At 67.6% G+C, this 98,482-nt stretch carries 96 protein-coding genes and 1 pseudogene (1 of these 97 only partly in view); 45 read left to right on the forward strand and 52 right to left on the reverse strand.

Annotated features, from left to right (window positions below; all coding sequences use genetic code 11):
• The 8 genes from K5880_RS11230 to K5880_RS11265 form a co-directional block, all read right to left on the reverse strand.
• A protein-coding gene (locus K5880_RS11230; protein WP_297651768.1) for a tripartite tricarboxylate transporter substrate-binding protein crosses the window boundary here: on the reverse strand, window positions 1–864 show its 5' portion. The gene continues 120 nt to the left of window position 1, outside the view; 864 of the gene's 984 nt are visible here — the first part of the coding sequence; the start codon lies at window positions 862–864; its stop codon lies off the left edge, out of view.
• A gap of 147 nt (window positions 865–1,011) precedes the next feature.
• Window positions 1,012–2,265 carry an AMP-binding protein gene (locus tag K5880_RS11235; protein WP_297651770.1) on the reverse strand — a complete coding sequence of 418 codons (1,254 nt, stop codon included), beginning with the start codon at window positions 2,263–2,265 and terminating at the stop codon, window positions 1,012–1,014.
• A gap of 122 nt (window positions 2,266–2,387) precedes the next feature.
• Window positions 2,388–3,197 carry an ABC transporter ATP-binding protein gene (locus K5880_RS11240; RefSeq protein ID WP_297651773.1) on the reverse strand — a complete coding sequence of 270 codons (810 nt, stop codon included), beginning with the start codon at window positions 3,195–3,197 and terminating at the stop codon, window positions 2,388–2,390.
• Between the two features lie 115 nt (window positions 3,198–3,312).
• Window positions 3,313–4,650 carry an ABC transporter substrate-binding protein gene (locus tag K5880_RS11245; RefSeq protein ID WP_297651776.1) on the reverse strand — a complete coding sequence of 446 codons (1,338 nt, stop codon included), beginning with the start codon at window positions 4,648–4,650 and terminating at the stop codon, window positions 3,313–3,315.
• Window positions 4,651–4,786: 136 nt separating this feature from the next.
• Window positions 4,787–5,863, reverse strand: a complete 1,077-nt coding sequence (locus K5880_RS11250) for a branched-chain amino acid ABC transporter permease (RefSeq protein ID WP_297651779.1) — start codon at window positions 5,861–5,863, stop codon at window positions 4,787–4,789.
• A gap of 68 nt (window positions 5,864–5,931) precedes the next feature.
• Window positions 5,932–6,861 (reverse strand): branched-chain amino acid ABC transporter permease, encoded by a 930-nt coding sequence (locus tag K5880_RS11255; RefSeq protein ID WP_297651782.1) that lies wholly within the window; start codon window positions 6,859–6,861, stop codon window positions 5,932–5,934.
• Window positions 6,862–6,976: 115 nt separating this feature from the next.
• Window positions 6,977–7,786, reverse strand: coding sequence for an ABC transporter ATP-binding protein (locus K5880_RS11260; RefSeq protein WP_297651785.1), 810 nt, complete (start codon window positions 7,784–7,786; stop codon window positions 6,977–6,979).
• A 95-nt stretch (window positions 7,787–7,881) separates the two neighbouring features.
• The gene (locus K5880_RS11265) at window positions 7,882–9,828 is read right to left on the reverse strand and encodes an AMP-binding protein (protein ID WP_297651789.1); all 1,947 of its coding nucleotides are present in this window, start codon (window positions 9,826–9,828) and stop codon (window positions 7,882–7,884) included.
• Between the two features lie 188 nt (window positions 9,829–10,016).
• Here K5880_RS11265 and K5880_RS11270 point away from each other — a divergent pair, with 188 nt between their 5' ends.
• From K5880_RS11270 to K5880_RS11310, 9 genes and pseudogenes are all read left to right on the forward strand, one after another.
• Complete coding sequence (locus tag K5880_RS11270) at window positions 10,017–10,751, forward strand: Crp/Fnr family transcriptional regulator (RefSeq protein WP_297651791.1); 735 nt, start codon at window positions 10,017–10,019, stop codon at window positions 10,749–10,751.
• 7 nt (window positions 10,752–10,758) lie between these two features.
• On the forward strand, window positions 10,759–11,889 hold the full coding sequence (locus K5880_RS11275; RefSeq protein ID WP_366882854.1) for a pseudouridine synthase: 1,131 nt from the start codon (window positions 10,759–10,761) through the stop codon (window positions 11,887–11,889).
• 76 nt (window positions 11,890–11,965) lie between these two features.
• On the forward strand, window positions 11,966–13,243 hold the full coding sequence (locus tag K5880_RS11280; RefSeq protein ID WP_297651794.1) for an alpha/beta fold hydrolase: 1,278 nt from the start codon (window positions 11,966–11,968) through the stop codon (window positions 13,241–13,243).
• 124 nt (window positions 13,244–13,367) lie between these two features.
• On the forward strand, window positions 13,368–15,230 hold the full coding sequence (htpG, locus tag K5880_RS11285; RefSeq protein ID WP_297651797.1) for a molecular chaperone HtpG: 1,863 nt from the start codon (window positions 13,368–13,370) through the stop codon (window positions 15,228–15,230).
• 115 nt (window positions 15,231–15,345) lie between these two features.
• Window positions 15,346–16,752, forward strand: coding sequence for a class I SAM-dependent methyltransferase (locus K5880_RS11290; RefSeq protein WP_297651800.1), 1,407 nt, complete (start codon window positions 15,346–15,348; stop codon window positions 16,750–16,752).
• Window positions 16,753–16,765: 13 nt separating this feature from the next.
• Window positions 16,766–18,100 (forward strand): ATP-binding protein, encoded by a 1,335-nt coding sequence (locus tag K5880_RS11295; RefSeq protein ID WP_297651803.1) that lies wholly within the window; start codon window positions 16,766–16,768, stop codon window positions 18,098–18,100.
• Entirely contained in the window at window positions 18,097–19,278 is a 1,182-nt protein-coding gene (locus tag K5880_RS11300; protein ID WP_297651806.1) for a hybrid sensor histidine kinase/response regulator, read from the forward strand. Before K5880_RS11295 ends, K5880_RS11300 begins: the two co-directional genes overlap by 4 nt.
• A gap of 27 nt (window positions 19,279–19,305) precedes the next feature.
• Complete coding sequence (locus K5880_RS11305; RefSeq protein WP_297651809.1) at window positions 19,306–20,262, forward strand: response regulator; 957 nt, start codon at window positions 19,306–19,308, stop codon at window positions 20,260–20,262.
• Between the two features lie 100 nt (window positions 20,263–20,362).
• A pseudogene (locus K5880_RS11310) lies at window positions 20,363–20,701 on the forward strand (hypothetical protein); the annotation flags it as partial.
• Between the two features lie 93 nt (window positions 20,702–20,794).
• Here K5880_RS11310 and K5880_RS11315 read toward each other — a convergent pair.
• The 4 genes from K5880_RS11315 to atpE form a co-directional block, all read right to left on the reverse strand.
• Entirely contained in the window at window positions 20,795–21,223 is a 429-nt protein-coding gene (locus K5880_RS11315) for an organic hydroperoxide resistance protein (protein ID WP_297651811.1), read from the reverse strand.
• A gap of 58 nt (window positions 21,224–21,281) precedes the next feature.
• The gene (locus tag K5880_RS11320) at window positions 21,282–21,731 is read right to left on the reverse strand and encodes a MarR family transcriptional regulator (protein WP_297651813.1); all 450 of its coding nucleotides are present in this window, start codon (window positions 21,729–21,731) and stop codon (window positions 21,282–21,284) included.
• A 90-nt stretch (window positions 21,732–21,821) separates the two neighbouring features.
• On the reverse strand, window positions 21,822–22,370 hold the full coding sequence (locus K5880_RS11325) for a hypothetical protein (protein ID WP_297651814.1): 549 nt from the start codon (window positions 22,368–22,370) through the stop codon (window positions 21,822–21,824).
• Complete coding sequence (gene atpE, locus K5880_RS11330; RefSeq protein ID WP_297651817.1) at window positions 22,367–22,609, reverse strand: F0F1 ATP synthase subunit C; 243 nt, start codon at window positions 22,607–22,609, stop codon at window positions 22,367–22,369. The genes K5880_RS11325 and atpE overlap by 4 nt, the downstream gene beginning before the upstream one ends.
• 177 nt (window positions 22,610–22,786) lie before the next feature.
• On the opposite strand from atpE, the gene K5880_RS11335 reads away from it, so the two are divergent.
• Window positions 22,787–24,205, forward strand: coding sequence for a HAMP domain-containing sensor histidine kinase (locus tag K5880_RS11335; protein WP_297651819.1), 1,419 nt, complete (start codon window positions 22,787–22,789; stop codon window positions 24,203–24,205).
• A gap of 105 nt (window positions 24,206–24,310) precedes the next feature.
• Window positions 24,311–25,147, forward strand: a complete 837-nt coding sequence (locus K5880_RS11340; protein WP_297651824.1) for a ThiF family adenylyltransferase — start codon at window positions 24,311–24,313, stop codon at window positions 25,145–25,147.
• A 60-nt stretch (window positions 25,148–25,207) separates the two neighbouring features.
• Here the strand turns inward: K5880_RS11340 and K5880_RS11345 are convergent, their stop codons facing one another.
• The 7 genes from K5880_RS11345 to hydA are packed head-to-tail and all read right to left on the reverse strand — an operon-like array spanning window position 25,208 to window position 32,694.
• On the reverse strand, window positions 25,208–26,128 hold the full coding sequence (locus K5880_RS11345; RefSeq protein ID WP_297651827.1) for a fumarylacetoacetate hydrolase family protein: 921 nt from the start codon (window positions 26,126–26,128) through the stop codon (window positions 25,208–25,210).
• A 34-nt stretch (window positions 26,129–26,162) separates the two neighbouring features.
• On the reverse strand, window positions 26,163–26,915 hold the full coding sequence (locus K5880_RS11350) for an aspartate/glutamate racemase family protein (RefSeq protein ID WP_297651830.1): 753 nt from the start codon (window positions 26,913–26,915) through the stop codon (window positions 26,163–26,165).
• Window positions 26,912–28,207 (reverse strand): TRAP transporter large permease, encoded by a 1,296-nt coding sequence (locus K5880_RS11355; protein ID WP_297651834.1) that lies wholly within the window; start codon window positions 28,205–28,207, stop codon window positions 26,912–26,914. Before K5880_RS11355 ends, K5880_RS11350 begins: the two co-directional genes overlap by 4 nt.
• 34 nt (window positions 28,208–28,241) lie before the next feature.
• Window positions 28,242–28,769 carry a TRAP transporter small permease gene (locus tag K5880_RS11360; protein WP_297651837.1) on the reverse strand — a complete coding sequence of 176 codons (528 nt, stop codon included), beginning with the start codon at window positions 28,767–28,769 and terminating at the stop codon, window positions 28,242–28,244.
• A 27-nt stretch (window positions 28,770–28,796) separates the two neighbouring features.
• The gene (locus K5880_RS11365; protein WP_297651840.1) at window positions 28,797–29,798 is read right to left on the reverse strand and encodes a TRAP transporter substrate-binding protein; all 1,002 of its coding nucleotides are present in this window, start codon (window positions 29,796–29,798) and stop codon (window positions 28,797–28,799) included.
• 38 nt (window positions 29,799–29,836) lie between these two features.
• The gene (locus K5880_RS11370; protein WP_297651843.1) at window positions 29,837–31,276 is read right to left on the reverse strand and encodes an amidase; all 1,440 of its coding nucleotides are present in this window, start codon (window positions 31,274–31,276) and stop codon (window positions 29,837–29,839) included.
• The gene (gene hydA, locus K5880_RS11375) at window positions 31,273–32,694 is read right to left on the reverse strand and encodes a dihydropyrimidinase (protein WP_297651846.1); all 1,422 of its coding nucleotides are present in this window, start codon (window positions 32,692–32,694) and stop codon (window positions 31,273–31,275) included. The genes K5880_RS11370 and hydA overlap by 4 nt, the downstream gene beginning before the upstream one ends.
• Window positions 32,695–33,060: 366 nt before the next feature.
• Here hydA and K5880_RS11380 point away from each other — a divergent pair, with 366 nt between their 5' ends.
• The 3 genes from K5880_RS11380 (at window position 33,061) to K5880_RS11390 (ending at window position 34,842) form a co-directional block, all read left to right on the forward strand.
• Window positions 33,061–33,771, forward strand: coding sequence for a GntR family transcriptional regulator (locus K5880_RS11380; RefSeq protein WP_297651849.1), 711 nt, complete (start codon window positions 33,061–33,063; stop codon window positions 33,769–33,771).
• A 48-nt stretch (window positions 33,772–33,819) separates the two neighbouring features.
• The gene (locus K5880_RS11385) at window positions 33,820–34,269 is read left to right on the forward strand and encodes a hypothetical protein (protein WP_297651852.1); all 450 of its coding nucleotides are present in this window, start codon (window positions 33,820–33,822) and stop codon (window positions 34,267–34,269) included.
• Window positions 34,270–34,383: 114 nt separating this feature from the next.
• On the forward strand, window positions 34,384–34,842 hold the full coding sequence (locus K5880_RS11390; RefSeq protein ID WP_297651854.1) for a hypothetical protein: 459 nt from the start codon (window positions 34,384–34,386) through the stop codon (window positions 34,840–34,842).
• 15 nt (window positions 34,843–34,857) lie between these two features.
• Here K5880_RS11390 and cls read toward each other — a convergent pair whose 3' ends face one another.
• Entirely contained in the window at window positions 34,858–36,276 is a 1,419-nt protein-coding gene (cls, locus tag K5880_RS11395; protein WP_297651857.1) for a cardiolipin synthase, read from the reverse strand.
• A 95-nt stretch (window positions 36,277–36,371) separates the two neighbouring features.
• The gene (gene garD / locus K5880_RS11400) at window positions 36,372–37,985 is read right to left on the reverse strand and encodes a galactarate dehydratase (RefSeq protein WP_297651860.1); all 1,614 of its coding nucleotides are present in this window, start codon (window positions 37,983–37,985) and stop codon (window positions 36,372–36,374) included.
• Between the two features lie 87 nt (window positions 37,986–38,072).
• On the opposite strand from garD, the gene K5880_RS11405 reads away from it, so the two are divergent.
• The 5 genes from K5880_RS11405 to glxR all read left to right on the forward strand — a co-directional run bounded on the left by K5880_RS11405 (window position 38,073) and on the right by glxR (window position 43,448).
• Window positions 38,073–39,101, forward strand: a complete 1,029-nt coding sequence (locus tag K5880_RS11405; RefSeq protein WP_297651862.1) for a LacI family DNA-binding transcriptional regulator — start codon at window positions 38,073–38,075, stop codon at window positions 39,099–39,101.
• Window positions 39,102–39,247: 146 nt separating this feature from the next.
• Window positions 39,248–40,198: a tripartite tricarboxylate transporter substrate binding protein gene (locus tag K5880_RS11410; RefSeq protein WP_297651864.1), complete on the forward strand. Its 951-nt coding sequence runs from the start codon at window positions 39,248–39,250 to the stop codon at window positions 40,196–40,198.
• Between the two features lie 130 nt (window positions 40,199–40,328).
• Entirely contained in the window at window positions 40,329–41,684 is a 1,356-nt protein-coding gene (gene gudD / locus K5880_RS11415) for a glucarate dehydratase (protein WP_297651867.1), read from the forward strand.
• A 55-nt stretch (window positions 41,685–41,739) separates the two neighbouring features.
• Window positions 41,740–42,528 (forward strand): aldolase/citrate lyase family protein, encoded by a 789-nt coding sequence (locus tag K5880_RS11420; protein WP_297651870.1) that lies wholly within the window; start codon window positions 41,740–41,742, stop codon window positions 42,526–42,528.
• Window positions 42,525–43,448: a 2-hydroxy-3-oxopropionate reductase gene (gene glxR, locus K5880_RS11425; protein ID WP_297652034.1), complete on the forward strand. Its 924-nt coding sequence runs from the start codon at window positions 42,525–42,527 to the stop codon at window positions 43,446–43,448. Before K5880_RS11420 ends, glxR begins: the two co-directional genes overlap by 4 nt.
• A gap of 447 nt (window positions 43,449–43,895) precedes the next feature.
• On the opposite strand, the gene K5880_RS11430 is transcribed toward glxR, so the two are convergent.
• On the reverse strand, window positions 43,896–45,104 hold the full coding sequence (locus K5880_RS11430) for an MFS transporter (RefSeq protein ID WP_297651873.1): 1,209 nt from the start codon (window positions 45,102–45,104) through the stop codon (window positions 43,896–43,898).
• A gap of 681 nt (window positions 45,105–45,785) precedes the next feature.
• On the opposite strand from K5880_RS11430, the gene K5880_RS11435 reads away from it, so the two are divergent.
• The 3 genes from K5880_RS11435 to K5880_RS11445 all read left to right on the forward strand — a co-directional run bounded on the left by K5880_RS11435 (window position 45,786) and on the right by K5880_RS11445 (window position 50,355).
• The gene (locus K5880_RS11435; RefSeq protein WP_297651876.1) at window positions 45,786–46,943 is read left to right on the forward strand and encodes a PIN domain-containing protein; all 1,158 of its coding nucleotides are present in this window, start codon (window positions 45,786–45,788) and stop codon (window positions 46,941–46,943) included.
• A 362-nt stretch (window positions 46,944–47,305) separates the two neighbouring features.
• A complete protein-coding gene (locus tag K5880_RS11440; RefSeq protein ID WP_297651879.1) occupies window positions 47,306–49,096 on the forward strand; it encodes an AAA family ATPase in 1,791 nt (596 codons plus the stop codon).
• Window positions 48,982–50,355: an ATP-dependent helicase gene (locus K5880_RS11445; RefSeq protein WP_297651882.1), complete on the forward strand. Its 1,374-nt coding sequence runs from the start codon at window positions 48,982–48,984 to the stop codon at window positions 50,353–50,355. The genes K5880_RS11440 and K5880_RS11445 overlap by 115 nt, the downstream gene beginning before the upstream one ends.
• Before the next feature lie 309 nt (window positions 50,356–50,664).
• Here K5880_RS11445 and K5880_RS11450 read toward each other — a convergent pair whose 3' ends face one another.
• Window positions 50,665–50,922, reverse strand: coding sequence for a 2Fe-2S iron-sulfur cluster binding domain-containing protein (locus K5880_RS11450; protein WP_297652037.1), 258 nt, complete (start codon window positions 50,920–50,922; stop codon window positions 50,665–50,667).
• A 55-nt stretch (window positions 50,923–50,977) separates the two neighbouring features.
• Here K5880_RS11450 and K5880_RS11455 point away from each other — a divergent pair, with 55 nt between their 5' ends.
• Window positions 50,978–51,325 (forward strand): hypothetical protein, encoded by a 348-nt coding sequence (locus K5880_RS11455; protein ID WP_297651885.1) that lies wholly within the window; start codon window positions 50,978–50,980, stop codon window positions 51,323–51,325.
• A 13-nt stretch (window positions 51,326–51,338) separates the two neighbouring features.
• Here K5880_RS11455 and K5880_RS11460 read toward each other — a convergent pair whose 3' ends face one another.
• Window positions 51,339–51,554, reverse strand: coding sequence for a DUF4287 domain-containing protein (locus K5880_RS11460; RefSeq protein WP_297651887.1), 216 nt, complete (start codon window positions 51,552–51,554; stop codon window positions 51,339–51,341).
• Window positions 51,555–51,713: 159 nt separating this feature from the next.
• Window positions 51,714–52,532 carry a serine protease gene (locus tag K5880_RS11465; RefSeq protein WP_297651890.1) on the reverse strand — a complete coding sequence of 273 codons (819 nt, stop codon included), beginning with the start codon at window positions 52,530–52,532 and terminating at the stop codon, window positions 51,714–51,716.
• Window positions 52,533–52,679: 147 nt separating this feature from the next.
• Here K5880_RS11465 and K5880_RS11470 point away from each other — a divergent pair, with 147 nt between their 5' ends.
• The 12 genes from K5880_RS11470 to K5880_RS11525 all read left to right on the forward strand — a co-directional run bounded on the left by K5880_RS11470 (window position 52,680) and on the right by K5880_RS11525 (window position 65,961).
• On the forward strand, window positions 52,680–53,732 hold the full coding sequence (locus tag K5880_RS11470; protein ID WP_297651892.1) for an ABC transporter substrate-binding protein: 1,053 nt from the start codon (window positions 52,680–52,682) through the stop codon (window positions 53,730–53,732).
• Window positions 53,729–56,380: a PAS domain-containing protein gene (locus K5880_RS11475; RefSeq protein ID WP_297651918.1), complete on the forward strand. Its 2,652-nt coding sequence runs from the start codon at window positions 53,729–53,731 to the stop codon at window positions 56,378–56,380. Before K5880_RS11470 ends, K5880_RS11475 begins: the two co-directional genes overlap by 4 nt.
• The gene (locus K5880_RS11480) at window positions 56,377–56,808 is read left to right on the forward strand and encodes a response regulator (RefSeq protein ID WP_297651921.1); all 432 of its coding nucleotides are present in this window, start codon (window positions 56,377–56,379) and stop codon (window positions 56,806–56,808) included. Before K5880_RS11475 ends, K5880_RS11480 begins: the two co-directional genes overlap by 4 nt.
• A 40-nt stretch (window positions 56,809–56,848) precedes the next feature.
• Window positions 56,849–57,295: a universal stress protein gene (locus tag K5880_RS11485; RefSeq protein ID WP_297651924.1), complete on the forward strand. Its 447-nt coding sequence runs from the start codon at window positions 56,849–56,851 to the stop codon at window positions 57,293–57,295.
• Window positions 57,296–57,396: 101 nt separating this feature from the next.
• Window positions 57,397–58,479, forward strand: coding sequence for a hypothetical protein (locus K5880_RS11490; RefSeq protein WP_297651927.1), 1,083 nt, complete (start codon window positions 57,397–57,399; stop codon window positions 58,477–58,479).
• Between the two features lie 99 nt (window positions 58,480–58,578).
• The gene (locus K5880_RS11495) at window positions 58,579–59,304 is read left to right on the forward strand and encodes an ABC transporter ATP-binding protein (protein WP_297651928.1); all 726 of its coding nucleotides are present in this window, start codon (window positions 58,579–58,581) and stop codon (window positions 59,302–59,304) included.
• A 10-nt stretch (window positions 59,305–59,314) separates the two neighbouring features.
• Complete coding sequence (locus K5880_RS11500; RefSeq protein ID WP_297651929.1) at window positions 59,315–61,684, forward strand: ABC transporter permease; 2,370 nt, start codon at window positions 59,315–59,317, stop codon at window positions 61,682–61,684.
• The gene (locus K5880_RS11505) at window positions 61,681–62,895 is read left to right on the forward strand and encodes an HlyD family efflux transporter periplasmic adaptor subunit (RefSeq protein WP_297651930.1); all 1,215 of its coding nucleotides are present in this window, start codon (window positions 61,681–61,683) and stop codon (window positions 62,893–62,895) included. The genes K5880_RS11500 and K5880_RS11505 overlap by 4 nt, the downstream gene beginning before the upstream one ends.
• A gap of 72 nt (window positions 62,896–62,967) precedes the next feature.
• Window positions 62,968–63,990, forward strand: a complete 1,023-nt coding sequence (locus K5880_RS11510; protein ID WP_297651931.1) for a methionine synthase — start codon at window positions 62,968–62,970, stop codon at window positions 63,988–63,990.
• A 64-nt stretch (window positions 63,991–64,054) separates the two neighbouring features.
• Window positions 64,055–65,245, forward strand: coding sequence for a serine hydrolase domain-containing protein (locus tag K5880_RS11515; RefSeq protein WP_297652040.1), 1,191 nt, complete (start codon window positions 64,055–64,057; stop codon window positions 65,243–65,245).
• Window positions 65,246–65,377: 132 nt separating this feature from the next.
• On the forward strand, window positions 65,378–65,632 hold the full coding sequence (locus tag K5880_RS11520) for a type II toxin-antitoxin system HicA family toxin (RefSeq protein ID WP_297651932.1): 255 nt from the start codon (window positions 65,378–65,380) through the stop codon (window positions 65,630–65,632).
• Window positions 65,629–65,961 carry a type II toxin-antitoxin system HicB family antitoxin gene (locus tag K5880_RS11525; protein WP_297651933.1) on the forward strand — a complete coding sequence of 111 codons (333 nt, stop codon included), beginning with the start codon at window positions 65,629–65,631 and terminating at the stop codon, window positions 65,959–65,961. The genes K5880_RS11520 and K5880_RS11525 overlap by 4 nt, the downstream gene beginning before the upstream one ends.
• Window positions 65,962–66,090: 129 nt before the next feature.
• Here K5880_RS11525 and K5880_RS11530 read toward each other — a convergent pair whose 3' ends face one another.
• Window positions 66,091–67,002 (reverse strand): LysR family transcriptional regulator, encoded by a 912-nt coding sequence (locus K5880_RS11530; RefSeq protein WP_297652043.1) that lies wholly within the window; start codon window positions 67,000–67,002, stop codon window positions 66,091–66,093.
• A gap of 127 nt (window positions 67,003–67,129) precedes the next feature.
• On the opposite strand from K5880_RS11530, the gene K5880_RS11535 reads away from it, so the two are divergent.
• Window positions 67,130–68,605 carry an MFS transporter gene (locus K5880_RS11535; protein WP_297651934.1) on the forward strand — a complete coding sequence of 492 codons (1,476 nt, stop codon included), beginning with the start codon at window positions 67,130–67,132 and terminating at the stop codon, window positions 68,603–68,605.
• Between the two features lie 39 nt (window positions 68,606–68,644).
• A complete protein-coding gene (locus K5880_RS11540; protein ID WP_297651935.1) occupies window positions 68,645–69,046 on the forward strand; it encodes a hypothetical protein in 402 nt (133 codons plus the stop codon).
• A gap of 7 nt (window positions 69,047–69,053) precedes the next feature.
• Here the strand turns inward: K5880_RS11540 and K5880_RS11545 are convergent, their stop codons facing one another.
• The gene (locus K5880_RS11545; RefSeq protein WP_297651937.1) at window positions 69,054–69,950 is read right to left on the reverse strand and encodes a c-type cytochrome; all 897 of its coding nucleotides are present in this window, start codon (window positions 69,948–69,950) and stop codon (window positions 69,054–69,056) included.
• Between the two features lie 97 nt (window positions 69,951–70,047).
• Window positions 70,048–70,572 carry a DUF2889 domain-containing protein gene (locus K5880_RS11550; RefSeq protein WP_297651939.1) on the reverse strand — a complete coding sequence of 175 codons (525 nt, stop codon included), beginning with the start codon at window positions 70,570–70,572 and terminating at the stop codon, window positions 70,048–70,050.
• Between the two features lie 130 nt (window positions 70,573–70,702).
• Between K5880_RS11550 and K5880_RS11555 the strand changes: the two genes are divergently transcribed.
• Together K5880_RS11555 and K5880_RS11560 are read left to right on the forward strand one after the other, a co-directional pair.
• A complete protein-coding gene (locus tag K5880_RS11555) occupies window positions 70,703–71,194 on the forward strand; it encodes a cupin domain-containing protein (RefSeq protein WP_297651941.1) in 492 nt (163 codons plus the stop codon).
• A 142-nt stretch (window positions 71,195–71,336) separates the two neighbouring features.
• Window positions 71,337–72,050 carry a hypothetical protein gene (locus K5880_RS11560; protein WP_297651943.1) on the forward strand — a complete coding sequence of 238 codons (714 nt, stop codon included), beginning with the start codon at window positions 71,337–71,339 and terminating at the stop codon, window positions 72,048–72,050.
• Here K5880_RS11560 and K5880_RS11565 read toward each other — a convergent pair whose 3' ends face one another.
• The 6 genes from K5880_RS11565 to K5880_RS11590 all read right to left on the reverse strand — a co-directional run bounded on the left by K5880_RS11565 (window position 72,051) and on the right by K5880_RS11590 (window position 77,774).
• Entirely contained in the window at window positions 72,051–73,148 is a 1,098-nt protein-coding gene (locus K5880_RS11565) for a chemotaxis response regulator protein-glutamate methylesterase (protein ID WP_297651945.1), read from the reverse strand.
• Window positions 73,149–73,160: 12 nt separating this feature from the next.
• Entirely contained in the window at window positions 73,161–73,820 is a 660-nt protein-coding gene (cheD, locus tag K5880_RS11570; RefSeq protein WP_297651947.1) for a chemoreceptor glutamine deamidase CheD, read from the reverse strand.
• Entirely contained in the window at window positions 73,807–74,697 is an 891-nt protein-coding gene (locus K5880_RS11575; protein WP_297651949.1) for a CheR family methyltransferase, read from the reverse strand. Before K5880_RS11575 ends, cheD begins: the two co-directional genes overlap by 14 nt.
• A 55-nt stretch (window positions 74,698–74,752) precedes the next feature.
• Window positions 74,753–76,867, reverse strand: a complete 2,115-nt coding sequence (locus tag K5880_RS11580) for a chemotaxis protein CheW (RefSeq protein ID WP_297651951.1) — start codon at window positions 76,865–76,867, stop codon at window positions 74,753–74,755.
• A gap of 39 nt (window positions 76,868–76,906) precedes the next feature.
• Window positions 76,907–77,269: a response regulator gene (locus tag K5880_RS11585; protein WP_297651952.1), complete on the reverse strand. Its 363-nt coding sequence runs from the start codon at window positions 77,267–77,269 to the stop codon at window positions 76,907–76,909.
• Between the two features lie 61 nt (window positions 77,270–77,330).
• Window positions 77,331–77,774, reverse strand: a complete 444-nt coding sequence (locus K5880_RS11590; protein WP_297651954.1) for a hypothetical protein — start codon at window positions 77,772–77,774, stop codon at window positions 77,331–77,333.
• Window positions 77,775–77,932: 158 nt separating this feature from the next.
• Between K5880_RS11590 and K5880_RS11595 the strand changes: the two genes are divergently transcribed.
• Window positions 77,933–79,078, forward strand: a complete 1,146-nt coding sequence (locus K5880_RS11595; RefSeq protein WP_297651957.1) for a response regulator — start codon at window positions 77,933–77,935, stop codon at window positions 79,076–79,078.
• Entirely contained in the window at window positions 79,056–79,685 is a 630-nt protein-coding gene (locus tag K5880_RS11600) for a response regulator transcription factor (RefSeq protein WP_297651960.1), read from the forward strand. Before K5880_RS11595 ends, K5880_RS11600 begins: the two co-directional genes overlap by 23 nt.
• On the opposite strand, the gene K5880_RS11605 is transcribed toward K5880_RS11600, so the two are convergent.
• Window positions 79,686–80,399: a hypothetical protein gene (locus K5880_RS11605; RefSeq protein WP_297651963.1), complete on the reverse strand. Its 714-nt coding sequence runs from the start codon at window positions 80,397–80,399 to the stop codon at window positions 79,686–79,688.
• A gap of 105 nt (window positions 80,400–80,504) precedes the next feature.
• Between K5880_RS11605 and K5880_RS11610 the strand changes: the two genes are divergently transcribed.
• The 3 genes from K5880_RS11610 to K5880_RS11620 all read left to right on the forward strand — a co-directional run bounded on the left by K5880_RS11610 (window position 80,505) and on the right by K5880_RS11620 (window position 83,193).
• Entirely contained in the window at window positions 80,505–81,110 is a 606-nt protein-coding gene (locus K5880_RS11610) for a TetR/AcrR family transcriptional regulator (RefSeq protein ID WP_297651966.1), read from the forward strand.
• A gap of 86 nt (window positions 81,111–81,196) precedes the next feature.
• Complete coding sequence (locus tag K5880_RS11615; RefSeq protein WP_297651970.1) at window positions 81,197–82,780, forward strand: MFS transporter; 1,584 nt, start codon at window positions 81,197–81,199, stop codon at window positions 82,778–82,780.
• 14 nt (window positions 82,781–82,794) lie between these two features.
• Window positions 82,795–83,193 carry a YciI family protein gene (locus K5880_RS11620; RefSeq protein ID WP_297651973.1) on the forward strand — a complete coding sequence of 133 codons (399 nt, stop codon included), beginning with the start codon at window positions 82,795–82,797 and terminating at the stop codon, window positions 83,191–83,193.
• A 12-nt stretch (window positions 83,194–83,205) separates the two neighbouring features.
• Here K5880_RS11620 and K5880_RS11625 read toward each other — a convergent pair whose 3' ends face one another.
• The 14 genes from K5880_RS11625 to fliF form a co-directional block, all read right to left on the reverse strand.
• Entirely contained in the window at window positions 83,206–84,759 is a 1,554-nt protein-coding gene (locus K5880_RS11625; protein ID WP_297651976.1) for a methyl-accepting chemotaxis protein, read from the reverse strand.
• Window positions 84,760–84,877: 118 nt separating this feature from the next.
• Entirely contained in the window at window positions 84,878–85,645 is a 768-nt protein-coding gene (gene fliR / locus K5880_RS11630) for a flagellar biosynthetic protein FliR (protein WP_297651979.1), read from the reverse strand.
• A 9-nt stretch (window positions 85,646–85,654) separates the two neighbouring features.
• Window positions 85,655–85,924: a flagellar biosynthesis protein FliQ gene (gene fliQ / locus K5880_RS11635; RefSeq protein WP_297651982.1), complete on the reverse strand. Its 270-nt coding sequence runs from the start codon at window positions 85,922–85,924 to the stop codon at window positions 85,655–85,657.
• Between the two features lie 9 nt (window positions 85,925–85,933).
• Window positions 85,934–86,707, reverse strand: coding sequence for a flagellar type III secretion system pore protein FliP (gene fliP / locus K5880_RS11640; protein WP_297651984.1), 774 nt, complete (start codon window positions 86,705–86,707; stop codon window positions 85,934–85,936).
• Window positions 86,694–87,062, reverse strand: coding sequence for a flagellar biosynthetic protein FliO (locus K5880_RS11645; protein ID WP_297651987.1), 369 nt, complete (start codon window positions 87,060–87,062; stop codon window positions 86,694–86,696). Before K5880_RS11645 ends, fliP begins: the two co-directional genes overlap by 14 nt.
• Before the next feature lie 22 nt (window positions 87,063–87,084).
• Window positions 87,085–87,543, reverse strand: coding sequence for a flagellar motor switch protein FliN (gene fliN, locus K5880_RS11650; protein ID WP_297651990.1), 459 nt, complete (start codon window positions 87,541–87,543; stop codon window positions 87,085–87,087).
• Window positions 87,533–88,537 (reverse strand): flagellar motor switch protein FliM, encoded by a 1,005-nt coding sequence (gene fliM, locus K5880_RS11655; protein WP_297651992.1) that lies wholly within the window; start codon window positions 88,535–88,537, stop codon window positions 87,533–87,535. The genes fliN and fliM overlap by 11 nt, the downstream gene beginning before the upstream one ends.
• A 13-nt stretch (window positions 88,538–88,550) precedes the next feature.
• Window positions 88,551–89,141 carry a flagellar basal body-associated FliL family protein gene (locus K5880_RS11660; RefSeq protein WP_297651994.1) on the reverse strand — a complete coding sequence of 197 codons (591 nt, stop codon included), beginning with the start codon at window positions 89,139–89,141 and terminating at the stop codon, window positions 88,551–88,553.
• 136 nt (window positions 89,142–89,277) lie between these two features.
• Entirely contained in the window at window positions 89,278–90,585 is a 1,308-nt protein-coding gene (locus K5880_RS11665; RefSeq protein WP_297651996.1) for a flagellar hook-length control protein FliK, read from the reverse strand.
• A gap of 14 nt (window positions 90,586–90,599) precedes the next feature.
• Window positions 90,600–91,064 (reverse strand): flagellar export protein FliJ, encoded by a 465-nt coding sequence (gene fliJ, locus K5880_RS11670; RefSeq protein WP_297651998.1) that lies wholly within the window; start codon window positions 91,062–91,064, stop codon window positions 90,600–90,602.
• Window positions 91,061–92,497, reverse strand: a complete 1,437-nt coding sequence (fliI, locus tag K5880_RS11675; protein ID WP_297652047.1) for a flagellar protein export ATPase FliI — start codon at window positions 92,495–92,497, stop codon at window positions 91,061–91,063. The genes fliJ and fliI overlap by 4 nt, the downstream gene beginning before the upstream one ends.
• A gap of 37 nt (window positions 92,498–92,534) precedes the next feature.
• Entirely contained in the window at window positions 92,535–93,239 is a 705-nt protein-coding gene (locus K5880_RS11680) for a flagellar assembly protein FliH (protein ID WP_297652001.1), read from the reverse strand.
• A gap of 136 nt (window positions 93,240–93,375) precedes the next feature.
• The gene (gene fliG, locus K5880_RS11685) at window positions 93,376–94,374 is read right to left on the reverse strand and encodes a flagellar motor switch protein FliG (protein ID WP_297652004.1); all 999 of its coding nucleotides are present in this window, start codon (window positions 94,372–94,374) and stop codon (window positions 93,376–93,378) included.
• Window positions 94,375–94,550: 176 nt separating this feature from the next.
• On the reverse strand, window positions 94,551–96,245 hold the full coding sequence (fliF, locus tag K5880_RS11690) for a flagellar basal-body MS-ring/collar protein FliF (protein WP_297652007.1): 1,695 nt from the start codon (window positions 96,243–96,245) through the stop codon (window positions 94,551–94,553).
• A gap of 184 nt (window positions 96,246–96,429) precedes the next feature.
• On the opposite strand from fliF, the gene fliE reads away from it, so the two are divergent.
• Window positions 96,430–96,744, forward strand: a complete 315-nt coding sequence (fliE, locus tag K5880_RS11695; RefSeq protein ID WP_297652010.1) for a flagellar hook-basal body complex protein FliE — start codon at window positions 96,430–96,432, stop codon at window positions 96,742–96,744.
• A gap of 37 nt (window positions 96,745–96,781) precedes the next feature.
• On the opposite strand, the gene K5880_RS11700 is transcribed toward fliE, so the two are convergent.
• The 3 genes from K5880_RS11700 to K5880_RS11710 all read right to left on the reverse strand — a co-directional run.
• Window positions 96,782–97,087, reverse strand: coding sequence for a flagellar protein FliT (locus K5880_RS11700; RefSeq protein WP_297652013.1), 306 nt, complete (start codon window positions 97,085–97,087; stop codon window positions 96,782–96,784).
• A gap of 2 nt (window positions 97,088–97,089) precedes the next feature.
• Window positions 97,090–97,500 carry a flagellar export chaperone FliS gene (gene fliS / locus K5880_RS11705; protein WP_297652016.1) on the reverse strand — a complete coding sequence of 137 codons (411 nt, stop codon included), beginning with the start codon at window positions 97,498–97,500 and terminating at the stop codon, window positions 97,090–97,092.
• 242 nt (window positions 97,501–97,742) lie between these two features.
• A partial coding sequence (locus K5880_RS11710; RefSeq protein WP_297652019.1) for a flagellin occupies window positions 97,743–98,482 on the reverse strand: 740 nt, incomplete at its 5' end.

The raw sequence follows: 98,482 nt of genomic DNA on the forward strand, positions 1-98,482 counted from the left end.
CGCTTCCTGGCGCTTGATGAACTCGGGGTCCTTCAGGGCCACCTGCAGCGCGTCGTTGATCTTCTTGACCACGTCGGCCGGCGTGCCCTTGGGCGCGTACAGCGCGTGCCAGATGGTCAGGTTGAAGCCCTTGAGGCCCATTTCCTGCAGCGACGGGTAGTCCTTGAGCAGCTTGTGCTTGGACAGGGGCTGGGCGGTGGTCACGGCGAAGGCCTTCACACGGCCGGCTTCGATCTGCGACGTGGTGTTGGTGGTCTGGTCGCACATCACGTCCACCTGGCCGCCGATCAGGTCGTTCATGGCCGGGCCGGTGCCGCGGTAGGCGATGGTGGTCATCGACTTGTCCAGCTTCACGGCCGACTGCCACATCAGGCCACACAGGTGCGAGGCCGAACCCAGGCCGGCGTGGGCCAGGTTGAGCTTGCCTCCGTTGGCGCGGATGTGGGCCTCGAAGTCGCGGTAGGTGTTGGCTGGCAGCTTGGGCGAGCCCAGCAGTGTCATGGGCACGTCGTTGATCATGCCCAGGTACTCGAAGTCTTCCAGCGGCTTGAACTGCTGCTTGCGGTACAGGCTGGTGGTGGCGGCCATGCCAATGTGCCAGACCAGCAGGGTATAGCCGTCGGGCGTGGCGCGCGCCACCTTGGTGCCTGCGATGGTGCCACCGGCGCCGGCGGCATTTTCCACCACGATGTTGGCGTCGCCCAGGGGTTTGCGCATGGCCTCGGCCAGCTGGCGCGCCACGAGGTCAGTGGGACCGCCGGCCGCGAAGGGCACCACGAAGGTGATGGGCTTGCTGGGGAAAGCTTGCGCAAACGCGCCTGCCGATACGGCTGCAGTCAGGGCCAGCGTGAGAAGCTTCTTCATACGGTACTCCGGGGGTTGTAGATGGATGCGATGGTAGCGCCCCGAGCGGCACCCCAAATCGCGGAAATTACTTAGCGTGCAGAGCGGGAAAACCCTTTGCCGACCTGCAGCACCGCCATGGGCCATGCCGGATCCGGTCCGGGCGGCTCATTGGTAGGTTCGAGCGTCCTCGATCACCTTGCCATCGTTGGGGAGGCTGCCGGGCTGCACCAGTTCGACCTGACCGCGCAACTTGGTCACGTCGCGCACCGCGGTCTCGATCAGGGTGCGCAGTCCTTCGTCGGCCTCGCTGGCTTCGACCTGCAGGCACATATGATCGTTCGCCATTTCGCCACTGACCACCAGCCGGGCCTTGCGCACCTGGGGAAAGCGGCGTGCGATGTCGGCCACCTGCGAGGGGTGCACGAACATGCCGCGCACCTTGGTGGTCTGGTCCGCGCGCCCCATCCATCCCTTGATGCGGGGGGCCGTGCGCCCGGTGGGGCAGTGGCCAGGCAGGATGGCCGACAGATCGCCGGTGCCGAAGCGGATCAGCGGATAGGCGGGGTTGAGCGTGGTCACCACCAGTTCGCCGACCTCGCCCTCGGGCACCGGGTCGCCGGTACCGGGACGCACGATCTCCACGATCACGCCCTCGTCAAGCACCAGACCCTCGCGGGCCTTCGTCTCGTAGGCCACCAGGCCGAGGTCGGCGGTGGCGTAGCTCTGGTAGACCGCCAGGCCGCGTTCAGTGAACCAGTCGCGCAGGCTGGGCGGAAACGCCTCGCCGCCCACGACAGCCTTGCGCAGGCTGCCGATGTCGCTGTCCAGTTCCATCGCTTTGTCCACCAGGATGCGAAGGAAGCTCGGTGTGCCCGTGTAGGCGTCCGGCCGCAGGTCGGCGATCGCCTGCAGCTGCTGTTCGGTCTGCCCGGTCCCGGCGGGGAACACGCTGCACCCCACCGCGTGCGCGCCGGACTCGAGAATGAATGCGCCGGGGGTCATGTGGTAGCTGAACGCGTTGTGCACCAGGTCGCCTGCGCGAAAGCCCGCGGCGAACAGGCAGCGGCCCGCGCGCCAGTAATCCTGCGTCACGCCTTCGGGCTCGTAGATCGGTCCGGGCGAAGCGAACACGCGCCGCATCTGCGGGCCGCGCACCAGCGCGGAGAACCCGCCAAACACATCGGTGGTACGCTGCGCCCGCTGGCGCTCCAGCAGCGCGCTCTTGCGCGTCACCGGCAAGCGGGCCAGGGCGTCGCGGCTGTGGATCTCGGGCGCGTCCACCCCTTGCAGTATTTCGGCGAAGGCCGTGCTGTGCGCCTGTGCATGCGCGACCTGCCGCGCGAGCGCGGCCATCTGCTCGCTCTCGCGCTGTGCGGTAGAACGGGTTTCCAGTGCGTCGAAGAATTCGGTCTGTGCCATGGCTGCAATGTGCGAGTGAGGTGACTGGAACCAGGGATGCCGCGGAACCGGCTAGGCCGGGCCGCAGGCATCGCCCCCTTGAGGGGATGACGCGCCGGCGGCGCGGCGCGGGAGTGGGCGCGCTACGCGAGCCACCTTTTCCTGCGCTTGTAGCTCTTGACGTCCTTGAAGGACTTGCGCTCGCCCCCGCCCATGCCGAGGTAGAACTCCTTGACGTCCTCGTTGTTGCGCAGCTCGCTGGCCACGCCGTCCATCACGATGCGCCCGCTCTCCATGATGTAGCCGTAGTCGGCGTACTTGAGTGCCATGTTGGTGTTCTGCTCGGCCAGCAGGAAGGTGACGCCCTCCTTCTGGTTGAGGTCCTTGACGATCTCGAACACCTCTTCGACGATCTGCGGCGCCAGGCCCATGGAGGGTTCGTCGAGCAGCATGACGCTGGGGTTGGTCATGAGGGCGCGGCCGATGGCGCACATCTGTTGCTCGCCGCCACTGGTGTAGGCGGCCTGGCTGGTGCGCCGGGTCTTCAGGCGCGGGAAGTAGGTGTAGACCTTCTCCAGGTTGCGCGCGATCTCGGCCTTGTCCTTGCGGGTGTAGGAGCCGGTCAGGAGGTTCTCTTCGATGGTGAGGTGGGCGAAGCAGTGGCGCCCTTCCATGACCTGCACCACACCGCGCTGCACGAGGTCGGCGGGCGAGAGGTTCTCGATGCGCTCGCCGCGCAGTTCGATACTTCCCTTGGTGACCTCGCCGCGTTCGGCGCGCAGCAGGTTGGAGACGGCGCGCAATGTGGTGGTCTTGCCCGCGCCGTTGCCGCCCAGGATGGCGGCGATCTTGCCCTCGGGCACGTTGAGCGAGACGCCCTTGAGCACGAGGATGACGTGGTTGTAGATGACCTCGATGCCGCTGACGTTGAGGACGGTGCTGGGGGTGTTCATGAAATGTTCCTTGACGACCATTCGCAAGGCGCGGCGCGCCGGCCTTGCGAATGGCGCCGCGACTGCGAGGACGACCCCTTGAGGGGGTCGCGCGCAGCGCGGCGGGGGTGCTACATCAGCTCTGGCAGTCGGCGCCCGTGCGGCGGGTCAGCTTCTTCTCGGCTGCGTACTTGTCCGCGGCTGCCTTGACCATGGGCTTGATGATCTGCTCATCGCCCTGCAACCAGTCGGAGGTCCAGACGAACTTGCTGCCATCCCAGGTGTGCACGCGGGCCCACGAGGCACCCATGTGGTCCTGGCAGCTGGTGGAGATCGGGCGCATCACGCCCTTGAAGCCCAGTGCGTCGAGTTTGGCCTGGGTCAGGTTCAGGTTTTCGTAGCCCCAGCGCGCCTGCTCGCCGCTGATGACCTTGCCCTTGCCGAAGCGTTCCTGCGCAGCGCGCACGCCTTCCACCGCCAGCATGGCCGCCTGCAGGCCGCGCATGTACAGCACCTGGCCCACCTCTTCCTTCGGACCCGTGCCGTTGCCCTTGCCGTGCACCTTGGTCAGGATTTCCTTGGCCACGGCGGAGTCGGGTTCGGCGCCGTGCTGCATCATGATGGCGTTGTAGCCCTTGGCGCCCGCGCCCACGTCCTTCACATCGGGTTCGGCGCCGGCCCACCACACGCCATACATCTTCTCGCGCGGGTAGCCGGTCGCCTGGGCTTCTTTCAGAGCGGTCGAGTTCATCACACCCCAGCCCCAGTTCAGCACGTAGTCCGGACGGCTCTGGCGGATCTGCAGCCAGGTGGACTTCTGCTCCACGCCGGGGTGCGTGACCGGCAACAGGCTGAGCTTGAAGCCGTGCATGGCGGCACGCTCCTGCAGCAGCGGGATGGGTTCCTTGCCGAAGGGGCTGTCGTGGTAGACCAGCGCGATGTGCTTGCCCTTGAGTTTGTCCAGACCGCCTTCCTTCTTGGCGATGTGCTGGACCAGCGTGTCGGCCGCCACCCAGTAGGTGCCCGAGAGCGGGAAGTTCCACTTGAACACGCCACCGTCGGCCGATTCGCTGCGGCCATAGCCGGCCGTGATCAGCGGAATCTTGTCGCCAGGGGCCTTCTCGGTCAGCGCAAAGGTGATGCCGGTGGACAGCGGCTGGAACACCGTGGCACCGCCGTTCTTGCCCTTGAGGCGCTCATAGCACTCCACACCACGGTCGGTGGCATAGCCGGTCTCGCATTCCTCCCAGGAGACCTTCACGCCGTTGATGCCTCCGCGCTCGTTGACCAGCTTGAGGTAGTCCACGTAGCCGTTGGCGAAGGGCACGCCGTTGGGCGCGTAGGCGCCGGTGCGGTAGACCAGCACCGGAAAGAACTGCTCCTTGGCCTGGGCCATGGCGCTCGGAGCGACCAGCGCGGCGGACAGGCCGGCGCAGGCCACGGACACGGAAAGTACAAGGTTTCGCAGCTTCATCTCGTTGTCTCCTATAAAGATCACACACAAAAACACAGGGCCCTTCAGTTCAAACCGTCTGCCTCTGGCGGTCATCGGGAGTGACCCGGATCGGGTTCTCCCGGATCACGCCGGCGCAAAAGCGGCAGAGCCGAACTCAGTGCGGAAAGGGCCAGAGCCGCAACTTCTGTTTGCCGATGCTCCACAGGCGGGCGAGGCCGTGGGGCTCGACGATGAGGAACCAGACGATCAAGGCACCGAAGACCATGAACTCGGTGTGGGAGATGGCCGCGGTGGAAATCTCCACGCCCACGAGCGAGCCCACGGCGGGCAGGAACTGGTTGAGGAAGATGGGCAGCACGACGATGAAGGCCGCGCCGAAGAAGCTGCCCATGATGGAGCCCATGCCGCCGATGATCACCATGAACAGCAACTGGAAGGAGCGGTCGATGGAGAAGGCCGCGGGCTCCCAGGAGCCCAGGTGCACGAAGCCCCACAGGGCGCCGGCAACGCCCACGATGAAGCTGCTCACCGCGAAGGCGCTGAGCTTGGCGTACATGGGGCGGATGCCGATGACGGCTGCGGCCACATCCATGTCGCGGATGGCCATCCACTCGCGCCCGATGGCCGAGCGCACCAGATTCTTGGCCAGCAACGCGAAGACCACCAGGAAGCCCAGGCAGAAGAGGTACTTCTCCACCGGGGTGTTGATGGTCCAGCCCAGCACCGAGAGATTGGAGACCGAGACCGAGCCCGAGGCCGTGTTATTGGTGAACCAGCCGATGCGCAGGAACGCCCAGTCGCAGAAGAACTGCGCGGCCAGGGTGGCCACGGCCAGATAGAGCCCCTTCACGCGCAGGCTGGGTATGCCGAAGAGGATGCCCACCAGTGTGGCGAAGAAGCCGCCCGAGAGCAGCGCGATGATCAGCGGCATGCCCTCGATGCGGATATAGGTGTTGTAGGCCATGTAGGCACCCACCGCCATGAAGGCGCCCGAGCCCAGGCTGATCTGGCCGCAGTAGCCCACCAGGATGTTCACCCCCAGGGCGGCCAGCGCCAGGATCAGGAAGGGGATGAGGATGGCGCGGAACATGTATTCGTCCACCAGCATCGGCACGCCGATGAAGGCAAAGGCGACGAGCGCGAGGATGGCCCAGCGGTCCTGCGCGATCGGGAAGATCTGCTGGTCGGTGCGGTAGGAGGTCTTGAACTGACCGTTTTCTCTGTAGAACATGGTGTTTCCTGATCAGTTGGGGTCAGAGCACATTTGCTGCGCAAATCGTGGTCTGACCCACAAGGCATTCAGACTCGGTCAATGATCTTTTCGCCGAAGAGCCCCTGGGGCCGGAAGAGAAGGAAGACCAGCGCGAGCACATAGGCGAACCAGATCTCGATGCCGCCGCCCACGAAGGGGCCGAGATACACCTCGGAGAGCTTCTCGCCCACGCCGATGATCAGTCCGCCGATGATGGCGCCGGGCACCGAGGTCAGGCCACCCAGGATGATCACAGGCAGCGCGCGCAGCGCCACCGTGGTCAGCGAGAACTGCACGCCCAGTTTGGAGCCCCAGATCACGCCCGCGACCAGCGCGGTGACGCCGGCGACGAACCAGACGATGACCCAGATGCGGTTGAGCGGAATGCCGATGGACTGCGCGGCCTGGTGGTCGTCGGCCACCGCGCGCAGCGCGCGCCCCGTGCCCGTCTTCTGGAAGAACAGCGAGAGTGCGCCCACCAGCAGGGCGGCCACGCAGGCCGCGTAGACATCCTCCAGATTGACCAGCACGCCGCCCTCGAAGGTGCTCTCGAACAGGAACACCGGATCCTTGGGCATGCCCACATCGATCTGGTAGATGTCCGAGCCGAAGATGGTCTGGCCCAGACCGTCGAGGAAGTAGGTGATGCCCAGCGTGGCCATCAGCAGCGTCACGCCCTCCTGGTTGACCAGGTGGCGCAGCACCAGGCGCTCGATCAGCCAGGCCAGCACGAACATGAGTGCGCCGGCCAGCGCAAAGGCGACCAGGTTACCCAGGAACTTGCTCTCCAGACCCAGCCACTGCGGCACCCACTCCGCAAAGCGCGCCATGGCCAGGGCAGCGAAGAGCACCATCGCGCCTTGCGCGAAGTTGAACACGCCCGAGGCCTTGAAGATGAGCACGAAGCCCAGGGCCACGAGGGAATAAAGCATGCCGGCCATCAGGCCACCAAGAAGAGTTTCCAGAAAAAACGCCATGGTTACATCCGTTCGCGAAGAGGGTGCCAATCAGGGGTGCCGCGGAACTGGCTTTGCCAGGCCGCAGGCGCCGCCCCCTTGAGGGGGTCGCGCAAAGCGCGGCGGGGGTGTTCCATCAGTGACTCGTGCCGAGGTAGGCGCTGATCACCTCCTCGTTGTTGCGGACTTCCTCGGGCGTGCCGTCGCCGATCTTCTTGCCGTAGTCGAGCACCACCACGCGATCGGAGATGTCCATGACCACCCCCATGTCGTGCTCGATGAGCACGATGGTGGTGCCGAACTCGTCGTTCACGTCCAGGATGAAGCGGCTCATGTCCTGCTTCTCCTCCAGGTTCATGCCCGCCATGGGCTCGTCCAGCAGCAGCACCTGCGGCTCCATGGCCAGCGCGCGGCCCAGGTCCACGCGCTTTTGCAGCCCGTAGGGCAACTGGCCCACCGGCGTCTTGCGGTGCGCCTGGATCTCCAGGAAGTCGATGATGTGCTCGACGAACTCGCGCTGCGCCTCTTCTTCCTTCTGCGCCCCGCCCAGAAATTTCAGGTTGGCGAAGGGGTTGCGAAACGCCTGCGCAAACAGGTTGCTCCTGATGCGCAGGTTGCGCCCGGTCATGATGTTGTCGATCACGCTCATGCCCTTGAACAGCGCCAGGTTCTGGAAGGTGCGCGCAATGCCCATCTCGGCTACCTGTCGGCTGTTCATGTGCTTGAAGGTCTGCCCACGAAAGCTGATCGAGCCCTCTTGCGGCTGGTACACGCCGTTGATGCAGTTGAGCATGGAGCTCTTGCCGGCACCATTGGGCCCGATGATGGCCCGCACCTCGTGCTCGCGCACGTCGAAGCTGATGTCGGTGAGCGCCTTGACGCCACCGAAGCTCAGGCTGATGTTGTTGACGTTGAGGATGACCTCGCCGATCTTCTTGTCGTTCATGGCAACTTCCGATCGCCCGGAGCCGGTCGGTGGGCTCTGGCGTTGTTGGCTTGGAGGGGCTTCGACCAGTTCAGCGCGAACGGTGGCAACGGCGCTCATGCGGCAGCCTTGACGGGTGCGAAGGTTTTTGCGTCGCGGATCTGCAGCGTCGCACTCACCGAACCCGTGCGCCCGTCCTCGAACTTCACCTGCGTCTCGATGTACTGCTCGGCCTTGCCGCCGTAGAGCGCATCGACCAGCACGCCGTACTTCTCGCCGATGAAGCCGCGGCGCACCTTGTTCGTGCGCGTGAGCTCGCCGTCGTCCGCATCGAGTTCCTTGTGCAGCACCAGGAAGCGGCTGATCTGGCTGCCCGCGAGCAGCTCGTCGCGCGACAGGTCGGCATTCACCTGCTCCACGCATTCGCGGATGAGCTCATAGACCTCGGGCTTCTGCGCCAGGTCGGTGTAGCCGGCATAGGAGAGGTTGCGTCGCTCGGCCCAGTTGCCCACGGCGTCGAAGTCGATGTTGATCATCACGCACACGCGCTCGCGCTGGTCGCCAAAGGCCACCGCCTCCTTGATGTGCGAGAAGAACTTGAGCTTGTTCTCCACGTACTTGGGCGCGAACATGGCGCCGTCGAAGTCGCCGCCCTTCAGGCGGCCGACGTCCTTGACCCGGTCGATGATCTTCAGGTGTCCGCTCGCGTCGATGAATCCCGCGTCGCTCGTGTGGTACCAGCCATCGGCGCTGAGCACTTCGGCCGTGGCCGCCTCGTTCTTGTAGTAACCCTTGAGCAGTCCGGGTGACTTCACCAGGATCTCGCCCGAGTCCGAGAGCTTGATCTCCACACCCTCGCAGGGCACGCCTACGGTGTCCGCGCGCGCCTCATGATCGGGTTGTAGGCAGACGAAGACGGCGGTCTCGGTGGAGCCGTAGAGCTGCTTGAGGTTGACCCCGATGGAGCGGTAGAAGCTGAAGAGGTCGGGCCCGATGGCCTCGCCCGCGGTGTAGGCCACGCGCACGCGGCTCATGCCCAGGTTGTTTCTCAGCGGGCCATACACCAGCCAGTCGCCCAGGCGGTACTTGAGCCGATCGAGCAGCCCCACTGCCTTGCCATCCATGAGATCGGGGCCCACGCGGCGCGCCACCTCCATGAAGTGATGGAACATCTGGCGCTTGATTGCACCCGCGTCCTCCATGCGGATCATCACGCTGGTGAGCAAGCCCTCGAACACCCGCGGGGGCGCGAAGTAGTACGTCGGCCCCACCTCCTTCAGATCGATCGTCACGGTGGAAGCCGACTCCGGGCAGTTGACCACGTACCCTGCCACCAGCCATTGCGCGTAGGAGAAGATGTTCTGCCCGATCCAGGCGGGCGGCAGGTAGGCCAGCACCTCGTCGGCGCTGGTGAGCTTGTCGAACCGCGCGCCCACCGCGGCGCGGTCGATCAACGTGTGGTGGGTGTGCACCACGCCCTTGGGGTTGCCCGTCGTGCCGCTGGTGAAGAACATGGCGGCAACGTCATCGGGCCGGGCCTTGGCCACTTCGGTGCCAAAGAAGTCCGGCTGCGCGCTCGAGAACGCCTGGCCCGCCTCGATCAGCGCGCCCAGCGCGTCAAGCCCCGCCTGGTTGTAGTTGCGCAGCCCGCGCGGGTCGTCATAGTAGATGTGGCTGAGTTGCGGGCAGCGCTCGCGGATCTCCAGCATCTTGTCCACCTGCTCCTGGTCTTCCACCACGCAGAAACGCACCTCGGCGTTGTTGATCGGGAAGACGCACTCGCCCCCCACCGCGTCCTGGTACAGCGGCACGGGAATCGCCCCCAGCGACTGTGCCGCCAGCATCGTTGCATACAGGCGGGGGCGGTTCGCGCCAATGACCACCATGTGCTCGTCGCGCCGCAAGCCTGCCTGGTGCAGGCCGCAAGCCAGCGCTTCCACCAGCTGCGCCATCTGCGCCCAGGTGGTGGTCTGCCAGATGCCGTATTCCTTCTCGCGCATGGCGGCGCCTTCGGGGCGGCTGCGGGCGTGGCCCAGCAGCAACTGGGGAAAAGTGGTCTGCATGCGTGTCTCCTGAGTCCGGTCTCGGGGTGCCGGCATCGCCCATGTCCCAAGCAGGACATTGCGTTCTGCAGCGCATGGTAGGTCTTCGTTTGACGTCATGTTGTCGGTTCGACGACAATTCCGGGTCATCCCTCCTAGGACTTTCCCCTAGCGTTGGGCTTCCGTCCGCGAGCCTCCCCCGTATCCCCATGAGCCCCTTCACCCCTCACCGTTCCGGCAGCGTGCTGCGCGACCGCGCGCGGCCGCCCACCGAAGCGGAACTGGCCGAAATTCCCTGGCTGGAGCGCCTCACGCCGGTCGAACGCGAACGTGCCGTGGCCGCGCTGGTGGTGGGCGAGGCCGAGGCGGGTGACCACCTCTGCCGTTTCGGCCGGCCCGTGACCTACTGGTTCGGTCTGGTCGACGGCCTGCTCAAAATGAGCAACGACGACTCGCAGGGGCCGTTGATCACCTTCACCGGCGTGGCGCCCGGTGGCTGGTTCGGCGAGGGCACGGTGCTCAAGCACGAGCACTACCGCTACAACATCCTGGCGCTGCGCAAGAGCCGCGTGGCGGGCCTGCCGGTGGAAACCTTCGACTGGCTGCTGGACCACTCGATCGGCTTCAACCGCTTCGTCATGCACCAGCTCAACGAGCGCCTGGGTCAGTTCATCGCGGCGCGCGAGATCGACCGCCTGAACAACCCGGACCTGCGCGTGGCACGCAACCTGGCTGCGCTGTTCCACCCGCTGCTCTCGCCCAACGTGGCCGGGGTCCTGCGCATCACCCAGCAGGAGCTGGCCTATCTGGTGGGTCTGTCGCGCCAGCGTGTCAACGAGGCGCTGACCACGCTGGCCGCGAAGGGCTGGATCCGCGTGGAATACGGTGGTCTGCGTGTGCTTGATCTCGCCGCGCTGCGATCGGGCGTCCTTGATGAAGCATGATCGACCCATGACGACCGACAAACCCGCTGCCCGCACGCTCAAGCTGAAACCGGGTGCTGCCAGCAAGACCCCCGCCGACCCGTTTGCGCCGCGCCGTGCTCCGGTGCGCCCGCCCGGCCCCGCGCGGGCAAAAAGCGTGTCGGCCTCGGCCCCCAAGCCGCCGCGCGAACCCTTGCCGGGCGCCGGCACCCAGCGGACGGGCCCCGCCGGTGAGCGCCCCGCGCGAGCGGCGCCGCGCCGCGCCGACCCGCCCTATGGCAACGCCGACCGACAGCCCCGTGGCCCAGCGGCCGCGCCGCGCCCGCCCCCGCCGCACCGGCCCGACCTCGCCCGCGTCGGCAACGTGCGCGGCGAAATCCGCCTCAACAAGCGCATGGCCGACCTTGGTCTGTGCTCGCGTCGCGAGGCCGACGAATGGATCGCGCGTGGCTGGGTGCTGGTCAACGGCGAGCCCGCGGTCATGGGCATGCCCGTGCCGCCCGATGCCCGGGTGGAGGTGCTGCCCCAGGCGCGCCACCAGCAGGCGGGGCAGGTCACCATCCTGCTGCACAAGCCGGTGGGTTATGTGAGCGGCCAGCCCGAGGACGGGCACGAGGCCGCCGCCACGCTGATCGGTGCGCCCAGCCAGTGGCGCGGCGACGCGAAGACCCCCGCCGACGGCCGGCGCTTTGCCCCGGAGCACACGCGTGGCCTGGCGCCCGCGGGCCGGCTTGACATCGATTCCACCGGCCTGCTCGTGCTCACGCAGGACGGCCGCGTGGCGCGCACGCTGATCGGTGAGAGCAGCGGCGTGGAGAAGGAATACCTGGTGCGCGTGCAGTTCGCGCCCAACGGCCCGCAGGGCGCGGGCGTGGTCGCGCAGAACGTGCAGGCGGTCTTCCCGCCCGCGCAACTGGCGCTGTTGCGCCACGGTCTGAGTCTGGACGGCCAGGCCCTGCGTCTCGCCCAGGTGGACTGGCAGAACCCCGAGCAACTGCGCTTCGTGCTCACCGAAGGAAAGAAGCGCCAGATCCGGCGCATGTGCGAGCAGGTCGGCCTGCATGTGGTGGGCTTGAAGCGCATCCGCATCGGCAAGGTGGTGCTGGGCAACCTGCCGGTGGGGCAATGGCGCTACCTGCGGGCGGACGAACAGTTCTGAGTCCGGCCCGCGCCGTCGGCCGTCGGGCGGTGCCCGATGTCACACACTTTCGGGCCGCTCCCGTCCACAATGGCCCATGGACCCACCCCAGCCGCCGCCCAAACCCAAGGCCCTGCTGCGGCACGTGCGGCCTACCGACCTGCGCGCGGCGGTGCGCCTGGCCGCGCAGGCCACCACCGGCGTGATCGGCGTGGCCGAGGGCGTGCACCAGTCGGTGCGCGACCGCCTGGGCCTGCCCGCGGGCACGGCGCCCGGGCGCACCGGTGGCCTCACGGGGCAGATCTACCAGGGCATCCGCGGCGTCACCCAGCTTGTCGGCCATGGCCTGGACAGCGCGCTGGCGGTCCTGCTGCCCATGGTGGACGACCCTTCGCGCCACCCGGAACCCTCGCCCGCCCGCGAGGCCGTGCTGGCGGCCCTCAATGGTGTGCTGGGCGACCGGTTGCTGGAGAGCGGCAACCCGCTGGCGCAGGCCATGGAGTTGCGTCATCAGGGCCGTCGCCTGGTGCTGGAGCGCCCGCAGGCCCTGCAGGAACGCCTGGTCGGTGCCTCGCCGCACCTGCTCGTGCTGCTGCACGGCCTGTGCATGAACGACACGCAGTGGCTGCGCAACGGCCACGACCACGGCGCCTTCCTGGCGCAGGCGCTGGGCTGCACGCCGGTCTACCTGCGCTACAACAGCGGCCTGCACACCTCGACCAACGGGCGCGAGTTCGCGCGCCAGCTGGAATGGCTCGCCGCGCAGTGGCCGGTGCCGCTCGAATCCATCACCCTGGTCGGCCACAGCATGGGCGGACTGGTGGCGCGCGCCGCCTGCGAGGTGGCGCAGCGGGACGCCCACCGCTGGCGCCCGCTGCTCAGGCACATGGTGTTCCTGGGCACGCCGCACCACGGCGCGCCGCTTGAGCGTGCCGGCCATGGGGTGGACGTGCTGCTGGCCGCGACCCCTTTCACCGCGCCCTTCTCCCGCCTGGGACAGATGCGCAGTGCCGGCATCACCGACCTTCGGCACGGCCACGTGCTCGACAGCGACTGGCAGGGCCGCGCGCGCTTTGGCTCCGGCGTGGACCACCGCGAACCCCTGCCCCTGCCCGAGGGCGTGGCCTGTTTCACCGTCGCGGCCACGCTCGCGCCCCAGCGCGGCCTGCTGGCCGACCGGCTGCTGGGCGACGGCCTGGTGCCGCTGCGCAGCGCCCTGGGCCAGCACGACGACCCGCACCACCGCCTGGTGTTCGCGCGCGAGAGCCAGCGCACCGTGTTCCGCACCGGCCACCTGGAGCTGCTGTCCAGCCCGGTGGTGGCGCAGCAATTGCTGCAGTGGCTGGGGCCCGTGGCGCACGATGAGGCGGATTGAATGACCGTCTGAATCGTCAGATGCGCGCCGCCGACGCTTGAAAACCGGCGGCCCGCCCATAATTCCGCCTCGCGCCGCGCTCGCAGGCGCGTCCTTCCCCCTGTTTTCAAGTCAGCCGATTCCCATGAGCAAACAAACCCTGTCCTTCCAGGCCGAGGTGGCGCAGCTGCTGCACCTCGTCACGCATTCGCTGTACTCCAACCCCGACATCTTCCTGCGCGAGCTGGTGTCCAACGCGTCGGACGCATGCGACAAGCTGCGCTTCGAGGCCCTGAACAACGCGGCCCTGTTCGAGGACGCGCCCACGCTGGAGGTGCGCGTGGGCTTCGACCGGGAGGCGAAGACCATCACCATCACCGACAACGGCATCGGCATGAGCGCGCAGGAGGCGATCGACCACCTGGGCACCATCGCCAAGAGCGGCACCAAGGACTTCATGAGCCGCCTCAGTGGCGACCAGAAGCAGGACGCCCAGCTCATCGGGCAGTTCGGCGTGGGTTTCTACTCCGGCTTCATCGTGGCCGACAAGATCACCGTCGAGTCGCGCCGCGCCGGCCTGCCCGCGGCCGAAGGCGTGCGCTGGACCAGCGGCGGCACCGGCGACTTCGAGGTCGAGGCCATCGAACGCCCCGCGCGCGGCACCAGCGTGATCCTGCACCTGCGCGACGACGCCAGCCAGTACCTCGACCGCTGGAAGCTCAAGTCCATCATCGGCCGCTATTCCGACCACATCAGCCTGCCCATCCTGATGCAGAAGGAGGAGTGGGACGCCGAGAAGAGTGAGCAGGTGCTCAAGGACGAATGGGAGGCGGTGAACTCGGCCAACGCCCTGTGGGCGCGCAGCAAGAAGGACGTGAGCGACGAGCAGTACACCGAGTTCTACAAGAACCTGAGCTACGACATGGAGGCCCCGCTGACCTGGAGCCACAACCGTGTCGAGGGCAGCACCGAGTACACGCAGTTGCTCTACATCCCGGCCAAGGCGCCGCACGACCTCTGGAACCGCGACCGCAAGGCCGGCATCAAGCTCTACGTCAAGCGCGTCTTCATCATGGACGAGGCCGAGGCGCTGATGCCCTCGTACCTGCGCTGGGTCAAGGGCGTGGTCGACTCGGCCGACCTGCCGCTCAACGTAAGCCGCGAGCTGCTGCAGGAAAGCCGCGACGTGAAGGCGATCCGCGAGGGCAACACCCGCCGCGTGCTGGCCATGCTGGACGACTTGAGCAAGGACGGCGACAGGTACACGAAGTTCTACGCCGAATTCGGGGCCGTGCTCAAGGAAGGCCTGGGCGAGGACTTCGCCAACCGCGACAAGATCGCGAAGCTGCTGCGCTTTGCCAGCACGCAGGCCACCGACCTCACGTCACTGGCCGACTACAAGACGCGCATGAAGGAAGGCCAGCAGGCCATCTACTACATCACCGCCGACAACCGCGCCGCGGCGCAGAACAGCCCGCAGCTCGAGGTGTTCCGCAAGAAGGGCATCGAGGTGCTGCTGATGACGGACCGCGTGGACGAGTGGGCGCTGTCCTTCCTCACCGAGTTCGACGGCACCCCGCTGCAGAGCGTGGCCAAGGGCGCGGTGGACCTGGGCTCGCTGCAGGACGAGGAGGAGAAGAAGGCCGCCGAAGCCGCCGCCGAAACCTTCAAGCCGGTGCTGGAGCGCCTGAAGGAAAGCCTCAAGGACAAGGCCAAGGACGTGCGCGTCACCTCGCGCCTGGTCGACTCGCCGGCCTGCCTGGTGGTCGAGGACGGCGACTACTCCACGCAGCTGGCCCGCATGCTCAAGCAGGCCGGCCAGCCCGCGCCCGAGGTGCGCCCCATTCTGGAGGTGAACGCGGAGCACGCGCTGGTGAAGAAGCTCGACGGCAGCGCGCATTTCGACGACCTGGCCCACATCCTGTTCGACCAGGCACTGCTGGCCGAAGGCGGCCTGCCCGAGGACCCGGCGGCCTACGTGAAAAGGGTCAACGCGCTGCTGATTTGACAGCGAACCCGACCGCCCGGCCGCCCCCGGGCGGTTGACTACACTCTGGGCCGGGGAGTCCATCCAGGGTCAGTGCACCGCACCTGACCCATCCATCCGATTCACCGGCCACAACGTGTACCTACAGCGCCCCTTCGATCACGTCGTCACCTTCCGCAACAGCCAGGGCGAAAGTGCGCGTGGCACCCTGACGAGCCTGCAGCGCCGCTCGCTGGTGATGGAGATCTACAACCCCTACTCCATTGTTCAGGTCAGCGAGGTGCTCAACGAGCTGACGATCCGTTCGGGCGATCAGATCATCTACCAGGGCAAGGCGGTGGTGGTCAGCCTGCTCAACACAGGCCTCATGGCGGTGGTGTCGGTGGCATTGATCGACGAGTGGTCGGACCTCAATGCCATTCGCGGCGATATCCGCCAGGTGCACGACGAGGCGGAGCGCTTCGTGGCCAACTGGGAGTCGCGCTTCAGGATCAAGCAGAGCTACCAGGTTTCGATCAGCGAATTCCGGGCCTTTCTGGCCGAAACCGCACGCTGGACCGACCAGGCCGACATGTCTTCCGTACTGCCCCGCGAGGCCGATGGGCGCATCCGCTCTGACGTGTTCGACGAGTTGGCCGGACCCATCATGAAGAAGGGCGCCGAATACTTCGTCTGGCTCGAAGACGAGGGCTCGCGCGTTCCCGAGGAGGATTCCGTCGCGCACCGGAACTTCGCGCAGACGGCGCTCCATCCGCTGATGCTGCGCGCGCCATTCGTCTACCGCACCTTCGCCAAGCCGCTCGGATACGCGGGCGACTACGAAATGGTCAACCAGATCCTGGCCGACCCGAGGCAGGGCAACAGCACCTATTTCCAGATCATCAACGCCTTTTTCCTGAAAGCCGCCGTGGCGCAGGCGCACCGCAACCGCATCGACATCCTCGTGGACTATCTCGGGCGCGCGGCCGCGGTCGCGAAACAGGAGGGGCGCAAGGTCAGGGTGCTGAACGTCGCGTGCGGGCCGGCGGTGGAGATTCAGCGCTTCATCGAATCGGACCCCAACGCCGACAGCCTGGAGTTCACCTTGCTGGACTTCAGCGAGCCCACGCTGGAGTACACCCGTGGCTGCATCGATCGCGCAGCCCAGCGCGGTGGCCGCGCGGTGGCGGTCGAGTACGTGCACGAATCGGTGCACCAGTTGCTCAAGCGCGCCTCCAAGCGCGAGGACAGCCTGAACAGCAGCGTCTTCGATTTCGTTTACTGCGCCGGCTTGTTCGACTACCTGACGGACAAGGTCTGCTCCCGCCTGCTGGACTACTTCGTCGTGCGTACCCGCCCGGGTGGCTCGGTGATGGTCACCAACGTGCACTCGGCCAATCCACAGAAAAACGTGATGGAGCATCTGCTGGAGTGGCACCTCATCTACCGCGACGAAGCGGGCTTGCAGGCCGTACTTCCCGAGCCCCGTGTGGACACACGCATCTTCACCGACGAAACGGGTGTCAATGTGTTCGCGGAGTTCCGCGTGCCTGAAGCTCCCTGAGGCCGCGCCGAGAATGAAGAATCCACCCCCCCTGTCTCCCTACCACCTGGAACTCAGCGAGTTCAGGCTGGCCTACAGCAAGGCGGGTTCGATCGTCTCGATCGTGCTGGTGCTGATGGGTCTCGGGCTGGACTACACGCTGTACCGCGATGCGTTCACTACGCTGGCGCCCGCGCGCTTCCTGGTCGCAGGGCTCACGCTCGTCATCCTCTGGATGCTGCATTCGCCGCGTGGGCTGCGCTGGGTGCGTCCGCTCACCTTGCTGTGGCTGGCGTTGCCGCAGATCATGATCGCCTGGATGATCTGGGCAACGGACGGGGTTGGATCGATCTACTTTGTCGGCCTGCACCTGGCCCTTTACGCGACCGGCATCATCCTGCCCATCGCCTTCCTCGAAAGCCTGACCTTCGGCCTGTTCACTTACGCGCTCTACGCCATTGCATGCTATCTCCATCCGGATGGACTGCAGGCCTTCAGCCAGTTCGCGGGCATCTCGCTGTTCATCCTCTTCTCGGCCACCATCAGCTCGTTCTGCACCTATTTCAACGAGCGGGGGCGCTACAACATGTTCGCGCTGCAAAGGCAGGTGTCTGAACAGAATGCGTCGCTCAAGGAAATCAACGCCACACTGTCCGAAGTCAAGGGCCAGCTGCTGCAGCGCGAGAAGATGGCCGCCATCGGCACGCTGTCGGCGGGCCTGCTGCACGAGCTCAACAACCCCGTGAACTACAGCCTGATGGCGATCAACATGGGCCTGACCTCGCCGGCGACGGAATCGGATGCCATGCTCAAGGAGAGCCTGGTGGATGCGCGCGAGGGCATGCAGCGCATCCAGAACATCGTGACCGACCTCAAGACCTTCGCCTACCAGAAGCCTGGCCAGGAGGGCCTTCGCCTCTTCCTGCTGGAGAACGCCGTGCGTTCGGCCCTGCGGCTGGCCGGTCATGAACTCAAGGGCATCGAGGTCGAGGTCGACATGCCGCAGGACACGCACGTGATGGGTGACGAACCCGCCATCATCGGCGTCCTGATCAACCTGTTCAGCAACGCCGCGCACGCCATACAGGCGGCCCAGCGCGACAAGCCCCGCATCGAGGTGCGGCTGGCGCCCTGCGCGCAGCGCCTGTGCGTTTCGGTGCGGGACAACGGCATGGGCATCGCGCCGGAGAACATGGAGCGCGTGTTCGAGCCCTTCTTCACCACGCGCGACGTCGGCGCCGGCCTGGGACTGGGCCTGAGCGTGAGCTACGGCATCGTGCAGCGGCATGGTGGCACCCTGGCCGTGGAGAGCGAGCCGGGCAGCTGGACCGAATTCACCTTTGATCTTCCGAGGCCCTCACCATCATGAAACCCGAATCGAGCGGTGTGACGCATGGCCCGCTGGGTGCCCATGCGATCCTGATGGTGGACGACGAGCCGCAGGCCTGCAAGTGGTTTGCCCGGCTCTATGGCGACGAGTTCGTGGTGCTCACGGCCCAGAGCGTGGACGAGGCGCTGGCGTTGCTCGCGCAGCGCGGCAACGAGGTGGCCGTGTTGCTGACGGACTACGCCATGCCCCAGCGCGACGGCGTGGCCCTGCTCGGCGAGGTGCGCAAGGCGTATCCGCACGTGGCTCGCCTGCTGGTCTCGGCCTACGCGGACAAGGATGTGGCCATGTCGGCCGTCAACCAGGGCCAGGTCGAGAAGATCCTGGAGAAGCCGCTGGACGAGGCGCTCACGCGCCAGGCACTGCGCGAGGCGCTTGCTGCCAGCCAGGAGCGCGCGCGCAATCGTGCCCTGCTGGAGCGGCGCGCGGCCACCCTGCGTGAAACGCTGGGCTTTCTGGCCCACGAAGTCACCACCCCGCTGGCCACGGTGCAGGGCTATCTCTCGGCCATGCGCGAGCGCCACCGCGACGCGTCGGCGGACGGCAGCGGCGACGCGCGCATTCAGGAGCAGAAGCCGGGCGAGGTGTTGTTCATGATCGAGGCGGCGCAGCGCCGCGCCGCGTACGCGCAGTCGCTGGTGTCGACCTTCGTGCAGACCGCGCGCGACGCCTACCAGCCGGACTCATCCCCCACCCTGCGCGCCAGCCAGCTGGTGCAGGCCGTGCGCGAGGAGTTCCCGTTCGACAACGACGAGGCGCGCTGGCTCACCAGCGACGTCACCGCCGACTTCGAGCTGCCCGGCCGGCGCGACCTGCTCTACCTCGTGCTGTGCACGCTGGTCAAGAATGCCCTGCTGGCCCTTCGCCCCGATCCACCCCGGCGGCCCAGCGTGCACATCGGCCTGGGGCGCGAGTCACCCACCCCCGGCGTGCCCGAGCAGGCGGTCATCCATGTGAGCGACAACGGGCCCGGCATACCACCCGACGTGCTCAAGCGCCTCACCTTCGAGCCCACGACCACCCGGGCCAAGGCCGGCGGCAGCGGCATGGGCCTGATCTTCTGCCGGCGCGTGATGACCTCGCTGGGGGGATCCATCCTGGTGCGCTCCGAAGCCGGCCGCGGCGCCACCATCTCGCTTTATTTCCCCTCCGCCCGATAAACCAAGAACATCTGATCAGGAGAAGCCGTGAAGCCCGTGAAAATTCTGTACGTCGACGACGAAGCCATGGCCCTGAAGTACTTCGAACGCCTGGTCAGCCCGATGGCGCCCGTGCTCACGGCCGGTTCGGTGGAGGAGGGCCGCAAGGTGCTGGCCGAACACGGCGCGGAAGTGGCCGTGCTGGTGTGCGACCAGCGCATGCCGGGCGCGCACGGCAACGAGTTGCTGCGGCACGCGCGCGACTACTACCCCGGCATCGTGCGCATGTTGACCACTGCCTACTCCGAACTGGGCGAGGCGATCGAAGCGATCAACACCGGCGAGATCTACCGCTACATCAACAAGCCCTGGGAGCTGGAGAGCCTGCGTGCGGACCTGAAGAACGCACTGGAACTGGCCGAACTGCGCGGCGAGCGCGACGGTCTGATGCGCGACAAGCTGATGGCCCAGCAGAGCCAGCTGCTGGCCAACCGGCTGGCCGGCCTGGTGGTGGTGGGCGCAGCCGTCCATGGCGAGGGCCATGAGCAGGCGCTGTACCGTTTTGCCCAGGCCGCGCAACTGCCCGGCTGCGCCGAACCCGCCGTGGACTGGCACCAATGGGAGCACGCCGACCTGATGCAGGCCGAGGCGCAGCGCGGCGTGGCCGTTGCCGCGCATCTGCGCCACTGGTTGCGCGAGTTCGGGCCCCGGCGCGAGGGCGCCGGAGCGCTGGCCGTGCTGGCCCAGATCACCGGATCCGAGCTGCAGGGTGACCGCGTCCGGCTCACCGACGGTGCGCTGCTGACCGCGCTGCTGGGTGCGAAAGCGGGTGAAAGCCCCGGTGCCGATCAATGTGCCTGGCTGGCCTGGCTGCTCTGGCAGGGTGGCCAGGCCCAGGCAGAGGCGGCGGACGGCGCCTGGACCGTGCGGGCCGCCCCCGCGGTCACCTTGCGGCCGGACTGGCTGGCCGACGCCATCGAGCGCGTCGGCAAGGCTCTGGCCTGAGCCGGATCGCCCGGTCTGCGTGAAACAGTGCGCAAGGGATGGGCACTTTCGGGCCGGTGAGCGCTCACAATAGGCTTCTGCTTCACATCCGGACCCGACCATGACCTCCGCCGCCATCTCTTCATCGAGCCGTTTTGCACGCGGCGCACAGGCTGCCCTGCTGGTGGCGGTGGCCACCCTGTTCGCGGGTTGCTCGTCCGTGGGGGTGGGCGTGGGTGTCGGCCTTCCCATCGGGCCTTTCTCCATCGGCGTGGGCGTGGGCTCGGGCGGCGTGAACGCCGGCGTGAGCACCGGTGTCGGCCCCGTGGGGGTGGGCGTGGGCGTGAACCAGCGTGGCCAGGTCAGCGCCGGGGCCGGTGTGGGCGCGAGCACCAGCGTGGGCAGCGGCAACGCACGCGTCGGTGTCGGCGTGGGCACGAGCACCGTGATCCACGATCCTCACGAGCGCAACTGACGGGAACCACACGCCCCGCCACAAAAGAAAAAGGCCCCATCGGCGCGAGCCGGTGGGGCCTTCCTGCGTGCGCCGGGTTTACTTCAGCGTGATCGTCACGTCGATGTTGCCGCGCGTGGCATTGGAGTACGGGCACACCTGGTGGGCTGCGTCCAGCAGGCCCTGTGCGACGGCGCGGTCCATGCCGGGCAGGCTCACGGCCAGGCGCGCGGCGATGCCGAAGCCCGCCGGGATCGGGCCGATGTCGACCTCGGCGTCGATCGATGCATCGGCTGGCACGGGCACCTTCTTCATGCCGGCCACGTGCTTGAGCGCGCCCATGAAGCAGGCAGAGTAGCCGGCGGCGAACAGCTGCTCGGGGTTGGTGGCGTTGCCGGCACCGCCCATGGCCTTGGGCGGGCTCAGCTTCACGTCGAGCAGACCATCGTCGCTGCGCGAGGTGCCTTCGCGGCCGCCGGTGGTGTGGGCGCGGGCAGTGTAGACAACTTTGTCAAGAGAAGTGGGCATGGTGGGCTCCTTGGGTTGAACGCTTCTGAAAAGCGGGGGTGGTGGTTGGGGAAACGGTTCAGGCGCTGAGACGGTCGCGCAGCGCCTGGACCTGCTGCGTCAGCGCCAGCGCTTCTGACACGCCGCACTGGGTCGCCTGCAGCACGCAGCCGGGGATGCGTGCCGCACGCGTCTTGAGCCGGCGGCCCGCGGCGGTGAGGCGGATCAGCACGCGGCGTTCATCCTGCACGTCGCGCAGGCGCGTCACGAGCCCGGCGGCTTCGAGCCGCTTGAGCAAAGGGGTGAGGGTGCCCGAGTCCAGGTGCAGGCGCTCGCCGAGTTCGGAGACTGTGGCGCCGTCGCGCTCCCAGAGCGCCAGCATGGCCAGGTACTGCGGGTAGGTCAGGCCGATCTCGTCGAGCAGGGGCTTGTACAGCTTGGTCATGGCCAGCGAGGCCGAGTACAGCGCGAAACAGAGCTGGTGGTCCAGCCGCAGGGCCTGATCGCTGGAGATGTGTGGCGTGTTCATGGGTTGTTAATGTAGCTGCCAATTAAATTGTGTGCAATTAAAATGCGAACAACCATGATGAGAAAACGGGCATCCGCTTCCCGGCCGGGGTCAGCGACCCGGCCGTTGCCCTGGACGGATCTGCGCCCGGGCCACCTGTTGCATGGAAGCGAGCACGGTGCGGATCATCCAGGCGGCCAGGCGTTCGGGCCAGGAGCCATTGGCCAGCCATGCGAGCGGTGCGGCGCGTGCGCACGCCGGCCGGTGAAATCCGAGTTCCTCCAGCCGCTGGCGCTCGTTTGCGCCCAGGGGTTCGATGCCGGGCGACAGCACCAGCTCCAGCGTGCGAACCCCCTGGCTGTGCAGTGCCGTGGCCAGGCCCAGCAGATCGGCGCGGGCCGGGTGCCACAGCAGGGCCTCCCGCTCGCGCCGGGGCGATCCAAAAACCAGCACCGCGTGGTCGGCATCGCCTGGCAGGCCTGCGCGCCAGTCGGCTGCGTCCAGCACCGCGTGGGACATGCCCCGTGGCATGCGCAGGAAGTGGCGCGTGGTGAGCAGGGTGACCCGCTCGAAACGGTCGCCGGCCAGCAGTTCCTGCAACACCGCGCCGCCGGCCACGCCCGCCACCACCACATGGCGCGTGCGGGCTGCGCGCTTCATCGGGGGAACGGGGCGGCCAGCGCGAACCACACGCCCAGCGCCACCGAGATGATGAAGGCCCCGTCCAGCAGGCCCGCGAGCAGGAAGACCTTGGGCTGCATTGCCTCCATCATCTCGGGCTGGCGGGCCGACGCTTCCAGGTACTTGCTGGCCATGACGCCGATGCCGATGCACGAGCCCAGGGCGCCCAGGCCGATCATGTGGCCGACGGCGAGGGGAAGGGTGCTGAGGTCTGACATGTGAAGCTCCTTTCGTTGGGATGGCTTCACTGTGCCCGCGCTGTGGCGCGAAATCCATGACCTGGGAGGTCATGTCAAACATCACACCGCCCGGGCAGGCCGCTGCCCTACACTGCGCCCAGCGGTGCCCTGGCCAGGGCACTTTCTCTGTCCGCAGCCCGCGTAGGAAACAACCTCGTGACCCTGTCGGTATTGAATTTCTTCAGCGACATCCGGATCCTGTCCGCGATCCTGATCGCCATGCTGGGCATGACCTTCCTGATGCACGCGAGCGCGCGCTCCTGGCCGTACGTGAAATGGCTGGCGGGTTCGGCGCTGGTGTTCGGGTTCACCCAGGGCGCACTGGTCCTGTCCGTGGCCATGGGCTGGCTCAGCGACCCCGCCGCGGGGCCGGTCGGCTCGATCCTGGGGCTGATCGCCATGGCGGCGGTGCTCGCGGGCCTGCAGGCCTGTTTCTCGCCCCGGGGAACTTCACCCACGCGCGTGTTCCTGGTGGTGCTGCTGGGCGCGCCGGTGCTGGTGGTCGCCATGAGCGCGTTGCTGCAGGGCTGGGACTTCGCGGGGCCGCTGACGATCGCGCTGATCTTCGTGATCGCTGCCGGCTGGCTGCTGTGGGTGTGGTGGCACGACCGCTGGAGCGGCCAGCTGGTGCTGGCGCTGCTGTTCCTCGGGCATCCCCTGTTGCTGGGCGTGGCCGTGACCACCGACATGAACCTGCTGAACTTCCGCCAGCTCACGCCGCTGCCGATCAGCATCATGTTCGTGTTCGTGATGACGCTGATCCTGCACCGCGATTCGCAGATCCTCGCGCGTGAGCTGCACGAGCGCGTGCGCGCCGAACAGGCCCTGCAGCGGCTGACCGATTCGCTGGAGGACATCGTGCGCAGCCGCACCCAGCAGCTGGAGGAAATCATCCGCGGCCTGCGCTCGTTTGCCGGCATGGTCTCGCACGACCTGAGCGGCCCCTTGCGCAACGCCGCCGGCCTGGCGGACGTGGCCCTGGAAGACTACCGTGCGGGCAACGCTGCCGGTGCCGAGCGCAGCCTGGAACTGATCCGCCGCGAAGCACTGCGGGCTTCGAACATGGTCAACGACCTGCTCAACCTGGCCAAGGTGGACCACGGCCCGCCCGAACTGGCGCCGGTGGACATGCAGGCCCTGGTGCAGGACTGCCTGCGTTCGCTGGCCCTGCAGTTCCCGAACGCACCCCAGGCCGTGCAGATGGAGGCCATGCCCGTGGTGCAGGCCGATGCCAGCCTGTTGCAGCACGTGGTGATGAACCTGCTGGGCAATGCGCTGAAATTCGGCGACGGCCACAGCGGCCTGCGCGTCACCCTTTGCGCGCTGCGCGATGGTGGCTTCTGGCGCTTCACCGTGTCGGACAACGGCCCCGGCTTCGATCCGGCCAAGGCTGGCGAGCTGTTCCAGCCCTTCTCGCGGCTGGACGAGCGCAAGGTGGGTGGCACCGGCCTGGGCCTCACGGTGGTCAAGCGCGCCGTCGAGCGGCACGGCGGCGCCGTGGGTGCGGCTTCGGCCCCCGGCGAGGGTGCCCGGTTCTGGTGGACCCTGCCGGCCGACGCTTCCCACCCTGGATGAACCCTTGAAACGATCAATCATCGATCGGCATCAGGTGAACATCGGCTGGTTCGCGGCACGCCCGCGAAGAGGCTGACCGACCGCGCGCCTACAGTACAGCCCACCATGCACATCAACGGCCACACGGAACTCATTGCCCACATCGGCTACCCGACCCATACCTTCAAGTCGCCGATGATCTACAACCCGTATTTCGAGCAGACGGGGATCAACGCCGTGGTGGTGCCCTTCGGCTGCCGCGCGGACGACTTTCCCGCGCTGCTGAAGTCGCTGTTCTCCCTGAGCAACATCCGGGGCGCGCTGATCACCATGCCGCACAAGGTGAGCACGGTAGCGCTGCTCGACGACGTCACGCCGACGGTGAAGGTCGCGGGCGCCTGCAACGCGGTGCGGCGCGACGCCGATGGGCGACTCGTGGGCGACATGTTCGACGGCGCGGGATTCGTGCGCGGCGTGCAGCGCAAGGGCCTGGTGCTGCAGGGCGCGCGCGTGCTGGTGGTGGGTTGCGGCGGCGTGGGCAGCGCCATCGCGGCGTCGCTGGCCGGCGCCGGCATCGGCGCCATCGCGCTGTACGACGTGAATGCCCTCTCCGCGAAGGCCCTGGGCGAACGGTTGAATGCCAGCTACCCGGGCATCGAGGTGCGCACCGGCAGCAACGACCCGGCGGGCTTCGACCTGGTCGTCAACGCCACGCCCATGGGCATGAACGAGGGCGACCCGCTGCCCATGGACGTCTCGCGGCTGCAGGCGCACACCCTCGTCGGCGAAGTGGTCATGCGCGCCGAGATGACGGCCTTCCTCAGTGCCGCGCAGGCGCGTGGCTGCCGCGTGCAGATCGGTTCGGACATGCTGTTCGAACAGATCCCGGCCTACCTGGAATACTTCGGCCTGCCAACGACCACCGCCGAGGTGCTGCGTTCGGCGGCGCGGCTGAGCTACTGAGCTGGCGTGGCCGGATCAGGCCCGCGCCCAGCGCATCCACGGGGGCAATGACGACGATGTTCAGACCCCCTGCCGGTGCTGCAGGAAGCCGCGCGTGCCATGCGGCCCATGCTGCAGGTCGGGAAGCGGGTTTTCCTGGGCCCCCACGATCCGCTGTCTCTGGGATCCCAACGCAGGGCACCCCAGTTCCACGACATCGCCGATCTGCAGAAACCGCGGCGGTTTCATGCCCATGCCCACGCCGCTCGGTGTGCCGGTGCTGATGAGGTCCCCGGGGCGCAGCGTCATCATCCGGCTGCAATAGCTGACCAGTTGCGCGCAGCTGAAGATCATGTCGCGGGTGTTGCCGGACTGCATGCGCTGACCATTGACCTTCAGCCAGAGATCCAGACCTTGCGGATCGCCGATCTCATCCGGCGTGACGAGGTAGGGCCCGACGGGGCCGAAGGTGTCGAAGCCCTTGCCCTTGCTCCATTGGCCACCGCTGCGTCCGATCTGAAAGCTCCGCTCGGACACGTCGTTGGTCAGGCAATAGCCGGCTACGTGCTCCAGGGCCTTGTGTTCGGGCACGTTGCGCGCCACCTTCCCGATGACCACGCCCAGTTCCACTTCCCAGTCCAGCTGGGTGGCTTCGATGGGCATCAGCGTGTCGTCGTTCGGGCCGCACACGCAACTGGTCCATTTGGCGAACATGATGGGTTCGCGCGGAATGGGCAGGCCCGCTTCAGCGGCATGGTCGTGGTAGTTCAGGCCGATGCCCAGGTAGGTGGGCATGCCGGTCCATGGCACGCCCAGGCGCGGCTGGCCCGGGACGGCCTGGAGCTGCGAGACGTCCAGCGCCTGCAGCGCGTGAAGGGCATCCGGCGCCAGAACCTCGGGCGTGATGTCGGAAATCAGTGGGGACAGGTCGCGGATGACGCCCTGGGCATCCAGGATGCCCGGCCTTTCAGACCCGACGGGTCCATACCGCAGGAGTTTCATGCCGTACCTCGCAGGGCGTCTCGCATGAGGCGCATCAACGCTTGCGTTCCAGCAGACGCGCGATGGCCGGACTGAGCCCCTGGTGCGGCTTGATCGGAGGCGGCGAGAAACTTCCGCTGCGCGCGATCCCGGGCTGCAGCGCAATGAGCGACTCGGCATGGCGCACGGCGCTGGAGACCCCATCGACCGAGGGCACGGGCAACCGGCCCCGCAGCGACCGGGCCAGGCCTGCCAGCGGCGCGCCGGCCAGCACGATGACGTCGGCCCCGTCCTCGGCCACGCAGCGTTCCGCGAGCGCCACCAGCTTCTCGCCCTGATTGCCCTGCACGTTGCCGATGTCCTGCAGCGTCTCGTCCAGGCCGCGGATGCTGGCGAGTCGACCCTCGAGGCCACAGGACTGCACGGTTTCGCGGTACCAGGCGCGGATGCGCTGCGAAATGGCCACGATGGAGAAACGCTGCCCGAGCAGGCACGCACTGGCCAGCGCCGATTCGGTCAGGCCCGTCACCGGGCAGTCCAGCACCTCGCGCAGCGCGGGCAGGCCCGGGTCGCCAAAGGCCGCCACCACCACGGCGTCGAAGCGCGCGTGGTGCTGGGCCACCAGCTCGGCGGTGGCGTACGCCCCGATCAGGGCCTCGAACCGGGTTTCGATGTAGGCCACGCCAAAGGGCGCGGTCAGAACCTCGATCTCGGTACCGGGGGACGCGCTGCGCTCGGCCTCGGCGCGGATCAGGTCCGAGACGCTCTGTGAGATGTTGGGGTTGACCAGCAGAATGCGTTTCATCATTTCAGCAGATTGGGAAGCGTCATCGCGACGGCGGGAACGAAGGTGGTCAGCAGCACGACCACGATCTCGCACAGAACGAAAGGAATGGCCCATTTCGCCGCCTTGGCGAACGATACATTGCCCATCTGCGCGGCCAGGAACAGGCCCACGCCCACGGGTGGCGTGAGGTGCGCCAGCGAGAGGTTGACCGTCATGGCCGCGCCGAACTGGATCAGATCCATGTCGATCGCCATCAGCGTCGGTTTGAAGAGCGGGACGAGCAGGTACATCGCCGCGATGGGTTCGAGGAACATGCCCGAGAGGAAGATGATGAACTGCATCACCAGCAGGATCACGACCCGGCTGCCACCGCTCACGGCGTGCAGCATCTGGTCGAGCAACTGGGCCACGCCCTGCGTCTGCAGCACCCAGGCGAACACCGCCGACATCGCGATCATCATGCCGATCACGCCAATCGTCTTGCCGGACTGGTAGAACACTTCGGGCATGTCCTGCCAGCGGATCTGGTGGTACACCAGTCGGTCCACGATGATGATGTAGACGACGGCCACGGCGGCTGCTTCCGTGGCGGTGAAGACGCCGGAGTAGATGCCGCCGAGGATGATCACCGGCGCCATGAGCCCCCAGAAGGCCTCGCGCAGGGCCTTGAAGAAGATCGGCCACGAGCGCTCGATATCGGCGGGTCGGTAGCCCTTCACGACGGACACGATGACCGTGTAGCCCCCCAGCATGACGAGCATGAGCAGGCCGGGCATGACACCGGCGGCGAACAGCTTGGGGATGGAGGTCTCCGTGATCACGCCATAGATGATGAAGCTGATCGAAGGCGGAATCACCACGCCGAAGGTGCAACCCGCCGCCACCACGGCCACGGCGAAGGCGCGTGGGTAGCCCGAGTTCGCCATGGCGCCGATGAGGAAACTCAGCGCGGCCACGGTGGCGATGTTGGAGCCGCTCATGGAGCCCAGCACGCAGCCCGTGACCAGCGTGGTCAGGGCCAGGCCACCGGGCATGCGGCCGAAGACGATTTCGGTCAGGCTCACCAGCCGGGCAGCCACGCCGGTGCGCGTCATCAGGTTGCCGGCAATGATGAAGAGCGGTGTGGCCAGCAGCGTGAACGAGTCGAGTGAACTCGACACCACGAAGGGCATCATGCTCAGCGGCGCGGCTTCCAGCACCACCATGGTGAACAGGGTAGCCCCGCCCAGGGCCACGAACACCGGCGCGTTGAGCGCGAGCAGTCCGAAGAAGACGAAGAAGCCGATGACGGCCGGGTTGCTCAGGAGTTCCATGTCGCGTGTCCTTGGTCTGTGCGGTCGTGCGCGTTCACTCGGCGACGGCGTTGCGCGGGTGGTAGGCACCCGCCTTGAACCCCTGCGCCGTGCGCAGGATGGCCAGCAGGTAGGCCACCAGGGCGATGCCATTGATCACCCAGACCGGTATGCCCGACGCCAGACTCGTCTGCCCGCTCTCCAGCCCCTGCCGGGTGGAGCCCAGGCTTTGCCACGCCAGCACCACGAGCACGGTGATCACCAGCACCGTGACCAGCACCTCCACGAAGCGCTGCCCACCCGGAGGGAACTTGTGCACCAGCAGCGGGATGCCGCCGTGCTGGTTGTTGCGGCAGCCCGCCGCCGCCCCCACCAGCGCGGCCCAGAGGAACAGGTAACGGGCCAGCTCCTCGGACCAGGCCATGGGCTGCGAGAACACGAAGCGCGAGAGCACCCCCGCGAAGACGAGCACGACGATGCCGGCACAGGCCAGGGCGATGAACCAGAACTCGGCGCGGTCCAGCCAGCGCCCGGCGCGGGACCAGGGCCCGGTGGATGTGTCCGTCGTGGGGGTGGTGCTCATGGTGGCGACTCCAGGGTGGTGCGGGTCTCAGGGCTTGCGCACGCGCGCGACTTCCGATTCGACGGTCTTCATGAGGTCCTCGCCGATCTGCTTGCGAAAGCCCGGCATCACGGGATCCAGCTTGGCCTTGAAGGCGTTGAGCTCGGCGGTGGTGGGGGTGTACACGTTCACACCGGCGGCCTCCATCTTCTTCACCAGGTCAGCCTCCTCGTCATCGGCCACCTTGCGCTGGTGGGCCATGGCTTCGGTGGCGGCCTTGCGCACCAGGGCCTTGTCGGCGTCGGAGAGCTTGGACCAGAATGTGTTGCTGGCGATGAAGCCCACGGCTTCGAACGAGAAGTTCACCACCGAGATGTTCTTGCTCACCTCGTAGAAGCGCGACGAGTAGATGAGCGGAATGGGCGAGATGCCGCCATCGATGGCGCCGGCCTGGAGCGCGGAGAACACTTCGGCGAAGTTCATGGCCACCGGGTTGGCGCCAATGGCCTTCCAGGAATCGAGGTAGAGGTTGAGGCCGGGCGTGCGGATCTTGACGCCCTTGAGGTCGTCCGGTGCCTTCATGGGGCCCTTGTTGGTGTAGAGCTGGAAGAAGCTGCCCGAGCCCCAGCCCAGGGCGTGCAGGTTGCGCGACTGCAGGTGCTTGTTGAGCCGTTCTCCGATGGCGCCGTCCATCACCGCCATGGCGGTCTTCGAATCGGGGAACACCCAGGGCACGGACATCACCATGAAGTCGGGGTGCAGTTGCGCGAGCCAGGGCGTGGTCTTCATGATGATTTCCACGGCACCGGCCTGGGCCATTTCGAGCTCGACGCGGTCGTTGCGACCGGAGAGCACGCCATTGGCGTGGATCTCGACCTGGTGGCGTCCGCCGCTTTCCTTTTCGACGATCTCCTTGAAGCGTTTGGCGCCCACGACCCAGTTGGACGTGTCGGCGACGTTGGTGGCGATCTTGATCTTCGCGGCCATGGCCGGCAGGGCCAGCAGCGTGGACAGGCCGGCGACGGCGAGCATTCGAGTCAGTTGGGACATGGCGATTTCTCCTTCGGTGGAAGCGGTGGAAGACTGGCTCAGGCCAGGGAGGGTGGGAACGGAACGGGTTGGCGAAAACGCGCCGGTGCGGCGCTCTGAAGGTGCCACGCGGCACGAAGCACGGTGGCGTCCTGGCCGCGGGACGCCACCAGCTGGGCGCCGATGGGAAGGCCCTGGCGGTCCAGCGCGATCGGCACCGAGCAGGCCGGTGCGTACACGTGGTTGAAGACCGGCGTGAACGCGGCGTGCGCGCGCGGCGAGACGGCCTGCCCCGCGATGGTCCGGGGGCCGAGGTCCTGCAGCGGCCAGGCCACGCAGGGCGTGGTGGGGGTGAGCAGCAGAGCGAAGTGGTTGAAGAAGTCGGCCAGGCTGCGGTACAGGGCTTCGCGGTGCAGCAGCGCGCTGGCCACGTCCGCGCCGCGCAGGGTCAGCCCGCGTTCGATCTGCGCGCCGATGTCGGGGTCGAACAGGGCGGGGTTCTGCAGGAAGGCTTCACCGTGGATGGCCGCCAGCCCGCTGAACTGCAGCGGCATCAGGGCGTCTTCGCTCGTGCCCTGTGGCCACTGCGGATCGGTCTCGATCACATCGGCGCCCGCATTGCGCAGCCAGGCCGCGGCCTGGGCGGTGGCCGCCGCCACGTCGGGGTCCACCACCACGTCAAACCCCAGGCGCGGGCTGAACGCGACCCGCAGGCCCTTGAGGGTGTTCTGCAGGTGTGCGGCGGTGGGAAGCTGGGGCGCACCTGCCACGCACAACGGGTCGCGCGGGTCCCCGCCTGCCACGGTGTCGAACAGGGCGGCCACGTCTTCCACCGTGCGCGCCATCAGGCCCACCACGCTGTTGCCGAACACGGGTTCGGCGAACCCGACGGGGTGGGCGATCGCGCCCGCGCTCGGCTTGAAGCCCACCACACCGGTGTGCGCCGCCGGCCGGCGCGTGGAGCCGCCGCCATCGGTGCACAGGGCGAGATGCCCCATGCCCGCGGCCACGGCCGCGGCCGCGCCACCGGACGATCCGCCGGGCGTGCGTGTGAGGTCCCACGGGTTGCGGGTGGCACCGTGGACCAGGTTCGTGGTGTTGCCCTTGCAGGCGAATTCCGAACAGTTGCTGCCGCCCAGCGCCACGCCACGGGCAGCTTGCAGGCGCTCCACGGCCAGGGCGCTGGCCGGTGCGACGAAGTCGGCAAACAGGCGCGAACCCTGGCTGGCCGGGCGTCCCTGAACCCAGAGGTTGTCCTTCACGGAGAAGGTGGCGCCGCGCAGCAGCGCGCCGGTGGGCGCGGTGTCGTCCGGCCCGTTGCGATCAACGGCATCCGCGTCGGCCAGCACCCGCTGCGGATCGACGTGGATCAGGGCGTTGAGTGCCGGGTTGCAGCGCTCGATGTGATCCAGCGTGGCCTGCGCCACTTCACGGGCACTGACCTGGCGCGAACGCACCAGCGCGGCCACCTCGAGCGCGGACGCTTCGATCAGATTCATGCTTGTGCTCCTGCCGGGCCCAGCGTGGGCTTGCCGCACGCCAGGAAACGCCCCTGGCCGGCGCGTGCATGAAAGCGCCCGTCCCAGACCACCTCGCCGCCCACCAGGGTGATGCCCGGCCAGGCCTTGAGCACGCGGCCTTCGTAGGGCGTGTAGTCGACGTTGTGGTGCAGGTCCTGGTTGCGCAGGACGCGCTCGCCTTCGTCCCAGATGACCAGATCGGCGTCGGAGCCGATGGCGATGGCCCCCTTGCGCGGGTGCAGGCCATAGGCCTTGGCCGGGTTGGTCGACACCAGTTCGACAAACTTCTCCAGCGTGATGCGTCCGCCCAGAACGCCCTCCGAATAGAGCAGCGCCAGCCGTGTCTCGATGCCCGGGATGCCGTTGGGAATGTGCCGGAACGGCACTTCCTCGCCCGCCGGCTTCTTGCCGTCGTCGCCCTCGTAGCGAAAGGGCGCATGGTCGGAACTGAAGACGGTGAAGAGGCCGTCGTTGAGTCCGTCCCAGATCACGCGCTGGTTGGACGCGTCCCTGGGAGGCGGGCTGCAGACGCAGCGCGCACCCTTGTAGCTGTCGTCCAGGCCCAGGTCTTCGGCCGTCAGGAAGAGGTACTGCGGGCAGGTCTCTGCATACACCCGCAAGCCATGCGAACGGGCCCAGCGGATCTGCTCGACGGCTTCCTTGCCCGAGACATGCACGATCAGGATGGGCACGTCCACCAGTTCGGCCAGCGAGATGGCGCGGTGCGTGGCCTCGCGCTCCACCAGCATGGGCCGGGCGTGGGCGTGAAAACGCGGCGCCGTGCGCCCGGCGGCCTCCAGCCGGCGCGTCAGCCATTCGATCGCGTCGGCGTTCTCGGCGTGGATCATCGCCATCGCACCCTGCTGCCGGGCCACGGCCAGCACATCGAGGATCTGCCCGTCGTCGAGCTTGAGGTCGTCGTAGGTCATGTAGACCTTGAACGAGGTGTAGCCCTCGGCGATCAGTTCGGGCAGCTCCCGCTCCAGCACCGTGGGCGTGGGGTCGCTGACGATCAGGTGGAACGCATAGTCGACATGCGCCTTGCCGCTGGCCCGGCGGTGGTAGTCGTCCACGGCGGCCCGCAAAGACTGGCCCTTTTCCTGCGCCGCGAAAGGAATCACGGTGGTAGTGCCGCCGCAGGCGGCAGCCCGCGTGCCGGAGTCGAAGTCGTCGGCCATGCGCACCGGCGGCGCCATGGGCTGGTCCAGGTGGCAGTGCGCATCCACACCACCGGGCGTGACGACGCGGCCCCGGGCGTCAATCTCCCGCACCCCGGCAGGGAGGTCGAGGCCGAGGCTCACGATGCGCCCGCCCCGCACGCCGATGTCGGCCTCGAACACGTCGCTGGCCGTGGCCACGCGCGCGTTGCGCACGACCAGATCCAGTGGCTCAGTCATGGGGCACCCCTGCACCAACGCGGGACGCATGCACCGAAACGGCGTAGACATCGATGTAAGCAGTGATCATTTGCGTTGTTTCCTGGAGTCGATCAACTGGAAAGCCAGATTCGTGCCAATTGTCGACAACGTGGTTTACAGAATTCATGAGTGAATGGTATTTGACGAGATAATTGTCGACATCAGTGTTTACTCTAATGTCGACACAGTCTGCGGATCACTATCTTCACGCCCATGCCCGCACCGATTCCACCGGCCCCGCCCTGCAGCGATGTCGACACGCCACCGATACAATCGCCCGGGAGCGGGAGGGTCCGCCCCCCGCCCGCCAGGCCCGGCTTCCAGCATCTCACTCCCCACAGCCCCATGCCACGCCAACCGCGAACGAACTTGCCCCATGCCCAACTGGAGCAAGAGAGGGGCAATGACGAGATCTACGAGCGCATCTACGTCGCCATCCTCGAGCACCGGCTGCACCCGGGGACCAAGCTGGGAGAGGACAGACTGGCCAACATCTTCAACGTGAGCCGGGCCCGCATCCGGGAAGTGCTTGCGCGCATGGCCCACGAGCAGATCGTCGACCTCTACCCTCAGCGCGGGGCCTTCGTGGCCCGCCCCACGCCCGAGCAGGCCATGGACGTCTTCGAGGCGCGCCGCCTCATCGAGCCCGCCGTGATCCGCCGCCTCATCGCCACCCTGACGCCGGACAAGGTCGCCCGCTTGCGGCAGCACCAGGAACTCGAAATGGACGCGCGCCGCCGCGACGACCAGCGCGCCGTGGTGCGGCTGTCCGGTGAATTCCACCAGTTGCTCGCGACGCTGGCGGGCAACACCGCGCTCGCGCGCAGCCTGCGCGAACTCTCCACGCTGACCTGCCTGATCATTTTTCTCTACGACGCACCGACCGCGAACAGCTGCCGGGCCGATGAGCATTCGGACATCATCGAGGCCATCGCCAAGCGCGACGCCAACCGCGCTGAGAAGCTCATGCTCGGGCACCTCGACCACATCGAGAAGAGCCTCACGCTGCACAGCGCAGCGGTGGAAGTGGACCTCGAGGCGGTCTTCGGCAGCTGAGCTGGCGCTGCCGGATTCCCTGGCAGACTTTCCCATTCCGACACGCCCATGCCCCCCTTCATTCCTTCGCTCAGACGCCTGCTGGTGGTGACGCTGGCCGCCACCACCCTCGGCCTGGCCGGGTGTGGCAAGACCGACCCGCAGGCCGCGCTCGAAGCCGCGGTGCAGGCGCTGCAGGACAACCTGGAAGCGCGCGATACCAGCGCGGTGATGGACCAGCTGCACGCCAGCTTCCAGGCCGGTGAAGGCCTGGACGCCGAATGGGCCAGGCGCACCATGACGCTGATGTTCCTGCGTTACACCAACGTGCGGATCGTCGCCGTCACGCGCAACAGCCGCATCGACAGCGGCAGTTCACAGGTCGGCCATACCGAGGCCAGGGTGCTGGTGACCGGTGCGCAAGGCCTGATCCCGGAACGCGCCGAGCCCTATGCGGTGCAGCTGCAGTGGCGGCTGGACGGCAGCGACTGGAAGCTGATCGACCTGCAGTGGGAATAGGCGGTCACGGCATGTCCGCGCGTCGGACATGGCCTACAGACAGGCCAGGACTGCCGGCCTAGCATGAAGGGCCGAGGCGGTGCTTTCGCGCTGCCCACCACAGGAGAACATGCCATGAAACCATCGATCCATCGATGCATGAGCGGCGGTCTCTGTGCCGCCGCCCTGGCCGTGATGGCGCTGCCGGCCTGGGCCGCCGGGCCGGCACCGGACAAGACGGCCATCAACGCCAACTACCAGCGCGAGCGCGCCGTCTGCGAAACCATGACCGATGCCGCGCGGCGCACCAGCTGCCTGCGGGACGCGGGCGCCGCGCGCGCCGAAGCGCTGCGCGGTGAGCTGGGCACCGGCCAGTCGGCCGAAGACCGGGCGCGCAACGCCGTGGCCCGCTGCAAGGTGCATCCGCCCGAGCGGCAGGCCCTGTGCGAACGCATGATCCGGGGCGACGGCACGGTGTCCGGCTCCGTTGAAGGCGGGGGCGTGCTGCGCGAGCTGATCACGCTGGAGAGACCGTCGGCCCCCGCGACCACCCCACCGCCTTCGATGCCTTCGACGCCACTGAACCCGGGCTGAGTGCGGCCACCTGACCTACAGCCAGTATTCCCACATCCGCGCGAACAGCTCCTTGATGCGCACGTCCAGACTGCGCCGCCGCCATTGCGCCAGCGTGACCTCGGTGGAGGCGGCCAGGTCGGCGTCGAACAGGCGCTGCAACTGGGCGCCGAACTCGGTGCCCAGCACCACCGCGTTGAGTTCGTAGTTGTGCAGGAAGCTGCGCCAGTCCAGGTTGGTCGATCCGATGGTGGACCACACCCCGTCGACGGAAGCGGTCTTGGCGTGCAGGATCACGCCCTGCCGTTCGTACAGCTTCACGCCCGCGCGCAGCAGGCGCGCGTAGTAGTTGCGCCCGGCGTGGAACACCAGCCATGAATCGGTCTTGCCCGGCAGGATGAGCCTGACGTCCACCCCGCGCCGCGCGGCGGCCTCCAGCGCATCGAGCAGTTGCGGATCGGGCGCGAAGTAGGCGTTGGTGATGTAGACGCTGGTCTCGGCGCTGCCGATGGCCGAGAGCAGCGTGGCATAGATGAGGCTGTACGGCTCCTCGGGGGAGCTGCCGATCGCGCGCACCACGTCCGGGCCGGCCTGCTCGGGTGGCGGGTAGAGGCCGGGTCCGGCCGGGGGCTCACCCTTCTGTGCCACCCAGGTCGCGATGAAGAGCTTCTGGAACTCGGCCACCACCGGCCCCCGCAGTTGCACGTGTGTGTCGCGCCAGGGGGTGGTGTCGCCTTCGGGGCCGCCGCTGTCCGCGCTGCGCGAGCCGGAGGCGAACGAGCCGCTGGAGTACACGCCGCTGATGTTGATGCCACCCAGAAAGGCGACGCGCCCGTCCACGATCAGCAGCTTTCGGTGGTCGCGCTCGTTGAGTTCCCAGGCCACGCCGGCCACCGCCGGGTTCACCGGGTTGAACTCGACCACCTGGACGCCGCTGTCGGTGAGCTTCTGGAAGAACGCCCGGGGCGTGTTGAGCGTGCCCACGCTGTCATGGATCAGGCGCACCTGCACACCCTGGCGCTGCTTCGCGATCAGGGCATCGGAGAAGCGCTGCCCGACTTCGTCATCGTCGATGATGTAGGTTTCCAGGTGGATGTGGTCCTTCGCGCCTTCGATGGCCGCGAGCATCGCGCGGTAGGTGGCGGGCCCGTCCTGCAGCAGCGCCGCGCGGTTGCCCGCTGTCAGCGGGCTGCCGACGATGGCTTCTTCCAGCGCGAGGTGCCGCGAGAGCACGTCGCCCCCTTGACCGCTGGCGCGCAGGCGGTCCAGGATGGCCTTGCTCTGCGCCGCCGACAGCGGGCCCCGCGCACCTTCGAGCTGCACCGGGGCAGGGCGGCGCTCCAGGTCGGGCACGACGCGCGGCAGGCTCTTGCAGCCGGCAAGAAACATGGCGCACAGCAGCACCGCCACCGCTGCCTGGAATCGCCGCAGCGTGGCGGACGGCCAAGACGACATGTCTGAACCCCTGGTGTGAAAACAGGCGCCACCATGACAGCGCGGGGGGGCACCGTCAAGGCACGTTCAGGTAACCGAAGGTGTCGCGGGCCTGCTCAGGTCACCGGCGCCGGGTTGAACAGCACCAGTGCGTTGTGCAGCTTCCACTGCTCGGCCCAGGTCTTCCTGCGCCCGCTGGCCACGTCGAGCATCAGGCGGAACAGCTCCCAGCCCACGTCTTCGATGCTGGCCGTGCCGTCGGCGATCGTGCCGGCGTTGACGTCCATCAGGTCGTGCCAGCGCCGCGCCAGGTCGCTGCGCGTGGCGACCTTGATCACCGGCACGGCGGCCAGGCCGTAGGGCGTGCCGCGGCCGGTGGTGAACACGTGCAGGTTCATGCCGGCGGCCAGTTGCAGCGTGCCGCAGATGAAGTCGCTCGCGGGCGTGGCGGCATAGGTCAGGCCTTTGGACCTGAGCTTTTCGCCGGGTGCGAGCACGTTGGCAATCGGCGCGCTGCCCGACTTGACGATCGAGCCCATGGCCTTTTCCACGATGTTCGACAGGCCGCCCTTCTTGTTGCCCGGCGTGGTGTTGGCGCTGCGGTCCACGCTGCCGCGTTTCAGGTAGGCGTCGTACCAGGCCATCTCGCGCACCATGGCCTGCGCCACCTCGGGCGTGGTGGCGCGCGCGGTGAGCTGGGCGATGCCGTCGCGCACCTCGGTGGTTTCCGAGAACATCACGCTGGCGCCCGCGCGCACCAGCAGGTCGGTGCAGAAGCCCACGGCCGGGTTGGCGGTGACGCCGCTGAACGCGTCGCTGCCGCCGCACTGCACGCCCACCACGAGTTCGCTGGCGGGCACCGTCACGCGCCGGCGTGCGTTCAGGCGTTCGAGGTGCTCCTCGGCCTGGCGCAGGATGGAATCGACCATGCTCATGAAGCCCACATGCGCGTCGTCCTGCAGACAGACCACATCGAGACGGGTGTCGGCGCTGGTGCCCACGTCGGCCACATTGCGCTCGTCCACCAGAGGAATGGAGCCCGGCGGCAGCAGGCGCTCGGGCTGCAGCTTCTCGCAGCCCAGGCTGACCACCATCACCTCGCCGCCGAAGTTGGGATTCAGGCTGATGTGGCGCAGCGTGCGGATGGGAATGACCGCGTCGGGCGCGTCGATCGCCACGCCGCAGCCGTAGCCGTGTTCGAGCGCGACCACGTCGTCCACATGCGGGTATTTCGGCAGCAGCTCGGCCTTGATGCGCTGCACCGCGAAGTCGGTGACGCCGGCCACGCACTGCACGGTCTGGGTGATGGCCAGGATGTTGCGCGTGCCGACCGAGCCGTCCGGGTTGCGGTAGCCCTCGAAGGTGTAGCCCTCCAGCGCGGGCTGCGGCTCGGGCCGCACGGTGGCCATGGGCAGGTCTTCGAGTCCACGCGCCTCGGGCATCTTCAGCAGGCGCTCGTGCACCCAGCTGCCGGCCGGGATGGCGTCGAGCGCGTAGCCGATGGGCACGCCATAGCGCAGCACGGCCGCGCCGGCGGGCACGTCTGTCAGCGCCACCTTGTGGCCCTGCGGCACCCGGTCTCGCAGGGTCGGGCCGCCGGGCAGGGCGGTGCCCGCGGGCAGGCCGCCGTCGTTGGCGACGATGGCGACGTTGTCCTGCGCGTGCATGCGAATGGTCAGCGGCGGGGCTGACGGCGGGGTGGCCGTGGGTGGGGCAAGGGTCTCGGACATCCGCATCTCCTATGATTCAGCGCGCGTGGCAGCCATTTCAGGCTACCATCGCCAACGGTTTGGTACCGGTACCATTTTAAGCCGCAAATGAAAGAATCCGACAACACCCGGCGCGCGCGCCGGGGCAGCGGGGCGATCACGCTGCGCGACGTGGCCCGGCTTGCGGGTGTCGCGCCCATCACCGCCTCGCGCGTGCTCAACACGCCCGAGCAGGTCTCGGCCGACGTGCGGCAGAAGGTGCTGGCCGCGGTGCAGAAGACCGGCTACGTGCCCAACCGCATGGCTGGCGGCCTCGCGTCCTCGCGCAGCCGGCTGATCGCGGCGGTCGTGCCCAGCACGGTCATGTCGGTCTTCATGCAGACCATCGAATCGCTCAACGGCACGCTGTTCGACGCCGGTTACCAGCTCATGCTGGGTCAGTCGGGCTATTCGGCCAGCCGCGAGGAATCGCTGCTGGAGGCGATCATCGGGCGCCGGCCCGACGGCATCTTCCTCACCGGCATCCTGCGCCCCGGCCTGGGCCGCACGCGACTGCTGGCCTCGGGCATCCCGGTGGTGGAAACCTGGGATCTGACACCCACGCCGATCGACATGCTGGTGGGCTTCTCGCACGTCGACACCGGTCGCGAGGTGGCGCGCTTCCTCGCGGGCAAGGGGCGCCGGCGCCTGGCCATGATCCGCGCCGAGGACGAGCGCGCCGACCGGCGTGCCACCGCCTTTGCCGAGGAAGCGGCCCGCCTGGGCCTGGCGCCGGTGCAGGTGGTCAACGTCGGCGCGTCTCGCACCATCCTCAGCGGGCGCGAGGCGCTGGGCCACCTGCTGGCGCAGGCGCCCGACGTGGACGCCGTGTTCTGCAGCTCCGACCTGCTGGCCCTGGGCGTGGTGACCGAGGCGCGCGTGCGCGGCATGGCCATCCCGGAGCGCCTGGCGGTGATTGGTTTCGGCGACGTGCCCTTCGCCGCCGACATGGTGCCCGCGCTGAGCACCGTGCACATCAAGGGCGCGGAGATCGGCCGCCTGGCCGCGCAGCACCTGATCGACCGCGCCGAGGGCCGCGAGGTCGCGCAGCGCGTGGTCGACGTCGGCTTCTCCATCGTCGAGCGCGAGACCACCTGAAGCTCCGCCGCAGGGGCTGCGCCCCTGATCAGAAAACGGTTGACGATCCGATTTGGTACCGCTACCATTCGCTCCGAGCTGATTTGGTACCGGTACCAGACGGCCGCGACAGTTCCCTGGAAGACAGCCCTCAACGGAGACACACCATGAAGAGAACCCTGTGCGCCATCGGCGCGTCCTTGACCCTGACCGCCGCCATGGCCTGGCCCGACAAGACCGTCACCCTGGTGGTGCCCTTCCCACCCGGTGGCTCCACCGACCTGATCGCCCGCACGCTGCAGCCCAAGCTGCAGGAAAAACTCGGCGGCACCTTCGTGGTGGACAACAAGCCAGGCGCCACCGGCACCATCGGCGCCACGCAGGTGGTGCGCGCCGCGCCCGACGGCCACACCCTGTTCGTGTCCTCGCTCGGCCCGTTCGTGATCGCGCCGCACCTGATCAAGGTGACCTACGACGCGCCCAAGGACTTCGACTACATCAGCGTCGCCGTGCAGGCCCCCAACGTGCTCGTGGTGCCCGTCGCCTCGCCGCACAAGTCCATGGCGGACGTGCAGACCTTCCTGAAGGCCAACCCCGGCAAGATGACCTTTGCCTCGTCGGGCAACGGCAGCAGCGACCACCTGACCGCCGAACTGTTCTGGCAGCAGACCGGCACCACCGGCGTGCACGTGCCCTACAAGGGCGGCGGCCCGGTGATGACCGACCTGCTGGGCAACCAGGTGGATTCGTCCTTCATGAACATCAACACCGCCATGCCGCAGATCAAGGCCGGCAAGCTGCGCGCACTCTCCATCACCAGCGCCCAGCGTTCGCCGCTGCTGCCCGACGTGCCCACGCTGCAGGAACTGGGCATCAAGGACGCCAACGTCTATTCCTGGCAGGCCATGGCCGCACCCAAGGGCACGCCGGCCGACATCAAGGCCAAACTGCACGCGGCGGTGAAGGACGCACTGAACGACCCGGCGATCAAGCCCAAGCTGCTTGACCTGGGCTTCGAGATCGTGGCCAGCACGCCCGAGCAGTTCACTGCCTTCCAGGCGGCCGAGTTCGCACGCTGGCAGAAACTCATCCAGTCGCGCAACATCAAGGTGGAGTAAGCGTCTCACCCCGCCGCGCTGCGCGCGACCCCCTTCCAGGGGGCGATGCCTGGGACCGGCGGAGCCGGATCCTCGGCATCTCTGGACAAGAATGTCATCGCCCTCCGGACGCATCCCATCTGAGTTTTTCATGCTGAAGCCCGTCACCGTTTCCACCACGCCCCGCGTCATCGATCTGCGCGTCGTCCCCGTCGCGGGGCGCGACAGCATGTTGCTCAACCTGAGCGGCGCGCACGCGCCCTTCTTCACGCGCAACCTGCTGATCCTCACCGACAGCGCAGGGCGCACTGGCGTGGGTGAGGTGCCGGGCGGCGAGAAGATCCGCCAGACGCTGGAGGACGCGCGCGAGCTGGTGGTGGGCCGCGCCATTGGTGACCACCAGCGCGTGCTGCGCGACATGCAGACGCGCTTTGCCGACCGCGACGCGGGCGGGCGCGGGCTGCAGACCTTCGACCTGCGCACCACCATCCATGCCGTCACGGCAGTCGAATCGGCACTGCTCGACCTGCTCGGCCAGCACCTGGAGGTGCCGGTGGCCGCGCTGCTCGGCGAAGGCCAGCAGCGCGAATCGGTGGAGATGCTGGGCTACCTGTTCTTCATCGGCGACAAGTCGAAGACGAACCTGCCTTATGTCGATGCGGCGAGCGAGCCGGACGCGGACAACGCCTGGTTCCGCCTGCGCCACGAACAAGCCATGACGCCCGAAGCCATCGTGCGCCTGGCCGAGGCCGCGCGCGAGCGCTACGGCTTCAACGACTTCAAGCTCAAGGGCGGCGTGCTGCGCGGCGACGAGGAAGTGGATGCCGTGACCGCGCTGCACGAGCGCTTTCCCGACGCGCGCGTGACGCTCGACCCCAACGGCGGCTGGTTGCTGAAAGACGCGATCCGCCTGGGCCAGCGCATGCGCGGCATCGTCGCCTACGCCGAAGACCCCTGCGGCGCGGAAGACGGCTTCTCGGGCCGCGAGGTGATGGCCGAATTCCGCCGCGCCACCGGCCTGCCCACGGCGACCAACATGGTCACCACCGACTGGCGCCAGATGGTGCACGCTCTCTCGCTGCAGTCGGTCGACATCCCATTGGCCGACCCGCATTTCTGGACCATGGCCGGCAGCGTGCGCGTGGCGCAGACCTGCCGCGACTGGGGCCTGACCTGGGGCTCGCATTCCAACAACCACTTCGACGTGTCCCTGGCCATGTTCACCCACGTCGGCGCGGCCGCACCGGGCAAGGTCACTGCGATCGACACACACTGGATCTGGCAGGACGGCCAGCGCCTCACCAAAGAGCCGCTGCAGATCGTGAACGGCCATGTGCAGGTGCCGAAGAAGCCCGGCCTGGGCGTCGAGCTCGACATGGCCGAGGTGGAGAAGGCGCACCAGCTCTACCTGCAGCACGGCCTGGGCGCGCGCGACGACGCCATGGCCATGCAGAGCCTGATCCCGAACTGGACCTTCAACCCCAAGCGCCCCGCCATGGACCGATGAACGCGCCGCGTTCCTCGCCCAACCCTCAACCCCCAACGCTCCACACACAACAACCATGAGACCCAACCGACTGCGCGAGATATGGGCCCGTGGTGGCGCGGTGGCCAACGGCTGGCTGGCCATCCCCAACAGCTTTTCCGCCGAGACCATGGCCCACCAGGGCTGGGACTCGCTCACCATTGACCTGCAGCACGGCGTGGTCGACTACCAGGCCATGGTGACCATGCTGCAGGCCATCAGCACCACCGACACCGTGCCCGTGGTGCGCGTGCCCTGGCTGGAGCCCGGCATCCTCATGAAGACGCTGGACGCCGGCGCCTACGGCGTGATCTGCCCCATGGTGAACACCCGCGCCGACGCCGAGAAGCTGGTGGCGTACACCCACTACGCACCGCGCGGCACGCGCAGCTTCGGCCCGGTGCGCGCGCTGCTCTACGGCGGCGCCGACTATCCCGCCAAGGCCAACGACACCATCGTCACCTTCGCCATGATCGAAACCGCGCAGGCGCTGGACAACCTGGACGACATCCTCGCCACGCCGGGGCTGGATGCGATCTACATCGGCCCGTCGGACCTGTCGCTCGCGCTCGGCTGCAACCCCACCTTCGACGACCTCGACCCCAAGGCCGCCGATGCGGTGGAGCACATCCTGGCGCGCGCCAAAGCGCACGGCCTGGTGGCCGGCATCCACAACGGAACGCCCGAAGCGGCGGCGCGGCGCATCGCCATGGGCTTCCAGTTCGTCACCATCAGCTCGGACGCGCGCCTCATCGCCGCCGGCTCGCAGCAGGTGCTCGCCACGCTGCGCGCCTCGCACGCACCGAAAGACGCGGGCGGCTACTGACCGCTTTCTCCCCCTCTGAACAAGGAACCAGACATATGAAGATCGGATTCATCGGCCTGGGCATCATGGGCACGCCCATGGCCCTGCACCTTGCCAAGGCCGGCCACCAGCTGTTCGTGCACACGCGCAGCCAGGTGCCGCAAGACATCCAGGCCAGCGGTGCCACGCGCTGCGACAACACCGCCGCCGTGGCGCGCGAGGCCGAGGTCATCTTCACCATGGTGCCCGACACCCCGGACGTGGAAGCGGTGCTGTTTGGCGAGAACGGTGTGGCGCAGGGCTTGAGCAAGGGCAAGGTCGTGGTCGACATGAGTTCGATCAGCCCCATGGCCACCAAGGCGTTTGCCAAGAAGATCAATGCGCTCGGCTGCGACTATGTGGACGCGCCCGTCTCAGGCGGCGAGGTCGGTGCCAAGGCCGCGTCGCTCACCATCATGTGCGGCGCAGACGAAGCCGTGTTCGAGCGCATCAAGCCGCTGCTGGAACTCATGGGCAAGAACATCACCCTGGTCGGCGGCGTGGGCGACGGCCAGACCACCAAGGTGGCCAACCAGATCATCGTGGCCCTCAACATCGCCGCCGTGAGCGAAGCCCTGGTGTTCGCCAGCAAGGCCGGCGCCGACCCGGCCAAGGTGCGCCAGGCCCTCATGGGCGGCTTTGCCGCCAGCCGCATCCTGGAAGTGCACGGCGAACGCATGATCAAGCGCACCTTCAACCCGGGCTTTCGCATCAAGCTGCACCAGAAGGATTTGAACCTCGCGCTGCAGGGCGCGAAGGAACTCGGCGTGGGCCTGCCGCAAACAGCCAACGCCGCGCAGCTCATGAGCGCCTGCGCCGCCAACGGCATGGGCGAACTGGACCACTCCGCGCTGGTCAAGGCGCTGGAGCTGATGGCCAACCACGAGGTGGCGAAGGGGTGAGGGTGGCGTGCGCGGGTTGACGCCCCAACAAAAAAGCCGGCCACAAGCCGGCGTTTTTTTGCTTGGGCGGTGTCGTTGTTGCAGGTAGGCCACCGGGCTCACCAAGTTTGAAGAAGAATCAACGACAAATCACCGCCGTTAATGAAATTAGCGCAGATCGAAAGGCGATCAGTTGCCAGCAAGGTGAGAAAAAACGACGCACGTTCACAGCTGCCGCATCGTCGTGCCGACGCTGTTTCGCGAGGGGTACCTGGATTGCCTCCGTGTTCTTTCACGGGAAGGTGGCCCCCGCCCCTTTCCCGACGCGATGCAGTGGATTCATGACTGGACCGCAGCCTTCGACTATGAGGACCTGGACAAGGTCATCGCGGACATGCACTTGTACAACGCCTTCGAGAAATCGCGAACGCAACACAAGCTGCTGCGGCCCCGGAAGGCTTGAGGTGATCAGGCCCTGGAAGTGGTAAGCCAGCCCGCGAGAAAACTCACGATGGCGAGCACCTGAACCGCGGCCACCGTCAGCAGGAAGGCCGAGGTGTTCACGCCCAGGTGCGGGCCTCCAGCGCCCGCGGCGCTCAGCACGAAGCCGAACACCGCCGGCGCAAACGCGTAGCTGGCCTGCGCCATCGCCACGACCAAGGCCACGACGCGCGGCACGTCTTCCCGGGCGAACTCCGCCTGCGCGATCAAGGGCGGCAGAGAGGTCGCGTTGCCGATGCCCGAACCGAACAGCGCGACGCCCAACAGGATCCACGCAACTTGCTGCGCGTCCACGCACAGCAGCACGATCGAACCGGCCAGTTGCACGCCATAGGCCAGCGCGGCCACAAAACGCCGCTGGGTGCCCGCCGGCAGCAGGCGCGCCACGAACATGCGCCCCGCGATCGCGCAGGCCGTCGCAAAGCCCATGGCCCAGCCGGCCGCCTGCGCACCCAGCGCGGGCACCAGCACCGAGAACAGGTGCGCCAGCAGGCCGATCTGCGCAAACAGCCCGGCCGACATGCCCAGCGCCAGGCTCAGGAAGCGGCGGTTGCGCCACAGCAGGCGGCCGGGAAGTGCGCGCACCTGCAAAGGTGCCGGGCAGGGCGCTGAAGCGCCGAGGCCCTCGCCGTCCGGCCGCTGTCCCAACTGCTCGGGCGTCCGGGTGAACACGGTGGGCGAAAGCAGCGCCATCACCGCCACCATCACCAGCCCGACGAGGCCGGCACCTGCGGTGAAGCCCAGCTGTGCGATCAGCAGCACCCACAAAGGCGAGAACACGACGCCGCCCAGGCTCGCCCCGTTGTAGGCCCTGGCCAGGGCCATCGGCCGCGCGCGCACGTACCAGGGCGCAATGGCGGCGTTCACGGCAACCGCCCCCATCGTCACCCAGCCGGCGCCGCTCAACAGCGCGCTGAAGAACAACTGCCACGGCTGCGCGGCCAGGGACCATCCCACAACCCCCACGGCCGTGCAGGCGGCGCCCACGACGGCCGTTGGCCCGACGCCGAAGCGGCGATGCAGGGACGGGAGCCGCGTGACCACGAGGGCGCCGAACAGGTAGTGCACCGTCACCGCGGCCGACACCAGCATCAGCGACCAGCCGGTGCGTTGCACGACGGCGTGCAGAAAGATGGACGGACCGTAGAAGCCCACGCCCCAGCCCAGAAGCGCCATGACGAAAGCCGCGCGGACCACCCATGGCCCGAAGAAGGGAGCGGGAAGGCTTGTTGAGGGGAGTTGCCGGGTTGGGGTTGGGTGCATGCCCCCATCTTGGTGGCTGCGGTGCACCTGGTGCTTCGATGAGGGGCGAAGCGTTGCGGGCGCGTCGACAGCGTGCTCTCGTGGCGTTGCGCGCGCGAGACTTGGTCCTGTCTCTTACCGAGCTTCGGGAGTGGTTGTTCGGCTCTGCAGCGATTGCTGCCGGTTGAGCCAACGCACCGAACGTGCGATCTGCACCACATTGCAGTCATTCAGTAGTTGGGGATGCAGGTCTACGGCTACCAGACAACGGTGCCACGGCTAGACTGCCGCCATAGGCCAGGAGCAGCCGGTGGGGTACTTCCGAAGCGGACGTTCCACGTCTGAGCTGAGCGGCGCGCGAAGGGTCAGGCCGCACCGCGAACCGGGGCCCGAAGCTGCCTTCGCTCAGCCTCAGAGGCGGTCGCTCAACGCCAGTGCTCAAGAGCGCCGGAAGCAGGGGGGCAGGCTTCAAAGCGCGACCTTTCGGAGTCGGCTTGACCGATGGTCACCCCAAGTTCTGCTTGTCCGCGGCTGCGATAGCTTCTCTAGTTTGCGCAAGCCCAACGTCGGGGCTTGCAGATAAGCCAACAATGCCATGCGCTTTGAAAGGAAGTCATGCCCGCCGGAACACCCAGCGCTGAAGCCCTCATGGATCAGCTGACAGTGAAGTTTTTCTCCATGGACACGCAGGTGATTGAGGCTGCAGGGTTCAAGTTCTCCGAGGGAGCACTGAACACGCTCCGGAGCCAGAGACCAAAATGGGTTCGGCTTCTTCTCACCGAAGTGGTGGAAAAGGAAGTTCTTGCCCATCGCATGGATCCCGTTTCAAGCGCTGTGCAAGCGCTCTCGAGCGCAATAGCCAACGCAGAACGTCTGACCAAAATCAGCCTCGCAAAGGCGAGCACTCAAGTAAACGCTTTGGAGGTCTTAGAGACCACTCGGAAGAGATTCGAAGATGAACTCACCAAGTACCTTAAGTCCATGAGCGGCGCAGTAATTCCAATCGCTGGGACTCGGCTGGCGCAACTGATATTTGAGAGGTACTTCAATCTAGAGGCGCCTTTTGAGAAGCGCAAAGATAAAAAATCCGAGTTCCCAGACGCTGCTGCGCTGCTTGTGCTAGAAGAATATGCGAGGAAGCAAAAGTGCTACGGGGTGGTCGTTTCAAACGATATGGGCTGGGTGCAATACGCTGAATCTTCGGAGCGCATCTTTTGCGTAAGAAGCTTGGAAGAATTCACGAGTCTCTTCCAGTCAGTAGGGCGCGAAGCTGATGCTGTCCTTGCAAAGGTAAATGACGCGCTTGACGACTCAAGCTCAAGTATCAGGTCTGCAATTGAAACGCGACTCATCGAACACCTTGGCGAGGTCGACTGGTCCATAGGTGAGATCTCTGCTGACGGTGTTGACCGAGCTGACGGCTACGTCTCAAACGCAACGTTCAAGTCCTACAGCATCGCGGAGGGAGATCCTAAGCTGTGGTTCAACTCCAAGGATCACTCCTTCTGTGTCATAGAACTCCAAGCTGCTGTAGTCGTAGGCCTTCAGATAGGGGTCGAGTTCTTCAAAAGAGATGCTTTCGATAGAGATGAATTTTCACTCGGTTTTGATGTGACAAGAATGACCCATGAGATTGAAGTGAACGTCTTTCTAGAATGCAAGGGCGAACTGGTCCCTGCTCCTGTCGACGACTGGGAATTGAATGTTGAATGTGCGTACGAAGAATACGAAGTAGACGTTGGACACATCGACTACGATCCATCCGACTACTAACTACGCACGGGGATCTTTCGATCCAACGATGACTTGCCGCAATGCCCGATGGGCCCACTTCGTGACGTTAGTTGCCTCGACGACGAGCGTCCGATAACAGTCTGGAGCTACCCACCATTGCCGATCATGGCCGTCAGCGCCGCGCCGATGACCTCTTACTTCCAGTTCGAGCCATCGCACTTCGACTCTTGCCTCAGGCTGAGGCCCGAAGGTGTCCGCTGAATCCGGGGCGATTCACCCGGGGTAGGAGCCGTATGCCTTAATTTGGAACGTACGGACATGTGTGGGGGGCCGGGGTAACTGGAATTCCTACCGTGATCGCCGATCACCGTAGTTAGGACACAGCAAAACAGGGGAGCGGAATGCGAATAGCCAGCCTCAAAATCGAGAACTTTCGTGGCGTCAGAACCGGCTTTGTGCGGTTCGGCAGGCATCCTGTCCTTGTTGGCGACAACAACACAGGCAAGACCACGTTGATCGAGGCGTTGACCCTCGTACTCGGCAGAGATCGCCTGGTCCGGGAATTAACCGAGCATGACTTCTTTGGTTCCAACCCTCAGGCTGCGGACCGTCTCAAGGTCGTGGCAACGGTCACCGATTTTCTCGGCGACGACCCTGAGCAAAGCAGCCAATGGTTCCGCGATGAGAGAGCGGTTGTCAAATGGCTTGATGAGGCGACAGGCCTGGTGCATCCTGCGCGCAACAACCCAGCCTGGAAGCTTTGTTGCCAGATCGGCGTTCAAGCGCGCTTCGACCATGACAGCTTAGCCGTGGAAACCATCCGCTACTTCCACGATCACGATGATCAGATCGATCCCTTCGCTGATGAGGCGCCGGCACCCGTTCCAGGCAAGCTAATACAGGAACTGAGTTTCTACTTGGTGCGCGCGAGCCGAACCTGGGACAAGGTCTTCTCCTGGGGCAATGAGCTTTTCAAGCGCACCGTGTTGGCTGCAGCGGCACAGCCTGCAGATGCACTGCTGGCTGAGCGAGATCGTCTGCGGGCACCAGCCCAGCCAATCGATGCTGACCCAGGCATTCAGCCCCTGATCCAGAATTTGAACAACGAGCTCGCGCTTTCGTTTCCGAATGCTCCGAAGGTCCAATTGAGACTTACCAGCACCGACAGCCGCTCGGTGATGGAGGCAGTTTCAGCTCACTTTGCAGGAACGGATGGCTTCAGTATTCCTGCGGCGAGACAGGGCAGCGGATTGGTGTCCATGCAAGGCCTATTACTGCTGCTCGAACTCGGTCGCGCCCGTGCAGCAAGCGGTGGTGAGTTCTTGATGGCACTGGAGGAGCCGGAAGTCCATCTTCCACCTTCTGCACAGCAGCGGTTGGTTCAGCGGGTTCAAGCTCTGTCCACCCAGACCTTTGTAACGACCCACTCGCCGCTTGTTGCCAGCATGGCGGACCCAACCTCCGTTTTGATCTTGAAGAAGCATGATGGCGTTCTTTCAGCCGAGCCTTTCTTGACCAGTCAACTTACTGCAGCGGCCCCCAACTGGAAGCGCAAGTTCTTCCAGCACAGCCGGATTGATGTGCTGAGTGCATTGATGCAGCCTGTACTCCTTGTTCCAGAAGGCAGAGCCGACTTCCAGCTACTGCGCTGCCTCCTCCGCCCCTTGATGATGACCGAAGGTTGGATCGACACGATGACGCGCCCCTTCGGCATCGAAGTCGGAGTGGTACCCACGGAAGACGCGAACGTCCTAGAAACCCACAGGCTGATGCATCGGCTCCACAAGCGCGTGTGCTGCCTGGTCGACGGTGACGCAGCTGGGCGGGACTATGCGGATCAACTTCGCCAGGACGCCGCCCCGCCCAGCGCAATCATCCGCTGGAACGACGGTGCAATGATTGAGGATGCCATCGGTTGGATTTTCAATGCCGACGAAGCGGCAGTGGTCGCGAAGCTTGCGGACATTTCCCCGCAGCCCCCTACGTCCAGCGCCGACATCGTGGCGTACCTGAAGACCAAGAAGATGGACGTCATCGCATATGAAAGTCTCGCCGACGCCATCGCTACAACGCCAGCATGCAGAGGGCGCGCAGCAGACCTCCTGAGCGGCCTTGCTTGCGCTTGTGCCGGAGACGAAGCTACGCAGCGCTTTGTTCGCGGAGCAGATGGAGTGTGGGTGTTCCAGCCGTGACGGTCAGCGCATTCATCGGGGGCGCTGGTTGCGGCAAGACGCACATGCTCATGGAATCGCTGTCTGCGCAGCTGGACGTGACACCTTTGCACGCCGGTCAGAGAGTTCTGGCGCTCACGTTCATGCACGGATCTCGCCGACGTTTGGAAGAGCGTCTTGCGATGCTCCAGAACCTCAAGGGCAAGACGGAATGCACGACCATTGACAGCTTCGCATGGCGTTTGGTTCGGCGTTGGCGTTCTCTAGGGGCCGCGCTCGGCTTCGTGAACATCGAACCGAGTGAGTACGAGCGCGTATGTGAGGCTGCCAGTGCCCTTGCACAGGTCAAGGAGGTCCACAACTGGGTGGCGGCAACGTTTCCTATTCTCGTCGTGGACGAAGCCCAAGACATGACCGTGAATCGCCTCGGCATGGTTGCAGGCCTGGCCAACAGGTTGAAGGTCTTTGTCGCTGCCGACGAGTTTCAATGCCTCAGCGAGGAGCTTCGCCCCAACCCGGCGTGTTCCTGGCTCTACCAAGTATGCGTCCCAGAGGAGCTTACGCAGCCCCATCGGACCAACGTCAATGAGTTGCTCAATGCAGCTAGAGCGATTCGCGCCGGCGAAGCGCCCAAATCAGAAAAGTTCTTTGTGGTTGCGCAGACGTCGACTCCACCCTTGGCTGGTGCATGGATCAACTCAAATTTGAGCTGGTACGGCGGAGGCAAGAGTGTTGCGATCATCACTCCAACGTATGGGACTTTTGCGAGAGCTGCATTGGCTTGGGCCGCTGCAAACAAGACCAAGAGGGGGGCAGGCCCTTATGACATCGCCTGGGAACAGTCGGAAGCAAAGGCTGCAACAGAGTACCTCGCAACGATCCAACTAGCGGACCAGGCTGATGGTCCTTCCATCACTGCCGTCCTCGCAGCCGCTGGTGACGCCAGGACAACCAGAGATGTAACCGAATGGCTAGAGATTCAACGGCGGACCAGGGCGAAGGTGGAGTTCGCAAGGAATGAGGTCGTGAAGTTGGTCGAACAATCCTTCTCCCAGCGCCGCCAATCTCGCCGAAGCGAAGTTCATGGATGGAAGGGGATGACAGTTCACGGCGCCAAGAACAGAGAATTCGACAACGTCATTGTCCTCTGGCCAGCAGCGGTCGGAGGCAGCGACGAGCAGAGGAGGCGTTTGCTCTATAACGCAGTGACGCGCGCGAAAGAACGATGCCTTGTCCTTGTGCAGGCTGCTGCCCACATGGGCCGGTCTCCCTTCACCTGACGTACACCCCGCCTCCAAGTTGTGGCAGGCATTCTTTGCATCGACCCGTTTCGCTGGATACGCTTCGAGCGTCAAATGAGTACGAGTGGGCGATCCAACCAATCCTAGCGCGGTTGTTCGGCCGACAGTTGTCGGCACCGCAGTCCTGACTTGGCGGCCAAGCGCGAACGGCCGGTTCCTTCCGCAGCAGACTCTTGCCTTTACGAGACGAACGGCCGCAACCAGTCTCAAGCCGCCATCAATCCTCCAACACATCGGTTGCCGACGTCTTCGTCCCAGGCAAGGAAGCCCTGGGCATGACCAGGAACATCAAGCCTGGGCGATGACCACATCCGCCATGGGCCGGGCCACGCAGGGCAGGCAATAGCCTTCCTCTTTTTCCTCGGCGCTCAGGCCGGGCCAGGGAATGTCGTAGCGCACGCTCCCCTGCAGCAGGCGAGCCATGCACGTCCGACAGGTGCCGTTGCGGCAGGACACCGGCCATGCAATGCCTGCGCGCGCCATCGCCGCGAACAGGCTGGTTTCGCTGTCCGCCGCCACGTCATCGGCCTGGCCGTCAATCCGCATACGGAAGCTTGTCATGCGCGCTGGAAGTGGGGTGGCATGGGCTTAGACTTTTCGCATGACTCTGGAATATTGGAAGTATGACGCGGGCACCGATTCCGTCGCCTCCCTGGTGATTCCCGCGGCACTGGGCCGCGCGCGCACCTTCGACCTCGATGCCACACTGCTGGCGCATGTGCTGGCGGACGCTGCCGGGAGCTGGCTTGAACTCGCCGTGGAGGTGGATGGCAAACGTGTGTGGGCTCGCCGCATACCGGGCCACCACCCTGGCGAGACCGACGGCCTGGAATACCACTGCCGCCTGGCTGTGGAGGCAGATGCCGATTGCCGCGTGCGCGCCAAGGCGAACTGCAAGGGCGCCCGGGTTCTGTCGCTGCTTCTGGAAGCCCGCGAGACGGCTTACTGAGCGCGCCCGAGCGTCACCGCCTCGCCAGGTAATGCGCCACCAGTGCATTGGCGTGCCCGTGGCCCATCCCATGTGAGGTCTTGAGCAGCGCCACCAGCTCCATGTGCTTGAGGCCGTCGCCTGCGGCTTGCAGGACACCGAACCAGTGGGCGACGGGCTGGCCGTATTTCTTTTCAATGGACGGGAAGTACGAGGCCGGGCCTTGGACTTTTTTGTCTGTGGTGGTCATGCTGTGCTCCATGGGGGTTGAACCAGGACGGGAGCGGCAACGGCCTGTCCGTTGTGGTTGGTCGTTGATGGCCCGCTCTGCATGGACGACGAACCGGGTGACCCGGTTTCGACACGGGTCCCGGTACCGTGCTGGACTTCAGCCCCGCCTGGGCTGTCCTCAGGCTTCCGGTTCCGCTGCGCGCGGCTCGGTCAGCGTGAGCAGGATGTCTGCGTACCAGGCGCAGTTCAGGCCCAGCGACTCGTCGAGCACGAGGTCGCGGTTGCCCATGTCCATGCGCGACGAATGCACGCCCAGCAGCTTCCAGGGCAGGGCGGTGGTGGCCAGGCTGGGCGCGCTGTCGCGCATGACCACCGCCGCGCCGCTGGTGCCGCGGTGGGTGCGGGCGTCGGTGAGGAAATAGCCCTGGCCCTGGAAGCGCACGCCGAAGGGCGAGGCGATGACGGCGTGGCGCAGCACCGGCAGGTGGTGCAGCGCATCGTGAAAGCCCAGCGGGAAGCCCACCACCAGCAACGAGGTGTCTGTCGGTACCGCAGTGAACGCGGTCTGCAGGTGCGCGGGCGTGAACGCGCGCACGATGGCGCCGGGCGGCAGCGCGGGGCGTTCGAGCTCGATCACGGCCACGTCGATGTCGCCGCCGCTGTCGCTGCCCTGGCTCCAGACGGCGCGGCCGTCAACGTACAGCGGCACCGAAAAGCCGGTGGACAGGGAGAGGTTGGCCGCGTCCAGGTGCAGCTCGATCTCGATACGGTCGGGCAGGTGCTGGGTGGCCTCGTCGATGACGACGTGGCGGCTCGTCACCAGGTACAGGCGGGCGTCGCGTTCGAAGAAGAAGCCGCTGGCGTTGGTGAGCGGCTGCTGGCCCAGGAAGGTGGACACGTGCGGCGCGGCCAGGAACAGCGGGTCCACCGGCGCGGGCGCCGGAGGCGGTGGCGCGTCCGTGGCGGGGATACGGGGGGAGGGTGTGGTCGAAGGCATGGCGGCAGTGTGGCAGGTTTGCAGGCATTTTTCGTGCCCGCGCCTGGCGCGGCGGTGCCGGCCGCCGCGGAAGCAGGCCGGAATATTGGTGAATGCTGCCGCCGACAGCGCACCAGAAGCGCGGTAATGGTGACAGAATGTTTCTCCATGGCATTCAGGGTGCGAGGCAGGTCAGGGGCCGACGGGGAGTCTGGCGGGCGTCGTGCCCCCGGTACCCTGCGTGTTCGCACGCGCCTGGCGGGCTGGGCCTGTGCACTGGGTCTGGCGCTGTCGCTGGCGGCCTGCGACGCCCCCGTGCGGCAGCCGCTGGCTGTGGGCGTCAGTACCTGGGTAGGGTACGACCCACTGGTGCTGGCGCGCGACCGTGCACTCGTCGATCCCCAGCGCGTCAAGGTGGTCGAGGTGATCTCCAGCGCCGAGGCGCTGAGCCACCTGCGCAACGGTCTGCTCGACGCGGCGGCCCTGACTCTGGATGAAACCCTGCGCCTGGCCGAAAGTGGCTTCGATGTGCGCATCGTTGCCTTGTTCGACACCTCGACCGGCGCCGACGTGGTGCTGGCCGCGCCGCGGGTCACCAGCCTGCAGAAGCTGCGCGGCGAATCGATCGCGGTGGAGGACTCCACCTTGGGCATGCTCATCCTGGAGCGCCTGCTGCGCATGGCCGGCCTGGCCCGCGGTGACGTGACCGTGCTGCAGATGGACGCCACCCTGCACAAGACCGCGCTGCTGAGCGACCGCGTGGCCGCGGCCATCAGCTATGCGCCGATCGACGGGCCGATCCGCGAGCTGGGTTTCCGCCCGATCTTCGACAGCCGCCAGATGCCGGGCGACATCGTGGACGTGCTTGTGGTGCGCGCGGAGGTGCTGAGCCAGCGCCCCGACGATGTGGACGCCCTGCTGCACGCCTGGGCAGCCGGCCTGAGCGCTCTGGAGGTGGACCCAGTGGGCGCCTCCGCCCAGCTGGCCCCGGGGGTCGACATGTCGCCGGCCCAGTACCGCGCCGTTCTCGAAGGTCTGCGCTTTCACACCCCGGCCGAATCGCTGGCCCTGCTGGGCGGTGACCCGCCCGCGCTCGCCGGGCAGAGCCAGAACATGGTGCAGTTGCTCACTCAGCTCAAGTTGCTGCAGCGGCCACCACGCTGGGCCGATCTGGTCGATGCCTCGCCGGCCCGGCGTGTGGCGGACGAGGCGGCGCCATGACCCGGGGGGTGAGCTTGCTGTCCATTCCGGGCCGATGGCTCGCTCCCCTGCTGCTGGTGGTCTTCGCCTTTGCCGCCACGGGCGTGAACTTCGCGGTGCACTGGCGCGAGGTGGGCGCGCAGGTCAGTGAGCAGGAGACGCGGCGCTTGCGCGAGCGCCTGGGCGTCGAGCAAAGCCGCCTGAGTACCGAGGTCGGTACCGACAACGCGCTGCGCCTGCGCCGCCTGGTGGGCAGCCTGGGCATCTACAGCGGCATGCTGCACGCGGTTGTGATCGGTGCCGACGGCCGGATCCAGGCCTCCCTGATGCGCTCGGACATTGGTCGACCATTCGCCGAGCTGCAGGTCGAGCGCGCGGAACTGGCCGACATCAGGGCGGCGCTCGCCGCGCCAGGCAATGGCGCATCCATCCAGGTGGCCCATCCGCCGGGCGCGCGCTACCTGATCGGGCGTGCGACGTTCGACAACGACCGCCGGTTGCTGACCGTGGTCGATCTGCGGCCCTCGCTGGCCGCGCGCCACGCCGGCTTGTGGAGGCAACTGTGGCGCGACGCGCTCGTGTCGCTCGTGCTCAGCGGCCTGCTGGCCGCATTGCTGCACTGGACGTGGTTCCGCCGCGCCGAGCAACTGGCGCGCGCGCTGGCCGCCATGGGCGAGGGCCGGCTGGAAACGCGCACCGGACTCGAAGGCCGCGACGAGCTGGCGCTGATCGGCGCGCAGGCCGACCGCATGGCCGGGCAGTTGCAGATCGGGCTGTTGCAGCTGCAGCGCATGACCGACCTGGTGGACCGCTCGCCGGTGGTGGTGATCGAGTGGCGCAACGCACCCGGCTGGCCCATGAGCTACCTCAGCCGGTCCGTGGCGCAGTGGGGCTACCGGCCCGAACAGTTGCTCGACGGGCAGGTGCAGTACAACGAGCTTGTCCACCCCGACGACGTGGGGCGCGTCAACGAGGAGATCGCGCACTACTTCGCGCATGGCCCCGACGAGTACCGGCAGGAATACCGCCTGCGCTGCGCCGACGGGCGCTGGGCCTGGGTCGACGACCGCACCACGCTCACGCGCGACGAGGACGGGGCGGTGGCCGGCATCAGTGGCGTGCTGCTCGACATCACGGTCTGGAAGCTCGCGGAAATCGAACGGCTGGAGCAGGGCGAGCTGCTGCGGCCGTTCTACGAGATGCCGTTCCTGGGCATGGCCATTTCCGATCCGATCAGCAAGCGCTGGCTGCACATCAACGACAGGCTGTGCGAGATCCTCGGCTACACGCGCGAGGAGCTCATGAACAAGACATGGCTGGACGTTTCTCCCGAGCCCGAGCGGACCCGGCTGCTCTCGCTGATGCAGCGCATGATGGCGGGCGAATTCGACAGCTACCAGCTGCGCAGACAGTACCTGCGCAAGGACGGCAGCCTGCTGTGGGCCGAGATGCACGGGCGCGCGCTGCGCGCGCCCGATGGTTCGATGCACCGCCTGTTCGTCACGGTGCAGGACATCACCGAGCGCCTGCAGGCCGAGGAACTGCTCAACGAGCACCGCAACCAGCTGGCCCGCGCCGAGGCGATGGCGGGTCTGGGCAGCTGGTCCTACGACAGTGGCACGCAAACGATCTGGTGGTCGGACCAGATGTACCGCAACATCGGGCGCGACCCCGCGCTCGGACCGGCGCCCGACCTGGACGCCTACCTGCAATGCCTGCACCCGCAGGACCGCGACATGGTGGCCGCTCACATGCGTGCCGTGCAGCCCGGTACCGATGCGCCCGGCATCGAATTCCGGCGCCACCCCGCGCTGGGCGAGGAGCGCTGGTTCCGCGGCACCGTCCAGTGCCGCCGGCCCGTGGGCGACGGTCACTACCAGTACACCGGTACCGTGCTCGACATCACGCCGCTGCGCCAGGCGCAGACCGAGCTCGAACGCATCAACGCCGCGCTCGAACTGCGCGTGGCCGAGCGCACGCGGCAATTGAGCGAGGCCAACCAGGAACTCGAAGCGTTCTCCTACACCGTGTCGCACGACCTCAAGGCGCCGCTGCGCGGCATCGACGGTTACAGCCAGCTGCTCGAGGAAGAGTACGCCGGGCGCATCGACGAGGAAGGGCGGCAGTACATCGGCCGCATCCGCCGCGGCGTGCAGCAGATGGGCGCGCTCATCGCCGACCTGCTGGACTATTCGCGCATGGAGCGCCGCACCATGGAGCACCAGCCCGTCGAGCTGCTACCGCTGGTGGGGCATGTGATCGAAGGCCATGGCGCCGACATCGATGCGGCCCGCACCGAGCTGTGCCTGCAGGTCGAGCCCATGACGCTGAGCATCGACCGCGAGGGGCTGGCGGTGGTGCTGCGCAACCTGTTGGGCAATGCCATCAAGTTCAGCCAGGGCAGCCCGCAGCCCAGGGTGGAGATCGGCGCGCGCTGCGACGACGGCCGGCGTATCCTCTGGGTGCGCGACAACGGCGTCGGGTTCGACATGAAGTACCACGATCGCATCTTCGGCATCTTCCAGCGCCTGCAGCGCGCCGAGGACTACACCGGCACCGGGGTGGGCCTGGCGCTGGTGGCCAAGGCCGTTCACCGCATGGGTGGGCGCGTGTGGGCCGAGAGCGCACCCGGCCAGGGCGCCACGTTTTTTCTGGAGTTCCCGTTATGAACACTGCCGCCTCGCTGCCTCCCATCCTGCTGGTCGAGGACAACCCGATGGACCTGGACCTCACGCTGCGGGCCTTCAACAAGAAGAAGTTCGCCAACACCATCCACGTGGCGCGCGACGGCGAGGAGGCGCTGGCCTGGTTCCCGCGCTGGGAAGCCGGCGAACCGCTGCCGGCGGTGATCCTGCTCGACATCAACCTGCCGCGCATCAACGGCCTGGAGGTGCTGCAGCAGCTCAAGGCGCACCCGCGGTACCGCCGCATCCCGGTGGTGGTGCTCACCTCCTCGCGCGAGGACCGGGACCTCAAGGCCGCGTACGATCTCGGGGTCAGCTCCTACATCGAGAAGCCGGTGAGCTTCAACAAGTTCATCGAAGTGGCCGAGCACATCGAGCTGTACTGGTGCGTGCTCAACGAGCGTCCTTACTAGCCCGGTATGCTTGTCCTGTGTTCCCTCTCCTGAAATGTCCATGCTGAAAATCCTGATCCCTGTTGATGGTTCCAAGCACGCGCTGCTGGCGGTGCACTACGCCCTGCGCCTGGTCGGCTCCGGACTCAAGGCGCGCTTCGTGGTGGCCAACGTGCAGGAAGCAGCCAACCTCTATGAACTGGTGGTGGCGCACGACCCTGCCGTGCTGCAGCAGGTGAGCGAAGGCGCGGCGCGCGATCTGCTGCGCCCGGCGGTCAACCTGTTGAGCGCCGCGGGTCTGCAGGTCGAGCAGGCCGTGGCCAGCGGCGACCCGGCCCACATGCTGGCCGAGATCCTCGAGAGCCATGCCTGCGACGCGGTGATCATGAGCACGCGTGGCGGTGGCCTGCGCGCGGCCGTGCTGGGCTCGGTGTCGCAGGAGATGGTGCAGCGCTCGCCGGTGCCGGTGACCCTGGTTCACGTGCCCGAGGACGCGCAGCCCGACTGAGCAGGGCGCGGTGGCCCGGGGACAGCGTCGGGACCGGCCTTCGCCGGTCGTGGTCGCGTCCGTGATGACGCCCCTGTGCTTCCCGTTTCACGCCACAACCAGTGACACAACTCTTTGCAGCCATCGACGCCGGCGGTGCCCTGCGCTTCGTCGGCGAAGTCGGGCGCGGCGCCGACTGTGGCTGCCTGTGCCCGGAATGCGCCAGCCCGCTCGTGGCGCGGCAGGGGGCGTCCAACGAATGGCATTTCGCGCACGAAGCCGCGCAGGAGCGGCCCGAGTGCGGGGCTGGCGCCGCCAACATGCTGCGCCGCCTGATCGCCGAGCACCTGCAGGCGCGCAGCGAGGGCCCGGGCCTGCCGCTGCCCGCGTACCGGCAGCGCGTGGCGATCGTGCGCGCGCTGGTCAACCTGCACGAAGACGTGCAGTGGGGCGCACAGGTCATGGGCGCCTGGGCGTGGCAGGTGCGCGCGGCGGCGCACGAAGCAGTCGCGCAGGCCCGGCTCGACACCGGGGCCGGCCTGCAGCTGTTCGTGTCGGTCGACGGCGAAGAACCGCCAGCGCCCGAAGCCGAAATGGCCCAGCTCGTGTTCCGCTGCCGCACGCCGCCGGCCCCGGCGCTGCGCGAGCGGCAGGCGGCGTTGCAGCACATCGAGCAGCATGGTGAGCTGGTGTGGCTCCACCACCCCGATACGCTCGGGCGGGTGGCCGACGCACGCGAGCGGCTGGAGGCGCGCAGCCGGCGCATCTATGGCAACTGGCTGGCCCTGTCGGACCAGGCCGCGGGCTCCGCCGCTGCCGAACATGCCCCGGCACCCTTGTTCTACGGGCCCGGCGCGCCGGTGGCGCCGGAGCAGGCACCACGTTTTGCCTGCGCACCCGGGCACGCACCGAACGTGAGTTTCACCTTCTACCGCGTCTCGCCCACCGAGGCCTGGCTCCTGTACCTGCTCGAACGCGAAGGACCGGTGGACTGGCGCAACGCCGCCGACAAGCGCTATGTGCTGGCACCCTACCCCGTGCCGTTCGACGGCTGGGAGCACGCCTTGCCTGCCTCGGTGGGGGTGGCCGATCTGGCCGCCGGCCTGGTGCGCTGCACGGCTTTCCTGAATGCGGTGACCTATCTGTCCCGCTGCGCCACGCTCACGCGCAGCGGCCGCGACCCGGCGGCTTTCCAGGGACTGTGATCAGGCGCCTGCCAGGGCCTCGCCTGTCGAGGCGAGGTGGCTCGCACGTGCGTTGACGGACATCAAGCCACGGCGGGCGTTCCCATGGTGGAATGGTGCATGCCCCGCGTGGAACCCGTATTTGTCGCCCAGGGCCTGACCAAGGTGTACGGCGAAGGCAGTACCCAGGTCCACGCCCTGCGCGGTGTGGACCTGGCCATCGTGCGCGGCGAATTCGTGGTGTTGCTGGGCGCCTCGGGCAGCGGCAAGTCCACCCTGCTCAACATCCTGGGCGGGCTCGACAGCGCCAGCGGGGGCACGGCGCGCTGGTCGCACCAGGGTGTCACCCATGAGCTCACCGGAGCGAGCGACGCCGAACTCACGCGCTACAGGCGCGAGCACGTCGGCTTCGTGTTCCAGTTCTACAACCTCATTCCCAGCCTGACGGCGCGCGAGAACGTGGCGCTGGTGACCGATCTGGCCGAGGACCCCATGGCGCCGGAGGACGCGCTTGCGCTGGTCGGGCTGGGTGAGCGCCTGGACCACTTCGTCTCGCAGCTCTCGGGAGGCGAGCAGCAGCGCGTGGCGATCGCGCGCGCCATCTCCAAGAAGCCGGCGGTGCTGCTGTGCGACGAGCCTACCGGCGCGCTCGACTGCGCCACCGGCGTGATGGTGCTGCAGGCCATCGAGCGCGTGAACCGCGAGCTGGGAACGACCACCGTGGTCATCACCCACAACGCGCCCATCGCCGCCATGGCCGATCGCGTGCTGCGACTGGCCGATGGCCGCATCGTCGACGAGCAGGTCAACGCGGACAAGGTCGCTGCCTCGACGCTGTCGTGGTGAGGCCGCGCGCATGAAGGCCATCCACATCAAACTCTGGCGCGACCTGCGGCGGCTGCGCGCGCAGGTGGCCACCATCGCCCTGGTGGTGGCCATCGGCGTGGCCGGTTTCGTGGGCATGTTCTCGGTGCACGCCTCGCTGCAGGGTTCGCGCGACGACTTCTACCGCGACAACCGCCTGGCCGACGTGTTCGCCAGCGTCAAGCGCGCGCCCGTGCACCTGCGCGAACGGCTGGCCACCATCGAGGGCGTGGCCGAGGTCCGGCTGGACGTGGTGTTCGACGCGCAGATCGCGCTCGCGGGTGCCCAGGCGCCGGTGACCGGCCGCTTCATCGGGCTGGACCTGGCCCGCGTGCAGGCCCACCGCCAGGGCCTCAATGAACTCACGCTGCGCAGCGGCCGCTGGCCCGAGCGCGGGCGCGAGCTGGAGGCGGTGGTGAGCGACCGTTTTGCCGTCGCGCGCGACCTCAAGCCCGGCGACCGCGTCGACGCCATCCTCAACGGTCGCCTGGAGCGCGTGCACCTGGTGGGCACGGCGATCTCGCCCGAATACGTGTTCGCCTCGCGCGGTGGCGCGCCCGACGACCAGAGCTTCGGCATCTGGTGGATCGACCACGAACGCATGCGGCAGGTCTTCGACATGCAGGGCGCGTTCAACCAGGCGGCGTTGCGGCTGGACGCGGGCGCGCGCGAGGCGGCGGTGATCGGCGCCACAGACCGCCTGCTCGACGCCTATGGCACGCTGGGCGCGGTCGGTCTTGACCGGCAGCTCTCGGCCCGGATCGTGGCGGACGAGCTGGCCCAGCTGAAGGTGATGGGCACGGTGCTGCCCGCGATCTTCCTGGCCGTGGCCATGTTCATCCTCAACGTCGTGGTCAGCCGCCAGGTGGCGACCCAGCGCGGGCAGATCGCCGCGCTCAAGGCCCTGGGCTATGGCGATGGCGCGATCGCCTGGCACTACATCCAGCTCGCGCTGGTGATCGCGGGCCTGGGCGTGCTGGCGGGGCTGGCCCTGAGCGTGTGGATCGGGCAGCTCATGCTCGGGCTGTACGACGAGGTGTTCCGCTTCAACCGCCTGGCCTACGTCACCACGCCCTGGCTGGTGGTCGTGGCCACCGCCGTCGCCGCCAGTGCCGCGGCGATCGGCACCTGGACGGCGATTCACGCCGTGGTGCGGCTCAAGCCGGCGCAGGCGATGCAGCCACCGGCGCCGCCGCGCTACCGGCGCACCTTGCTCGAACGCCTGGGCCCGGGGCGGCGGGTGGGTGCCGGCGCGCTCATGGTCATCCGCGACTTCGAGCGGCGGCCCTGGCGCGCGGCCTTCACCGTGACCGGCATCGCAATGGCGGTGGCGCTGCAGATCTCGGGCGCGTTCTGGCTCGATGCGATCGCCCACATCGTGGACACGCAGTTCCGGCGGGTGCAGCAGGGGGATGTGCTGGTCAACTTCCACCGCCCGGTGCCGCTGTCGGTGGTGGGTGAACTGCGGCGCCTGCCGGGCGTGGTCGACGCCGAACCCTACCGCAGCGAACCGGTGCGCGTGCGCCTGCACGGCCTGAGCGAGGACGCGCAGCTCCTGGGGCTGGAGGCCTCGGCCCAGCTGCTGCGCGTGGTGGACGAAACGCGGGGACACGTCGCGCTGCCGGCGCAGGGCCTGGTGATGTCCTCGCTGCTCGCGCGCGCCATCGGTGCCGACGTGGGCGACCGGGTGCGCGTGGAGTTCCGCCTGTGGAACCAGACGCAGGTCGAGGTGCCGGTGGTCGACGTGGTGCACACCATGATGGGCAAGCAGGCCTTCATGCGGCTCGATGCCATGAACGTGCTCGCGCGCGATGGCCAGGGCGCCACCGAGGCCGCGCTGCAGGTGGACCCGCTGGCCGTGGCCGCGTTCTGGGACGCCGTCAAGCGCGCACCGGTCATCAACGCGGTGTTTGACAAGGCCGGCAGCATGGCCAGCTTCAACGAAACCACGTCGCGCAACATGGGCGTGTTCAGCGGCATCCTCACGCTGTTCGCCGTGGCCATGGCGGTGGGCATCGTCTACAACGCCGCGCGCATCACGCTCTCCGAGCGCGCCTGGGAGCTGGCCGGCCTGCGCGTGCTGGGCATGACGCGCGCCGAGGTCTCGGTGCTGCTGCTCGCGCAGCTGGGGGCCGAACTGCTGCTGGCTCTGCCCATCGGCGCTGCCACCGGCTGGGCGCTGGCCTCGTTGCTGATGCGCCTCATGTCCTCGGACAACATCGATTTCCCCGTCGTCATCGAACCTTCCACCTATGCATCGGCGGCGCTGATCGTGCTCGCCGCGGGCCTGGCCAGCGCCTTCCTGGTGCGCCGCCAGATCGACCGGCTGGACCTGGTCGCCGTCTTGAAAGTACGCGAATGAACAACACCCCTGCTTCTTCCCTGGCGCGCTACCGCCGCTGGGTTCTCTGGGCCCTGGTGGCCGTGCTCGTCGTGGGCCTGGTCGCCTGGGCCATGCAGCCCCGGCCGATCGAGGTCGAGGTCGGCCGCGTGTCCACCGGACGCTTCGAGCAGGTGATCGAGGAAGACGGTCACCTGCGCGTGAAGCACCGCTACCTGATCGCCGCGCCCACGCTGGCCGAACTCACGCGCCCGGTGCTCAAGGTGGGCGACGCCGTGCGCGCTGGCGACGTGGTGGCGACGCTGGTGCCGGTGGCGCCGCAGATGATCGACGCGCGCACGCGCGAAGTGCTGCGGCAGCGCGTGGGCAGCGCCGACGCCGCGCGCCTGGCCGCCAGCGCGCAGGTGCGCAGGCTGGAGACCGCGCTTGCCCAGAGCGACCTGGAGGCCGAGCGGGCCACGCGGCTGGCGCGCGAGAACTTCATCTCGGTCTCGGCGCTGGACCAGGCCCTGCTGGCCCAGCGCGCGGCGCGCCAGGCGCTGGAGGCGGGGCGCGCCGAGCTGCGCGTGGCCGAATTCGCGCAGGCCGAGGCACGGGCCGCGCTGGCGCGCGCCGAGCCGGGTGCTGCCGCGCGCGCCGACGGCCTGTGGGTGCTTCGCAGCCCGGTGGACGGGCGCGTGGTCAAGCTGCACCTGGACAGCGCCGCGCCGGTGACGGCGGGCCAGCCGCTGCTGGTGATCGGCGACACCGACGCGGTGGAGGCGGTGATCGACGTCCTCTCCGGCGAGGTGCAGCAGATCGCGCCGGGCGCGCCGGTCAGCCTGTCGCTGGCCGCATCGGCGCCCGCCATCGCTGGCCAGGTGGCGCGCGTGGAGCCGGTGGCCTTCACCAAGGTGTCGGCGCTGGGCATCGAGGAGCAACGCGTCAACGTGATCGTCGACCTGCCCCCCGGCACACCCGGGGTGGGCGACGGCTTTCGCGTCGACGCACGCATCACCGTGTCTGCGCGGGATGGCGTTCTGCTCGTGCCCAGCGCGGCGCTGGTGCGCGACGGCACGGCCTGGCGCGTCTTCGTGGTGGAGGACGGCCGCGCCCGCGCCAGGGCGGTGACGCTGCAGGCGCGCCACGCGGACGCAGCCTGGGTGGCCGATGGCCTGCGCGAGGGCGAGTCGGTGCTGCTCTACCCCGGCACCACCGTGCGCGACGGCCAGGCGGTGCGCGTGCGCGAATGAGGGCGGGCCGGCTGGCCCGCGGGCGGCAGTGGCTAAGATGCCCCTTGCCCCTCAACAGCTCCAGGAGACACCATGTTCGACACCGCGATCGCGGGCAGCCTGCCCAAACCGGCCTGGCTGGCCGAAACGCAGAAGCTCTGGCCGCAATGGAAGGCGCAGGGCGACGAGCTGCTTCAGGCCAAGGCCGACGCCACGCTGCTGTGGATCAAGGCCCAGGAAGACGCGGGCCTGGACGTGATCGGCGACGGCGAGCAGGCGCGCCAGCACTTCGTGCACGGCTTCGTGGAACAGGTCGACGGCATCGACTTCGTCAACAAAGTCACCATGGGCATCCGCAACAACCGCTACGACGCCCAGGTGCCGCAGGTGGTGGCGCCGCTGCGGCTCAAGGGCCGCGTGCACGCCTTCGAGGCGCGGCTGGCGCGCGCGCACACGAAGAAGAAGCTCAAGTTCACCCTGCCCGGACCCATGACCATCGTCGACACCGTGGCCGACCGCTTCTACGGCGACAAGGTCAAGATGGCCATGGCCTTCGCCGAGCTGCTCAACCAGGAAGCGCTGGCCCTGCAGGCCGACGGCGTGGACATCATCCAGTTCGACGAACCGGCCTTCAACGTCTACATGGCCGAAGCGGCCGACTGGGGCGTGGCCGCGCTCGAAGTCGCCGCGCGCGGCCTCACCTGCAAGACCGCGGTGCACATCTGCTACGGCTACGGCATCGAGGCCAATGTGAAGTGGAAGGAGACGCTGGGCGAGGAGTGGCGCCAGTACGAGCAGGTGTTCCCCGCGCTCGCCAAGAGCCGCATCGACCAGGTGAGCCTGGAGTGTTTCCACTCGCACGTGCCGCCTGAGCTGATGCAGCTGCTCGGAGGCAAGGAGGTGATGGTGGGCGTGATCGACGTCGCCAGCGACGTGATCGAGACACCCGAGCAGGTGGCCGACACCATCGGCGCCGCGCTGCAGTACGTGCCGAAGGACAAGCTGATCGCCTGCACCAACTGCGGCCTGGCGCCCATGAGCCGCGCAGTGGCCATGGCCAAGCTCGACGCGCTGGCCCGGGGCGCGGCGCTGGCACGTCAACGGTACGGCGTATGAGCGCCGCCCGGCCGCCCGAAGGCGTTCGCACCGCAGCGCGCTGCGCGGAGGTTTCCCAATGACCATGCACGGATTGCCGACGGCCTCGCCGGCCGACGTGGGGCTGTGCCCCGAACGCACGCAGCGCATCGTCGACGCGCTGCAGCGCGACGTCGACCGCGGCCACCTGCCCGGTGCCCGGGTGCTGATCGCGCGGCGCGGCCGCGTGGTGCTCGACGCCGCCATCGGCCGGCTCGACCCCGCGCGCGATGCGCCCATGGGCACGGACGCGATCTTCCGCATCTACTCCATGACCAAGCCCATCGTCTCGCTGGCGGCCATGATGCTGGTGGAGCAGGGCCGGCTGCTGCTGAGCGACCCGGTGGGCCAGTACGTTCCTGGCTTCATGCAGCAGCAGGTGGCCGTGCCCGGCCCGCACGGCGTGGCCCTGGTGCCCGCCACGCGGCCGAGCACCGTGCAGGATCTGCTGCGCCACACCGCCGGCCTGACCTACGAATTCACCGGCAACGGCCACGTGAATGCGCTCTACAGCGCGGCCGGGCTGGGCAGCCGCGACCAGACCAACGCCGAGCTGTGCGAACGCATCGCCGCGCTGCCGCTGGCCCACCAGCCCGGCAGCGCCTGGGCCTACAGCCGCGCCACCGACGTGCTCGGCCGCGTGATCGAAGTGATCACCGGCCAGCCGCTCGGCGCCTTCCTGCGCGAGACCATCCTGCAGCCGCTGGGCATGCACGACACCGCCTTCCACGTGCCGCCCGAACACCACGGCCGCATCGCCGAAGCCTTCGAACACGACCCCGACGGCAACGGCACGCAGATGCCCATGCACGACCCGCGCGAAGTGCCCGTGCTGGAGATGGGCGGCGGTGGCCTCATGTCCACCGCGCACGACTACGCGCGCTTCCTGCAGTGCCTGCACCGCGGCGGCGAACTCGAAGGGCAGCGCCTGGTCTCGCCCCACACCCTGGCCTTCATGACGGCCGACCACCTGGGCGGCACCGTGCCCCACGCCGACAACCCCCTGCTGCCCGCCGGCCATGGCTTCGGCCTGGGCTTTGCCGTGCGCACCCGCCTGGGCGAAGCCAACGTGCACGGCTCCCTGGGCACCTACCACTGGAGCGGCATCGGTGGCACCCACTTCTTCGTCGACCCCGAATTGGAGCTCTTCGCGCTCTTCATGGCGCAGGCACCGAACCAGCGGATCCACTACCGCATGAAGATGCGGGGGCTGGTGTATGGGGCGGTGGTGGGGTGAAGGTGCAGTGGTGAACGACTGAATGACTGCAACGTGGCGCGGATCAGCTCCGCGTCGGCAACCTCCGAACCCCGCCGTTTGCTATCACTTGATGCTTGCGTTTGATATCAATAAACGCTAGCATCCAAGACTGTGAACGCCAAGCACCTGAAGACGTTTCATGCCATCTTCGCCCGCCCGACCTCGGCGACGATCGTGTTCTCTCATATCGAGGCTTTGGTGGTGGCGCTGGGTGGAGAAATCAAGGAACGTGAGGGCTCACGCATCAAGCTCACATTGCAGGGCGAGCAGTGGCACTGTCACCGTCCACACCCCGGCAAGGAAGCCAGGCGCTATCAGGTAGAAGAGGTTCGCGAGTTGCTGGAACGCTTAGGAATCAAGCCATGAACACCATGAATCACAAGGGATACACCGCAAGAATCGAGTTCGATGAACGCGACAACATCTTTGTGGGCCGGGTTCTGGGTCTGCGCACGATCATCAGTTTTCATGGCGAAACCGTGGTCGAACTTCGATCCGAGTTCGAGACGGCCATCGAAGAGTTCCTGCGCGATTGCAAGGAGCAAGGTGTTCGACCGGAGAAGCCTGCTTCTGGCAAGCTCATGCTGCGCGTTCCGCCCGAAGTTCATGGTGCCGCACTGGTCGCCGCCCAAGCTGCGGGCAAGAGCCTCAATCAGTGGGCCACCGAAGTTCTGGAAGAAGCAAGCCACGTTTGAGCGCTCGAACCGACAGGCGTCCCGTCGGCCTGTACGTTCACTCTTCCTGACATCACGTGTACTTCCGTGCCATCGGACCGATTGCCGCTGCGGAGCAGCGCGGTCATGGTCTTGGGCAATCGGCGCTTCTCAGCCCCCACCCCCGCAACATCCCATTACCACCCCGCGCAGCCACACATGCGCCGCGTCCGCCTGAAAGCGCGGGTGCCAGAACAGCGAGACGCTGAGTGGCGGCGTGATAAAGGGCAGCTCCATGGCATGCAGGCCGGCGCGCAGATTCGCGGTGTGGCGTTCGGGCACGCAGGCGATCAGATCGGTGCCGCGCACCAGGGCGAGCGCGGCGACGTAGCCGCTGGTGGTGACGACCACCTGGCGTTGCAGGCCAAGGGCGGCGAGGGCGTCGTTGATGGGGTTGGCGTCGGCCGCGGCGGCGGTGCCCGCGTGCCGCGAGACGGCCACGTGGCGGGCCCGGGCAAACGTTTCCGCGCTGGGGCGGGTGCCGATCAGCGCGTGGCCTTTGCGCACCACGCCGATCCAGCGGTCGCGAAACAGGGCCTGGGTGCGGATCTCGGGGCCCATGACGGAGCTGACCACGCCGGTCTCCAGATCGACGCTGCCGTCGCGCAGGCCGGTGCTGTCCTTGCCGATCTTCTGCACGAAGCGCAGACGCACGCCCGGCGCCTCGGCGGCCACGCGGTCGACCAGGGCGGCGCCGAAGTTTTCCACGAAGCCGTCGCTGCAGCGCAGGGTGAAGGCGCGCTCGAGCATGCCGAGGTCCAGCCGCTGCAGCGGGCGCAGCACGGCCTCGGCCGCCTGCACCAGCGGGCCGAGCTGTTCGCGCAGTTGCAGCGCGCGCGGTGTAGGCACGAGGCCGCGCCCGGCGCGCACCAGCAGCGGGTCGCCGGTGGTTTCGCGCAGGCGTGCCAGCGCCCGGCTCATGGCCGAGGGGCTGAGCTGCAGGCGCTTCGCTGCGCGCGCCACGTTCTGCTCGGTCAGCAGCACGTCGAGCGTGAGCAGCAGGTTGAAATCGGGCGTGGACACAGGGCGGCAACATAGCACGCCGGCGGCTGGTGTGGCGTCGCATGCACTTGTGGAATGCATGCGGTGCGCCTTCCGCCCTGTGGCGGCGCTTCCTAGCATCGGTACACACCTTTGCAGGAGCACCTTCATGCCATCTTCCACACCTCAAGGGGCGGCCAATGCCGTCTTGTCCGCACCTTCTTCCGGCGCCCCGGCGCGCCCGGCCGCGCGCGGCGTCCTCGTCGCCCTGTCGCTGGGCATGCTGCTGCCATCGCTGAGCGCCAGCATCGCCAACGTGGCCCTGCCCAGCCTGGCGCAGGCGTTCGCGGCGCCGTTTGCGTCGGTGCAGTGGGTGGTGATTGCCTACCTGCTGACGATCACCGCACTGGTGGTGAGCGCCGGGCGCCTGGGCGACCTGATCGGCCGGCGCCGTCTGCTGCTGGTCGGTCTGGCGGTCTTCGCGCTGGGCTCGGCGCTGGGTGGCGCGGCCAGTGGCCTGTGGCCGCTGGTGGCCGCGCGCGTGGTGCAGGGCGTGGGCGCGGCGATCATGATGGCACTGACCCTGGCGCTGGTCAGCGAGGTGGTGCCGCAGGCGCGCGCGGGAAGTGCCATGGGTCTGCTGGGCACGGTCTCGGCCGTGGGCACCGCGCTCGGCCCCGCCCTGGGCGGCCTGCTCATCGGCGCCTGGGGCTGGTCGGCGGTGTTCTGGCTCAATGTGCCGCTGGGGCTGGTGGCGCTGGCCATGGTGTGGCGCCACCTGCCGGATGACAGGCCGGCAGGCCCGTCGCCGGCCCGGCCGCGTGCGCCGCGCTTCGACCTCATCGGCACCGCGCTGCTCAGTTTCACGCTGACCAGCTACGCCCTGGCGATGACGCTGGGGCAGGGCAGGTGGGGTGCGCTCAACGCGGGGCTGCTGCTTGTTGCCGTGGCAGGCGGGGCGGCGTTCGTGTGGGCGCAGCGCCGGGCGGTAGCGCCGCTGGTGCGGCTGGCGCTGTTGCGCGAACCGGTGCTGGCCGCGGGCTTTGCCACCAGCGCCCTGGTCACCGCGGTGGTGATGGCGACGCTGGTGGTGGGGCCGTTCTACCTGGCCGGCGCGCTCGGGCTCGATGCGCTGCGGCTGGGCATGGTGATGTCGGTGGGCCCGGCGGTGGCCGCGCTGGTCGGTGCGCCGGCGGGCCGGCTGGTGGACCGCCGGGGCGCGCCCCGCGTGGGCGCTGCGGGCCTGGTGCTGATGTTCGCCGGCAGCGTGGCGCTGCCGTTCTCATCGGCGGTATGGGGCGTGGCAGGCTACGCGGCCGCGCTGGCGCTGATCACGGCCGGCTACGCCGCCTTCCAGGCCGCCAACAACACGGCGGTGATGGCCCACGCGGGCGCCGACCAGCGCGGGGTGGTCTCGGGCCTGCTCAACCTGTCGCGCAACCTGGGGCTGATCACCGGCGCGTCGGTGATGGGCGCGGTGTTCCAGGCCGGTGCATCCATGCAGCCCCTGGCTGCCGCCAGCCCGCAGGCGCTCACGGCGGGGCTGCGCCTGAGCTTCTGGGTGGCGGCGGGCTTCGTGGCCACCGCAGGGCTGGTCACGCTGCTGGCCCGCACGGCGAACCGGCGTCAGGCTGATGCACACTGACGGGTCTGCTGCCCCGTCATTTCTCTCGCCAAGGACCCCATGAACCTGCTTCGCCGATCCATCAAGTGGGTGATGCTGGCCTCCGGCCTGCTGACCTGCACCATGTTCCATGCGCTGCTTGCACCGGACGCCGCATTGCGCTCGAACTTCGGGCAGTCGATCGAAGGCCCGGTCGCAGAGATTGTCGTCAGGAACTGGGGTGCGCTCATCGGGTTGATGGGCGTTCTGCTGATCTGCGGTGCGTTTCGTGAACAGATTCGAACCGTCGCGCTGCTGGTCGCGGGCACCAGCAAGGTGATCTTCATCGCGCTCGTGCTCTCGCTGGGCCAGCCTTTTCTGCCATTTCAGGTGGGTGTGTCGATCGTGGTCGACACCCTGATGGTCGTGCTGTTCGCCAGCTACCTCATCGCCGAGCGGTTTTCGCCGCAGCGTGCGGGCTAGGGTCTGTTCAGCCCTTGCCCGGCAAGCCCTTGAGGTACAGGTACAGCGCCCGCAGATCCGTCTCGCTCATCTCGCGCAGCGATTCGAACGGCATCACCTGCACCGCCGTGCCGTCGGGCCGCTTGCCGCTGCGGAACATGGCGATCAGGGCCTCGGCGTCGGGGTAGCGGACCATCGCGCTGCCTTCGCCCGGGGGAAGTCGGGACGCCGGTGGCCAGTCGGGCGGGCCGCCGGGGATCTTGCCGCCAGCCAGGTTCTCGCCATGGCAGCCGATGCACATGTTGGCCACGTACTTGCCGTGTTCCGGCGTCACGCCTTCGGGCACGGGTTGTTGCGGGGGCAGGCTGTGGTCGATGCGCGCGGCCGCATCCCGGATGGCGCCGTAGCCATAGAGCGCCTTCACGGGCAGCGGCAACTTCACGGTGGCGCCTTGCCCGTTGCCCGGTGGCAGCGAGCGCACATAGGCAACGAGCGAGGCCAGGTCGTCGTCGGTAAAGCGGTTGTAGTCCTCGCTGGGCATGATCATCAGCGGGCGGCCCTGCGGGTTCACGCCGTGGCGGATGGCGCGCACCCAGTCCACAGGCTGGTAAGCGGCTACCACGCCCCCGGGGCCGGTGGTGATGTTGGGGCCGGCGATAACGAGGCTGCCGTCGTCGACGAAAGTGCGGCCGGTGCCGGTCGCGCCGTGGCAGTCCACGCAGCCACGCGATGCGAACAGATACCTGCCGCGTTCGACCGAGGCCGCGTCCTCGCGCAGCGCGAGCGGCTGCGCCGGCACGTTCACCGTGCGCTGCATCTTGCGCTCGGCCAGCATCAGGCCCAGGCCGAGCGCGATGACGGCCAGCAGCACCACCGAACCCAGCACCAACAGCAGTGCCCGCACCCACGTCTTCTTCTTCGTCATTGCTTCGCCTCCGGTGGAGAAACCACCGGGGGCATTTCACGCGCGCGGCGCGCTGGCGTCAAGGGCCGCTGTCGCGCGCGGCACTGCGACCGTGGCCTTACGGGACCCGGGTCGCAGGCGGCTGCCAGCGGAAGAAAACCGGATAGACCTTCTCCACCACCGGGCCGTTGAAGTCCCAGGCCAGGCACTGGCCCAGGTGCTGGGGCGGGCGGCCGTCGGCGGGCGGAGCGAACGAGTCCGAGCGGGTCTGGAACGCGGCGGTGGCCAGGTTGAAGAGCAGTTCGCGCAGGTGGGTGCAGCCCTGGATGCCGCCCAGGTGGCGCTGGATGGTCTGGCGCCAGCCCTTGCCCAGCACCTCGCCCACCATGCGCTGCATGGGAGCCATGGCCTCGGGGCAGGGGCCGTGCGGATGCGCGTCCATGGCGACAGCGATGTCGCGGATCACCATGGTCTCGTCGAAGGTGACGCGCAGGCGCATGTGGTGCACCGGCTGGCCGGCCTCCCAGCGGCCTTCGCCTTCGATCTCGAACGTGTGGGGCTTGCTGTCGTGCAGCTCGCCCTCGATGTCCCACAGGCCGTCGTCACGGCGGAAGCCGCGGTATTCGACGCGGCGCGTGTGCATGGGGGTGCGGGCTTGGGGTGGGGGCAGGGGCAAAGCGGTCTCTCCATCGGCGCGGGGCCAGGGGGATTTTCGGTCATGCCCCTGTTTGGCGGTGGCACACTGAGGACATCCCCCCACGGAGCGGCCCGCCATGACGCACGACCACCACCACGATGACCACGCGCCCGCCTGGAAACACGACGGCGTGCGCGTGATCCCGGGCAACCAGCTCGACGGCAACGTGCCTTCCACCCCGGGCATGGACCGCAAGGCGGCGATCAACTTCGCGCGCGTGGGCGCGCAGAAGCTCTGGGCCGGCACCGTCACCATCCACGCCAACGCGAAGACGGGCGCGCACCACCACGGCCCGCTGGAGAGCGTGATCTATGTGGTGCGCGGTCGCGCGCGCATGCGCTGGGGCGAGCAGCTGGAGTTCACCGCCGAGGCCGGCCCGGGCGATTTCATCTACGTGCCGCCCTTCGTGCCGCACCAGGAGATCAACGCCAGCCCGACCGAATTGCTGGAGTGCGTGCTGTGCCGCAGCGACGGGCAGGCGGTGGCGGTCAACCTGGACATCGAACCGGTGGAAAAGCCCGAAGAGGTGCTGTGGGTGGACCCCACGCACCCCACCGGCGGGGTCTGATCCCGGGGGCATGACCCCGGGGGGCGCAGCCCGCTGGCGGCGCAACGTGGAAAAAAGTCCTCAAGTTCCCGTTGGAGCCGCCGAAAAACCCGGCAAGAACACCGGGCCTGTTTTGTCCGGTGGCTGCCGTCAGGGGAAGCCCATGCTCAACATTTCAAGTACCACGGCCGTGTCCTGGCCGACGCCGGTCTCCGCCGCTGTCGCGCCGGTGTCGCCGGTCGCGCCCGTGCAACCCGTGCAGGCGGGGAGCAGCGACGGCAAGGCGCAGATGGGTTTCGGCCGCGACGGGCGGGCCGCCCCGCAGCCGGCCGCCCCCGGGCGCCCGGACGCCGATGGGCGCAACGCCGCCACCGACGGCACGGCGGCTGCCCCGGGCGAGACATCGGCTGCTGCGCTGCAGGAGCAGTCGGCCCAGCGCAAGATGCGCCAGGAAGCTGTCCAGGCGGCCGAAAAGGAGCAGGCCAAGGACAAGAAGGCGGTCGAGCACCTGCAGAACGTGCTCTCGCGCATGTGGGAGGCCAGCGCCGCCGTGGTGGACCGTGCCCTGGGCATAGAGCCGGCCAGGGCCGGGGACGTGCCCGGCAACCAGAGCGACACCGCGCCCGACCTGTCGGCGGTGGCGGCCTCGACCCTGCCGCGCAAACCCCTGCCGGCGCCCGGCAGCGAGGCCGACAAGCCCGCCCAGGCGGCCCTGGCCTGGCCGGTGATGCCGGAGCCGGACGAGACCGCGCTGGATGTCGTCGGTGATGGCGTGGCCGCCGATGGCACGGTGGCCGAGGTGGTGGCCTACGACGAACAAGGCAACGGCAGCCCGGCGCCGGTGGAAGTCGGCAGCCTGGTCAGCGAGCGGGTCTGATCAGATCCGGTGGCGCACGCCGGCCGGTGCGCTGGCCAGGCGGTTCAGCACCGCGGGGGCGATCTGGCTCAGTGGCAGCACCTCGTGCGCCGCGCCATGCTGGATGGCCATGCGGGGCATGCCGAAGACCACGCAGCTGGCCTCGTCCTGCACGTAGTTGTAGCTGCCGGCGTCCTTCATCTCGCGCATGGCGGTGGCGCCGTCGGCTCCCATGCCGGTGAGCATGATGCCGATGGCATTGGGCCCGATGACGCGCGCGGCCGACTTGAACAGCACCTCCACCGAGGGCCGGTGCCGGTTGACCGGCTCGGTGTCCTCGACCACGGCCACGTAGTTGGAGCCACTGCGGTCGATGCGCAGGTGGTGACCACCGGGGGCGATGTACGCATGACCCGGCAGGATGCGTTCGCCATGGCGCGCCTCGGCCACGCGGATGCGGCACAGCGCGTTGAGCCGGTTGGCGAAGCTGGTGGTGAAGCCCGGCGGCATGTGCTGGGTGATGACGATCGCGGGCGCATCGGCCGGCATGGGCACCAGCACCTCGCGGATGGCTTCGGTGCCACCCGTGGACGATCCGATGCAGATGATCTTCTCGGTGGACACGCGCGGCAGCGGCGCGCGCGGCGCTTCATGGTGGGCCGCGCCACCCGAGGCCGGTGCGCCGGCCGCGGGAGAGGGCGCCGCCAGGCGCTTCACATGGGCGGCGGCCGCCACGCGGATCTTGTCGAGGATGTCGCCCGCCAGTTCGTTCAGGCCGCTGCTCACGCCGATGCGCGGCTTGGCCACAAAGTCCACCGCGCCCATTTCGAGCGCGCGCAGCGTGATCTCGGCGCCCTGTTCGGTGAGGGTGGAGACCATCACCACCGGCATCGGGCGCAGGCGCATCAGGCGCGAGAGGAACTCCAGGCCGTCCATGCGCGGCATTTCCACGTCGAGCGTGATCACGTCCGGGTTGAGCTCGCGGATCATCTCGCGCGCCACCAGCGGGTCGGCGGCGGCGCCGATGCAGGTCATGTCGGTCTGGCGGTTGATGATCTCGGTGAGCAGGCTGCGCACCAGTGCCGAGTCGTCGACCACCACCACTTTGATCTTTGCCATTGTTGTGCTCCCTCAGAAAAGATCGACCGAGCCGCCCGACGTGGCCTTGGCCACCACCGCCGCGCTGCCCTTGCGCTCCTGTGTTTCGAGTGTTTCGGGATGCGAGTGCGCCAACCGCTTGACCATGGCCTTGCCGTTCGCGGGGAAATAGCACACCTTGCGCGGGTGGATGTCGAGCACGTCCTTGGAGATCACGGCGATGCGCTCGGTCTGCAGGTAGTCGAGCACGAACTGCGTATTGCGTTCGCCCACGTTCATGGTGGTGAAGCTGTGCATCACCTGGCCACCGCCGAACACCTTGGCCTGCATGGTCTCGCGCCGCGCGCCGAGCTTGATCATCTCGTTGATCAGCAGTTCCATGGCATAGGAGCCGTAGCGCCCGCTCGAATCGTTGCCGCCGTCGGGCAGCATGAAGTGGTTCATGCCGCCGACGCGCACGCGCGGGTCCCAGATGCAGGCGGCGATGCAGGAACCGAGCACCGTCATCACCACCAGGTCGTCGGCGGTCACGTAGTACTCGCCGGGCAGCACCTTGACCGCGTCGTGCTTGAAGTGGTGGTCCTGGTAGAAGAAGCTGGCTTCGCCCGGCTTCGGCGGTCGGGCCTTCAGGGCATCCAGGCGCGAGGCGCCGCCGGCCGGGGCGCGCGTGGCGGCGGCGTCAAATGCGCTCATAGACCGTCTTTCCACGCAGGGCGAAGAGGTTGCGGGCGTCGCTGAAGTTCTCGGCATGGCCGACGAAGAGCATGCCGCCGGGCTTCATGACGCGGTGGATGCGTTCGAGCACGGCGCGCTGCGTGGGGGCATCGAAATAGATCATCACGTTGCGGCAGAACACCACGTCGAAGGGTTCGCGAAACGGCAGGTTCTCGATCAGGTTGACGCTGAGGAACTCCATGTGCTTCTGCAGCTCGGGCTTGACGCGCATCAGCCCGGCGTTGCCGCCCTTGCCGCGCATGAAGAACTTCTGCATGCGCTCGGGGCTCAGCCCCTTGATCCCGTCGGCCTTGTAGACGCCGCGTTGCGCGGTGGCCAGCACCTTGGTGTCGATGTCGCTGTTGACGATCTGGAACGAACCCGACGTGCCCAGCGCCTCTGTGGCCGTCATGGCGATGGAGTAGGGCTCCTCGCCGGTGGAGGCGGCCGAACACCAGATGCGCCAGGGCTGGCTGCGCTTCGCGGCCAGCAGGTCGTTCAGGATGCCGAAGTGGTGCTGCTCGCGAAAGAACGCGGTGAGGTTGGTCGTGAGGGCGTTGATGAATTCCTGCCACTCGGCGCCGTCGTGCTGTTCCAGCCAGTCCAGGTAGGTCTTGAAGCTGTCGTGGCCCGTTTCGCGCAGGCGGCGCGAGACGCGGCTGTACACCATGGCGTGCTTGCCGTCGTGCAGGCTGATGCCGGCCTTCTTGTAGATCAGGGCCTTGATGCGCGTGAAGTCGGCATCGGACCAGACGAACTCGCGGCCTTCGGCCAGCGGGCCGTCGTCGGTCGCAGGCGCGATGGACCGTGCCAGGGGAACGGGCACGCGCTTCGGGGGGGTGGACTGCAGCAGCATGGGGGCCTGACGTGTGATGTGCGATGGGCGCCAGGTGGCGGTGCGGAGCGCTGGCTCAGTGCCGTGTGCGGCGCACCAGCCCGGAGGTGTCGAGGATCAGGGCGACCTTGCCGTCGCCCAGGATGGTGGCGCCCGAGACGTTGGGCACCTTGCGGTAGTTCGACTCCAGGTTCTTGATGACAACCTGCTGCTGGCCGAGCAGCTCGTCGACCATGAGCGCCACGCGCGCACCTTCGGCTTCCACCACCACCATGATGGGGCTCGTGCCGTTGAACTCGAAGCGCGGCACCTGGAACACGCGCTCCAGTTCCACCACCGGCATGTATTCGTCGCGCACCTTCACCACCTGGGCGCCCTGGCCCATGGTGTTGATGTCCTCGGGCTTGATCTGGAACGATTCGATCACGCTGGACAGCGGCAGGATGTAGACCTCGTCGCTGACGCGCACCGACATGCCGTCCATGATGGCCAGCGTCAGCGGCAGGCGCACCGAGACACGCATGCCGAAGCCCTCGGCCGAGGCGATTTCCACCGTGCCGTTGAGTGCGGCGATGTTCTTCTTGACCACATCCATGCCCACGCCGCGGCCGGACACGTCGGTCACTTCGTCGGCGGTGGAGAAGCCGGGCGCGAAGATCAGGTTCCAGACCTCGCTGTCGGTCATCGAGTCGGGTGCGTCGATGCCTTTCTCGCGTGCCTTCTTCAGCAGCTTCTCGCGCGACAGGCCTTTGCCGTCGTCGCGCACCTCGATCAGGATCGAGCCGCCTTCGTGCGTGGCCGACAGCGTGATCGTGCCGTGTTCGCTCTTGCCTTTGGAGCGGCGTTCCTCGGGCATCTCGATGCCGTGGTCGCAGCTGTTGCGGATCAGATGGGTCAGCGGGTCGGTGATCTTCTCCACCAGGCCCTTGTCGAGTTCGGTCGATTCTCCCTGCGTGACCAGCTCGACCTTCTTGCCCAGCTTGCTGGCGAGGTCGCGCAGCATGCGCGGGAAGCGGTTGAACACCACCGACATCGGGATCATGCGGATCGACATCACCGCTTCCTGCAGGTCGCGGGTGTTGCGGTCGAGGTCGGCCAGGCCGGCCAGCAGCGGCTGGTTGCTGGCGTCATCGAGTTCGCGGCTCTTCTGCGCCAGCATGGCCTGGGTGATGACGAGTTCGCCCACCAGGTTGATCAGCTGGTCGACCTTGCTCACCGAGACGCGCAGCGTGCTCGATTCGAGGCCGGCACCGGTGGGGGCACCCGCGGCGACCTTGGGGGCGACCTTGACCGGTGCGGCAGCCGCGGGCGCGGGCGCGGAGGCGTTCGGCACGCCGGGCGCGCCCTCGAAGAAGCCGTAGTCGCGGCCTTCGGTGGTGGGATTGGGGTGGCCCGTGCCCATGGGCTCATCGTCCAGGGGCGCCGCGCCGGCGGCGACTGCGCTGTTGTCGACGATGCGGATGTCGTCCTTGCCCACGTGGAAGGTGAACAGGTCCATCAGGTCACCGTCGCTGGCGCTGGTGCGCGCGCGCCAGACGCGCTTGGTGCTCAGGTCGCAGGGCAGGGCCTCGACCGTGCCCAGGCCGGGAATGTCGCGGAACAGGTCGGCAATGCCGTCGGCCTGCGAGGGGTTCTCCAGCGGGCCGATGTGGATTTCCAGGTCGCGCTCGACCTTGGCCGCGGCCGCCTTGCGAGGCGCGGGTGCAGGTGCGGAAACCGGTGCGGCCACGACCACCGGGGCGGGCTCGGGTTCGGTGTGCTCGGCGTCCTCGCCATGCGCCAGCACGCTGATGCGCGCGACCAGATCGGCCGTGGCGGGCGGCGTGCCGCCGCGGCCCTGGTGGGCACCCAGCAGGCCGCGCAGCGCGTCGGACGATTCCAGCAACACGTCCACCATGGCGGCCGTGGGGGTGAGTTCGTGGCGGCGCAGCTTGTCCAGCAGCGACTCCATCTGGTGTGTGAGTTCGGCCACGTCGGCAAAGCCGAAGGTGGCCGCGCCGCCCTTGATCGAATGCGCGCAGCGGAAGATGGCGTTGAGCTCCTCGTCGTCGGCTTTCTCCAGGTCGAGCGCGAGCAGCATCTGCTCCATCTGGTCGAGGTTCTCGCCGGCTTCCTCGAAGAAGATCTGGTAGAACTGGCTCAGGTCGATGTCGTTACCGAGGCTCTGGCCCTCGTTCATCATTTCACCCATGTGGGGTCTCCTTGGCTGCAATGGGGCAGCGCGTTGCAATCAACGGATGACTTTCTGGATCACTTCGAGCAGGCGGCCCGGATCGAACGGCTTGACCAGCCATCCGGTGGCGCCCGCGGCGCGGCCGAGCTGCTTCATCTGATCGCTGGACTCGGTGGTCAGGATCAGGATGGGCACGCTCTTGAACTTGGGGTGCGCGCGCAGCTTGCGTGTCAGGCCCAGTCCGTCCAGGTTGGGCATGTTCTGGTCCGTCAGCACCAGATCGACGCTGTGCGTCTGGGCCTTGTCCCAGGCGTCCTGCCCGTCCACGGCCTCGACCACGTGGTAGCCCGCCCCCGTGAGCGTGAAGGCCACCATTTTTCGCATGGAAGCCGAGTCGTCTACGGCAAGAATCGATCGCATGGCTTACTCCGTTTGGGTTCAAATATCGGCAATTCGGGCGCGGGCTTGAATCGGCCCATGCTCAAAACAAGTCAATGGAGCCGGCGTCCATCTCGCTTTGCGTCACCGGGCTGGGACGCTCGGGCATCGGGTCGAGGTTCAGCGGCAGCTCGTCGTCCTCGGGCTCCATGGCCTGGTCGGCCAGGCGCCAGGCGCAGCTCTGCAGCACCTTGCCGGTGTGCACGATCAGCTGGGTCGCCATGTCGTGGAATTGCAGCTCGGTCACCGCCTGGTGCAGGCTGTGGCGGATCGGGGTGAGTTCCTCGCCACGTTCGGCGCTCAGATGCCCCAGGGCCTGGTTGGCCGAGCCGAAGCGCTCCAGCAGATTGCTGGTGGCGTGGTCCAGCAGACCTTCGAGGCGCTGGAGGTCGGTCATCGCCATGAGCAACGAATCCTGGAGGTCGGCCACCAGATTCACGGGCAAGGAGACAGACGGGGAGGTCTGCTGCATCGTCGGGTCTTCCATGATGTGGGTGGGGAGGGCTCGCGGTTGGGCGGGTATTACAATTTTCAACATCTGTCCCCCGCTGTATCGACAGATAACGGGCCGAATTCAGCACCAATTTCCCGCTTGCCCGCCCTGCCATGGGCGCAAAGCGGCGTTCAGCACCCCACCTCCACACCATGAGCGGACCGCCTGAGACCACGGACAGACCTCCTGTCCGCATCCTGCATCTGGAAGATTCACGGGTGGACCACGCGCTGGTGAAGTTCGCGTTGCAGCGCAGCCAGCTCGGCAGCGAGGTGGTGCTGGTGGACACGGTGGACGACTTCCGCCGCGAGCTGCAGACCGCGCACTACGACGTCGTGCTGGCCGACTACCACCTGCCGGGCTTCACCGGCATGGACGCCTGGGACGAGTTGTGCGAGATGGGCATGAAGACCCCCTTCATCATCCTCTCGGGCGCCATCGGCGAGACCGCCGCGGTCGATGCCATGCACCGCGGCGTGAGTGACTACCTGCTCAAGGACAGCATGCACCGCCTGTCGCACGTGATCCAGCGTGCGATCGAGGTGAGCGAGACCCGGCGGGCCAAGGACGCCGCCGACGCCGAGCTGGCCGAGTCGCGCCGGCGCCTGGCCGAGCTGGCCGAGCACCTGCAGACCAGCATCGAGCAGGAGCGCGCGGACATCGCGCGCGAAATCCACGACGACATCGGTGGCGCGCTCGCCGCCGTCAAGCTCGACCTGGCCTGGGTCGGGCGGCACGCGGTGGACGACAGCGTGCAGCGCCACCTGGGCTCGGCCATGGAGATGCTGCAGCACGCGCTGGGCGCGAGCCAGCGCATCATGATGAATCTGCGACCGCCGATCCTCGACCAGGGGCTGGTGGCAGCGGTGCTCTGGCTGGCCGCCGGATTCGAGCGACGCAGCGGGTTGCGTGTGTCGGTGCGGCGCTCGTCCGAGCAGCTCGACGTGCCGCGCGAGGTGCAACTGGTGGCCTACCGCACCGCGCAGGAGGCCATGACCAACGTCAGCAAACACGCCGAGGCCAGCACGGTCGACATCGACCTGAGCGACCGCGAGGGCGTGCTCACGCTCGAAGTCACAGACAACGGCAAGGGCCTGGACGCACAGGCCCTGCGAAAGGCCAAGTCCTTCGGCTTGCTGGGCTTGCGCGAGCGCGCGGCCAAGGTCGGCGGCTGGCTCGACGTGAGTTCGTCACCCCGGGGGACCTCGGTCATCCTGTCGGTGCCCCTGTCTTCAAGCAACCCGGACAACGCGGCGCAGGCCGATGAGGAGCCCCATGATCAAGGTGATTTTGTGTGACGACCACGCCATGGTGCGGCGCGGCATCCGCGACACCATTTCGGAAGCCACCGACATCCAGGTGGTCGGCGAGGCCGCCAGCTACCCCGAACTGCGCGACCTCATGCGCAAGGTGGAATGCGACGTGCTCGTGCTGGACCTCAACATGCCCGGGCGCGGTGGCCTGGAGGTGCTGGGCGCACTGAAGGAAGAGGGCTCGACCGTCAAGACCCTGGTGGTCTCCATGTACCCGGAAGACCAGTACGCCATCCGCTGCCTGCGCGCCGGCGCGCGCGGCTACCTCAACAAGGCCGGCGAGCCGGCCGAGCTGGTGGCCGCCATCCGCACCGTGATGCAGGGCCGCAAGTACGTCACCGCCGACGTGGCCCAGATGCTGGTGGACACCCTCAACGCCCCCGAGAGCGAGGAACTGCACGCCAGCCTGTCCGAGCGCGAACTGCAGACGCTGCAGAAGATCGCCTCGGGCAAGAAGCTCAGCGACATCGCCGAAGAACTCATGCTCAGCCCCAAGACCGTGAGTGTCTACCGCGCCCGCGTGCTCGAGAAGCTGCACCTGGCGAACAACGCCGAACTCACGGTCTACGCGATCCGCAACGGGATCGTCTGATCAGGCGCGCGCCGCACCCAGCGCTGGCGTGCCGCGCTCGAGCTTGAAACGCAGCGGCACGCCACGCCGCGCGCCGAACCACAAGCGCAGGGCGATGGCCATGACCAGCACCAGCAACTGAAACAGGGCCGCCACCTCGCGCCCGGCCTGCGGCGCCACCCACCATTGCCATGCCACGAACAGCACGGTGCCGTGAACCGCCGTGAACAGGCCGCACACGGCATTGAGGTGCCAGTTCAGCCACCAGGTCGGATGCAAGGGCCCGCGCACCCACGCAAAGCGCACCATGGTGGTCCCGTAGAACAGGCCGACCGATGACAGCACCACGGGCAGTGGGTCCCCCTTGGCCATGCCCGCACCCAGCACGACCGTGCCGAGCAGGAGCAGCACCGGCCCCAGCAGCTTGAAATGCCACCCCCGGAAGCGCTCGGGCTGGTCTTTCCACCGGATGGCCGTCCACCCGAGGGCCGAAACCGTCAGTAGGCCGATGGACAGGTAGGCGAACTGCACTACGTAGGCCGGGTCGAAGGGCCCGGGGCGCAGGAACAGCAGCGGCGCCACTGTCAGGGCGACAAGCACCAGCGAGATGAAGAAGGGCCGGCCAAACGCCTTGTGGCGCGCGCCACCCTTGCGCGAGAGCAGGGGTATCCAGTACAGCAGCAGCGCCAGCGAACCCACCAGAATGTGCAGGGACACAGCTTGATCGTGCGTCATGGTCATCTCCAAAAAAGGTTAACGTGCGTAAAGCTACCACGTCAGGTTAACGCGTGTAAACTTCCGTTCGTCAGCCTGCCGTCACGGTGGGCGCCCTGTTTCTGAATGGCCAAATCGATTTCTGCAGACACGCGGCATGCGGTGCTCGAAGCCGCGTGGCGGCGCATGAGCGAGCCCGGTGGCATGGGGGTGGGCATGGCCGAGCTGGCCGCCGCCGCCGGGGTGTCGCGCCAGACGCTGTTCTATGCCTTCGGCAGCCGCCCTGGCTTGCTGGTGGCGATGGTGCGCCACCGGGACGCGCAAACGGACCATGTGCGCCGCCTGTCCGAGATCGCGCGCAGCGATGTGGCGGATGCCAGCGCGCTCCATGCGTTTGCCGACGTGTGGATCGACTACCTGCCCATCGTCTACCCGGTGGCCTACCAGCTGGAGACCGATGCCGTGGTGGACCCCGACATTGCCCTGGCCTGGAATGACCGCTTCTTCAACATGGGGCTGCACCGCGGCCTGGAGCGCATCCTCGGTCGCATGGCGGCGGCCGGCGCCCTCCCGAAAGGGGCCGACACGGCGTGGCTGGCGGACCTGTTCCTCTCGTTCGTGGCGCCCAGCGCCTGGCACCTGCTCGTGACGCAATGCCGCTGGACGCCAGAGCGGTTTCGCGCATCGCGCCGTCAGTTGATGCAGGCCGTACTCGGGACACCCGTCGGGTGAGCGAACAGGGCGTCGGGCCGTGTGAACCACAGGGTCGGTCGTGCGGCCGTGGGCCACGGGGGTGGACCCTGCGGAATAATGCCCCGATGCCCGCCCCGTCCACCTCCATCTGGAGTCCGCTGCGCCAGCCCGCCTTCCGGGGCCTGTGGATCTGCGGTGGCATCTTCTTCATTGGCGCGGGCATGCAGACCATGGCGGCGGCCTGGCTCATGGTCGAGCTCACGGGTTCCTCGTTCCTCGCGGCGCTGGTGCAGACCGCGGTGTTCCTGCCCATGTTCCTGCTGGCGCTGCCCGCCGGCGTGCTCGCCGATACCACCGACCGCCGCCGCCTGATCTCGGGCGCGCTGCTTGCGCAGGTGGCCGCCTGCGCGCTGCTGGCCGCCCTGGTGCTGGGCGGCTGGGGCGGACCGTCGTCGGTGCTGTTCCTGGTGTTTGTCTGCGGCTGCTGCACCGCCATGATCACGCCGGCGTGGAACTCCTCGGTGGTCGACCCGGTGCCGCGCGGTGAGTGGCCGCAGGCCATCACCGCCATCGGCATCGCCTACAACGCCGCGCGCGCCATCGGCCCGACGCTGGCCGGCTTGCTGTTCGCACGGCTGGGCGCGGGCTGGGTGTTCGCCGTGACCGTGGTCACCACGGCGGTGATGTGGGAGTCGATCCGGCGCTGGCCGCCGCGCGCACACCCGCCTTCCACACTGCCAGCCGAGCGCCTGTGGGGCGGCACGCTCAGCGGCCTGCGTTTCGCGTGGCATTCGCGCATCATCCTGGCGCAACTGGTGCGCGTGATGGCCTTCAGTGCCGCCGGCTCGGCGCTGTGGGCGCTGCTGCCGGTGATCGCGCAGCGCCAGCTCGGCACCGGCGCGGAAGGTTTCGGCCTGCTCATGGGCTGCCTGGGCACGGGGGCGGTGGCCTCGGGCCTGGTCATCGGCCGGCTGCGTGCGCGCTTCGGGCTGGACACCATCGTCGGCATCAGTTGCGCCGTGTTCGCCGCCGTCATGCTGATCGCCGCCTGGGTGCGCGTGCCCGGCCTGGTGTATGCCGCCATGGCCTTCGGTGGCGCCGCCTGGATGGCCACCATGTCCACCTTCAACACCGCCACCCAGGCCAGCGCGCCGCCCTGGGTGCGCTCGCGCGCGGTGGCTCTGCACATCGTCTCTGCGCTGGGCGCCTTCGCCATCGGCTCGGCCTTCTGGGGCGCGGTCTCCGACATCGCCGGCCTCACCGCGGCGCTGGTGACCGCCGGCGTGCTCATGGCCGCGGGCCTGCTGCTGGTGCGACCGTTCCCGTTGCGCGTGGGCGGCGACCCCGAGGTCACGCAGGGCACGCCGTGGGACGAGCTGTTCATCGAGGCCGAGCCCAGCCCTGAGGCCGGGCCGGTGGCGGTCGAGGTGGGTTACCGCATCCGCCCGGGCTCGGACCCGGCCTTCCTGGACACCATCGCCCGCATGAAAGCCCCACGCCGCCGCGACGGCGCCACCTTCTGGCGCGTCTACCGGGACCTGGGCGAACCCTCGCGCTACGTGGAACGCTTCATCGTCGCCTCCTGGGCCGACTACCTGCACCAGCGTGCCCGCGCCACCGTGGCCGACCACGCGATCGAGACCGAGTTGCGCGCGTTCCTGGCCGAGGGCGAGAGCGCGCGCATGTCGCACTACATTGCCGAACGCTAAGGAGACCCCCGCCCATGAGCTCGAACCCCGACCAACCGCTGTCCGACTACCTCGTGCTCTCGCGCGGTCAGTGGGACGCCGACAAATCCCCCGAGGAGATCCAGCAGGCGATCGATGATTTCTATGTCTGGCACGACCGGCTCGTGGCCGAGGGCCGCATGAAGAGCGGGCAGCGCCTGGCCGCGCCCGCCCGGCTGGTGAGCCGCAAGGGGGTGACGGATGGCCCCTTCACCGAGGCCAAGGAAATCATTGGCGGCTACTGGTTCTTCGTTGCCCGAAGCCTGGAAGAAGCCGCCGCGCTCGCGGCGCAAAACCCCTGCATGGCCTGCGGGCTGGAATTCGAGGTGCGGCCCGTGGAAGACGAACGCTGCAGCGCCTTCAGGGACAGCTGCGAAACGCCGGCCCGCCATTGACCGTCTCGCGGCTCACGACGAGCCCAGCAGGGGCTGGCGGTTGAGCCTGAAGACCGAGACCGCCTGAACCAGCTGGAGGGCCTGCGTCTTCAGGCTCTCGGCGGCTGCGGCACTCTCTTCCACCAGCGCGGCGTTCTGCTGCGTGACCTTGTCCATCTGGCTGATCGCCTCGCCCACCTGGCCCACGCCGGCGCTCTGTTCGCCTGTGGCGCTGCTGATCTCGCCCACCAGGTCCGAGACGCGGCGGATGGCGCTGACCACGCCCTGCATGGTCACGCCGGCCTGATCGGCCAGCACGGTGCCGCTGGCGACGCGCTCCACGCTGGTGTCGATCAGGCCCTTGATTTCCCTGGCGGCCTGGGCACTGCGCTGCGCGAGGTTGCGCACCTCGGAGGCCACCACGGCGAAGCCGCGGCCCTGTTCACCCGCCCGCGCGGCCTCCACTGCCGCATTCAGCGCGAGGATGTTGGTCTGGAAGGCGATGCCGTCGATCACGCCGATGATGTCGGCGATCTTCTTCGAGCTTTCGTTGATGCCCTTCATGGTCTCCACGACCTTGCCCACCACGTCGCCGCCCTCGACCGCGACCTGGGACGCGTTGAGCGCCAGCTCGTTGGCCTTGCTGGCGTGGTCGGCGGTCTGGCGCACGGTGGTGCCCAGCTCCTCCATCGACGCGGCGGTCTCCTCCAGCGCCGAGGCCTGCTGCTCGGTGCGGGTGGAGAGGTCGGTGTTGCCCTGGGCGATCTGCGCGCTGGCATCCGAGACCAGCGCCGCGTTGTCCTGCACGTGGCTCACGGTCTGGCTGATGCGTTGCTGCATGGTGCGCATGGCTTCCAGCAGCTGGCGCGTGTCGTCATTGCCCACCAGCGCGATCGGCATGGTGAGGTTGCCGTCGGCCAGGTGGCCCGCGGCCGTGACCGCCTGACCCATGGGAATGGCCATGAGCTGCGCCACCCACAGCGCGCCGGCCACCAGGACGACCGTGGCCACGAGCACCGCGATGGTGATGGTCCACAGCGACTGGCTCACGCTGGCAGAGGCTGCTTCGGAAATGGCGGCGCCATCTTCCTCGATCAGCCCGGAGAGGTTTTCCAGCTGGTCTTCGAGCTGGGCGAAGGCCGTGTTCAGCGCGGGTATCTGTGCCTCGGCCTCGGCCACTCCCTGGGCGGCGCCGGAGACCACGGCCCTGGCAGCTTCCATGTATTGCGCCACCACGGGCAAGGTGTTGTCGAGCGCCTTTTTCGACTCAGCATCGATGCCAGATTCGGCGATTTTCTTCAGCGCCGTGTCGAGTGTGGCGACGTGGTCGTCCAGGTCGGTGCGCGCGGCCGCGATGGTGGCGGTGTCGCCCTTCATCACGGCCAGCAGCGCGCGCTGGGCGTCGCCCCGCAGCGCGTCGTGCATCATGTCCGCGCTCAGCGCGGCCTGCAGCGCCTGGCCGGAGAGGGCCGAGGCCTCGACCTTGGTGGCCATGGACGAAACCGCCAGCAGGCCGATGCCGCCAGCGGCCGAGACCAGCGCAGCCCCGGCCAGGCCGAGGCAGAGGATCTGGGTGCGAAGTTTCATGAGCTTCTCCTGTGGGACGTGCAGGGTCCGCGGCGCATGCCGGGAAACCTTGCAGGACTGTTTCGGCACCAGCGCGGGCCGATGTAGCGCGGGCTGACCGGCGGCGCGGCTGCGCGGCTCAGCCGCCGGTGAAGATCTCGGTGGCCAGCTTCATGAGCGCGGCCACCGGCGCGTCCAGCATGGGCAGGGTGAAGGCAATGCCCACCAGGCCGGCCGAGAGCGTGAGCGGGAAGCCGATGGCGAAGGCGTTCATCTGCGGCGCGATGCGCGAGATGAAGCCCAGCACGATGTTGATGAACAGCAGCATGCCGATCATGGGCAGGGCGATCCACAGCCCGTAGCGGAACACTATTGCGCCCAGTTCGTGCAACGCCATGCGGTTGATGGACTCGAAGGCGCTGCCACCCACTGGGAAGGTGTTGAAGCTGGCGATGACCGCCTGCAGCAGCATCAGGTGCCCACCCATGACCACGAACAGCAGCATGGTGGTGTTGCCGAAGAAGCGGCCCACGGTGCTGGACTGCGCATTGGTCGTGGGGTCGAAGAAGCCGGCAAAGTTCAAGCCCATCTGCAGGCCGATGAGCTCGCCCGCAAGCTCGACCGAAGCGAACACGATGCGCACAGCCAGGCCGATGGCAATGCCCACGATGACCTGCTGCATCACGACCGAGAACGCCTGGGGGTCGGTGAGGGCGACGGTCTGCTGTTCAGGCAGACCGGCCTGCGCACACAGTGCCACCAGCATGGCCAGGGCCACACGCGTGCGCATGGGCACCGAGCGCGAGGAAAAGATGGGCGCGCTGGAGAACACCGCCAGGATGCGCAGGAAGGGCCAGAACACCGGCGAGACCAGCGCCATGATCTGCGCTTCGGTGAACGTGGGCATGGCGCGCCGTCAGATGGCGTAGTTCGGAATCGAGAGGATGGTGCGGCGGATGAACTCGACCATGGTGGTCATCATCCAGGGGCCCGCGATGGCGAACACCGCGATGGCCGCGATCAGCTTGGGCACGAAGGCCAGGGTGGCCTCGTTGATCTGCGTGATGGCCTGGAACAGGCTCACCAGCAGGCCCACGCCCAGCACCACGCCGAGCACCGGCGCGGCCACCATGAGCAGCAGGAACAGCGCGTTCTGCGCCATCGTGAGAGCGGCTTGCGGATCCATGTCTTTTTCCTAGGTGGCGAACGATGCGGCCAGCGAACCAATGAGCAGGTTCCAGCCATCCGCAAGGACAAACAGCATCAGCTTGAACGGCAGGGCCACCAGCACGGGCGACAGCATCATCATGCCCAGCGACATCAGCACGCTGGCGACGACCATGTCGATCACCAGGAAGGGGATGAAGATCATGAAGCCGATCTGGAACGCGGTCTTGAGCTCGCTGGTGACGAAGGCCGGCACCAGCACGCGAAAGGGGGCGTTCTGAGCGGTCACGTCGTTGGGCAGCTTGGCCAGCTTGGCGAAAAGTTCGAAGTCGGACTGGCGCGTCTGCTTGAGCATGAACTCGCGCATCGGCGCCTGGCCGCGCTCCAGCGCCTGGTCGAAGCTGATGGCGTTCCTGGAATAGGGTTCGTAGGCATCGGCATACACGCGGTCCAGCGTCGGGCCCATCACGAACAGCGTGAGGAACAGCGAGAGGCCGACGATCACCTGGTTGGGTGGGGCCGACTGTGTGCCCAGCGCCTGCCGCAGCAGCGAAAGCACGATCACGATGCGGGTGAAGCCCGTCATGAGCAACAGCACCGCCGGCAGGAAGGACAGCGCGGTGAAGAACAGCAGCGTCTGGATCGGCACCGAATAACTGGTGCCGCCCGCGCCCTGGCCGACCATCAAGGGCAATGAAGGCCCGGTGGGTGCGGCCGGGGCACCCTGTGCCCACACGCCGGTGGCGCAGAGGGCGAGGGTGGCCAGCAGCAGACCGCTGCGCAAGGTGTCAGCGTGGCGCATGGGGATGGGCCTTGTTCGGTTGGGTGAGCTGGGCCAGGCGTGCGGCAAAACCGGTGGCGGGCGTGACGATGGGCGTGCCTGCGTCCGCCATCCCGGCGGGCAGCGGCATCTGATGCAGCGCGTTCACGCTACCGGCCGAGACACCCAGCACCAGGCAGACGGCGGCATCTCCCTGGCCGACCTGCACCGTCACCACGCGTTGCTGCGGGCCGAGCGAGAGCGAGGAAAGCACCTGCATCGGCGGGCCGCTGTGGCCCACCGCGCCGGGCAGGCGCAGGCGCGCCCATTTCAGAGCGAACGCGATGCCGACCATGAGGGCGAGCAGCACCAGCGCGGGGATCGCGTTTTGCAGCATATCGGGGGCTCGGTTCGGGGAATCAGGTGCGGCTTACGCGCCGCATGCGTTCTGAAGGGGTGACGATGTCCGTCAGGCGGATGCCGAACTTGTCGTTCACCACCACCACTTCGCCCTGCGCGATCAGGTAACCATTGATCAGCACGTCCATGGGTTCGCCGGCCAGCGCGTCGAGCTCGACGATGGAGCCCTGCGCGAGTTGCAGGATGTACTTGATCGGCACGCGGGTGCGACCCAGCTCCACCGAGAGCTGTACTGGAATGTCCAGCACCATCTGGATGTCCTGCATCGGTCCGCTGGCGGCAGCGCCGCCACCGCCACCGCCACCGGTGGTCACCGGCGAGGCGGCCGAATCGAAAACGGGTGCGCCGTCCTGGTCGACGTTGACCGTAGCGGCCTGTTCTTCCAGGGCCTGGGCCCAGTCGTCGGTGACGGCGTCGTTCATGGTGGTGTTGGTGTCGGTGGTGTTGTCAGTTGACATAGGAATCTCCCAGCCAGTTCATGTCGATGCCGCGCAGGTTGCGCTCGACGCGCAGTGCGTACTTGCCCTTGTGGGTGCCGTACTGGCACTCGAAGACGGGCACGCCGTCCACGTGGGCCTGTATCGACGGATTGCGGTCGAGTTCGATGAAGTCGCCGATCTGCATGGCCAGCAGCTGTTCCACCGTGGCCTCGGTCTGCGCGAGCTCGGCCACCATGGTCACCTCGGCGGCCTGGATCTCGTGGCTCAGCAGCTTGACCCAGCGGCGGTCGACCTCGATGGCGTCACCCTGCACGCTGGAATACAGCACGTCGCGGATCGGCTCCAGCGTCGCGTAGGGGATGCACAGGTGCAAGGAGCCCGAGATGTCACCGATCTCCAGCGTGAAGCTGGTGGAGACCACGATCTCGCTCGGGGTGGCGATGGTGGCGAACTGGGGCTGCATCTCCGAACGCTGGTAGGCCAGCTCGATCGGGTACACGCCGCGCCAGGCCTTCTTGTATTCCTCCGCCACCACATCCACCAGGCGGTTGATCACGCGCTGCTCGGTGGGCGAGAAGTCGCGGCCTTCGATGCGGGTGTGGAACTTGCCGTTGCCGCCGTAGAGGCTGTCGATCACACCGAACAGCAGCGTCGGCTCGCACACCACCAGCCCGTTGCCGCGCAGCGGGCGGATGGCCATGATGTTGAAGTTGGTCGGCACCACCAGTTCGCGCAGGAAGGCGCTGTACTTCTGCACCTGCACCGCGCCGACCGAGATCTCGGGGCTGCGGCGGATGAAGTTGAACAGGCCCAGCCGCAGGTTGCGCGAGAACCGCTCGTTGACGATTTCCATCGTGGGCATGCGCCCACGCACGATGCGTTCCTGGCTCTGGAGGTTGTAGTCCCGTACCGCGCCGGTGGGGGCTTCCTCTTTCGCCAGTTTCTGGCTCTCGCCCGTGACGCCTTCGAGCAGGGCGTCGATCTCTTCCTGGGACAGAAACGATTCGGCCATGGTCGCGTTCCGCTTACTGGACGATCAGGCTGGAGAACAGCACGGCCTGCACCGGATTGGGCGCGCTCTTGGCCTTCTTTTTCTTCTTGCCCTCGGCCGGCTCGGCCTCGGCTTCGGTCTGCACCTGGTAGCCCATCTCCTTCGAGATCGTGCCGATGATGTCGCGGGCCAGCTTCTCCTTGCCGGCAAGTTGCAGCATTTCGTCGGCCGTGCGCTGCGAGATCAGCACGAGGATGTTGCTGCGGATGCTGGGCAGGTAGGCCTTCACCGCGGTTTCGGTGGCGGTGTCCTGCAACTGCAGCGTCAGGCCGAGCTGGATGAAGCGGTTGCCCCCCGGGTCGGCCAGGTTGATGACCATGTTCTCCAGTGGCAGGAAGACGGGTGGTGTCCTGGGTTCGCTGCTCTGGCTCGCCACGGTGTCCTCGTCCTCGTAGCCCTCGTCGTCGAGGTGGGCGGTGTTGCTCTTGAGGATGAACAGCGCGGCCGCGGCGCCCAGCACCGCGAGCAGCACCACGCCGATCAGGATGAACAGCAGCTTCCTGCTCTTCTTCCTGGGGGCTTCGGGGGCGGCAGCGGGAGCGGTGGCGGCGGCAGCGGCAGACATGGGGTTCCTTCAACAAGACACACGGGACAACGTGTGGGGTTGAAAGAATTATTGAGCGCCCCCCCTGGCGCCGTTCGTCAGATAAGCGCCGGAAAAGGCCGCTATTCAAGTCCTCGGCGCCGAGGTGGGCCGGGGTTCAGGCGAACACGTCCAGCGGGCGGCTGCCGTCGGCGCGGGGTTGTGGCGATGGCCGCGTGGCCAGGTCGGCAGCGGCGCTGGCACGGCCGGCGGACTCGGTGCGCAGGCCACCAACGGATGGCGCACGCCCCTGGGCATGGCCGCCATGGGACGCCCCCTGGCTGCCCACCGAGACGCCGCCGAGCTGGATGCCGCTGCGCTGCAGCAGGTCGCCCAGCGATTCGCCCGCGTTCTCGTGCAGGCTGGCGCGGGCCTCGGCGTTGTCGGTCTGGAAGGCCACATCCACCTCCTGGCCCTTGAGCTGAAGCTGGATGTCGATGGCCTCCGAACCGCCCTCGCCGCCCACGCGCAGGCTGGCGTGGCGCAGGTGCTGGGTGCCCCAGTGGCTCACGGTCGGGCCATCGGCGTCCTGGCCGGCCTCGGCACCTGCCGCGTTGTCGCCCGTGCCGGAATCACCGCCGCTGTCGGTGGCCGGGTCGCCGCCGGCGCTGTCGGCGCTCGCGCCGGCACCCAGGCTCTGGGCCGCATCCGCCGCGGGCGCTGTGGCTTGCGGGCTGCCCGCGCCCAGGGTGCCGGCGCCGGCGAACTCGCGCAGCGCTGGCGCTGCGATCTCGGGAGCGCCGGCCAGGCCGAATCGGTCGTTCAGCGCCACGGTGCTGCGCGCCTGCGCGAGCTGCGCGGCATGCTGATGGTGCAGGGCCTCGGTGCCGGAGGCGGCGCCGCGCTGCCAGACCATCGCCGGTGCATGGGCCTGCGCTGACGGGCCTTCGCTGCCGCGCGCCGTGCCGGCCGTGGCCTGGGGCGCGTTCGGGTGGAGCGGGCTGAAGGCCGGGCGCGAGGCGGCGGCGGCGCGCGCCTGTGCCGCCGCGTTCGGCAGGGCCGGAGCGGCTTCGTCGACCCGGGTCATGCCCTCGATGTCCACACCGTCGCGCACGGTTGTGGTCTTGTCTTCGGGGACACGGGCGGTGGCATCGGTGGCAGGGGCCGACTTGCCGGCGTCCGCGCCCGGCGTGGCGGCTGGTGTGGCGCCAGGTGTGGGTGTGATCCAGGCGAGCAGGGCGGTCAGCGGGTTCTGGGCGGTGTCGTCGGCGTCGGTCTCGGTCCCGCTGTCCTGGGCGATGGGCTGCGTGTCGGTCGCCTCGGCGGCGGGTGGCGTGTGGGTGTCGCTCACCAAGCCCAGCAAGGTGGCGAACAGGTCGGTGGCGGCCGGCTTGTCGGCGTCGGCGCGCGCCTTGTTCTGGTTCGGCTTGTGCCCGCTCTCGACGGGCTTGGGTGCGGCGGTGCTGCTGGCGTGGGTCGTGGTCATGGTGGGGTCGGTCTTCAGGTACGAACCTGCGCCTGCGCCAGGCTCTGACGCAGGTGGATGGACAGGGCCATCTCGTCGGTGTTCTTCTGGTCCTGGCGCTGCGCCTTGTGCACGATGGCCTGCTGCTTGCGGTCGGCGAACTTGCGCAGCCCGGCGAGGTCGCGTTCGGCGGCATGCACCTGCTCCTGCGCGCGCTCGATCAGGCTGGTCCGGTCGCCGAGCACGCTGCGCTGGAACTCCAGCGCATGATGGATCTTGTGCATGAACTCGCGGTGGTGCATGAGCAGCGCGGTGTCCACGCCCACGCGGCTGCGCTCGGTCCAGCGCGCCTCGGCCTCCTGCGCGTACGACTGCAGCTGGTCCATCTGGTCCTGCGCGATCTGCAGCTCGCGCTGCATCTGCGCCAGCACGCCCAGCGCCTCGTCGCGGCGCTTCTCCGCCAGTTCAACCACCTTGTGCAGGGTCTGAATCGCGGTCATCCTGGGCTTCCTTCATAGGGGTTGTGGTGCGGGCGGGTCTGGCGCTGCGGCGCCGCCTTGTCTTTCGGGTCCTCCTGCAGCGCGGCCTGCATCTGTCGCAGGCTCTCGGGCAGGCTGGCGGCCTCGTGCATGTCCTGCATCAGGAAGCGCTGCAGGGCGGGGTAGAGCACGATGGCGCGGTCGGTCTCGGGGTCGCTGCCCGCGACGTAGGCGCCGAGCTGGATCAGGTCGCGGCTCTTCTGGTAGCGCGAGTACAGGCCGCGGAACTTGCGCGCCAGCTCGAGGTGCACCGCGCCGGCGACGTTGTGCATCACGCGCGAGGCCGAGGCTTCGACGTCGATGGCCGGGAAATGACCTGACTCGGCCAGCGCGCGCGAGAGCACGATGTGGCCGTCCAGGATGGCGCGCGCCGCGTCGGCAATCGGGTCCTGCTGGTCATCGCCCTCGGAGAGCACGGTATAGAAGGCGGTGATCGAGCCCACGCCCTTGAGGCCGTTGCCACTGCGCTCCACCAGCTGCGGCAGCTTGGCGAAACACGAGGGCGGATAGCCCTTGGTGGCGGGGGGTTCGCCAATGGCCAGCGCGATCTCGCGTTGCGCCATGGCGTAGCGGGTGAGCGAGTCCATCAGCAGCAGCACGTCCAGCCCGTCGTCGCGGAAGCGCTCGGCGATCGCGGTGGCGTAGGCAGCACCCTGCATGCGCACCAGCGGCGGCGCGTCGGCCGGCGCGGCCACCACCACCGAACGCTGGCGGCCTTCGGCGCCGAGGATGTCCTCGATGAACTCCTTGACCTCGCGGCCGCGTTCGCCGATCAGGCCGACCACGATCACGTCGGCCTTGGTGTAGCGCGCCATCATGCCCAGCAGCACGCTCTTGCCCACGCCCGAGCCGGCGAACAGGCCGATGCGCTGGCCGCGGCCGACGGTGAGCAGGGCGTTGATCGCGCGCACGCCGGTGTCCAGCGGCGTGCGCACCGGGTCGCGGTCCATGGCGTTGAGTGGCGCGCGGTCCATGGGTTCGATGTCCACGTTCTGGATCGGGCCCTGGTGGTCCAGCGGGTTGCCATGCGAATCAACCACACGACCGAGCAGGCCGCGGCCCAGTGGCAGGCGCAGCGTGCCGCGGTCGTCCGGCGAAGGGGGCTTGTTGGCCTGGCCCACGCGCGGCACGGTGCGGTACGGCGCCAGCGGCGTGACGCTGGCGCCACTGGCCAGGCCGTGCGTGTCGCCGGCGGGCATGAGGTAGGCGCGGTCGTTGGAGAAGCCCACCACCTCGGCCAGCACCGGGTCCTTGTGGCCGTTGTCGATCAGGCACTGCGAGCCGACCGGTACCTTCAGGCCCACGGCCTCCAGCACCAGACCGGCCAGGCGGGTGAGCGTGCCACGCACTTCCAGCGGCGTTCGCACGACCGCGTTGGCGCGCACGTCTTCCATGAAGTGGCCCCAGCGGCTCTCGCTTCCGAAGGTGCTGTCAGACATCCATGTCCTTCGGGTTCCAGGCCGCGTCCAGGCCGAGGTTGCCCACGGCGCGCGCCCAGCGCTTTTCAATGGTGGCGTCCACCGCAGTGGTGGCCGACTCGATCAGGCAGCCACCGGGGCTGATGGCCGGGTCGGCGACGAATTCGGGAGCGTGGTTGCCCAGGTTCTCCCGCAGGACGCCCTGCATCATCGCGAGGTCGCCCGGGTTCATGCGCACCGTCGCGGGCAGGCCGTCGTCGGCCAGCTGCGTCAGTGCCTCGGCGATCACGGGTTTGAGATGTTCGGGGTCGCCGCGCAGTTCCTGGCGCACCACCTGGCGCGCCAGGTCACAGGCCAGTTCCAGAATGTGGCGCGAGATCTTTTCTTCGCTCTTCTTGAGGTGGTCGCGCGTGTTGTGCAGCAACTGGGCCATGCGCACCGCGGTTTCCTCGGCGGTCTTGCGCACCGTGGCCTCCAGCGCGTCGCGCACCTCCTGGCCGCCCGCGTCGTGGCCCCGGGCGAAGCCGTCGGCGTACGCCTGCTGGCGCGCCTCCTGCAGCACTTCCGAGGTCACGCCCTCGCCGGTGCTGCCGTCTTCCATGGCCGCGTTGGGCGTGTCGTCGCTGCCATCCATGGCGGAGAAGTGCCACGCGGCCACACCGTCGATTTCCTCGCGCGGGATGAAGCGGGAATGGGGGTTGGGTTTGGAAGAAGCCATGATCGATCAGCCCAGCAAGTTCACACGGCGCCCATCGAGTGCGGCAGCCCCTTCCAGAGGCACCGAGGGTCCGGCTGCGCCGGCCCCAGGTGTCGCCCCCCTTGCAGGGGGGAGGCGCCGAAGGCGACGCGGGGGGTCATACAAAAGCCTCATCTTCGCCTCCGCCCATGATCACGATCTGGCCTTCGTCCGACAGGCGCCGCACGATCTTGAGGATTTCCTTCTGCTGCGCTTCCACTTCGGACAGGCGGATCGGACCACGCGCTTCGAGGTCCTCGCGCAGGGCTTCGGCGGCGCGGGTGGACATGTTGCCCAGTACCAGTTCGCGCAGTTCGGTGGTGGCGCCCTTGAGCGCGATGATCAGCGAATCGGTCGCCACTTCCTTGAGCACCATCTGGATCGACTTGCCGTCGAGCTTGAGCAGGTCCTCGAAGATGAACATCTTGTCCATGATCTTCTGCGCCAGTTCGGCGTCGAACTCGCGGATCGACTCGATCACCGAGGTCTCGATCTGCGTGCCCATCATGTTGATGATCTCGGCCGCGGTCTTCACGCCACCCATGGAGGTCTTGCGGATCTTGTCGCCGCCTGCCAGCACCTTGAACAGCACCTCGTTGAGGTCCTTCAGCGCGGTCGGCTGGATGCCTTCGAGCGTGGCGATGCGCAGCATCACCTCGTTGCGGGTGCGCTCGGTGAGGTTCTTGAGCACGGCGGCGGTCTGGTCCGACTCCAGGTGCACGAGGATGGCCGCGACGATCTGCGGGTGTTCGTTGCGCAGCAGTTCGGCGATGGAGGCGGGGTCCATCCACTTCAGGCTCTCGATGCCCGAGACGTCGCCGCCCTGCAGGATGCGGTCGATCAGCAGCGCGGCCTTGTCGTCGCCCAGTGCGCGCTTGAGCACCGCGCGCACGTAGTTGTCGGTGTCGGACACCAGCAGGCTCTGCGACGAGGCCGCGCTGGTGAACTTCACCATCACCTGGTCCACGCGCTCGTGCGAGACCGCGCGCGTCTTGGCGATGGTCTCGCCCAGCTTCTGCACTTCCTTCGGACTGAGGTGCTTGAACACCTCGGCCGCTTCCTCCTCGCCCAGCGACATGAGAAAGATGGCGGCGTCCTGGATTCCCTGGTCTTCCATGGTCTTGGTCCTTGTCTATGCGCCGCGAAGGGCCGCCGGAGCGCGGTGTCCCGGTCCAGAGGCACCGGGGTACTGGCTTTGCCAGGCCCCGGGTGCCGTCCCCCTCCCGCCGCAGGCGAGAGAGGGGGAAGCCGCGCAGCGGCGCAGGGGGTGGATCCTGCCGGGGTGGCGCCGGCTCATGCCGGTGCCTCCCCATTCACCCAGCCCTTGACGATGTTGGCCACCGCCATCGGGTTCTCCAGCGCCAGACGCTTGGCGTCGGCGATGCGAAGGCTCTCGGCGGTGGGCTCGTCGCTGGGCATCGGCAGGCCGGGGCGTTCGGGCGATTCGTTGAGCACGGCGTTGAGCGGCTGCACGGGTGTTGTGTCCAGGCGGCGTGGTGCCGGGGTCTTGAGCAGCTTCAGGCCCGGGCGCACCATGCCCATGAGCACCAGCAGGCCCAGGCCGACCATGCCCAGCGGCCAGGCCAGGCTGCGCAGCAGGTCCTGGTTCCCGGACTGCTGCCACCAGGCGGCCTCGGCCACTTCGCTGGTCTTCTCGACATTGAAGGCGGCGTTGACCAGGTTGACCGAATCGCCGCGGTCGCGGTTGAAGCCGATGGTCTCGCGCACCAGCGCGGTCATCTGTTCGAGTTGCTGCGGCGGGATGGGAGAGGTGGTTTCCTTGCCACTCTTGTCGACCGTGGTGCGGTGGTTGATCACCACCGCCGCGCTCAGGCGCCGGATCTGGCCGCTGGATTCGCGCACCACCTTCACCGTCTTGTCGACTTCGTAGTTCACCACCGATTCGCGGCGCATGTTGCCGGGCTTGTCGGTGCCCTGGCCGTTGGCCACGCCCACGGGAGCGGCCGGACCGTTGATGGGCGCGGTGCCGGTGGCGGGCGGCTGGTTGCTCACCGCGCCGGGCACGCCCGCGGGCTGGGCGGCGGCGGCCGCGCCGTCCTCCACCGTCTGCTGGCTGCGCACCGTGGCCACGGCGTCGGCACCCTGGTTGGGCCGGTGCTGCTCGCTGGTGGATTCGACCTGCGAGAAATCGATCTCGGCGCTGACCTGGGCCTTGACGTTGTTGCGCCCCACCAGCGGCTCGAGCATGTCCATGATGCGGCGGGTGTAGATCTGTTCGAGTTGCTGCACGTACTGCAGCTTCTGGGTGTCGGCGCCCTGGGCCTGGCTGTCGGGGGAGCTGGAGAGCAGGGTGCCCGCGTCGTCGACGATGCTCACCGCCTTGGGGTTCATCTCGGGCACGCTGGATGCCACCAGGTGCACGATGCCGGCGACCTGGGCGCGGTCGAGCGTGCGGCCCGGATGCAGCGTGAGCAGCACCGAGGCACTGGGTTTCTGTTGTTCGCGGAAGAAGCCGTTCTGGTTCGGCAGCGCCAGGTGCACGCGCGCGCTCTGCACCGAGGAGAGCGACTGGATCGAGCGGGTGAGCTCACCCTCGAGGCCGCGCTGGAACGTCAGGCGTTCCTGGAACTGGGTCATGCCGAAGCGGTTGGTCTCCATCAGCTCGAACCCGGTGACCGAACCTTTGGGCAGGCCCTGCGAGGCCAGGCGCAGGCGGGTGTCGTGCACCTTGTCGGCCGGCACCATGATGGCCTGGCCACCTTCGGCGTGCTTGTAGGGCACGTTCATCTGGGAGAGCTGGGCGACGATCGCACCGCCGTCCTTGTCGCCCAGGTTGGCGTAGAGCACGCGCCATTCGGCCTGGCGGCCCATGAAGAAGAAGGCCAGGGCCAATGCCAGCAGGGCGAGCGCACCCAGGCCGAATTTGATCTTCTGGGCCTGGTCCATGCGGGCGAAGCCGTCGCCCAGTGCGCTGCGCGTGGGGTTCGCGGTCTGGATGTCCAGTTCTGCAACGGCGGTGGTGCTCATGGGGTTCGGGCGTCGGGTGGTCGGTCGTTTTCAGGGGGAGATACACCCTGTTGCAGTCGATTATTCGGTCCCGGTGCCACCGCCATTGCCATGAAAAGGCCCGGCTTTGTGCCCTTATTCCCGTCCCGTGCCGCGCCGGCGCCGCCTAGCATCAGGGCGTCAACTCTTGTCGAAGGATTCCGCCATGGACATGCGCATTTCCCCCCTGACCAGCCAGGCCCTCACCGGCATCGGCCAGAGCGCGCTCAAGCGGCCCGGTGCCGCTGGCGGCGTCGAAGCCGGCTTCGGCGCCAACTTCAAGAACGCCTTGAAGGAAGTGAGCGCGTCGCAGGAGGCCGCTTCCAGGCTGCAGACCCAGGTGCAACTGGGCAACCCCAAGGTGAGTCTGGAAGAGACCATGCTCGCGATGCAGAAGGCACAGGTCGGCTTTCAGGCCACGCTGCATGTGCGCAACCGCATGGTTCAGGCCTATTCCGACATCATGAACATGAGCGTTTGACGCTCCCCCGCGCCGCGACAGCGGCGCATCTCTTTCTTCAGTGCATCGGCGCCGGACTGCTCTTGTCGAAGATCTGCGCCAGGTCGTTCAGCCAGGGTTCGGCCAGGCAACGGATCTCGGCGTCGGTGCGCAGGATGCGCTGCATGATCCTTGTCTTCTCCTTGCGCTCTTCCGGGCCGAGTTCGTCGGTCCTGGACTTGAAGCGCAGCTGGGCGATCAGCACCGCGCAGGCGCCTTCAAGGCGCACCACCTGGTCCCAGTCCTCGCCCTGCGCCGCTTCCAGCATGCGGCGGCTGGTGTTCTCGATCGCCTTGTAGTAGTCGAGCAAGCCGTGCTGTTCCATGATCAGGCTCCCTGCAGGGCACCAGCGCGGATCTGTTTCCAGGAGTCGGCCAGCGGTTCGATGAGGTTGAGCACTTCGTGCACCGGCGCTGCATCGTTGCGCAGGTTCGCCAGCGTCAGGCGCTGGATGCTGTAGTCGTACAGACCCTTGAGGTTGGCCGCCAGTTCACCGCCGTCGTTCAGGTTCAGGCCTGCCTTGAGGCCTTCTTCCATGATGCGGATCGACTTGCCGATGGCCATGCCCTTGGCCTCCACGTCCTGGCGCTCCATGGCGCCGCGCGCCAGGTTCAAGCTCTGGATCAGCGCGTCGAACAGCAGGCTGACCAGCTGGTGCGGGTCGGCCGTCTGCACGCCGGTGTCGACGGCGACACGCTTGTAGGTGGATGCTGCGCGGGTGTTGACAGAGGTGAACATGGCTTGGGTTCCTGGTGTCTGATACCTATTTTTATCGGCACCCAGCGGACGGACTGTAGGCATGAGCGGCTCGATTTGAAGGGTCGGAGACATGCTTTACGTCCTTTAGTGAACAGTTCCTTGCGGGCCCGCGAGCACGCGCTCAATGCACAAGGCGGCGGGCGGTGAAACACCGCGCCGCCGCCCTGGGGCAGGCGCCTGACCGTGCAACGGCCGGGCGCATGGCGATACCTGGCGCCCGATCAGCGCAGCAGGGACAGCACGCCTTGCTGTGCCTGGTTGGCCTGGGCCACCATGGCGGTGCCGGCCTGCTGCAGGATCTGCGCGCGGGACAGGTTCGAGGTTTCCTTGGCGAAGTCGGCATCGACGATGCGACCGCGCGCGGCGGAGATGTTCTCGCCCGTGATCTGGATGTTGGCCACGGCGTTCTCGAAGCGGCTTTGCAGGGCACCGAGGTCGGCGCGCGAGCTGTTGACCGCGTTGATGGCCTTGTCGATCACCTGCAGCGCCTTCTGGGCGTCGCCGAAGCTGTTGACGTTGATGGCCGACAGCGTGGTCAGCGTGGCCGGAGGCGCGGTGTCGCCAGGCGCGCCGGTGGTGGTCGCGGTGAAGGCGGCGCCGAAGGTGGTCGCCGCGGTCAGGTCGCGGTTGGAGAAGATCTCGTAGCCACCTGCAGCCAGTTCGCGGGCGAACACGCCGGTGTCGGACGACTTGGCGTTGATCGCGTCCACCACCTGCGTGGTGCGCTGTGCCGCCGTCGTGGCCGCGCCGATGCCGCCCAGGGCGACGGTGGTGCCGTTGGCGTCGGTGATGGTCCAGCCGGCGGTGCCAGCGGGGATGGCGGCGCCGTCGGCGGGCATGGTCGCCAGCGTGGGGGCGGCGACCGTTGCCACGAAGTGCTCGGTGGCGCTCAGCTGGCCCAGGGCCGCCGAGTTGGCGCTGACGATGGAGTCGATGGCGATGCCTTCACCGGCGTTGGCGC

It is taken from the genome of Hydrogenophaga sp. (assembly GCF_025699295.1).
GTDB lineage: Bacteria > Pseudomonadota > Gammaproteobacteria > Burkholderiales > Burkholderiaceae_C > Hydrogenophaga.

Coding starts and splice junctions, on each gene's coding strand:
- K5880_RS11235 (WP_297651770.1), bottom strand. CDS start 2,265: ATGGCACAGACCGAATTCTTCGACGCACTGGAAACCCGTTCTACCGCA.
- K5880_RS11240 (WP_297651773.1), bottom strand. CDS start 3,197: ATGAACACCCCCAGCACCGTCCTCAACGTCAGCGGCATCGAGGTCATC.
- K5880_RS11245 (WP_297651776.1), bottom strand. CDS start 4,650: ATGAAGCTGCGAAACCTTGTACTTTCCGTGTCCGTGGCCTGCGCCGGC.
- K5880_RS11250 (WP_297651779.1), bottom strand. CDS start 5,863: ATGTTCTACAGAGAAAACGGTCAGTTCAAGACCTCCTACCGCACCGAC.
- K5880_RS11255 (WP_297651782.1), bottom strand. CDS start 6,861: ATGGCGTTTTTTCTGGAAACTCTTCTTGGTGGCCTGATGGCCGGCATG.
- K5880_RS11260 (WP_297651785.1), bottom strand. CDS start 7,786: ATGAACGACAAGAAGATCGGCGAGGTCATCCTCAACGTCAACAACATC.
- K5880_RS11265 (WP_297651789.1), bottom strand. CDS start 9,828: ATGCAGACCACTTTTCCCCAGTTGCTGCTGGGCCACGCCCGCAGCCGC.
- K5880_RS11270 (WP_297651791.1), top strand. CDS start 10,017: ATGAGCCCCTTCACCCCTCACCGTTCCGGCAGCGTGCTGCGCGACCGC.
- K5880_RS11275 (WP_366882854.1), top strand. CDS start 10,759: ATGACGACCGACAAACCCGCTGCCCGCACGCTCAAGCTGAAACCGGGT.
- K5880_RS11280 (WP_297651794.1), top strand. CDS start 11,966: ATGGACCCACCCCAGCCGCCGCCCAAACCCAAGGCCCTGCTGCGGCAC.
- htpG (WP_297651797.1), top strand. CDS start 13,368: ATGAGCAAACAAACCCTGTCCTTCCAGGCCGAGGTGGCGCAGCTGCTG.
- K5880_RS11295 (WP_297651803.1), top strand. CDS start 16,766: ATGAAGAATCCACCCCCCCTGTCTCCCTACCACCTGGAACTCAGCGAG.
- K5880_RS11300 (WP_297651806.1), top strand. CDS start 18,097: ATGAAACCCGAATCGAGCGGTGTGACGCATGGCCCGCTGGGTGCCCAT.
- K5880_RS11315 (WP_297651811.1), bottom strand. CDS start 21,223: ATGCCCACTTCTCTTGACAAAGTTGTCTACACTGCCCGCGCCCACACC.
- K5880_RS11320 (WP_297651813.1), bottom strand. CDS start 21,731: ATGAACACGCCACACATCTCCAGCGATCAGGCCCTGCGGCTGGACCAC.
- K5880_RS11325 (WP_297651814.1), bottom strand. CDS start 22,370: ATGAAGCGCGCAGCCCGCACGCGCCATGTGGTGGTGGCGGGCGTGGCC.
- atpE (WP_297651817.1), bottom strand. CDS start 22,609: ATGTCAGACCTCAGCACCCTTCCCCTCGCCGTCGGCCACATGATCGGC.
- K5880_RS11340 (WP_297651824.1), top strand. CDS start 24,311: ATGCACATCAACGGCCACACGGAACTCATTGCCCACATCGGCTACCCG.
- K5880_RS11345 (WP_297651827.1), bottom strand. CDS start 26,128: ATGAAACTCCTGCGGTATGGACCCGTCGGGTCTGAAAGGCCGGGCATC.
- K5880_RS11350 (WP_297651830.1), bottom strand. CDS start 26,915: ATGATGAAACGCATTCTGCTGGTCAACCCCAACATCTCACAGAGCGTC.
- K5880_RS11355 (WP_297651834.1), bottom strand. CDS start 28,207: ATGGAACTCCTGAGCAACCCGGCCGTCATCGGCTTCTTCGTCTTCTTC.
- K5880_RS11360 (WP_297651837.1), bottom strand. CDS start 28,769: ATGAGCACCACCCCCACGACGGACACATCCACCGGGCCCTGGTCCCGC.
- K5880_RS11365 (WP_297651840.1), bottom strand. CDS start 29,798: ATGTCCCAACTGACTCGAATGCTCGCCGTCGCCGGCCTGTCCACGCTG.
- K5880_RS11370 (WP_297651843.1), bottom strand. CDS start 31,276: ATGAATCTGATCGAAGCGTCCGCGCTCGAGGTGGCCGCGCTGGTGCGT.
- hydA (WP_297651846.1), bottom strand. CDS start 32,694: ATGACTGAGCCACTGGATCTGGTCGTGCGCAACGCGCGCGTGGCCACG.
- K5880_RS11380 (WP_297651849.1), top strand. CDS start 33,061: ATGCCACGCCAACCGCGAACGAACTTGCCCCATGCCCAACTGGAGCAA.
- K5880_RS11385 (WP_297651852.1), top strand. CDS start 33,820: ATGCCCCCCTTCATTCCTTCGCTCAGACGCCTGCTGGTGGTGACGCTG.
- K5880_RS11390 (WP_297651854.1), top strand. CDS start 34,384: ATGAAACCATCGATCCATCGATGCATGAGCGGCGGTCTCTGTGCCGCC.
- cls (WP_297651857.1), bottom strand. CDS start 36,276: ATGTCGTCTTGGCCGTCCGCCACGCTGCGGCGATTCCAGGCAGCGGTG.
- garD (WP_297651860.1), bottom strand. CDS start 37,985: ATGTCCGAGACCCTTGCCCCACCCACGGCCACCCCGCCGTCAGCCCCG.
- K5880_RS11405 (WP_297651862.1), top strand. CDS start 38,073: ATGAAAGAATCCGACAACACCCGGCGCGCGCGCCGGGGCAGCGGGGCG.
- K5880_RS11410 (WP_297651864.1), top strand. CDS start 39,248: ATGAAGAGAACCCTGTGCGCCATCGGCGCGTCCTTGACCCTGACCGCC.
- gudD (WP_297651867.1), top strand. CDS start 40,329: ATGCTGAAGCCCGTCACCGTTTCCACCACGCCCCGCGTCATCGATCTG.
- K5880_RS11420 (WP_297651870.1), top strand. CDS start 41,740: ATGAGACCCAACCGACTGCGCGAGATATGGGCCCGTGGTGGCGCGGTG.
- K5880_RS11430 (WP_297651873.1), bottom strand. CDS start 45,104: ATGGCGCTTCTGGGCTGGGGCGTGGGCTTCTACGGTCCGTCCATCTTT.
- K5880_RS11435 (WP_297651876.1), top strand. CDS start 45,786: ATGCCCGCCGGAACACCCAGCGCTGAAGCCCTCATGGATCAGCTGACA.
- K5880_RS11440 (WP_297651879.1), top strand. CDS start 47,306: ATGCGAATAGCCAGCCTCAAAATCGAGAACTTTCGTGGCGTCAGAACC.
- K5880_RS11445 (WP_297651882.1), top strand. CDS start 48,982: ATGCAGAGGGCGCGCAGCAGACCTCCTGAGCGGCCTTGCTTGCGCTTG.
- K5880_RS11450 (WP_297652037.1), bottom strand. CDS start 50,922: ATGCGGATTGACGGCCAGGCCGATGACGTGGCGGCGGACAGCGAAACC.
- K5880_RS11455 (WP_297651885.1), top strand. CDS start 50,978: ATGACTCTGGAATATTGGAAGTATGACGCGGGCACCGATTCCGTCGCC.
- K5880_RS11460 (WP_297651887.1), bottom strand. CDS start 51,554: ATGACCACCACAGACAAAAAAGTCCAAGGCCCGGCCTCGTACTTCCCG.
- K5880_RS11465 (WP_297651890.1), bottom strand. CDS start 52,532: ATGCCTTCGACCACACCCTCCCCCCGTATCCCCGCCACGGACGCGCCA.
- K5880_RS11470 (WP_297651892.1), top strand. CDS start 52,680: ATGGCATTCAGGGTGCGAGGCAGGTCAGGGGCCGACGGGGAGTCTGGC.
- K5880_RS11475 (WP_297651918.1), top strand. CDS start 53,729: ATGACCCGGGGGGTGAGCTTGCTGTCCATTCCGGGCCGATGGCTCGCT.
- K5880_RS11480 (WP_297651921.1), top strand. CDS start 56,377: ATGAACACTGCCGCCTCGCTGCCTCCCATCCTGCTGGTCGAGGACAAC.
- K5880_RS11485 (WP_297651924.1), top strand. CDS start 56,849: ATGCTGAAAATCCTGATCCCTGTTGATGGTTCCAAGCACGCGCTGCTG.
- K5880_RS11495 (WP_297651928.1), top strand. CDS start 58,579: ATGCCCCGCGTGGAACCCGTATTTGTCGCCCAGGGCCTGACCAAGGTG.
- K5880_RS11500 (WP_297651929.1), top strand. CDS start 59,315: ATGAAGGCCATCCACATCAAACTCTGGCGCGACCTGCGGCGGCTGCGC.
- K5880_RS11505 (WP_297651930.1), top strand. CDS start 61,681: ATGAACAACACCCCTGCTTCTTCCCTGGCGCGCTACCGCCGCTGGGTT.
- K5880_RS11510 (WP_297651931.1), top strand. CDS start 62,968: ATGTTCGACACCGCGATCGCGGGCAGCCTGCCCAAACCGGCCTGGCTG.
- K5880_RS11515 (WP_297652040.1), top strand. CDS start 64,055: ATGCACGGATTGCCGACGGCCTCGCCGGCCGACGTGGGGCTGTGCCCC.
- K5880_RS11525 (WP_297651933.1), top strand. CDS start 65,629: ATGAACACCATGAATCACAAGGGATACACCGCAAGAATCGAGTTCGAT.
- K5880_RS11535 (WP_297651934.1), top strand. CDS start 67,130: ATGCCATCTTCCACACCTCAAGGGGCGGCCAATGCCGTCTTGTCCGCA.
- K5880_RS11540 (WP_297651935.1), top strand. CDS start 68,645: ATGAACCTGCTTCGCCGATCCATCAAGTGGGTGATGCTGGCCTCCGGC.
- K5880_RS11545 (WP_297651937.1), bottom strand. CDS start 69,950: ATGACGAAGAAGAAGACGTGGGTGCGGGCACTGCTGTTGGTGCTGGGT.
- K5880_RS11550 (WP_297651939.1), bottom strand. CDS start 70,572: ATGCACACGCGCCGCGTCGAATACCGCGGCTTCCGCCGTGACGACGGC.
- K5880_RS11555 (WP_297651941.1), top strand. CDS start 70,703: ATGACGCACGACCACCACCACGATGACCACGCGCCCGCCTGGAAACAC.
- K5880_RS11560 (WP_297651943.1), top strand. CDS start 71,337: ATGCTCAACATTTCAAGTACCACGGCCGTGTCCTGGCCGACGCCGGTC.
- K5880_RS11565 (WP_297651945.1), bottom strand. CDS start 73,148: ATGGCAAAGATCAAAGTGGTGGTGGTCGACGACTCGGCACTGGTGCGC.
- cheD (WP_297651947.1), bottom strand. CDS start 73,820: ATGAGCGCATTTGACGCCGCCGCCACGCGCGCCCCGGCCGGCGGCGCC.
- K5880_RS11575 (WP_297651949.1), bottom strand. CDS start 74,697: ATGCTGCTGCAGTCCACCCCCCCGAAGCGCGTGCCCGTTCCCCTGGCA.
- K5880_RS11580 (WP_297651951.1), bottom strand. CDS start 76,867: ATGGGTGAAATGATGAACGAGGGCCAGAGCCTCGGTAACGACATCGAC.
- K5880_RS11585 (WP_297651952.1), bottom strand. CDS start 77,269: ATGCGATCGATTCTTGCCGTAGACGACTCGGCTTCCATGCGAAAAATG.
- K5880_RS11590 (WP_297651954.1), bottom strand. CDS start 77,774: ATGGAAGACCCGACGATGCAGCAGACCTCCCCGTCTGTCTCCTTGCCC.
- K5880_RS11595 (WP_297651957.1), top strand. CDS start 77,933: ATGAGCGGACCGCCTGAGACCACGGACAGACCTCCTGTCCGCATCCTG.
- K5880_RS11600 (WP_297651960.1), top strand. CDS start 79,056: ATGATCAAGGTGATTTTGTGTGACGACCACGCCATGGTGCGGCGCGGC.
- K5880_RS11605 (WP_297651963.1), bottom strand. CDS start 80,399: ATGACGCACGATCAAGCTGTGTCCCTGCACATTCTGGTGGGTTCGCTG.
- K5880_RS11610 (WP_297651966.1), top strand. CDS start 80,505: ATGGCCAAATCGATTTCTGCAGACACGCGGCATGCGGTGCTCGAAGCC.
- K5880_RS11615 (WP_297651970.1), top strand. CDS start 81,197: ATGCCCGCCCCGTCCACCTCCATCTGGAGTCCGCTGCGCCAGCCCGCC.
- K5880_RS11620 (WP_297651973.1), top strand. CDS start 82,795: ATGAGCTCGAACCCCGACCAACCGCTGTCCGACTACCTCGTGCTCTCG.
- K5880_RS11625 (WP_297651976.1), bottom strand. CDS start 84,759: ATGAAACTTCGCACCCAGATCCTCTGCCTCGGCCTGGCCGGGGCTGCG.
- fliR (WP_297651979.1), bottom strand. CDS start 85,645: ATGCCCACGTTCACCGAAGCGCAGATCATGGCGCTGGTCTCGCCGGTG.
- fliQ (WP_297651982.1), bottom strand. CDS start 85,924: ATGGATCCGCAAGCCGCTCTCACGATGGCGCAGAACGCGCTGTTCCTG.
- fliP (WP_297651984.1), bottom strand. CDS start 86,707: ATGCGCCACGCTGACACCTTGCGCAGCGGTCTGCTGCTGGCCACCCTC.
- K5880_RS11645 (WP_297651987.1), bottom strand. CDS start 87,062: ATGCTGCAAAACGCGATCCCCGCGCTGGTGCTGCTCGCCCTCATGGTC.
- fliN (WP_297651990.1), bottom strand. CDS start 87,543: ATGTCAACTGACAACACCACCGACACCAACACCACCATGAACGACGCC.
- fliM (WP_297651992.1), bottom strand. CDS start 88,537: ATGGCCGAATCGTTTCTGTCCCAGGAAGAGATCGACGCCCTGCTCGAA.
- K5880_RS11660 (WP_297651994.1), bottom strand. CDS start 89,141: ATGTCTGCCGCTGCCGCCGCCACCGCTCCCGCTGCCGCCCCCGAAGCC.
- K5880_RS11665 (WP_297651996.1), bottom strand. CDS start 90,585: ATGACCACGACCCACGCCAGCAGCACCGCCGCACCCAAGCCCGTCGAG.
- fliJ (WP_297651998.1), bottom strand. CDS start 91,064: ATGACCGCGATTCAGACCCTGCACAAGGTGGTTGAACTGGCGGAGAAG.
- fliI (WP_297652047.1), bottom strand. CDS start 92,497: ATGGAAGACGTGCGCGCCAACGCGGTCGTGCGAACGCCGCTGGAAGTG.
- K5880_RS11680 (WP_297652001.1), bottom strand. CDS start 93,239: ATGGCTTCTTCCAAACCCAACCCCCATTCCCGCTTCATCCCGCGCGAG.
- fliG (WP_297652004.1), bottom strand. CDS start 94,374: ATGGAAGACCAGGGAATCCAGGACGCCGCCATCTTTCTCATGTCGCTG.
- fliF (WP_297652007.1), bottom strand. CDS start 96,245: ATGAGCACCACCGCCGTTGCAGAACTGGACATCCAGACCGCGAACCCC.
- fliE (WP_297652010.1), top strand. CDS start 96,430: ATGGACATGCGCATTTCCCCCCTGACCAGCCAGGCCCTCACCGGCATC.
- K5880_RS11700 (WP_297652013.1), bottom strand. CDS start 97,087: ATGGAACAGCACGGCTTGCTCGACTACTACAAGGCGATCGAGAACACC.
- fliS (WP_297652016.1), bottom strand. CDS start 97,500: ATGTTCACCTCTGTCAACACCCGCGCAGCATCCACCTACAAGCGTGTC.